Source organism: Nonomuraea typhae (assembly GCF_009760925.1).
GTDB lineage: Bacteria > Actinomycetota > Actinomycetes > Streptosporangiales > Streptosporangiaceae > Nonomuraea > Nonomuraea typhae.
This window is the reverse complement of record NZ_VRLV01000006.1, coordinates 225,586-336,939: the sequence shown is the minus strand read 5'-3', so window position 1 is coordinate 336,939 and position 111,354 is coordinate 225,586. Positions and strand designations below refer to the sequence as shown.

The window sequence follows — 111,354 nt, the reverse complement described above, 5'->3', positions numbered from 1 at the left end:
ACCCTCCACCTGCCCGGCGACGCCCGCCCGGGCGACGAGGTCACCCTCCTGGACCCGGAAGGCGTCCCGCTGGCCGTCGTCACGGTCACCGACCAGGGCGCCACCGGCCCGCTGAGAAGCCTGAACCCGCCGGAACACGGCCCATTCGCCCGGCTACGCCGTACTCCCGCCCAGGTCCGCGCCGAACTGGCCGGCCAGGACACCCTCGCCGTCACCATGCGCGGCCCCCTCGACGACCTCGGCGAGGTCGTCGCCACCGCCAAGGAACTCGCCGCCCGCATCCTGCTCCTCCCCCTGTCGTACGGCGAAGCCGGCCCGGCCGTGGTCCGCGCCGCCCTGAAGGCCAAGGACCAGCTGCCCGACAACACCCTCGTCGTCCCGGTCCCCCTCGCCCCGCGCGACGAACCGGAGCTCGACCACGAACTCCGCGAACACATCGCCACCGCCTACGGCGCCACCGAACACCTGGCCGGCCCCGACCCCGTCACCCTCCCCGGCCCACCCCACCGCCGCGGCCTGGTGGTGTTCTTCACCGGCCTGTCGGGTTCCGGAAAGTCCACGATCGCCCGCGGCCTGCGTGACGCCCTGCTGGAGGAAGGCGGGCGCACGATCACGTACCTGGACGGCGACGTGGTCCGTCACCTCCTGTCCAAGGGCCTCACGTTCTCCAAGGAAGACCGCGACCTCAACATCCGCCGCATCGGCTTCGTCGCCGCCGAAACCGCCCGCCACGGCGGCCTGTCCATCTGCGCGCCCATCGCCCCGTATGCCCAGACTCGTGAAGAAGTGCGGTCGATGGTGGAATCGGTAGGCGCTGACTTCCTGCTCATCCACGTGGCCACCCCGCTAGAGGAATGCGAACGCCGCGACCGCAAGGGCCTCTACGCCAAGGCCCGGGCCGGGGTCATCCCGTCGTTCACCGGCATCTCGGACCCGTACGAGGAGCCGGAGGACGCCGACCTGACCCTCGACACCACCCACATCTCGGTCGACGCCGCGGTCTCCCGCGTCCTGGACACTCTCCGCGCCGGCCGCTGGATCCGCTAGCCCAACCGTCTCCATCTCGGGACATTCGGCCTCCGGGCTTCCGGCTCGGGACATTCGGCCTCCGGGCTTCCGGCTCGGGACATTCGGCCTCCGGGCTTCCGGCTCGGGACGTTCGGCCTCCGGGCTTCCGGCTCGGGACGTTCGGCCTCCGGGCTTCCGGATGGGCGGTTGGCCTAGCTGGATGGCCACCCCGAGGTGAGTGGCCTGGCTGGTCGCCGCCCAGGGTGACTGGCTTGGCACCACGGCACCCTGGATGGGCGACTACCTGGAGCGAATGCCCTGGATGGGCGCCCCCCTGGGTCGCCACCCTGGAGAGGTGGCCGCCTCTGGATAGGTGGCTGGCCTGTCCGGGCGGTTTGCCCGGACAGACCGGTCGTCCGTACGGACGGACGCCGACGCACACCAGGCGGTTCCGCACACCCGGGGCGGGTCCCCACACCCGGGGCGGTTCCCCACACCCGGGGCGGTTCCCCACACGGGTTGCCTCCGGTCGGGCGGTTACCTGCCCAGCCGGTCACCGGCTAAGCGACCACCCGGGTCCGCCATCCCCACCCACGTCCGGCCACCTCCGGAGGCCGGAGTCCTGCCCCCGGGAGGTCAGGGGCGGGGGACCTGGGTGGAGCGGAAGTACGGGTCGCGGGCCAAAGCGGTGAAGGCGCGGCGGGATTCCGGGCTGGTGTCGAAGCGGGTGTCGCCCCTGGGCGCGTTCGGGGAGTCGAAGTAGACCAGGGCCTTCACCTGCGGGTAGTGGCGGATCTGGGCGCGGACCGAGTCGTAGAACGACTTCTTGAAGGTACGGTCGTCCCAGCGTTCGAAGACGCCCCATTCGGCGACCATGATGGGTTTGCCGGGGAAACGCCATTGCATCCAGCGGTAGAAGCCCGGCCAGTTGGCGTATTCCTTGCGGGTCTTGTTGACCAGCGTAGCGAAGTCGTGGACCTTTTCATCTGCATAAGGGTCCAAAGCCACCCAGTCCACCACGTCGTCGCCCGGATACAGGTTGGGGAACCAGGACTTGGCCGCCCAGTTCGGGGCGCCCATATACGTCATAACCGTGATGGCGTTCTTGACACCCTTGTCGCGCAATCTCAGCACCACGTGGCGGAACATCGCGGCGTAGTCGGCCGCCTGCATGCCGGAGCCCTTGGCTGGTTTGACGTCGTTTTCTGGTTCGTGGTGAATGGTGAGGAAGAAGCGTTCTGGGAATGTTCGGCGGATGTGGGTGGCCAGGCGGTCGATGCGGTCGTCGAGGGCGCCGTCCGCGATCTCGGCCCAGGTGTGGTCGAAGGTCGGCTTCCAGTTGATCAGCAGGAGCCTTGGGCGGAGCGGGTCGCGCGCCAGCTCCAGCTCCTTGGGCGTCGGGAAGAGCTCTTTGCCCCGGTGGTAGGCGTGGAAGATGTCGGCGCTGGCCCCCATGCGCTCCTCCGCCCTGCGGACCGCGCGGGCCGGGGGCAGCCCGGTGAAGATCTCCGGCGCCAGGCCCCACCAGGCGCCGCAGGACGGGATGAGTTTGGCGGTGACCGTGCACGCCGGCGACTGGGCGATGCCCAACCGGCCGTTGACGCGGGTGGTGTCGTCGGCGCGGGTGCCGCCTATCCCTTGCGCGCCGGTGCAGGCGGTGAGCGCCAGCAGTGTGCCGGCCAACAGCAGCCGCATGCCGATATTTCGGCACTCGGCCAGAAATCCCCGTGAAATCACGACGGCCTATGTCCTTCCTCCCGGGACCCCACCCCGGATAAACAACCCTGCAAACTTTGCCACGCCGGGCCGACAGTTTCAGCCGGTGCTCCGGCGGAATACCTCGCCCACCCCGTTCCTTGGGAAGCCTGCTCAATAAAATGCCCGAATAAGCACCGAAATTTCGGCTTAAAGCCCGAGCCAGCCGTACATCTCGACCAGCGCAAAACCCCCGCGCAGAGCGGAGAAAATCTTCCGTATTCAACCGGTGCCATGACCGCCCGGCCTATAGTGACGCAGAGTCGCCAACCGGAAGCGCGGGGTACACACTTCCATGAGCCAGCCCGGCACGGACCTCGCGGAGCACCTGTCGTTGCTCCGCAGGCGAAGGCTGCTGTTCGCCGGCTGCCTGCTCACCTGCGCGGCCGCCGCGCTCACGCTCTGGAAGCTCACCCCGCCCGCCTACACGGCCACCACCGAGGTGCTGGTGGCCCCCGTGGGCGTCCAGGAGCAGAACAACCAGATCACCAACCGGCAGCGCGAATCCCTCAACCTCGACACCGAAGCCCAGATCGCCCAGTCCTCGGTGGTCGCGGCACGGGCCGCCGAATCCCTTAAGGTGCAGGATCTGGAGCCGGCCGAGGTGAGCGTGCCGCCCAACTCCTCGGTGCTGACGATCGCGGTCACCGCCGCCGACCCGGCCACCGCCGCCCGGCAGTCGGAAGCGTACGCCCAGGCATATCTCGCCAACCGCACCGAATCCGCCCAAACAGCCCTGGCCGCCCAGCAAAAGGTCCTGCTCACGAAGCTCAAGCAGGTCAACGGCACCCTGAGCGACACCGCCGAGGCGCTGACCAAACTCCGCAAAGGCACCGCCGAGCACGCGATGGCCACCCACCGGCAGAACGTCCTCAACCGGCAGGCATACAGCCTGACCATGAAGTACGACGGCCTGAAGACGGTCGCCCTCACCCCCGGCACGGTGATCAGCGCGGCCACCCCGCCGGCCGCCCCCAGCGCCCCGAGCCTCCCGCTGCACCTGGGCGCCGGTCTCATGCTCGGCCTGCTGCTCGGCTCCACCACCGCCTACACCCGCGACCGCCTCGACACCCGCCTGCGCACACCCGCCGACGTCGAACGCCTGACCGGCCTCAGCGTCCTCGCCCACCTCGGCAAAAGCCTCGGAAAAAGCCTCAGGAAAGACCTCGGGAAAGACCTCGGCGAGGACTTCGGTACGGACCTCGGCGAGAAGGCCGGCAAGAAGGGGGCCCAAACCGGCCGCAAAGGCACCGAGGAGGTGGCCCTGCACGACCTGGCCTCCTCCGTCGTAGCCGCCCTGGCCGGCCGCCCCGGCAGGCGCCTCCTGATCAGAGCGGTCCCACCCCAGCCAGGCGCGCACCCCATGACCGCCTCCCTGGCCGCCAGGGCGCCGCTGTCGGTGCTCTCCGGCTGCGACGTCGGCGACTTGGCCGGCGCGGACGCCGCCCTCCTCGTGATCACCCTCCGCAAGGCCAGGGCCGCGGACGCGGCGGCAGCCGTACGTCATCTGACCAGGCACAACGTCCCCGTCATCGGCGTGGTCACCATCACCGGCGAGCTGCCCCCGCTCCCGGAGGAGAAGTCGAGGGCGCTGCCCAGGCAGTCCAGGACCCTCGACAAGCTCGTCGTCCCCGCCGGCGACGCGGCCGTCGAGACCACACCCATGCCCGCCATAAAAGCCACAAAAGACGCGAAAGACCCAGCGTGAAGGATCCGGCATGGCCGATCGCCGCGCTCCTCGTCGGCTACCCGGTCTGGTGGGCCCTGGGTTTCGGTGGTTTGTCCGTGGTGGTGCTGGCGGTTCCGATGGCGGTGATCCTGTGGCGCCGCCGCCCGATCCGCCTGCCGTACGGCGCGGGCCTGTGGACACTCCTGCTGGCCGGATACCTGATCAGCAGCCTGGCGCTGGCCGAGTCCCCGCCGGGCACGTACGGCGGCCTCGGAACGGGCCGCCTGATCGGGTACGGCATGCGGTTCATCCTGTATGTCGCCCTGTTCGTCGTCGTCCTCTACCTGGGCAACCTCACCAAGGAAGAACTCCCCCAGCTCCGCCTGATCCGCATGCTGGGCGTCCTGTTCATCTGGACGGTAGCCGGCGGCCTCCTAGGCGTGCTTTTCCCGAAATTTGCGTACACGTCGCCAGTCGAGATGCTGCTCCCCGGCTGGATAGCCGACAACTCGTTCGTCCAGAACCTGATCCACCCCACCGCCGCCCAGACCCAACGCGTCCTCGGCTACAGCCTGCCCCGGCCGGAAGCCCCCTACGAATGGGCCAACGCCTGGGGCAGCAACCTGTCCGTGCTGCTGGTCTGGTTCGTGGTGGGCTGGTGGGTGTACGGCGGGCGGCGCAGGAAGGCTGTGGCGGCGATCCTCATAGCCCTGGCCGCCATCCCCGTCGTGTACTCCCTCAACCGGGGCCTGTGGATCGGCCTGGGCCTGGCCGCCCTCTACCTGGTGATCCGCGTAGGCGGAAGGACCAGGCTGACCGTCTGCGCCCTGGCCGCGACGGCGGCCGCGGCCTTCGTCCTCAGCCCTCTGGCCCCTCTGGTCAGCCAGCGGCTGGACAACCCGCACTCCAACGACATCCGGGCGTTCACCGTCTCGGCCACGATCCAGGCCGCCGCCCGCTCCCCCGTGATCGGCTTCGGCAACACCCGCAACGCCACCGGCAACCACCGCACGATCACCACCGGCAAGACCGACTGGTGCGCCGAATGCGGCCACCCCCCGCTCGGCAGCGACGGGCAACTCTGGCTGCTGCTCATCACCCAGGGCGTCACCGGCGCGGCGCTGTACGTGGCCTTCTTCGCCGGCGCGATCCGCCGCCACTGGCGCGACCGCAGCCCGGTCGGGCTGGCCGGGGTCCTGGTGATGGCACTCGTGCTGCTCTACATGTTCGTCTACGACGGCCTGGTCACGCCGCTCAGCCTCTACCTCATCTCCTTCGCCCTCCTGTGGAGAAACCCGACATGAACGACGCGAAGCTCCGGCTGTGCTATCTCGGCCAGACGGTCAGACTGCTGTTTCCCGGTCCGGGCACGCCCCAGCCGTACACTCTTCTCCCGCACGCGCTGCTGCCGCGCCGGCTGGCCCCGCGCCGCTGGTGGCACCGCCTGCTCGGGGCGCGCGTGATGGTGCCGGTCGAGGGGTCGATCTCGGCCTACCTGAGCGAGGTCTTCGCCACCCCGGTCGAGATCGTCCTCCATGTACGGCCGGCCGGACGGGCCAACCGCAAGCCGATTCTCGAGGCCCACACCGACGCCGGCCTGATCGCCTTCGTGAAGATCGGCGACACGCCGCGCGCCAGGGAACTGATCACCAACGAGGCGGCGGCGCTGAAGCGGCTGGCCGAACTCCCGCTGAAGACGGTGGTGCCGCCGGCGGTGCTGCACCACGGCCACTGGCGCGGCCTGTCGGTGCTGGCGTTGTCCCCGCTGCCGGTCTCCACGCGGGCCAGGACCCCGGCCACGCTGCTGACCAGGGCGGTGCAGGAGATCGCCGAGACCGGCGGGCCGGAGCACGCCTGGCACGGTGACCTGTCGCCGTGGAACCTCTGCCCGTCGCCCGACGGCCGCCTGCTGGTCTGGGACTGGGAGCGGTACGAAACCGGCGTGCCGTACGGCTTCGACGCCGTGCACCACCTGTTCCAGCGGGCGCTTCGGCGCATGGATCCGCCGACCGCGGCCCGCGCCTGCCTGGCCCAGGCGGTCGGCGTGCTGGCGCCGCTCGGCCTGAGCGCCGCCTGCGCCCGGCAGACCGCGCTGCGCTACCTGATCGCGCTGGCCGACCGGCACGCCGCCGACGGCTTCGAACCGCTCGGCCCGCCGAGCACCTGGCTCAACCCGCTCGTCGACTCGCAGGAGCTGCTCACATGAACGCGATGAAGCAATCGGTGCTGGCCGTCTCGCGTACCACCGGGAGGTTCACCTCCGGCGGGCGGGTTCTGCCGTCGTTCCTGATCGCGGGCGCGCAGCGGTGTGGCACGACCTCGCTGTACCGGGCGCTGGCGCAACATCCGCTGCTGCTGAAGCCGGTGCTGCACAAGGGCGTGCACTACTTCGACGTCGACTACGGGCGCGGAATGTCGTGGTACCAAGGACATTTCCCCCTCAAAGTGGGCGCAGCGCTGCTGGCGCGCAGACACGGGCACCGGCCGCTGGCCTTCGAGTCGTCGCCGTACTACCTGTTCCACCCGCTGGCCGCCGAGCGCATCGCCCGCGACCTGCCGCAGGTGAAGCTGATCGTGCTGGTCCGCGATCCGGTGGAGCGCGCCTGCTCGGCGCACGCGCACGAGCTGGCCCGCGGCTTCGAGACCGAGTCGCACTTCGAGTACGCGGTCGAGCTGGAGGACAAGCGCCTGGCCGGCGCAGAGGACTGGCTGCGCGAGCACCCGGAGGCCATCCACCACTCCCATCGCCACCACGCCTACCTGGCCCGCGGCCGCTACGCCGAGCAGCTCGAACGGCTGGAACCGCTGTTCGGGCGTGAGCGCATCCTGGTGCTCGACAGCCATCAGCTCTTCACCACGCCCGAGCGGGTCTACGACCGGGTGCTGGAGTTCCTGGAGGTCCCCCGGCTCGGCTACCCGATCTTCGAGCGGCACAACGGGCGGCCGCTGCCCAAGCCGGTCGCGGAGTCGCTGCGCCAGACGTTGCGCGACCACTTCGAGGTCTACGACCAGCAGCTCGTGCGGTGGCTGGGCGGTGATCCGTCGTGGCGCCGGTGACAGAGGTACGGCGAGCCGCCCTGGGCAGGGTGGCCAGGAGCGGCGCGGCCGGGCTCACCGGTGCGGTGGCGGGCGCGGTGGCCCAGTTCGTCCTCGTGGTGGTGGTGACCAGGGCCTTCGACATCACGGCGGCCGGGTCGTTCTTCACCGCGATCGCGCTGGCGCTGATGGTGGCCGGGGTGGCCAAGCTGGATGCGGGCAACGGTCTGATCTTCTTCATCGCCCGGGCCAAGACCTACGACTATCGCGGTATTTCCGGTTATGTCAGGGCAGCGCTGGTGCCGGGCGTGCTCGTCGCCTCGGCCGCCGGCATCCTGCTTCATCCACAGCTGGGGACGGCCGCGCTCATCCTGCCCGCCATGGTCGCCGCCGACATCATCCTCGCGGCCACGCGCGGCTTCGGCGCCATGCGCCCCACCGTCCTGTACGACGGCATCCTGCTGCCCGCCGCCCAGCTCGCCCTCGTCACCGCCACCGCGCTGGCCTGGAACCACGGCCTGCTCACCGGCCCGTCGCCGCAGAGCTGGCTGCTGGCCGCATGGGCCGCGCCGTACCCGTTCGTCCTGCTCCTCGCCGCGCTCAGCCTGCGCGGGCGGCTGCCGCGCACCCCCTACCTGTGCGGAACCGCGCACGACCTGTGGCGTTACACCGCGCCCAGGTCCGCGGCCGGTGCGATCCAGGCGGTCTTCCAGCGGCTCGACATCGTCATCGTCGCCATGCTCGCCGGCCCCGCGCCCGCCGCCGTCTACACCGCCGCCACCAGGTTCAAGGTCATCGGCCAGCTCGCCAACCAAGGACTCGCCCAGGCCGCGCAACCCCGCCTGATCCAGGCGCTGGACCACGGCGACCTGCCGCGTGCCCGCGAGCTCTACCAGGCCACCACCATGTGGCTGGTCCTGCTGACCTGGCCCGTCTGGCTCGGCTACGCGGCCGTGGCGCCATGGCTGCTGCGCGTCTTCGGCTCCGAGTACGGCGCCGCCCTGCCCGTGGCCCTGATCCTGTCGGGCACGATGATGCTGGCCACCGCGTGCGGCATGGTCGACGTCGTGCTCACCGCCGCCGGACACACCACCGCAAGCCTGGTCAACCTGGTCGTCGCGATCACCGTCACCGTCCTGCTCGACCTCGCCCTGATCCCGGCGCACGGCGCGCTCGGCGCGGTCCTCGGCTGGTCCGGCGGCGTCATCGTCAAGAACGTGCTGCCGCTGTGGCAGATCCACCGCCGCTACGGCCTGCGCCCCTTCGGCCGCCACAGCCTGAGCGCGCTGCGCCCCGGCACCTGGGCCGCCGCGTGAGCCCGATCCTCGTCACCGGGCTGCCGCGCAGCGGCACGAGCTGGGTCGGCAAGATGCTGGCCGCCGGCGGCGACGTCGTCTACGTCAACGAGCCGCTCAACCCGCAACACCCGCCCGGCCGCTGCCCCGGCGTGCTGCGCGCCCACGTGACCCACCGCTTCCAGTACATCTGCGACGACAACGCCGCCACCTGGCTGCCCGCCTTCCGCGACACCATCCGCCTGCGCTACCGCTTCCTGGCCGAGCTGCGCGCGAACCGCTCGCCGTACGACCTCGCCCGCATGATCAGGTACGGCGCCGCCTTCACCCACGGACGCCTGGCCGGGCGGCGGGCGCTGCTCGACGACCCGTTCGCCGTGCTGTCGGCCGCCTGGTTCGCCACGCGCCTCGGCTGCCGGGTCATCGCCCTGATCCGCGACCCGGTGGCGTTCGCGGCGAGCTGGAAACGCCTCGGCTGGACCGTGTACTTCCACGAGCTGCTCGAACAACCCCTGCTCGTGCGCGACCACCCCGAGATCGAGGAACTGCGCGCCCTGGTCGGCTCCCAGGACCGCCTGGCCAAGGCCGCCGCCCTGTGGCGGGTCACCCGGACGATCCTCGCCAAACCCGCCCCCGGAGTCCGCGTCGTCTCCTACGAGACCCTGGCCGCCGACCCGCTGAAAGGCTTCCGGGATTTGTACCACCACACCGGCCTGACCTGGACACCCGCCGCCGAACGCCGCATCACCCGCGCCTGCCTGACCGGCGGCTCACCCGGGCACGGCTTCGCCTGGACCGGACTGTCCAGAACCGCCTTCCGCCCCATGGACTCCCGCCGCGCCCTGGCCGACGCCGCCCGCGGGCTCACAACCGGCGAGGCCGCGCGGGTGCGGGAGCTCACTTCCCCCGATCCCTGACATACCGCACCAGGCAGCCACCCAGCAGCCGGGCGGCGAACGGCAGGTCGTCCACCAGATACCGTCTGGCCAGCCGCCCCGGCTCGCTCAGCAGCCGATACAGCCACTCCATGCCCGTCTGCTGCATCCACTCCGGCGCCCGATGGACCGTTCCCGAGGCGAACGCGATCGCCGACCCGCACCCCACGAACCACGCACCCGGCAACTCCGGCCGCAGCTCCGCGATCAGCAGGTCCTGCTTGGGAAAGCCCAGCCCCACGAACACCAGCTTCGGCCGCGCCGCCACCACCCGATCGCGCACCTGGGCACGCCCCAGCGCCGTCTCCTCGAATCCGTACGGCGGAGCGTCGTGGCCGCAGACGTGCAACTGGGGATGGCAGCTGTTCAGTTGTTCACCCGCCTGCCTGGCCACTCCCGGCGGGCCGCCCAGCAGGTAGATGGAGAAGCCCTTCCTGGCCGCCATCTTGCTCAGCGACCAGATCAGGTCGGCCCCGGTGACCCGCTCGGGCAGGGCCGTACCGCACAACCTGGACGCCCACACCAGCGGCATCCCGTCGGCCACCACCACCTCGGCGTTCCGCACCAGGCGGCGCAACGTCTCATCCTTGGCAACGCTGCGGCAGATGTCCACGTTGGGGGTGATGATGTGCCCGCCCCGCCCCTCGGCCAGCTCGGTCGCCACCCGCTCCACGACCTGCCGCTCGGTCATCGGGTCCACGGCCACGCCACCGATCACCACCCGCCCCGGCCGGTCCTGGACACCGGGACCGCAGGCGTGCTGCTCCCCTGTGTACGGGGTGACCGGCCCGCCTTGGGCCTGCCGGAAGGCCTCCAGCGCGGTCCCGGGCATCGCCCGCCCGGCCCGCGCGGGCCCCGCATGCGCGGACGCCGCCCCCACCTGCCGGCCCAGAAAACCCGACTCCCCAGCCAGGGACTCGGCCTGCCCAGCCGGCAGGTCAACCGCGGAACCCGCCCACCCGGCCACGCTCCCAGACCCGGCCACGCTCCCAGACCCGGCCATGCTCCCAGACCCGGCCGTGCTCCCAGGGCCAGGCATGGTGCCAGGCCCGGTCACGGCGCCAGATCCGGCCGTGCTCCCGGGCTGGGCGGTCCGGCCGCACGGCGGGGCGGTCACAGAAGGTGACTGCTCGGTTGGGCCGCTCGGCAGAGCGGTCACAGGAGGTGCCCACTCGGTTGGGCTGCCATGCGGGGCGGTTGTGGAACCCGGTTGGGTGACAGAGGTGTCGGCCGGTTCGGGGGTGCGCTGGCGTGGCAGCGGGGGGTGAACCCCAGCGGCCGCAGGCTCTGCGGGCGCACCCGGCGGCACGTGCCCCGGATGCCCCGGCTCCGGGGCACCCGAGGAGCCGGGCCCGGGGAACCTGCGCTCTGGGAACTCGGGCCCTGGGAGCCCGGGCCCTGGGAGCCCGGGCCCTGGGGAGCCGGGCCCTGGGAGCCCGGGCCCTGGGGAGCCGGGCCCTGGAGAGGCGAGCTCCGGGGAGGCGAGCTCTGGGGAGCCGGGCCCCGCAGAGGCGGGACCCGGAGAGGCGGCCACGCCGTCTGCCGGTGGAGGTCCGTGGCGCCCGGGGTCCAGAGGATGGGCCAGGGTGGTGTGGTCGTGGGGCTCTGGAGAGCCGGGGTGGGTCAGGTCTCGGGTGGTCAAATGCCGTGCCCCCGGTAGTGCAGCAGGGAGAGAACCGCCGAGGCCGGGATCAGCCCGGCGGCCACGGCGAGCGCGATGGGCGCGCGCGGCTCGCCGAGACGGGCGGCGAACGTGCGCAACGCCCAGCGTCCCGCCTCCCGGCGCCGCCCCATGGCGGCGTGGTGGAAGGCGAGTTGACCGTAGACGCGCGCCGCGCCGCGCGCATCTACGGCCAGTTCGGGGTGCCGGGCGAGCATCCACTCCAGCCCGGCGATACGGTCGGCCCAGCGGGCCACGTAGTGAGAGGCGCCCCACCCGACCCGCACCAGGGGCCGGTCCACGTGCACGATGGGCCGCCGCTTGGCGGCGCGCAGGGCGAGGTCCCAGTCTTCGTTCTGGCCTCCGGGGGCGCTTTCGTCGGCCCAGAGGGCCCCGCGCCGGAACACGAACGTCGAGCTGTGCACCATGACCATCCGCGATCTGACCAGATCGGCCACGGTGACCTGATCGGTCCCGGCCAGCCTGGCCACGCGGCGGGAGCCGTACGCCACCTCGATCGCGCACGAGGCGAACTCGGCGCCGTCGGCCAGCCGCCGCACCTGGGCGTCGAGCTTGCCCGGCAGCCACACGTCGTCGTCGTCGCAGAAGGCGATCAGGTCGGTGTCGCAGGCGTCGATGCCGGTGTTGCGCGCCCCAGGCAGGCCGGGGCTGAGCCGGTTGGGCAGCACGCGCACCCGGTGGTGCCCGGCGGTGGAGTCTTTGGGCGCGATCACGTCGGCCACCTGCTCGGCGACGGCCTCGGGTGAGGCGCCGTCCACGACGATGACCACGTCGACGCTGCCGGGGTAAGCCTGGGCCAGCGCCGCCTTCGTGGCGGCGCGCAACTGCTCGGGCCGGTCGCCGCGCGTGGGAATCACCACGCCCACGGACGCGCTCATGCAGCCTCCTCGGTTGGAGCCATCGGGTAGCCGTAGCGGGACATCAGCGGCAGGGTCAGCGTGGTGACCAGGCGCCGGTGGCTGCGCGGCAGAGCGGTGTGCCAGGTGTCGTCGCGGGAGAGTTCGACGCGGCCGACGGTGAAGCGCATCGGGTTGCCCGAGACGGTGTGGGCGCGGCCCAGCTCGGCGGTGGTGCCGCGGACGTGGGAGAAGGCCGGGTCGAGGCCGAGCTCGGCCGCCAGCGCGCCCAGCGTGGCACGGGGATCGGCCAGCAGGTCTTCGTAGCGCACCCGGACGACCGGGACACCGCGCCGCCCCAGCAGGCCGAGGGCGAGGTTCTGCGCGGTCCAGTGCAGTGACGTGCGCACCGGCCCCCAGCGCGTCATCGGCCGGCCGTCCTCGGGCCGCTCGACGTTGCGCCGCCAGGAGTGGGCCACGGCCCGCGGGTCGCGGACCACGTGCACGACGCGGACCGCCACGCCCCCGGCGGCCAGGCAACCGGCCAGCGAGGCGTGCTTGCTCGAGTCGATCACCAGCCGCGCCCCGCCCACCGCGGCGGCGGCCGCGTAGACCCGCCGATAGGCCGCCACGTATTCGGGCAGGTCAGTGTGCCCGAGGCTGGGGATGCGCCGGGTACGGTCCACCCGCTGCCGCAGGCACAGCACCCGCTCGGCCAGCTCCGCCGTCCAGCCGCCGAAGGCCCGCGCCCCGACCGCCCGCCAGAACGCACACTCCGTGAACACGGCGCCGCACCCGCACGGCTCGCCCGACAGCACACCCCTGGCCCACAGGTGCACCACCTCGCCCAGCGGCGTCACCCCCGGCGACTCGCCAAGCAGCCGCTCCAGCAGCGTGGTGCCACTGCGGCCGAGGCCCCCCAGGAAGATCACGCCGGGGGCGGGCGAACGGTCAGACACGGACGGGACCTCACGTCGCGGATACGGAACGTCGAGACATTAGCGCGGAGAGTAATCACCGGGTCACCGAACAGCTAAAGGATCTACCTGACGTTCGAAGTCGCCGTGCACTTCCGCGCAGTGGTTAGCTGTGCGGCGTGGGATCCGCGACATTAGTACCTCAAACCCGCACGATGGAGCTTTCCGCCGATCATGCGTGGTCCACCCTGCGTGCGTACGGCTTGCGCCGCCTGGCCCATGACTCGTTCGTCCGCTTCCGCTACGGCGACGGCATGAGCCACTCCCGCGCCCTGGCCTTCCAGATGTGCCTGTCGATCATCCCCGGCGCCATCGCCCTGGTCGGCCTCAGCTCCGTCACCCACCAGGAACAACTGGCCACGATCCTCCAGCTCTCGCTCAGCCGCCTGGCGCCGGGCGAGGGCGGCGCCTCGGTCATCGACGTCCTGGGCACCGGCACCCGCCGCGACGCGGTCGCCCTGTGGCTGGGCCTGGGCACCTCGCTGATCTCGCTGACCTCCACGATGGCCCAGGTGGAACGCGGCGCGAACCGCATCTACGGCATGGAGCGCGACCGCCCCTTCCACCGCAAGTACGGCAGAGCCGTCATCCTCGCCCTGACCGCCGGAGCCCTGATGGTCACCGGCTTCGTCGCCATGGTCGGCGGCGCGGCCATCGGGGGCGCGCTGGCCCAGGTCTGGTCCTGGACGCCCGCCCAGCATGTGGCGTTCGACGTGATCCGCTGGCCGGTGGGCTTCCTGCTCGCCCTGGTGTCCACGTCGGTGTTGTTCCGCGCCGCCCCGCGCCGCAGGCAGCCCGGGCACACGTGGCTGGCCTTCGGCGCGCTGGTCACCCTGGTGCTGTGGACCGCCTTCACCCTGGCCCTCGCCCTCTACACCGACAGGAGCAGCACGTTCGGCAGCACCTACGGCCCGCTGACCACCGTGATGGCCCTGATGTTGTGGGCGTTCCTCAGCTCGATCGCGTTGTTCCTGGGCCTGGCCTTCGCCGCCCAGCTCGAGGCGGCCCGGGCGGAGGAGCCCGATCCCGCCCTGCCCGACGTGGGCCCGAGCGCGCTGGAGGAACGCGAGCCGCTGGTGGGCGCGGTGGGCACGGCCGCCATCGCCGCCCTGCGCACGGCCTACCGCCTCCTGAGACGCCGCCGCGGCCGCCCCCAGCCACCACCGTGACCCGGGGACGGCCCGGTCGTCAGCGTGCCTCGATGACCATCCCGGCGCCCACCGTGCTGTTGGTGGACTCGTCCACCAGGATGAATCCGCCGGTGGACCGGTTGCGCGCGTAGTCGTCCACGAACAGCGGCTGGGTGACCCGCAATGACACCCGCCCGATCTCGTTCAGCCCGAGCGAGGGAGCCGCCTCGTCGCGGTGCAGGGTGTTGACGTCCAGCCGGTAGTGCAGGTCACGGACCATCGCGCGAGCCGTACGCGTGGTGTGCTTGATGACCAGCTTGGAGCGCGGCGCGAGCTTGGTGGCGTCGGTCATCCAGCAGATCATCGCCTCCAGCTCCTGGGCCGCGCTGGGCTGGTTGTTGGGCCGGCAGATCATGTCCCCGCGGGAGATGTCGATCTCGTCCTCCAGCCGGAGGGTGACCGACATGGGCGGGAACGCCTCCTCGACGGGGCCGTCGAAGGTGTCGATGGAGGCGATGCGGCTGGTCAGCCCGGAGGGCAGGTGCATCACCTCGTCGCCCGGCTTGAGCACGCCACCGGCCACCTGACCGGCGTAGCCGCGGTAGTCGTGGTACTCGGTCTTGTGCGGCCGGATGACGTACTGCACCGGGAAGCGCACGTCGACCAGGTTGCGGTCGGAGGCGATGTGCACGTTCTCCAGGTGGTGCAGCAGGGAGCTGCCGTGGTACCAGGGCATGTTCTCCGACCGGGAGACGACGTTGTCGCCGTGGAGGGCGGAGATGGGGATGAAGGTCAGGTCGGCCACGTTGAGCTTGGAGGCGAACTGGGTGAACTCCTCCCGGATCTCCTCGAAGCGCTCCTCGGAGTAGTCGACCAGGTCCATCTTGTTGACGGCCAGCACCAGGTGCGGCACCCGCAGCAGCGTGGTCAGGAACGCGTGCCGGCGCGACTGCTCCAGCACGCCCTTGCGCGCGTCGATGAGGATGATGGCCAGGTCGGCGGTGGAGGCGCCGGTGACCATGTTGCGGGTGTACTGAATGTGGCCCGGAGTGTCGGCGATGATGAACTTGCGCCGCGGCGTGGCGAAGTAGCGGTAGGCCACGTCGATGGTGATGCCCTGCTCCCGCTCGGCGCGCAGGCCGTCGGTGAGCAACGACAGGTCGGTGTACTCGGTGCCGCGGTCGCGCGAGGTGCGCTCGACCGCCTCCAGCTGGTCCTCGAAGATCGCCTTGGAGTCGTAGAGCAGGCGGCCGATGAGGGTGGACTTGCCGTCGTCGACGGAGCCGGCGGTGGCGAAACGAAGAATGTCCATCTTTAGAAGTAACCCTCGCGCTTGCGGTCTTCCATGGCTGCTTCGGAGGCGCGGTCGTCGGCCCGGGTGGCGCCGCGCTCGGTGATGCGGGTGGCCGCGATCTCCTCGATGATCTCCTCGACCGTGGCGGCCGTGGACTGGACCGCGCCGGTGCAGGTCATGTCACCGACCGTGCGGTAGCGGACCACCGTCTCGAACAGCGGCTCGTCCTCACCGCGCTGGACCACCGGGGCGTCGGGCAGCAGCATGCCGTCGCGCTCGAAGACCTTGCGGGTGTGGGCGAAGTAGATGGAGGGGATCTCGATGCCCTCGCGGCGGATGTAGTCCCAGATGTCGAGCTCGGTCCAGTTGGACAGCGGGAAGACCCGGATGTGCTCGCCCTTGCGGATGCGCGAGTTGTAGAGGTTCCACAGCTCGGGGCGCTGGTTCTTCGGGTCCCACTGGCCGAAGTCGTCGCGGAAGGAGAACACTCGCTCCTTGGCCCTGGCCTTCTCCTCGTCGCGGCGGGCGCCGCCGAAGACGGCGTCGAACTCGTGCTCCTCGATCGCGTCCAGCAGCGTGGTGGTCTGCAGCCGGTTGCGGGAGGCGCGGCGCCCGGTCTCCTCGGTGACCCGGCCGGCGTCGATGGAGTCCTGCACGCTGGCCACGACCAGGCGGGCGCCGAGCTCGTCTGCCCTGCGGTCGCGGAAGTCGATGACCTCGCCGAAGTTGTGCCCGGTGTCGACGTGCATCAGCGGGAACGGCAACGGCGCCGGCCAGAACGCCTTCTCGGCGATGCGCAGCATCACGATGGAGTCTTTGCCGCCGGAGAAGAGCAGACAGGGACGCTCGAATTCGGCCGCGACTTCACGCATGATGTGAATGGCCTCGGCCTCGAGAACGTCTAGCTGCGACGTCGTATAGTCGCGCTGGAGCATAGGGGCTTCCTCCGGCGTGTTAGCGGTGCAGGTCCCGAATTCCGGCGAGCAGCGTAGGCGCCAGTTCAGGTAGGGAAACCAGGATATCCGGTAGCGACGGGTCGGGTTGGTTGTAGGTCAGCTCGGAGCCGTCGATGCGGCTGGCGTGCGCACCCGCCGCCTGCGCGACCGCCACCGGCGCCGCGGAGTCCCATTCATACTGTCCGCCTGCGTGAACGTAGGCTTCGACGTCACCGGTGAGCACCGCGGAGATCTTCGCTCCGGCCGACCCGATCGGCACGAGGTCCGCCCCGACGAGATAGGCGAGTTTTTGCACGAACTCCGGCGGCCTGGTGCGGCTCACGGCGATCCTGAACCTGCCCTTTTGATAGGCGGGCAGCTTGGGCGGCTCTCCGGTGGTGAGCGTGCGCCCCTGGGCGGGCAGCGCCACGGCGCCCGCGGTGAGGGCGCCGCGCTCCCAGAGCGCCACGTGCACCGCCCAGTCGGCCCGGCCCTCCTCGGAGAACTCGCGGGTGCCGTCGAGCGGGTCGACGATCCAGACCCGGTCGGCGCGCTGCCTGCGCGGATCCTCCCGGTCCTCGCGCGAGGACTCCTCCGACAGGACGCAGTCGCTGGGCCGCAGCCTGGCCAGCGCCTCCATCAGATAGACATGGGAGCCCCGGTCGCCCGCGTTGCGCAGCGCGGGCGGTTCACCGAAGCCCTCGCTCTCGCGGATGTCCAGCAGCCGCCGGCCCGCCTCCACGGCGAGGTCGGAGGCCAGGGCATGGTCGTCGCGAATCGTCATCAATAAGCTCCTTGCCCGCGGGCGACGGCCGACCAAGTCTTCCACAGGATCTGGAGGTCCAGCATGAGGGACCAGTTTTCAACGTAACGCAGGTCGAGGCGCACAGATTCCTCCCACGACAGATCCGACCTGCCACTGACCTGCCACAGCCCCGTCAGTCCCGGGCGCACCAGCAGGCGCCGCCGGACGTCGTCGCCGTAGCGCTCGACCTCCTCCGGCAGCGGCGGCCGCGGGCCGACGAGTGACATCTGCCCGCACACCACGTTGAACAGCTGCGGCAGCTCGTCCAGCGAGTGCCGCCGCATCAACGCCCCCAGCGGCGTCACCCGCGGATCGTTGCGGACCTTGAACAGCACCCCGTCACCGTCGCTGACGAGGGAGAGCTTCTGGTGCTCCGCGCCCTGGCGCATGGTGCGGAACTTCACGATCGTGAACAGCGCGCCGTCGCGGCCGACCCGCGTCTGCCGGAACAACGCGGGCCCCGAGCTGCTGGCCCGCACGGCCACCGCGAGCCCGGCCAGCAGCGGCGTCAGCGCCACCAGCAGCGCGACGGCCACGAGCCGGTCGAAGACGTTCTTCACCAGTTGCCTGGCTCCGGCCAGCTCCGGATGCTCCACGTGCAGCAGCGGCAGCCCGGCCGCCGGGCGGATCGTGGTGCGCGGCCCGGCCACCTCCATGAGGGCGGGCGCGACGACCAGCTCGGTGTGGGTGCGCTCCAGCCGCCAGGCCAGCCGCCGCAGCGCCACGCCGTCCATCTCGGGGCAGGCCAGCACGGCGACCGAGTCGGCCGCGGTCCGCTCGACGACCAGCGGCACGTCGCTGAACCCGCCCGCCACCGGCACGCCGACGACGTTGCCGCCCACCCGGCCGGCGGGCAGGCAGACGGCCACGACCTCCATGCCGTGGTAGCGCTCGCGGCGGAAGCGCTCGACCAGCTCGGCGACCGAGGCCCGGTGCCCGACCGCCACCACGCGGCGCAGGCAGGCGCCACGGGCCCGGCGCCGGTGCAGGGAGCGGCGCAAGCCGTACCGGAGGACGAGGGTGAGCAGCGTGGTCAGCGGCAGCGCCACGACGACGTAGCCGCGGGCGACGTCGGTCTTGGTGAGGTAGGCGCCGATGGCCAGGGCGGCGGTGAGCGCGAGGCCGCAGCGCACCACGCGCTGGAACTCCTCGGGCCCGACGCCGAACATGCGCGGCTCGTAGGCGCGGTTGAGCGCGATCACGCTGACCCACAGCAGCGGCAGCGCGGCGCTCAGCACGAGGTACGGCGCGGCGTACGGGGTGACGTCGCCGAACCGGACGAAGAAGGCGGCGGTGGCGCCCGCGCCCGCGCAGCCGAAGTCGGCGGCCAGGGCGCCCAGCCGGTAGGAGCGGACCCATGCGGGCTCGCCGGAGGCGGCCCGCCAGACAGGGCGAGGGTCGACTCGGACGACGGCAGCCAGCACCTCGCCCTTGCTCACGTTCGCGCCTCCCCGGTGACCGACAGTCAAGCGATGGTCACCAGATCGTAGCGGCGGGCCACGCCCGCCGGATCGCGAACGGGTCTATGCGGTGATCAGCGAGGAGGGCCGGAAATGTTGAGGTCTGCCCGGTGATATTCGTTCTGGGTGGCTTCCAGGCCACGCTCCATGAGCGACTCCACGACGTCAGCGCCGCGGTCCACCAGGAAGGCGAGGTCCTTGCGCTCGGCGGTGGCGAAGTCCTTGAGCACGAACGCGGCCGGATCCATGCGCCCGGGCGGCCGCCCGATCCCGAACCTGACCCGCAGGTAGTCGCGGGTGCCGAACACCTTGGTGATCGACTTGAGCCCGTTGTGGCCGTTGTCGCCGCCGCCCAGCTTGGCGCGCAGCGCGCCGTAGGGCACGTCCAGCTCGTCGTGGACCACGATCACGCGCTCCGGCGGGATCTTGTAGAAGTCGGCGAGCTGCTTGGCGGGACCACCGGACAGGTTCATGTACGACAGCGGCTTGACCAGGATCGCCGCCCTCGTCTCCAGGACGGCGGCGCCGCCCTTGGCCTTGAACTTCCCGCCCGCCCGCGCGGCCAGCTCGTCGGCCACCATGAAACCGGCGTTGTGGCGGTTGCCCGCGTATTGGTCGCCGGGGTTGCCCAGCCCGACGATCAGCCAGCGATCCATGCTGTGCTGCCCTTCCCTGAGACGACTGCGGGGCAGCCGGGAAGTCCCCCGCTGCCCCGTGGTCGGCGAGCGTGGTTACTCGGCGGCGGCCTCGGCGGACTCGCCACCCTCGGCGGGGGCCTCGGCCTCGCCCTCGGCGGCCTCGCCCTCGGCGGGAGCCTCGGTCGGCTTGGCGATGACCTGCAGGATGACCGTCTCGGCGTCGGCGGCCAGCGTGGCGCCCTGCGGCAGCTTCAGCTCGCCGGCGGTGACCACGGTGCCGACCTCCAGGCCCTCGACGTCGACCTCGACGCCGGTCGGGATGTGGGTGGCCTCGGCCTCGACGGCGACGGTGACCGACTGCTGGTCGAGAATGCCCTCGGAGTTGACGTCACCGGTGGTGGTGACCGGGATCTCGACGGTGACCTTCTCGCCGCGCTTGACCAGGAGCAGGTCGACGTGCTCGACGAAGCCCTTGATCGGGTCGCGCTGGACGCCCTTCGGCAGAGCCAGCTCGTCGACGCCCTCGCCCTTGAGGTGGATCAGGACGTTGGGCGTGCGCAGGGCGAGCAGGACCTCGTGGCCGGGCAGGGTGAGGTGCTTGGGGTCGATGCCGTGGCCGTAGAGGACGGCGGGGACCTTGTCGGCGCGCCGGATCTTGCGGGCGGCGCCCTTGCCGAACTCGGTGCGGGCCTCGGCGGCAATGCGTACTTCAGACACGACATCTCCTAGGGATGCGATGATCGACGGATTCCGGCGCTCCCCCTGGTCCGCCCTAGCGGTAGGCGTTACGAGCGCAACCCTCACAGCCTACCGGACGCGGTTCGCTGGTTTTCCCGGCGAAGCAACCTGCCCGGCCGGTGGTTTCCCGGCCGGCCGGGCAAGGGCACGCTCGTCACGGCGGCCCGCCCCGCACGGTGGACGGCCGTTTCCCTGGAAGGTCGCCGGCCACGTGCGGCGGGTGGCGTTGGGGGCGGCTCCGCCGTACAAGCCGTAAAGCCACAAAAGCGGGCTTCTAGCTGACGGCGATCAGGGGCTAGCTGACGGCGATCAGGAGTCGCCCTCGAACAGGGAGGTGACGGAGCCGTCGGAGAAGACCTCGGTGATGGCCCGGCCGATGAGCGGGGCGATCGACAGCACCGTGAGCTTGTCGAAGCGCTGCTCCTCGCGCAGGGGCAGCGTGTTGGTGACGATCACCTCGGAGATGCGGGAGTTCTTGAGGCGGTCCACGGCCGGGTCGGAGAAGACGGCGTGCGTGGCGGCGACGATCACGTCGGTGGCGCCCTGCTCGTAGAGGGCGTCGGCGGCCTTGCAGATCGTGCCCGCGGTGTCGATCATGTCGTCGATCAGGACGCAGGTACGGCCGCGCACCTTGCCGACCACCTCGTTGACCTTCACCTGGTTGGCGACGTCGAGGTCGCGGCGCTTGTGGATGAAGGCCATGGGGGTGCCGAGCGTGTCGGCCCAGCGCTCCGACAGCCGCACGCGGCCGGTGTCGGGCGAGACGATCGTGGTGTGCTCGAGGTCGAGCTTGTCCTTGAGGTAGCGCTCCAGGACGGGCATGGCGAACAGGTGGTCCACCGGGCCGTCGAAGAAGCCCTGGATCTGCGAGGTGTGCAGGTCGATGGACATGAGCCGGTCGGCGCCCGCGGTCTTGAACATGTCGGCCATCAGGCGGGCGGTGATCGGCTCGCGGCCGCGGCCCTTCTTGTCCTGGCGGGCGTAGCCGAAGAACGGCATGACCACGGTGATGCGCTTGGCGGAGGCCCGCTTCAGCGCGTCGACCATGATGAGCTGTTCCATGATCCATTTGTTGATGGGGGCGGTGTGGCTCTGGATGACGAAGGCGTCGCAGCCGCGCACCGACTCCAGGTAGCGGGCGTAGATCTCGCCGTTGGCGAAGTCGTGGAGCTTGGTCGGGGTGAGGGCGACGCCGACGTGCGCGGCCACCTCTTCCGCCAGCTCGGTGTGTGCCCGGCCGGAAAAGAGCATCAGCTCTTTCTCACCTGGCTGCTTGATCCCACTCACGTGCCACTCTCCTGCTGCTCTTGCTCGGCCAGCGCCCGCTCGGCGGCCGCGGCCGACTTCGTGCCCGCGCGCCTGCGCAAGACCCATTTCTCGATGTTGCGCTGCCGCGCTCTCGCCACCCCGATCGCGCCGGGGGGCACATCGCCGTCGATGACGGATCCGGCCGCCGTGTAGGCGCCGTCTCCGACCGTCACCGGGGCGACGAGCATGCTGTCGCACCCCACGAACGCGCCGTCGCGCACGGTGGTGCGGTGTTTGTTCACCCCGTCGTAGTTGACGAAGATCACCGCGGCGCCGATGTTGACGTCGTCGCCGATCGTCGCGTCGCCCGCGTAGGACAGGTGGGGCACCTTGGAGCGCTCGCCGACCTGGGTGTTCTTCATCTCGACGAAGGTGCCGGCCTTGGACTTGCGGCCGAGAACGGTGCCGGGCCGCAGGTAGGCGTAGGGGCCGACGCTGGCGTCGGGGCCGATCTCGGCGTGGTCGCAGACCGCGTTGCGCACCACGGCGCCGGGGCCGACGGAGGTGCCGGTGAGCGTGGTGGCCGGGCCGATCTCGGCGCCCTCTCCCACGACGGTCTCGCCGTGGAGCTGGGTGCCCGGGTGGATCACGACGTCGGGCGCCAGCCTGACCTGGACGTCCACCCAGGTGGACGCCGGGTCGACGACGGTGACGCCGGCTCGCATGTGGGCCTCCAGCAGGCGCTGGTTGAGGACCTTGCGGGCGACGGCGAGCTGGACCCGGTCGTTGACGCCCTCGACCTCGACGTGGTCGACGGCCACGTGCGCGCCGACGCGGTGGCCGTCCTGGCGCAGGATGGACAGGACGTCGGTGAGGTACTCCTCGCCCTGGGCGTTGTCGCTCGAGACGCGCTTGACGGCGTCGGCCAGCAGCAGGCCGTCGAAGGCGTAGATGCCGGAGTTCATCTCGTTGACGGCGCGCTGCTCGTCGGTGGCGTCCTTGTGCTCGACGATCTCCAGGACGGCGCCGCCGTCGTCGCGGATGATCCGGCCGTAGCCGGTCGGATCGGGCACCCGCGCGGTCAGCACGGTGACGGCGTTGCCGTCCTCGGCGTGCTGCTTGAGCAGCTCGGCGAGGGTTTCGGTGCGCAGCAGCGGCACGTCGCCGTAGGTGACGAGGACGGTGCCGCCGATCGTGCCGATCTCTTCGAGAACGGTGCGGACGGCATGGCCGGTGCCGCGTTGTTCCCTTTGCACGATCGCCCGCGCGTCCGGGCTGGTCTCGGCGAGGTGGGCGCCGACGCGCTCGCGGGCGTGCCCGATGACGACGATGAGCCGCTCGGGTCCGAGGTCACGGGCGGCGGCGAGCATGTGGTCGACCAATGCGCGGCCGCACATCTCGTGGAGGACTTTCGGGGTCTGGCTCTTCATCCGGGTGCCCTCGCCTGCGGCGAGGACGATGACGGCTGCCGGGCGCGGCACACTCACGGACTGAGGCTCCCTGTGGCTGGACGGTTCAGGGTCTGCAGGTACGGCTACCGCACCGCTACCCTCCCGACACGCTGAGGATACCTGCCCGGTCTCAGCTGTCTTCCCAGGGGGCGAACCTTCATGGCTCCCGGAAGAGGACTCGAACCCCTACAAAGTGGACCAAAACCACTTGTCCTGCCGATTAGACGATCCGGGATCAAACCAGACACCTGGGCGGGGCCTGATCTCCACGACTAACGATACCGAGCCCCGGGAGCACCGCGCGCCCCGATATCCGGCCACCGGAGGCTCACAGCATCCTCACAGATTAAAGAAAAGGCTTAGGGCTTCCTTACTTACGTAAGCGTAGGTTACGGTTGCGTAGCCCGGACATACTTCCCCATACATGTCGTGAGAGGTAGCCCATGACCGTTCTTGCCGAGCGTTCCGCACCCGGCCCCAAGCCGGATGCCGATCCGGAGCCGCGGACCAAGGCGGAGCTCATCACCTTCGGGCTCGTGGTGGGCCTGCCGCTCGTCGCCATCGCCGCCGCCGTGCCGTTCGCCTGGGGCTGGGGGCTCGGCTGGACGGACATCGCGATCGGGTTCGTCTTCTACATCGTCTCCGGGCTCGGCGTCACCGTCGGCCTGCACCGCTACTTCACGCACGGCTCGTTCAAGGCCAAGCGCCCGCTGAAGATCGCCCTGGGCATCGCGGGCAGCCTGTCGCTGGAGATGTCGGTGCTCGACTGGGTGGCGACGCACCGCAAGCACCACAAGTTCTCCGACAAGGAGGGCGACCCGCATTCGCCGTGGCGCTTCGGGCCGGGCTTCAAGTCCCTGTCCAAGGGCCTGCTCTACGCCCACATGGGCTGGATGTTCGACGCCGAGCGCACCAACCGCGAGAAGTACGCCCCCGATCTGGTCAAGGACCCGGACGTGGTGAAGCTGCACAAGTGGTTCGGCCCGCTCGCCATCACCTCGATCCTGCTGCCCGGGATTCTCGGCGGGCTGCTCACGTGGTCCTGGCAGGGCGCGCTGACCGCGCTGTTCTGGGGCTCACTGGTCCGCATCGGGCTGCTGCACCACGTGACCTGGTCGATCAACTCCATCTGCCACGTGTTCGGCGAGGAGGAGTTCCAGGTGCGCGACAAGTCCCGCAACGTGTGGTGGCTGGCCATCCCGTCCTTCGGCGAGTCCTGGCACAACCTGCACCATTCCGACCCCACCTGCGCCCGGCACGGCGCCCTCAAGGGGCAGATCGACCTCAGCGCCGGCCTCATCCGGATCTTCGAGAAGCTCGGCTGGGTCTACGACGTACGCTGGCCGACGCCGGAGCGTCTGGCGGCGAAGCGCATTGCCTGACTCGAGCGGTCTGTCGTCGGGCACTGCAATTATGGAGAGTGTGACCACCGAACCCCGATCTCGCAGGCGTATGTCCGGAAGAGAACGACGGGAGCAGCTGATCCGCATCAGCCGCACGTTGTTCGCCGAGAAGGGGTTCGACGGGACCTCTATCGAGGAGATAGCGGCCACCGCGCAGGTCTCCAAGCCGGTCGTCTACGAACATTTCGGCGGCAAGGAAGGCGTCTACGCCGTGGTCGTGGACCGCGAGATGCAGAAGCTGCTCAGCCTGATCACCTCGGCGCTCTCCGCCTCCCACTCGCTGATCAAGCTGGAGCGGGCCGCGCTGGCGCTGCTGCAGTACATCGAGGAGAGCAGCGAGGGATTCCGCATCCTGGTGCGCGACTCCCACGCCGCCTCGGGCACCGGCACCTTCGCCAGCCTGATCAGTGAGATCGCCAGCCAGGTCGAGGACGTGCTGGCCGACGAGTTCGCGGCCCGGGGCTACGACCCGAAGCTCGCGCCCATGTACGCCCAGATGCTCGTGGGCATGGTCGCGCTGACCGGCCAGTGGTGGCTGGACGTGCGCAGGCCCGGGCGCGAGGAGGTGGCCGCGCACCTGGTCAACCTCGCCTGGAACGGCCTGACCGGGCTCAATCCGCAACCGCGCATCACCGCCGCCACCCGTGAGGGCGCCGACGTGCCCGTGGCGGCGCTCGCCCGGCCGAGCGACAAGGAGCTGCGCGAGCTGGAGAAGGTGCGGGAGCGCGAGGCCAAGGAGGCCGAGAAGGTGCGCCAGCGCGAGCTGAAAGAGGCCGAGAAGGCCAGGCTGCGCGAGCTGAAGGAGCGCGAGAAGCTGCTCAAAGAGGCGGAGAAGGTGCACGAGCGGGAGGAGCGGATCCGTCAGCGCGAGGCTCGCCTGGCCGAGCGGGCCGCGAAACTCGAGCAGTCCGACCAGCCAGAGTAAGCCGTTGAAGTCTCGTTAACGTTCTGTTCAATCAAAGAGGGCATATTGCTCATATGTCCGCGGAACTGCTGCAACCTGGAAACGACCTGCCCCTGCCCCAGGAGCGGTTCCTCAACCGTGAAGAGAGCTGGCTTCAGTTCAACGAGCGGGTGCTGGAACTTGCTGAGGACCCCTCGCTTCCCCTTCTGGAGCGGGTGCGCTTCCTGGCGATCTTCGCGAGTAACCTCGACGAGTTCTTCAGGGTCCGGGTGGCGGGGCTCAAACGCCGGATGGCCACCGGCCTGCTGCTTCGCACCAAGAGCGGGCTGAAGCCCCGCGAGGAGCTGGCCAGAATCGCCGCCATCGCCGGCGACCTGGCCAAACGGCATGCCGGGATCTTCCACGAGCGGATCCTGCCCCAGCTCGCCGGCGAGGGCATCGAGATCGTCCGCTGGGACGACCTGGGCCGCGAGGAACGCACCGAGCTGCGCAAGTTGTTCAGGGAGCGTATCCGTCCGGTGCTCACGCCGCTGGCCGTGGATCCCGCCCACCCTTTTCCGTATATTTCGGGGTTGAGCCTGAATCTGGCGGTCGTGGTGCGGAACCCGGCCAACGGGCACACGGTCTTCGCCCGGGTCAAGGTGCCGTCCCAGCTGCCCCGGTTCGTCACCGCCTCCAAGGATCGCTTCGTCCCGCTCGAGGATGTCATCGCCGCCCATCTCGGGCAGCTCTTCAAGGGCATGGAGATCGTCCAGCACCATGTCTTCCGCGTCACCCGCAACGAGGACCTCGACGTGGACGAGGACATCACCGAGAACCTCATGAAGGCACTGGAGCGCGAGCTGCGCCAGCGCAGGTTCGGCCCCGCCGTACGGCTGGAGGTCGAAGAGACGATCACGCCGGAGGTCCTCGACCTGATCGTCGAGGAGCTCAGCGTCGGGCCGCACGAGATCTACCGCATCGCCGGGCCGCTCGACCTGACCGGCCTGCACGCCATCGCCGATCTGGACCGGGGTGAGCTCAGCTACCGGCCGTTCGTGCCGGCGGAGGCCGTGCACGCCGACGACGACATCTTCTCGGTGCTGCGCGAGCGCGACGTGCTGCTGCACCACCCGTACGACTCCTTCGGCACCAGCGTCCAGCGCTTCATCGAGGACGCCGCGGCCGACCCCAGGGTGCTGGCCATCAAGCAGACCCTGTACCGCACCAGCGGCGACTCCCCCATCGTGGACGCGCTCATCGACGCGGCCGAGGCCGGCAAGCAGGTCGTGGTCGTGGTGGAGATCAAGGCGCGCTTCGACGAGCACGCCAACATCTCGTGGGCACGCAAGCTGGAGCGTGCCGGCTGCCACGTCGTCTACGGCGTCGTGGGGCTGAAGACCCACTGCAAGCTCGCCCTCGTGGTACGGCAGGAGCCTTCCGGGGAGCTGCGGCGCTACTGCCACATCGGCACCGGCAACTACAACCCCAAGACCGCGCGGCAGTACGAGGACTTTGGGCTGCTGACGGCCGACCCGCTGGTCGGCGAGGACGTCACCGACCTGTTCATCCACCTGACCGGCTACTCCAACCACTCCGCCTACCGCAGGCTCCTGGTCGCCCCGCACTCGTTGCGCGGCGGCCTGCTGGCCAGGATCGAGCGGGAGATCGCCCACCAGCAGGCCGGGCGCCCGGCCCGCATCCGCATCAAGACGAACTCGCTGGTCGACGAGCCGACCATCGACGCGCTCTACCGCGCCTCGCGGGCGGGCGTCCCGGTGGACCTGTGGGTGCGCGGCATCTGCACGCTGCGCCCCGGCATTCCCGACCTGTCGGAGAACATCCGGGTGCGCTCGATCCTGGGGCGCTTCCTGGAGCACTCCCGCGTCTACGAGTTCGGGCTCGGCCGCCGGCCCGAGATCTGGATCGGCAGCGCCGACCTCATGCGCCGCAACCTGGACCGCCGCGTCGAGGCGCTGGTCAAGGTCACCGGGCAGCAGCACAAGGCGTACCTCATCGATCTCATGGACCGGGCCATGGCCGACACCACCAACTCATGGTGGCTGAAGGCCGACGGCACCTGGTCCAGGCACCAGGGTGAAGACCTGCAAAACCACCTCATCAGCACCCGTCGCTGGAGAACTGTTGATGACTGATATCGTGCGGGCCGCCGGCGCGGTGGTCTGGCGAGGTGACGACACCGACCCCGAAGTCGCCTTGATCCGCCGGGACCGCTACGACGACTGGACCTTCCCCAAGGGCAAGCTGAAAACCGGCGAGCACATGATCGCCGCCGCGGTCCGGGAGGTGCGCGAGGAGACGGGCATCACCGTCCGCCTGGGCCGCGCCCTCCCCCCGACCCACTACCTGGTCAACGGCCGGCTCAAGCGGGTCGACTACTGGGTGGCCCAGGTCGCCGAGGAGGAGCCGTTCGTCCCCGACGCCGAGGTCGACGAGATGGCCTGGCTGCCCATCGGCGAGGCCCGCGCCCGCCTCACCTACCCCTGGGACGCCGGCCTTCTGCGCGCCCTGACCGCGCTTCCCCTCCGCACGGTCCCGATAGTCCTGGTACGGCATGGCGCCGCCGGATCCCGGCAGACCTGGCAGGGCCCCGACGACCAGCGCCCGCTCGACGCCGAGGGCCTGGCGCAGGCGGCCACGCTCGCCCAGGTGCTGCCCGCCTACCGCCCCGAGGTGCTGCTCAGCTCGCCGAGCCGGCGCTGCGTGCAGACCCTGGAGGCGTACTCGGCCGACATCGCCACCGACGCGCTGCTCAGCGAGGAGTCACAGGATCAGGACAAGACCCCCGCGCTGGTGAACGCCCTCGCCGTGCCCGCGGTCGTCTCCAGCCACGGCAAGGTGCTGCCGCACGTGATCTCCACGCTCAGCGGCGCCGACGTCCACCTGCGCAAGGGAGCCTTCGCCCTGCTGCACCGGATCGGTACCAGAACGGTCAGCGTCGAACGCTATCCCACGTGACCGGCAGCTTCGCGAAACCCTGGGTCAGCCGGTGGGTGTTGATCGGCAGTTCCTCCAGCGGCACCGCCAGCCGTAGCCCGGCGAAGCGCTGGAAGAGCCGGCTGAAGACCGCCTCCAGCTCGACCCTGGCCAGGCTGGCGCCCAGGCAGAAGCGCGGGCCGTACCCGAAGCCGATGTGCGGGTCGCCGGGCTTGCGGCGCAGGTCGAAGACGTCGGGGTCGGGGAAGACGCGCTCGTCCCGGTTGGCGGCGTCGGTGGAGATCAGCACCGCCTCGCCCTTGCGGATGGTCAGCCCGCCGTACTCGAAGTCCTCGCGCGCCCAGCGCGGGATGCCGTGCAGGCTGGGCACCGCCATGCGCAGGATCTCCTCGACGGCCGCGGCGGCCAGCGAGGGGTCGGCCTCCAGCGCGGCGCGCTGGTCGGGATGCTGCAGCAGGAGCAGCACGCCGTAGTCGATGCGGCCGACGGTCGTCTCGTGGCCGGCGAACAGCAGGCCGCCGGCCAGCCGGGCGACCGTGCCGTCGTCGTCGATGACCTTGGCCAGGTCGGTCAGCACGTCCTCGCCGGGTTCGTGGCGTTTGCGGTCGATCAGGCGGGCCATGTAGCCGGCCATCTCCTGGCGGGCCGCCTCGCCCTTGTCCGGGTCGTACAGGTCTCCCATGCGGTTGGAGATCTCGCCGAAGTAGTCCCTGTCCTCGAACGGCACGCCGAGCAGCTGGCAGATGACCAGCACGGGCAGCGGGAAGGAGAGTTCGGCGTGCAGGTCGATCGGCGGGGTCAGCCCGGCCATGTGGTCCAGCCGGTCCTCGACCAGCCCTCCGACGTGCTCGGTCAGCGCCTTCATCCGGCGTGCCGAGAACGACGGCTGGAACAACCGCCGCATGCGTTCGTGGTCGGCCTTCTCGGTGTCGAAGTCGCCGCTCGGGCCGCCGAGCAGCACCGAGCCGGAGACGCGTGGCGCCTTCTCCGGCTCGGGGTGCGATCGGCCGAGCAGCGGCTCCGCGAACAGTTTGCGCGCGTCCTCATAGCCGCTGACCAGCCAGATCTCGTCGCCGGTCCGGGTGCGGACCCTGGCGATGCCCTCCCGGACGCGCAGCTCGCGATAGGCGACCGGGACGTCCAAGGGAGTCGTGCGCTCGAACGGGATTACGGGGAGCTCACTCATAGGATCTTTCTAACAGCCTCCACAGTGTTATCCCAGACTGTCGGAAATTCGGCGTGTGCCCGTTCTGCGGTGGTTTTCTCGATGCCGATCAGCAGGCCGTACGTGAAGGTGTCCTCGCCCGCCTGCCGCGCGACCTCGGCCTCCTTGGCCAGCGTCTCCTGCGCCACCACGCCGTCCTGGTACGAGCCCAGCACCTCTTGTACGGCTTCCGCGTGCTTGGCCAGTTTGCCCATGCCGAGCGCCTCGGCGGTGTACCGTGCCCGCTTGGCCGCCTTGCGCACGTCGTGCATGGCGATCTCGCGGCGCTCCTCGTCCTCGATGGCCTGGGCGTGGTCGTAGGCGTCGGTGACCCGCTTCCAGTTCTTGGCCGCCACGCCCTTCAGCGTCGCCTCGGCCGCCTTCCCCGCGGCCGACGTCAGCTCCGGATCGGTGACCAGCGCGTCCAGGTCGTTCAGCAGCGCGTAGTAGCGATCACTGCTGAGCGCCTCCCGGATCCGGTTGTACCCCTCGTGCTCGCGCTTCAGCAGGTCGTCGCCGAGGCGGGCGGCGATCGGGCCGTGGACCAGCTCGGGCGCCAGCGACTTCAGCAGGCGGGCGAACCTGGCCCTGGTCACCTCCAGATCGCGGACCACGCCGAGCACGGCGCCGATCCAGCGCAGCTCCTCCTGGACCTGACCGGTGCCGGCGACGATGCTCTTGAACGCCTTCAGCGCGCTGCGCATGCGCCGGGCCGCCACGCGCATCTGATGCACGGCGTCGTCCTCGGCCCGCCGTACCCGGGGATCTTGGGACAGCAGCGCGGCGACCTGGCCGGCGAGGTAGTCCATGACCACCTCACCCGCGGAGCCCTCCTGGGTGGGGGCGCCGGGGCGCGGCGGCCGGGCCAGCAGCCTGGCCAGTTTGCTGGCCGACGCGGCCGGGCTGGCGCCCGCCTTTTTCAGCCGCTTGCCGACCTTGGCCAGGTGGGCGGCCTCGCCGTCCAGCAACTCGGCCTCGACCTCCCGCCAGCGTTCCACGCGGGAGTCCTCGCCGAAGACCGTGCCCTTGACCCGGTCGTCGGAGATCTCCACCAGGCGCGTCTCACCGGCGCTGACGACGATGACGCTCCTGCGCGTGTCGAGCTCGGCCACGGGGGTCAGCTCGGCGCCTCGGGTGTAGGCGCGCACGAGCTGCTCCAGTTCGGCGGGGACGACCTTCGTGCTCCTGGTCAGCGGATGGGTGATCTCCTGGCGCACTCCTTTGGCCTTGGGGAGCTTCAGGTGCCAGCCGGGATCGGAACCACCTCGCCTTCGCCGGAGAGTGACGCCGCGTGCGGCCAGGCGCAGATCGGGGGTGTCGTAGTACAGCGCGACGAGCTGGTAGCTCCTCGGGCCCTCGACCTCCCCGATCTTGCTCAAATCCGGCACGGTGTAGTCGTCAGATACGTCGAACTTGTCCTCGATCTCGATGCCCACAGCACCTCACAAGTGTCCGATTTCGGAACATCATGCCACTGCAAGATGAACTTCACACGACCTGCAGAAGCTCGATTCTGTTCCCGGCCGGATCGGTGACGTAGACGCGGCGGTATCCGGGGAAGAGCAGGTCCACCTCGCCCTCGGGCAGTTCGTCGACCAGGAAGGCAGGATGGGCCTTGCGGGCCGGGCGGAAGTCCTCCTCGATGCCCAGGTGCACCTCCACCCCTTCTCCGCGGAACCAGGCGCCGCCGCGCGCGGCCAGCTCCGGCGGCTTCGGCACCTCCGTGAGACCGAGGAAGCCCGCGTAGAACTCCCGGAGTTGCGGTTCACTGCCCGCGGGGGCGGCCAGCTGGACATGGTGCATGCCGGTGATTCTCATGTGTGTGCCACCACGAAGACGCGCCGGAAGGGGAAGGCCGTGCCGTACTCCTTGGGAGGATACGCCTCGTCCAGGAGCTTCTTGAGGTCGCGCTTGAAGGCGGATCGCTCGCCTTCGTCGAGCCGGTCGAGGATGGGGCGCAGCGCGGTGCCGGAGACCCAGGTGAGCACCGCGTCCTCACCCTGGAGAACCTGCACGTAGGTGGTCTCCCAGGCGTCCACCCGGGTGCCCATGGCGGTCAGCAGTTCCATGTACTCCATGGGGTCGCCGACCGGGGAGCCGCGGTCGAACTCGCCCAGCCGGTCCCGCCAGGTCGCGCTGCGGCACAGCTCGCGGATCAGCACGTGGCTCGGGGCCGCGAAGTTGCCCGGCATCTGGACGGCCAGCCAGCCGTCGGGCTTCACCAGCGCATTCACCCAGTGTCCGAGCAGGTCGCGATGGGCGGGCACCCATTGCAGCACGGCGTTGGAGACCAGGACGTCGACCGGCCGGTCGGGACGCCACAGGGTGAGGTCGGCGACGGCGAACCGGCCGCCGGTCTCGCGCGCCTTGGCGATCATCGCGGGCGAGGAGTCGAAGCCCTCGACCGTGGCCTCGGGCCAGCGGTCGGCGAGGGTCATGGTGAGTTCGCCGGTGCCACAGCCGGCATCGACGACATAATCGGGATTGTCGGCATGGATTCTGGCGGTCAGCTCGACGAACGGCCGTGACCGTTCGTCTGCGTACCGCGCGTACGTGGACGGGTCCCAGATATCTCTCGACATAGAGATATTTGATATCGAGAGATGTATCTCGATGTCAAGACAGTACACTGCATCCATGACGGATGCGCAGGACCCCCAGGACAATCTCGACGAGGTCGACCGGCTCGTCGCCGCCTGGCGCATCGAGCGGCCTGACCTCGACGTCGAACCACTCCAGGTGCTCTCGCGCGTCTCCCGCCTGGCCAAGCACCTCGACCGGGCCCGCCGCGCCGCCTTCGCCGAACACGACCTCGAAACCTGGGAGTTCGACGTCCTCACCGCGCTGCGGCGGGCGGGCAAACCCTACGAACTCTCCCCCGGCGCACTCCTGCGCGCCACGCTCGTCACCTCCGGCACGATGACGAACCGCATCGACCGCCTCACCCAGGCCGGCCTCGTCCGCCGCCGCCCCGACCCCGAGGACCGGCGCGGCGTCCTGGTCTCCCTCACCGACACCGGGCTCGAACGCGTGGACGCCGCCTTCGCCGACCTGCTGCGCCGCGAACACGACCTCCTGGCCGGCCTCGGCGACACCGACCAACGCGCCCTCGCCTCCCTCCTCCGCACCCTCCTCATGCCCTTCGACACACCGTCCTGAGGGCTTTGGCGTACGGCAGGCGGCCCCATGCCTTCATGCCCGGGGCCGCCAGGTGAGGCGGGCTACTCGCCCAGCCGGTCGGCCGCCTCCAGCCACTCCGCCTCGACGCTCTCCTTCTGGGCCTGGATCTCCTTCAATCGGGCATCCAGCGACCCCAGCTTGGCGTAGTCGCTGGCTGCCTCGGCCATCTGCTCGTGCAGCCTGGCCTCCTGACCGGTCAGCTTGTCGAGCTGGCGCTCCAGGCGATTGAGCTCCTTGCGGAGTTCGCGCTCCTCCTTGGCCGACAGCCCCTCGGCTGCCGGGGCCGCGGCGGGAGCCGTACCGGATGGCTGAGGCGCCGAGGACAGGCGCGCGGTCAGGGCCGTGCCGGAGGCCCGCCGTTCGAGGTACTCGTCCACCCCGCCCGGCAACATCGACAACCGGCCGTCCCCCAGCAGCGCCACGCACCGGTCGGCCACGCGCTCCAGGAAGTAGCGGTCGTGGCTGACCAGGATCAGCGTGCCCGGCCAGCCGTCGAGCAGGTCCTCGAGCTCGTTGAGGGTCTCGATGTCCAGGTCGTTGGTGGGCTCGTCGAGCAGCAGCACGTTCGGGTCGTCCATGAGCAGGCGCAGCAACTGCAGCCGCCGCCGCTCGCCGCCCGACAGGTCGCCGACCACCTTCCACTGCGCCTCGCCCTTGAACCCCAGGCGTTCGAGCAGCTGGGAGGCGGTCCACTCGCGCTTGCCGACCTGGATGTACTTGCGGATCTCCTCGACCGTCTCCAGCACGCGCCGCGTGGGATCCAGCTCGGCCAGCTCCTGGGACAGGTGTGCCAGCCGTACCGTCTTCCCGCGCACCAGCCGCCCGGTGTCCGGCCGGACGGTCTCGGCCAGCAGCCGCAGCACCGACGACTTGCCCGACCCGTTCACGCCGATCAGCCCGATCCGGTCACCCGGCCCGAACTGCCACGTGCACCGATCGAGCACCAGCGGCCCGGTCCCGGGGCCGCCGGCGTGGAGGGTGACATCCTCAAGATCGTAAACAGTCTTCCCGAGCCGGGCCGTGGCGAACTTCACCAGCTCCACGCTCTCGCGCGGCGGCGGCTCGTTCGCGATCAGCGCCTGGGCGGCGTCGATCCGGAACTTCGGCTTCGACGTCCGCGCCGGCGGCCCGCGCCGCAGCCAGGCGATCTCCTTGCGCATGAGGTTCTGCCGCCGCTCCTCGGCAGCCTGGGCGATGCGCGCCCGCTCCGCCTTGGCCAGCACATAAGCCGCATAACCCCCCTCATAGCGCTCGACCCGCCCGTCCACGACCTCCCACGTACGCGTGGAGACCGCATCCAGGAACCACCGATCGTGCGTGACCACCACCAGCGCGCTCTTCCGGACCGCCAGATGCGCCGCCAGCCAGGCGATCGCCTCGATGTCGAGATGGTTCGTCGGCTCGTCGAGCATGATCAACTCGTGCTCGACGATGAGCAGCTTGGCCAGCGCCGTGCGCCGCCGCTCCCCACCCGACAACTCCGACGCCTTGGCCTCAAGGTCGAGATCGCCGATCAGATTGCCCAGGATCTCCCGAACCGCCTGATCCCCGGCCCACTCATGCTCGGCCCGACCGCCCAGCACCGTCTCGCGCACGGTCAGGCCGGGGTCGAGGGTGTCCTGCTGCGACAGGTAGCCGATGCGCAGGCCCCGGGTGTGCGTCACCCGGCCGCTGTCCGGCCGCACCTCCCCCGAGATCACCGACAGCAGCGTCGTCTTGCCACCGCCGTTACGCCCGACCACCCCGATCCGCTCACCGGCCTCCACTCCGAGGGAGACGTCACTGAGCAACGGCTTCGGGCCGTAGGCATGGGAAACAGACTCAAGATTGACCAGATTCATGGCCGTCCCAGGGTACTGGCTCCCCGCCCCCGTTTTCCGGGGGGCTTCGGTACGGCAGGCCGCAGAACCCCGGGAGGCGCCGCTCGCGGTCAGATGAGATGAGCGCCGAGCGCAGGACCGGAAGTGGGTACGGCGGTGCGGCACACATCGGCGGCAGCAAGCGCATCGGCGAGAGCACGCGCATGCTCCGCATCGGTGGCCAGGAAAGCGCAGGTAGGACCGGAACCGGAGACGATCGCCCCCAGAGCGCCCAACTCGGTGCCGACGGCCAGCGTCTGCGCCAGGCTGGGACGAAGCGACAACGCCGCCGCCTGAAGATCGTTCGTGAGCTCGGCGCCCAGGGCAACGGCATCACCGGTGCGCAGGGCGTCCAGAAGCGACTGGTTGGCCTGCAGCTCAGGAACGTGCTCCGCGCCAACCTCACGCAGCCGATCGCACTCCGCGTACACCTTGGCCGTCGACAACCCCCCATCCGCCACCGCGAACACCCAGTGGAACGTCCCGCCCGTCTCCACCTGGCTCAGCCGTTCCCCACGACCGGTCCCGACGGCCGTACCCCCGAGAAGGGAAAAGGGCACGTCACTCCCCAGGTCCCCGGCGATCTCCATCAGATCCTCGAGGGGCAGCCCAAGCCCCCAAAGCTCATTACAGGCGAGCAACGCCCCGGCGGCGTCCGCGCTCCCCCCGGCCATCCCGCCCGCCACCGGAATCGTCTTGCGGATGACCAGCTCCACCCCATAGCTCCGCCCAGCGTGCTTGGCCAGCGCCCGGGCGGCCTGAACAGCCAGGTTCCCCTCATCAAGCGGAACCTGATCGGCCCACTCCCCCTCCACGCTCACCTTGACCGACTCGGATTCCTTCGCCTCCACCTCGTCGAAAATGGAGACCGCGTGGAAGACGTTCACAAGATCGTGGTAGCCGTCGTCACGCAGGGGACCAACGGAAAGCTGGACGTTGACCTTGGCAGGCACCCGCACGGTCACCGACGCATTCATCGCTCTGCCGCCACTCTCATCGCCTCGGAGTCAGGACCCTCGATCGTAGCGGCCCAACCGCCACCGCACCCCCATACCGCACAACCCCGTCATCCCCGCCCAACAAACTGTCAGCTCGCACCTTGTGTGATGTTCGGCACCCTTCCCAGCCGTGATCTGGACGCCACATCCGGGACCGCATCGTGCCCCTGGAAGGCAGCCCGGGCAGGGGTTGGCAGGACACGGGGCCACGAGCCACGTCGGAGGCGGCCAACACCAGACGTGACCAGCACCGGAGGCCAACACGAGGCAACGCAGAGCAACACCGAGGCCGGCGCAGGGTCGCGAGGGTGGCCCAGGGCCGCGAGGCCAGCGCAGGGTCGCAAGGCCAGCGCAGGGTCGCGAGGGTGGACGACAAGACACGGCATGAGAAAGCCCGTGGGAGGCGGATGCACCGGAAGGTGGCGGCGCTGGAGGCGGGGCGACCCGGAGATGACGGCGCTGAAGGTGGCCGACCCGGGACGCGGCAGACGGACCGTCCGGGGCGCAGGCCGCCTCGGCAACCCTGGGCACGGGCAACCCCGGGCGCGGGCAACCCCGGGCAACCCCGGGCGCGGGCAACCCCGGGCAGCCCCGGGCGCGGGCAACCCCGGGCAGCCCCGGGCGCGGGCAACCCCGGGCAGCCCCGGGCGCGGGCAATCCCGGACAGCCCCGGGCACGGGCAACCCCAGTACGGCCCAAGGCAGCAGCGGGCACCCGGGGAGGTGGACGCCCAGAGAGGTGGGTAGCAGGGCGTGGTCAAGGACACCTCGGAGGCGGTCCACAGAGGAAAGGTGGCCGACACACGAGGTGGCCGACGCGCGAGGCGGGTGGGAGGGGGTGTGGGCACGAGATGCCTCGGAGGTGGTCCGTGTGGAAGGGGCGGGAGTCCGTAGGGCTGGGGGTTTGGTGGGTCGGTTCAAGGGGGCTGGCCGAAATTGCCTTCTCGCGGCCCGCTGCTCCCCGATCCTGGGGAGATGCGTGGTGGGGGATGAGGCATTGTGGTCACATGTCCTCAGTAACGGTCATTGAAGTGCCGCAATGGCGGTCGTCGGGTTCTCGTACGGCGGAGCGGCTCGTAGAAGGGGCCGATCTGCTGGCCGGGATGGTGGCAGGCGGCGAGCGGATACAGGTTGACGAGCGGCTGCGGGTGGACGTGGCCGATGGGAGCAATCCAGGTGAGCTTGCGGTCACCGCGGCTCGGGTTCGGTCTGCGTGGGAAGGTGTGGACGGGTTTCCGGTCACCGTGGGCGGCGACTGCGCGGTAGACCTTGAGCCGATCGCCGCGGCGGTGCGTGAGTACGGGGATCGGCTGGTGGTGGTGTGGTTCGATGCCCACGGGGATCTGAACACCCCTGAGTCCTCTCCTTCCGGGGCTTTTCACGGGATGGTGCTTCGGGCGCTCACCGGCGAGGGACATCGTGAGCTGGTGCCGACGGTGCCGGTGGATCCGCGGCGGATCGTCCTTGCGGGGGCGCGGGATTTGGATGTGGCCGAGGTTGAGTTCATCGAGCGGGCCGGGGTTCGGCATGTGAGTGTCGGGGAGCTGGCTGATTCGGAGGCGCTGCTGGCGGCCGTTTCCCAGGCGGGGGGTGGGGATGGGGCGGTTGCCGTGTACGTGCATATCGATCTGGATGTGCTGGATCCTGCTGAGTTCGCGTCTGTGGGGACGCCTGCTGCGGGTGGCGTACGGGCTGGGCAGTTGCTGGGGCTGGTGGAGGCTGTGGCCGGCCGGTATGAGATTGCCGGACTGGGGATCATGGAGTACGAGCCGCACCGGGTTGAGGATCGTGGGCTTCTGGCGCCACTGGTCGCCGCCCTCGTGCAGGCTTGCGCACCGGCCTCAACCCTCTGATCCCGCCGCACTCCGTGCGCACCCCTGTCAACGGCCTGGCCTCGCCGTACCTTGCGCAGGGCGCCCTCGACCCGTGCGGGTACAAGTCAAGGGCGCCATGGTTTCTGCGGGCGGGGTACGGCCATAACGTCCCCACCTGGCTGGCGACGTGCTAGCCGGGGCGGACTGCGCCTCGGTAGACGGAGCGGTAATACGACGAGTTGAGGAACTGGCTCTTCCTCACCACATCCCCGGTCTTCGGGGCATGGATCATGATGCCGCTGCCCAGGTAGAGGCCCACGTGGGTGGGGTCGCCGGTGCCGCCGCCGAAGAAGACCAGGTCGCCTTTGCGCAGGCCGGACAGGGGTATGCGGCGGCCTTGGCGGAATTGGGCGCCGGTGTAGTGGGTCAGCTTCACTCCGGCTCTCGACCAGGCGTAGAGGGCCAGGCCGCTGCAGTCGAAGCCGGTGGTGTTCGCGCCCCGGCCCACGCCTCGGGTCGGGCCGGACGGGGCGCCTCCGCCCCAGGAGAACGGGGTGCCGAGCTTGGCCAGGGCGGCTGCGGCGGCGATTTCTCCCTTGGTGCGGGTGGGCGCGGGTTTCGGTTTCGGAGCGGGTGACGGAGGCGTTTCAGGTTTGGGGGTGGGTGACGGGGGCGCTTCAGGTATGGGGGTGGGTTTGATGGTTATGGGGGTGGGATGTCGGGGGTGGGGGATGGGGCTGGTCCAGCAGGCTGCCTTGGGGAGTCTGATGACCAGGCTGGCCTCTCCGGCGTTGGCTTGTGGGGGTTTGCCCGGGGCGAGAGCCGGTGCGTGGGTGGCTGGGAGCGTGACTACCACCTCGCATCCCGGGGCGGGGGTGGGGACGGTGGTCAGGGTGGCGAGGAAGCCGCCGCCGAGCGTGAGCCACATCATGGGTGTCTCCTGGGCCGGTGAGTTGGATGGCAGGCCCAGGATCGTGCGGATGGGCGTCCGGTTTTGGGGCCGAACGCGGTTCTGGGGACGAAGGGTCCAGGCGGGGGCGGGGGCTGTGGAAAAGCCTATGGCTTGTGCTCGGCGATACGGGTGAACGCGGTGATGTCCAGTTGTTCTCCCCTGGCTGACGGGTCCACGTCCGCGGCGCGGAGGGCGGCTTCGGCCTGGGCGGGGCTGCCGGCCCACGTTGCCAGGGCGGCGCGCAGGGTCTTGCGGCGCTGGGCGAAGGCGGCGTCGATGACGGCGAACACCTGCTCGCGCGTCGCCGTGGTCTTCGGGGGCTCGCGGCGGGTCAGGGAGACGAGGCCGGAGTCGACGTTCGGCACGGGCCAGAAGACGGTACGGCCCACCGGCCCGGCCCTTCGGACATCCGCGTACCAGGCGGCCTTCACGGAGGGCACGCCGTACACCTTGGAGCCCGGCGCGGCCGCGAGACGGTCGGCCACCTCGGACTGGACCATCACCAGGGCCTTGCGCAGGGACGGCAGGGCCTCCAGCAGGTGGAGTACCACGGGGACAGCCACGTTGTAAGGCAGGTTGGCCACAAGGGCTGTCGGCAAATATCCGGACAAGTCATCGGCACCGATGCGCAACGCGTCAGCCCCCACCACCGTCAGCTTGGCGGCCAGGCCGCGCGCGGCCACCGTCTCGGGGAGCTGGCGGGCAAGGACGGGGTCGATCTCCACGGCGACCACGTGCGCCGCCGTGGACAGCAGGGCCAGTGTGAGGGACCCGAGCCCCGGCCCGACCTCGATCACGACGTCGTCCGGCGCGACCTCGGCCACACGCACGATGCGCCGGACGGTCCCCCCGTCGATCACGAAGTTCTGCCCGAGTCTCTTGGTCGGACGAAGGTCGAGCTTGTCCGCCAAATTACGTATTTCTACCGGGCCTAGCAGGTCCATCATCCAACTAGTCTCCCGCACCGAAGTACCTGGGATAGCGGACGGGGGGCACCACACGGGAGGATGGAGTGAAGAACGAAGGGACATCCCTGATGGAGCCAACGGGCGCCGCGCCACTCCGCCCAGCGGATCCCCGGGATATCGGCCCCTATCGGCTGCTCGGCCGTCTCGGCGAGGGCGGCATGGGCACGGTTTTCCTGGCACGGGCACCAGCTGGGCGATTTGTCGCGCTCAAGGTAGTGAAGTCGGAGTTCGCGAACCAGGAGGGCTTCGCGGCCCGCTTCCACGCCGAGGTGGACAACGCCCGGCGGGTGGCCTCCTTCTGCACTGCCCAGGTTCTGGACAACGGCAACAGCGATGACGGCCGCCCCTTCATGGTGACGGAATTCATCGCAGGCACCCCTTTGTCTGAACAAATCGCAAAATTTGGCGCCTTGGAGTCCGGCCCCCTGCACGGCGTCGCCCTCGGCGTGGCCGCCGCGCTGGCGGCGATCCACGTGGCCGAACTCGTCCATCGTGACCTCAAACCGGCCAACGTCATCCTCAGCCTCTCCGGCCCCCGCGTGATCGACTTCGGCATCGCCCGCGCCCTCGACCGCGACACCGGCTTCACGCTCTCCGGCGAACTCCTCGGCAGCCCCGGCTGGTGGGCACCCGAGCAGGTACGCGGCGAGCAGGTCACCCCCGCCGCCGACATCTTCGCGTGGGGCTGCCTGGTCGCCTACGCGGGCACCGGCCGCCACCCGTTCGGGCGCGGCGACGTGATCACGCTGGCCACCCGGGTCCTCAACTCGCCGCCGGACATCGGCCGCCTGCCCGCGCCGCTCGACCAGTTGGTACGGCGGGCCACCGCGATGGACCCCGCCCAGCGGCCCAGCGCCCAGGACCTCCTCCTCGCCCTGGTCAGCAGCGGCGCCCCTCAGGACCCGCCCACCCTGACCGCCGGGACCGAGCTGCTGCGCGACTGGGAGCCCCCGCGCAACGTCGTGGACGAACCCGACATCACCGCCATCTTCTCCATCACCCCCACCCCACCCCCGGTCCTCCCCCTGGGCGGACACCAGGAAGCCGCCTCGGGGGCGGAGGCCACGATGCAGGAAGGGCTCACCCGGGGCGAAAGCCCCCAAGGAAGCCCACCCCGGAGAGAAGGCCCTCAGGGAGGCGCGCCGCGAGAGGAAAGCCCTGGGCCAAACCTGCCCCAGACCGGAAATCCTCAGCTCCAGGGCCAGAGCCCTCAGGGCAGCCCGCCTGCGGGAGCAAACCCTCACGTAAGCCTGCCTCCCGGAGGAAACCCCCAGGGCAGCCTGCCGTCGAGCCTGCCCTCCTCTGCCGAGACCACCCGCCCGCCCGCATCCCAAGACACCCGGATAGGCCAGGACCTGCCCCCGGTCGAGTACGCCCAGGAGGAGCCGCGCCCCAGAACCCGCGGCACCCGCTGGCTGATCGCCGCCGCGGCCGCGATCCTGGCGCTGGCCCTGACCACGGCCGTCCTGGTCCTGCAGAGCCGCGACCCCCGGACCACCTCCGCCACCACCCCCCAATCGGCCGACCAGCCGGCGGTCACGGACATAGGAAAGAGGTTCCAGCTCACCCGCGCCTTCGACGGCCCCCAGTTGATCATCGCGTCCGCCCCGGAATGCGGCGTCCCCGAATACCAGGGCGCCAGTGCGGCCAACGGCCAGCTCTGCCTGCTGCGCTGGACCCTGCTCAACCCGGGCGGTGAACTGAGCACCGTCGGCTCCCCCACGCTCACCCTGATCGACGACCGCAACGGCCGCCACGACCCGCTCTCGACCTCCTCCCAGCTGCCGGCCGCCCTGACCGCCGGCGGGCGCTTCGACGGCGTGTTTGTCTTCGACCTGCCGCCGATCAGGAAGCCCGCCCGCCTGTCCGGCACGATGTTCCCCGGCGGCAAGCAGATCGAGGCGCGCCTGTCATGATCACCAAGATCCTGCTCGCGACGTTGACCACCGCCGCCCTCACCACCACCCCGGCCCTTCACCCAGCGCAGAAGGCATGCACGGCCCAGGCCGCACCCGCCGACTTCGACGGCGACGGCCAGGACGACGCGGCGGTGGGCGACCCGTTCGCCGGCGGCGGCAAGGGCGCGGTCCACCTGATCACCGGCACCAAGGTGACCCCCCTCCCCTCGCCGCCCCTGGCCGAGGGCGACGCGTTCGGCTGGTCGGTGAAACTGGCCAACGTGAACGGCGACGGCTGTGCCGACCTGGTGGTGGGCGCGCCGTACGCGGATGTGCAGGGGGTGCGCGACGCGGGCGCCGTCCACATCCTGTACGGCGGAGCCGCCGAACCCGCCCGCGTCCTGACGGCACCCCAGCCCCAGCAGGGCGCCCACTTCGGCTGGTCCCTGGCGGCGAACGGCGGCCTCCTGGCCATAGGCGCCCCCCACGAAGACGAGGCACAAATCGCCGACACCGGAACTGTCTACATAAAGTCCACCAGCACCCAGCTAAGACGGATAAATCAGGAATCGTCCGAAGTCCCCGGCAACAGCGAAGTCGGCGACCAGTTCGGCTACTCGGTGGCGTTGTCCCGCGACCGCAAGCTGTTCGTCGGCGTGCCGTACGAGAACGACGACGGAGCGGGCCGTCAGGTCGGCGCCGGCAAGGTGCACGCAGGCCAGGTCACCATCATCACCGACGCCACCGCCCCCGAGCTGACCGGCCAGAAGTGGGACTCCCCCACCCAGAAGGCCGGAGACCGCTTCGGCTTCCAGGTCGCCTACGCCGACGGCGCCGGCCTGGCGGTGAGCGCGCCCGGCCCCGGATACGTGCAGGTGTACACCCCTGCCCTGCGCCCCGCCAGGACGATCCGCCAGGGCACCGAGGGCTTCGGCTTCTCCCTGGCCGCCGCCCAGGACGGCCGCCTGGCCGTGGGCACCCCGTACGGCGGCGGCGTCCTGCTGACCGGCTTCGGCGCCGATGCCCGGGACCAGCGGCTGAGCCTGGACGGCTGGTCGGTGGCGTTCAGCGGCAACCGCCTGCTGGCCGGTCAGCCCGACGCCGGACGCGGCGGCCAGGTGGCGATCCTGGGCCGCAACGCCGGCGCGCCCCAGCTCCTGGAACCACCGGCCGGAGCCGACTTCGGGTCGAGTCTCACCGGGTGAACAACCGGGCCCCGCAATGCGGCCACTGCCCCTGCCACCGTCCCTGGACGCGCTGGTAGAGCAGCTGGGCCCGGTACGTCTGCTCCTCGGCCGGCCACATGACCGGTGTCCCCGTCCCGCCGACGGCCTGCCAGCTGGCCAGGCTGAACTGGTACATGCCGTAGTAGGGCCCGGCCGGGTTGAGCGCCTTGGGGTTCCCGTGCGACTCGCAGGCGGCCAGCCCGGCCCAGTTCAGCCCGGCCACGGCCGGCTGCACCGGAACGGTCCGCGGCGGCAGCACGGGCCCGGGCGGCACCACCCGGATCACCGTCCCGTCCCGCGGGAAGCTGTCGAGCGGCGGCGTGACCTTGTGCCCGTTCGGCGTCCGGATCCGCTCCTGCCGCAGCACCTCCCGGACCGTTCCAGCGGTGGTCCGCGTCCATCTGCGGATGTCCCCGGCGATCACCTGGACCCGCCGCTGGGTGAACATGGTCAGCGACATCCCCGACAGGGGCACCACCTCGTGAGGAGGCTCCGACAGCCGCCCTCCGGCGTGGTCGATCTCCAGCTCGGCCAGGGCGTCGGCCACGTTGGCCGCGGTCACCATCCGGTTGGTGGTGCGCCCGTCGATGGTCAGCCGGAGCGGGCGGGCGTGCCGTACCACGATCGTGCCGCCGTCGGCGGGCTCGTCGTGTCCGCCGAGCGAGACGTAGTCGCCCAGGCCCACGGAGACGTCGGCCTCCGACAGCAGCTCGTACACCGACCCGGCGAAGCTGCGCACCACGATGGCCTCGCCGTCCACGACGAGCCGGATGTCCTTGGCCATGCTCGTGACGGCGACCAGCGCGCCCGCGACCGCCACCGCGCTCAGGCCGACGACCAGCGCCCACGGCGAACGCCAGGGAACCTGCGGACGCGGCGCACGCCTTCTGCCTCGCACGGGCGGACCTCCGGATGGGTTCGGGCGCCCGACGCTAGCGGTGGGGGCGGGCCCGCCTCCACCGGTTCACGGAAAGATGGTTACCACCGGCCGAACGCGGTGACGCCGTTGGCGCTGATCGCCTCGCACAACGCCTCCGGCTGGACGCCCTTGACCTCCGCCAGGCAGCGCAGCGTGAGCGGGATGAGGTAGGGGGCGTTGGGCTTGCCGCGGTGGGGCACCGGCGGCAGGTAGGGCGCGTCGGTCTCGACCAGCATCAGCTCCGCGGGCGCGACGGCCGCGGCCGCGCGCAGGTATCCGGCGTTCTTGTAGGTGACCGGACCCGAGAAAGACATGAAATATCCGGCGCTCGCGCACTTCTCGGCCATCTCCGCGTCCCCGGAGAAGCTGTGGAAGACCACCACCTCCGGCGCCCCCTCGGCGGCCAGCACCTTCAGCACGTCGTCGTGCGCGTCACGGTCGTGGATCACCAGCGCCTTGCCGGTGCGCTTGGCGATCTCGATGTGCGCCGCGAAACTGGCGTGCTGGTCGTCCTTGGACGCCCAGTCGCGGTAGTAGTCGAGCCCGGTCTCCCCCACGGCCCGCACCTCGGCACGCCGGGCCAGCCGCTCGATCTCGGCCAGCACCTCGGGCGTAGCCGCGTGCGCCTCGTTCGGGTGGATCGCCACCCCCGCGTAGACCCCCTCGTGCGCGGCGGCCACCTCCGCGTTCCACTGCGAGGAGGGCAGGTCATACCCGATCGTCACCAGCCGGGTCACCCCCACAGAACGCGCGTCGGCCAGGATGCTCTCCACCGAGGCGGACGCCGCCTGCGCGGCCTGCGCCACCGGGTCGCCCGAGGACGCCTGCCGGTCGCCGACCATGATGTCGAGGTGGCAGTGGCTGTCGAAGACCTCGGCGGCCAGGGGTTCGGGAACGGCGGGACTCTTGCTCACGCGACCCAACCCTATAGTGGCTGCCATGCGGTTCGGCGTGCTCGGGGCGGTCCGCGCCTGGCGTGCGGACGGCGGCGAGGTGCCGCTCGGCGGTCCCGCCCGGCGCGCCCTGCTGGCCGCGCTCCTGCTGCGTCCCGGCCGCCCGGTCCCCGCCGAGCGCCTCATCGACGAGGTGTACGGCGAGCGTCCCCCGAAGGACGCGCACCACGCGATTCAGTCCCAGGTGTCCAGGTTGCGCCGCGACGGGATCGCGATCGAGCGGGCGGGCGCCGGATACCTGCTCCGGGTGGACCCCGACGACGTGGACGTGCACCGGTTCCTGCGCCTGGCCGCCGAGGGCGGGGAGGCGCTGTCCCGCGACGACCCGGTCCGGGCGGCTGAGCTGCTGCGCGAGGCGCTCGGCTGGTGGGCCGCGCCCGCGCCCACCGTACATCTGGAGGAGCGGCACCTCGCCGCGCTCGAGGACCTGGCCGAGGCCGACCTGCGGCGCGGCGCCCACGACGCCGCCCTGGCCACGCTCGGCGAGCTGGTCGAACGCCATCCGCTCCGCGAACGCCCGCGCGAGCAGCAGATGCGCGCCCTCAGGGCGGCCGGCCGACCCGTCGAGGCCCTGCTGGTCTACGAACGCACCCGGCGGCTGCTGGCCGAGGAACTGGGCGCCGACCCCTCGCCCGGGCTGGCCGCGCTCCACCAGGAGCTCCTGCGCGGCGAGCCCACGATCACGCGCCCGCCCGCCCATCAGCCCCTCACCAGCTTCGTCGGCCGCGACGAGGACGCCGCCCGGGTGGCGGAGCTGCTGTCCCGGGCCAGGCTCGTGACGCTGGTCGGCCCGGGCGGTGTCGGCAAAACCCGCCTGGCCACCGAAACAATCCAGAAATTTCCGGACACGCGGCTCATCGAACTCGCCCACCTCCGCGACGGCTCCGACCTCCCCCAGACGATCACCAGCGCCCTGGGCATCCGCGACGGCGACCTCATGGGCACGACCGCCCACGCCGAGCAGCCCGCCGCCCGGCTCGTCACCGCCCTGAAAGGCCGCGACCTCCTCCTCGTCCTCGACAACTGCGAGCAGATCGTCGAAGAGGCGGCCGCCCTCTCCGAACGCCTCCTGCGGGACTGCCCGGGCGTCCGCATCCTGGCCACCAGCCGCGAGCCCCTGGCCATCACCCCCGAACACCTCTGGCCCGTCCGCCCGCTCCCCCTCGACCAGGCGGTCGCCCTGTTCACCGACCGCGCCAAGGCCGTCCGCCCCGGCCTGGCCGCCACCCCGGCGATCGCGGCGATCTGCGCGAACCTCGACGGCCTCCCCCTGGCCATCGAACTGGCCGCCGCCCGCGTGCGCACGCACGAGCCGGAGGAACTGGCCGCCCGCCTGGAGTCCGAGCGGTTCGGGCTGCTGTCACGCGGCAGCCGTACCGCCGCCGAGCGCCACCGCACGCTGCACGCCGTCGTGGCCTGGAGCTGGGACCTGCTCACCCCCGACGAACAGACGATGGCCGCCAGGCTGACCGTCTTCGCGGGCGGCGCCACCGCCGCGGCCGCGCGGCGGGTCAGCGGCCTGCCGGACGCCGAGTCGCTGCTCGACAGCCTGGCCGACAAGTCGTTCGCCGACGTCGCGAACGGCCGCTACCGCATGCTCGCCACCATCCGCGACTTCTGCGCCGACCACCTCGACGACCCCGCCACGGTACGGCTGGCCCACGCGAGCCATTACCTGGACGTGGCCACGACGGCCGACCCCCACCTGCGCACCGGCGACCAGCTCACCTGGCTGAACGCCCTGGCAGAAGAGCACGCCGACCTGCGCCGGGCCCTGCGCTGGACGGTCGAGTCAGGCGCCCACGACCTGGGCATGCGCCTGCTGGGAGCCCAGGCGCAGTACCTGTGGATGCGCGGCCTGCGCAGTGCCGCCGCCCCGGAGGCCCGCGCCCTGCTGGAGCACGCGGAGGAGGAAGGCGACGACTACGTCCTGTGCGCCCTGATCGCCGGCGACCCCGACCACCTGCGCCGCGCCGCGGCCCTCGTCGAGAGGGGACACCGCCACCCCCTCCTCGCCTTCCTGTGGCCGCTGATGGCCGCCAACCTCCTGGGCCCCGGCAGCGTTCTCACTCTGCTCGCGAGGGCCGAGAGCGGCACCGACCCATGGCAGCGCGCGATGGCCCGGCTCATCCTGGCCTACCCTCAGATGGCCGACGCCCGGTTCGGCCAGGCCCGGGAAGCGCTCACCGGCGCCCTGAACGACTTCCGCGCCCTGGGCGACCGCTGGGGCGCCGCGCTGGCCCTCGACGCGCTCGGCTGGCTGGCCGCCACCACCGGCGACCGCACGACGGCGCTGGCCTGCACCAGCGAGGCGCTGACGCTGGCCGAGCACCTCGGCGCCGACGAGGACCACGCCGACCTGCTGTGCAACCGGGGTGACCTCCACCAGCTCGACGACCCGGCCGCCGCCCGCGCCGACTACGAGCGGGCGCTGGAGGTGGCCAGGCGCTCCGGCATCCCGACCTACCTGGCCGCCGCCCAGCGGGGTCTCGGCGACCTGGCCAGGCTGGCGGGAAACCTCCCGGAGGCCCGGGAACTCTACGAAAAGGCGCTGGCCGGGACCGACGCCGTCTGGATCAAGAGCGCGGGCAACCACGCCCGCCTGCTCACCGGCCTGGGACGGCTGGCCGCGGCGGAGGGCGACCCCGCGGCGGCCGCCTCCGCCTACCACCGGGCGATCACGCAGGCGGTGGTGACCGGCGCCGTCCCGGAGTGCGCCCGTGCCGTCGAGGCCCTGGCCGACCTGGCCCCGCCCGAGGAGGCCGCCCGTCTCCTCGGCGCCGCGACGGCCCTGCGCGGCTGCGCCGTACCCGATCGTGGGGAGCGGGCCGCGACCACGGCACGGCTCCGCGCGGCGCTGGGAGAGGAGACGTTCGCGGCGGCGCACGCGGCGGGCGCGCGGCTGACCAGGGCGCAGGCGCTGGCGCTCGCAGGTGTCCCGGAGGAGGTCGTCAGCGCCTCACCGCTCCTGGTGAGCGGCCGGTGAGCCATCGGTGAGCGCTGCCCGCGAGCGTGGCCGCCATGGACATCCTGATCTCCGGCGCGAGCGTCGCCGGCCCCGCCCTGGCCCTCATGCTGACCCGGTACGGCTTCCGGGTCACGATCGTGGAGCGGGCGCCCGGACCGCGTGACGGCGGCTACGCGGTCGACTTCCGCGGCCGGGCGCACCTGCGGGTGCTGCGTGAGATGGGCGTGCTGGCCGCCATCGAGCGCGAGCAGACGAACATGGGCGCGATGTGGAACGTGAACGAGTCCGGCAAGAAGCTGGTCAAGATGCCGGACGACATCTTCGCCGGCGACGTGGAGATCCTGCGCGGCGACCTGGCCCGCATCCTGTACGAGGCGACGCGCGGGGAGACCGAGTACGTCTTCGGCGACTCCATCGCCTCCCTGGACGAGGACGCCCACGGCGTGGCCGTCACCTTCGAGCGCGGCCCGACACGCCGCTTCGACCTGGTCGTCGGCGCCGACGGCCTGCACTCCGCGGTGCGCAGGCTGGCCTTCGGCCCGGAGGAGCGTTACGCCTCCTACCTGGGCCTGTACAACGCGGTGTTCACCACGCCCAACCACCTGAACCTCGACCACACGGGCCTGAGCCTGAGCCTGCCCAGAGGCCGGATGGCCGCCACCTACAGCGCTCGCGGCAACCGGGAGGCCAAGGCGGTGTTCTCCTTCGGCAGCGAGCCGCTCACCTACGACCGGCACGACGTCGAGCAGCAGCGGCGCATCCTCACCGACGTCTTCTCCGACGCCGGCTGGATCGTGCCCCGGCTCCTCGCCGACCTGCGCGAGGCCGACGACCTGTACTTCGACTCGATCAGCCAGATCCGCCTCGACCACTGGTCACGCGGCCGGGTGGTGCTGCTCGGCGATGCCGCCTGGTGCGCCTCGCCGCTGTCGGGCATGGGCACCGGCCTGGCGGCGGTGGGCGCGTACGTGCTGGCCGGCGAACTCGCCACCGCGGGCTTCCCCGAGGCGTTCGCCCGCTACGAGCAGATCATGCGCCCCTACGTGGCAGGGGCGCAGAAATCCGCCGAAGGCGTGGCCGGATTCATGGTCCCGAAGACGCGGGTGATGACCCACCTCATGAACCTGAGCTACCGGCTCCTGCCCTACCTGCCGTGGAAGGGCGCCATGGCCAGGTCCATCAGGAGGACCGCCGAGGCGGTCAGCCTTCCGGATTATCCAGCCGCGCCAGTTCCTCGTCGACGACCTTCGGATCGAGCTTCTTGAACAGCGGCACCGGCGGCGCGAGCGGGGTGCCCGGCTTGATCGGCCGGTGCTCCCAGCGCGCGCCGTCGTCGTAGTCGCCGGTGATGACGGGGTACGGCCGGCCGCCGTCCTCGTCCACCTCCCGGATCTCCGGCATGCCCGACCAGACGCCCTCGCCGCCGAGCATGGCGTGGACCTTGTTGGAGGAGGCGGGCAGGAACGGCGTGAGCATCGTCTTGGCGTCGTCGACCACCTGCAGAGCGGTGAACAGGATCGACTTCTGCCGCTCGGGGTCGTCCTTGAGCTTCCAGGGCTCCTGCTCGGCGAGGTACTTGTTGGCCTCACGGACCACGTCGAACGCCTCGGTGATGGCGTTCTTGAATCGCGAGCGGCCCAGCTCCGCGCCCACCGGGGCGAAGGCCCTGCGCGAGCGCTCCAGCAGCGCCCGGTCGGCGTCGGTCAGGTCGCCAGCCTCGGGGATGGCGCCGAAGTTCTTGGCCGCCATCGAGATCGACCGGTTGACCAGGTTGCCCCAGGCGGCGACCAGCTCGCCGTTGTTGCGGTTGACGAACTCCTGCCAGGTGAAGTCGGTGTCCTGGTTCTCCGGCCCGGCCACGGCGATGTAGTAGCGCAGGGCGTCGGCGTCGTAGCGGGCCAGGAAGTCGCGCACGTAGATGACGACCTGGCGCGAGGAGGAGAACTTCTTGCCCTCCATCGTCAGGAACTCGCTCGAGACCACCTCGGAGGGCACGTTGAGCGCGCCCAGCGAGCCGGCCTGGCCGCCCCTGGCGCCGATGCCGCTGTAGCCGAACAACATCGCCGGCCAGATCTCGGCGTGGAAGACGATGTTGTCCTTGCCCATGAAGTAGTAGCTCTTGGCGTCGGGGTTCTGCCACCACTGGCGCCAGGCTTCGGGGTCGCCGCTGCGCCTGGCCCACTCGACGCTGGCGCTGAGGTAGCCGATGACCGCGTCGAACCAGACGTAGAGCCGCTTGTTGGCCTGCTCGCTCCAGCCGTCGAGCGGGATCGGCACGCCCCAGTCGAGGTCACGGCTGATGGCCCGGGGCTGCAGGTCGCCGAGCAGGTTGAGGGCGAACTTGAGCACGTTGGGCCGCCAGTCGCCCTGCTTGGCCTGCAGGTAGGTGCCGAGCACCTCGGCGAAGGCGGGCAGGTCGAGCATGAAGTGCTCGGTCTCGACGAAGACCGGGGTCTCGCCGTTGATGCGGCTCTTGGGGTTGATCAGCTGGATCGGGTCGAGCTGGTTGCCGCAGTTGTCGCACTGGTCGCCACGGGCCCCGTCGTAGCCGCAGATGGGGCAGGTGCCCTCGATGTAGCGGTCGGGAAGGGTGCGCCCGGTCGATGGGGAGATGGCGCCCATCGTGGTCTTCGGGAAGATGTAGCCGTTGTCGAAGAGACCCTTGAAGATCTCCTGCGTGACGGCGTAGTGGTTCTGGGTCGTGGTCCGGGTGAACAGGTCGTAGGAGAGGCCGAGGCCGGTGAGGTCCTCGGCGATGACCCGGTTGTAGCGGTCGGCCAGCTCCCGGGCGGTGACCCCTTCCTTGTCCGCCTGGACCTGGATCGGGGTGCCGTGCTCGTCGGTGCCGGAGACCATCAGCACCTTGTTGCCCGCCATGCGCTGGTAGCGACTGAAGACGTCGGACGGCACGCCGAACCCGGAGACGTGCCCGATGTGGCGGGGGCCGTTGGCGTACGGCCACGCGACGGCGGTCAAGATGTGCTGGGACATGACCCTAAGCCTACGGCTTTCCGCCACCCGGAGTTATAGACAGTACAGTCCAAAAACGTGCTACCGTGATCGCATGGCACGACCGAGGCAGTTCGACGAGGAGCGGGCGGTGGACGCGGCCATGCGGGCGTTCATCCGCTCCGGCTACGAGGCCACCTCCACCCAGGACCTCTGCGAGGCCACCGGGCTCGGCCGCAGCAGCATCTACAACACCTTCACCAGCAAGCACGAGCTGTTCACCAAGGCGCTGCGCTACTACATGGACGTCAGGACCGCGACCATCATCGCGACCCTGGAGAGCGAGGTGCCCGTCCACGAGCGCATCGACACGTTGTTCCGCATGCTCCTCGAGCCGAAGGACGGCCTCCCGCCGGGCTGCCTGGTCGTGAACTCCATGATCGAACTGGCGCCGCACGACGCCGAGGTGGCCAAGCTCCTCAAGCGCGACTACGACCGCCGCTTCGCCGCCATCAGGACCGCCCTCGCCGCCGCTCAGGCCGCGGGCGAGATCTCACCGGACAAGGACCCGGGCGCGCTCGCCCACTTCGTCATCTCCTCGATCGGCGGCATGCAGGTCGCGCTGCGCGGCGGCGCCACGCCGGACACGGTCCGCTCGATCGCGCAGACGGTCCTGCAGGCCCTCTGAGCTTTTCCCTGCCCACATTTTGAACTGAACTATCTAAAACAAGGAGGACGGCCCCCATGCCTTTCGCCGTCTACGTGCTCGGATTGGCGATCTTCGCCATGGGAACCTCGGAGTTCATGCTCGCCGGGCTCCTCCCGGCCATGGCCCACGACCTCGGCGTGACCGTCCCCGACGCGGGCCTGCTGATCTCGGCCTTCGCCGTCGGCATGGTCGTCGGCGCCCCCTTGCTCGCCGCCCTCACCCTGCGCTGGCCGCGCCGCCGTACCCTCTTGGCCTTTCTCGCGATCTTCATCGCGACCCACGTCGTCGGCGCCCTCGCACCCGGATACGAGGTGCTGTTCGCCACCCGGGTCGTCGGCGCCTTCGTCTACGCGGGCTTCTTCGGCGTCGCCGCCGCGACCGCCACCAGCATGGTCTCCCCCGACGTCCGCGCCAGGGCCCTGGCGATCGTGGTCGGCGGCATCACGCTCTCCACCGTCCTCGGCGTCCCCGCCGGCACCCTCATCAGCCAGTACGCCGACTGGCGCGCCGCCTTCTGGACCGTCGCCGCCCTCACCGCCGTCGCCTTCGCCGGGATCCTGGCCCGCGTCCCCGCCGTCCGCACCGACCCCCAGCGGCCGCCGCGCCTGCGCGACGAACTGCGGGCCATGGCCAACGTGCGGCTCTGGATCACCTACGGCGCCGTCTCGCTGAGCTTCAGCTCCATGATGGCCAGCTTCAGCTACCTCGGCGCCCTGCTCGAGGACACCACCGGCCTGTCCGGCGGCTGGGTCTCCGCCGTGCTCGCCCTGTTCGGGCTGGGCAGCCTGATCGGCATCACCCTCGGCGGTCGTACGGCGGACGCCAGGCCGTTCACCACCTTCTACGTCGGCATGACCGGAGTCGTCCTCACCTCCGCCGCCCTCGCGCTCACCGCCTCCTCCCCCGTGGCCGTGATCGTGCTCGTCCTGTTGATGGGCGTGGCCGGAATGGCCACGAACCCGGCCGTCAACGTCCGCGTGTACGCGCTGGCCGGATCCGCGGCCACCCTCGCCGGGTCCGTCACCGTCTCTGCGTTCAACATCGGCAACACCCTCGCACCCTGGCTGGCCGGGCTGGCGATCAGCGCCGGATTCGGGTACCCGTCCGTGGGCTGGGTGGGCGCCGCCATGGCCCTGGGCGCCCTGGCCTTGGGAGCCCTGGCCCACGCACTGCACCGCCGTACCTCCGCCACGACGTCCGCTTCGGCCCGGGTGCCGGTCGCAACCACGCGTTAGGCTGTTTCGTATATCAGCGCGGCCAGGAAGGGGATATACCAGAGGGCTATATTGATCTAGTCGTCAACGCGATAGGATATATACTCAAGCAAGGGAGGTGGCCCTTGGCCAAGACCGTGATCGATTTGGACGACGACGCCCTCGCACTCGCCGCCGAAGAGCTCGGCACATCTACCAAGCGCGACACCGTGAACGCCGCACTGCGAGCGATCGCCAACCGGCGTGCCGCCAAGAACGCGCTCGCGCTGCTGGATGAACTCGCGATCGACCTGTCCGAGGACGCCTGGCAGATTCGGCACAAGACCCATCCCGGAGACGAGGCGTGAGCACCGTCTATCTCGTCGACAAATCCGCATGGGAGTGGGCTCGGCGAGACCCGGTCGCACGCGCCGACTTCACCCACATCGTCGGCGAGGGAATCACCGCCACCTGTCATGTGGCCACGATGGAGGTCCTCTATTCGGCCCGCAGCCCCGAGGAGTATGAACGACTGCGATTCCGCTGGGCATCGCTCGCCCAACTGCCAGACCCATCCGCCGGCACCTATGAAGCAGACATGGCATGGGTGATGGATCGGGCCATGGAAGTGCAGCGGCTCCTGACCGAAACCGGAGAATGGCGCAGGCCCGTGACGGACCTGATGATCGCCGCCTGCGCCGAGCGTGCCGGGGCGACCGTCCTGCACGTGGACAAGGACTATTCACTGATCGCCCAGGTGACCGGTCAGCCAGAGCGACGGCTCGCCACCTCGATGTGACCCTCGAGCGACCTGTCTAGCGGGCGGCTCCGTTCGGCTCTCCGCCGGCCGTACCCTGCTGGGCGGTTGTCGTGGTGACCCCCGAGTGCAGCGGTGCGACGGGAAGGAAGCGTGGCGGTTTGCGGACCCGGGTCGCCTGCTCGTAGGCGTAGGCGAGGCCGATGAGTCTCGGCTCCGACCAGCGCGCCCCGATGAACGACACCCCGATGGGCAGCTCGAAGGCGAACCCCGCGGGAACCGTGATGCTCGGGTAGCCCGAGACGGCGGCGGGCGTGGAGGTGCCGAGGACGAAGTGGTCGCCGTTGATCACGTCGGTCGGCCAGGCGGGGCTGCCGGTGGGCGCGATGATCGCGTCCAGGCGATGCGCCCGCAGCGTGTCGTCGATGGCCTTGCGCGCGAGCGTGGTGGCGGTCGTGCGAGCCTGCGCGCACGCGGCGTCGTCGCTGGTCGCCTCGGCCGTCTCGAACAACTCTTGTCCGAAGAACGGCATTTCGCGCCCGGCGTTGGCGCGGTTGAAGGCGATGAGTCCGGCCAGCGTTCTCGGGTGCTCGCCGGGGGTGGCGGCGAGATAGGCGTTGATGTCGCGCTTGAACTCGCACAGCAGCGCCGTGAACTCCGGTCCGGACACCCCGCCGATCCCCGGCAGGTCCGCGGGATCCACGACGGTGGCCCCGAGCTCGCGCAGCTTGGCGACGGCGCGGTCGAAGACGGCGTCGGTCTCGTTGCTCACCCCGACGTTGCCCTCACGCCACACCCCGACGCGTGCTCCGCGCAGCGCGCCCCGGTCCAGGAAGCGCGTGTAGTCGGCGGGGTTCTGCGCCTGCTGCGTCGGCGGGTCCGCGGGGTCGGCGCCCTGGATCGCGGCCAGCAGGACCGCGGTGTCGGTCACGTTGCGGGTCATCGGGCCCGCGGTGTCCTGCGCCGCGGAGATCGGCACGATTCCGGTACGGCTCACGCGTCCGATCGTGGGTTTGAGCCCGACCAGGGCGTTGGCCCCGCTGGGGCAGACGATGGAACCGTCGGTCTCGGTTCCGATGGCGACCGCGGCCAGCTGTGCGGCCACCGCCGTACCGGATCCCGAGCTCGATCCGCAGGGATTGCGGTCGAGCACGTACGGGTTGGCGGTCTGGCCGCCCACGGCGCTCCAGCCGCTCGCCGACTGCGTGGAGCGGAAGTTCGCCCACTCCGACAGGTTCGCCTTGCCCAGGAGAACCGCGCCACCCGCCCGCAGGCGGCCGACGATGAAGGCGTCCCTGGGCTTGGCCGCGCGCAGCGCCAGCGAACCCGCGGTGGTCGGCTGCCGGTCGCCGGTGCCGACGTTGTCCTTCAGCAGCATCGGGATCCCGTCCATCGGACCCAGGAGCCGCCGCTCGCGCCGGCGCTGGTCACTCTGCCGCGCCTGCGCCAGCGCGTCGGGGTTGACCGTGATGACAGCGTGCAGCTTGCCGTCGAGGCGCTCGATCCTGTCCAGGTACGCGCCGGTCAGTTCGACGGAGGTGAGCCTGCCGGCGTTCATCTCGCGCTGGAGCTCGGGGATGGTGGGCGTCTCCAGGTCGAGCCGCTGCTGGTGGGCCGGTGTCGCGCCGGCCAGTGCCACGGTCAGCAGAACGCTCGCCGATAAAGCCGCCGCCCGTTGCGATCGCATAACCGCCACCGCCTATCAAAGGGGGCAAATTTGACGCCTCCACCGAACAACTCCGGCGCCGCCCCGTCAAGCACCCGGGCCGGCGCCTCAGTCGGCCGGCCCCTCATCGCCAAAGGTGATCACGATGTCCCTGCCGTTGGCGTAGCTGACCACGGGCCGCTGGAGCATCTCGCCGGCGAGACGGGCCGCGCCCTGGAAGAGCTCGACCACGTCCGGGGTGTCGGCGCTCACCCTCCATCGTCCGGTGGCGAGGAGCTGCTGGGCGATGTGGGGAGCCATGCTCGCCTGGCCGCGCACCTGTTCGTCCGCAGTGAGAGGGGTACGGCGGAAGGCCGGTTCGTGGGTCATGGTTGATCTCCTCATGATCGATGTCTCCAGCATGCACGACGGGGATCAGAGGGATTCCCCGGGCCGGCGCCGCGGCCAAAACCGTGGCCTCCGGCGCTGAACGGTGACGCCGGCCCTGCCGTACACGACCTGACCCGCGCATTCTGCCCATCGCCCGCCCTGAAACGATGACGGCATGAAAGTGAACACCGGCACCCACTCCACCGTCCACATCCCCGCGCCCGGCGGTGGCCTGCTGTGGGCGGAGCGCAGGGGCGCCGGCAGTCCGGTGGTGCTGCTCCACGGTGCCGGCATGGACTCCCGCCTGTGGGATGCCATCGTCCCCGAACTGAGCCGCCACCACGACGTCATCCGCTACGACGCCCGCGGCCTGGGACAATCCACCCCACCCGACAAGCCGTTCGACGACCTCGACGACCTGCGCACCGTCCTGGACCACTTTGGCCTGCCCCAGGCCGCGCTGGTGGGCCTCAGCATGGGCGGCGAGACCGCACTGGACTTCACCCTCACCCACCCCGGACGCGTCACCGCGCTGGCCCTGATCGGCACCTCCGTCAGCGGCCACACCTGGCCGGCCGACGCCCAGACCACCGCCTATGCCGCCGCCCGCCGGCAGGAGAACGCCACGGCGCTGGCCGAACTGGAACTGTCGATCTGGGCACCCATGGGACGTTCGGCCCCGGGCGGAGCGCTCATCGAGACGATGGTCGAACACAACGCGACCCGGCGCATCACCAGCGAACGCCACCTCGCGTACTTCCCGGAGCGCGAGGCCGCATCCCGGCTCGGCCACATCACCGCGCCCACCCTGGTCGTCCACGGCGACCGCGACCACCCGGAGATCACGGTGATCGCCGAACGCCTCGTCACCGGCATCCCCGACGCCCACGGCCAAGCCGTTCCGGACGCCGACCACTACCTTCCGCTACGCACCCCGGACCACCTCGCCGGGCTGCTGCTCACCCACCTGTCTTGACCCGACGGGCCTGCCTGGGGGCGCGTCTCGTGGTCGGGTGAGCCAGTTGTCGATCGCTGCGCATTCAGCCTCTGGCTCCACACCTGCCATCGCCATCGGGCACCCACGGCACACGCAGGCCACCCATCCGCCAGCCGCGTCGTATCCCACCTCTCAGGTCCATACGCCTAAAGGGTGTTCAGAAGTCGCGCGAGGGCTGGCGCCGTAGCAGGCAGCCAGCCAGATCGTGACTTCCCAGGCGATGCGGCCGAGGTCGTGCTGGACGGTCAGCTCGTGCTCGCGGTAGCGCGCGTCTCGCAGTTCCAGCTCGTCGATCAGGTTGCCGTCCGGGATCAGGGTGCGCAGCCACGGCATCCGGAGCACCTCGGCGGGGAACGCCTGGAGTTTGCGCCCGGTCAGGTCGAAGTGCGCTGCCCGGTCGGCCAGAGCCCGGGACACGTGATCACTCGCCGACTCGGCCACCGTCCAGGGCTCCGGACCGCAGGACCGGCAGCCCGGCCCGCAACCGGTCCAGGAACTCGTCGACGTTCAGGCAGCGGTCCTCCGCGTCGACGACCTCGGGCACGAACGCCTCGGCGATGCTGTCCCCGACGGCGAAGTCGGCGTCGTCGTCATCGTCGTAATTGTTCACCCAGCGCCCGCCGGGGGCGTACACGTCCATGGCGTGGTCGTAGTCGATCACCCAAGGGGTATCGACGATCCCGGTCCGCAAAGAGCCGTGGTTGTACCAGCCGTAGACCAGGTGGGTGAAGGCGCCGTCGTGGATGTAGATCTCCGCTTCGCCGCCCTCCAGGGTCTCGGCCTTGGTGTAACCGCCGACGTACAGGCCGGGCCGGTCCGCATAGAGCGCGATCGGGCCGTTGACCGTCAGATCGCCGGTGACCACGATCAACTCGACGTCGCCGCCGCGCAGTTCGTTGACGGCGTCCAGGAAATCCCCATCGAGGGTGAGGTCGCCGTCGAAGAACAGCACCTCGGCGTAGCCAGGCGACGCTCCCGCACCCTCGAACACCGCGGACAACGCGCCACCCAGGCGGGCATCGGCATCGGCATAGGGCAGGGACGCGGGGATGGCAGTGATCGGCATGGGGAAGAGCATAGGTCCGTGTGCCGGCCCCGACCTGGCCGTGGCACCCGGATGGCGGCCATCACCGCCAGGAACTACGGCGCGTCCCCGCGCCGACCGGCCGTCAGCACCAGCGCCAGTATCCGCTGATGCTGCTCACACGCCAGGTGCAGCTTGGTCGGCCAGCCGCCCCGTGAACGACCCAGTGCATGGTCGGCAGGCTCGACTCCCCGCGCGCTGCCAGCGGCGAAACAGGCTGTAGACCGCCTGCCAGGTGTCGTAGCACTCGGGCACGTCCCGCCTAGCGGATCCCGTCGATCAGCCGGCGCTTGCTCCACCGCGAGGGCCGGCCCGGGCCCTTGGGCGTGGGCAGCAGCGGCTCCGGCCGCGCCCATCGGAGACCTCTCTGCTTACCCGGCTACGACACGCCGTTGATCGTCTTTGAGACACGTCCTAGCCGCAGGCGCGCGCGGAGCGGAGCGGCTGGCCCTTAGTGCGTCTTGGAGTCCTCGCGGGAAACCGCCTCGGCCGCTTCCTCGGCCACGATGGCCGCGTGGTCGATCGGGTTCTCGCGGGTGCGCCGGATCCCCAGGATGCTGATGAACAGCGAGGCGAAGATGGTCTGGAAGCTCATGACGAACGCCGTCGCCGCCGGCACCACGAGGCGCAGGGATTCGCGCGGGTCCAGTTCGCCGAAGCTGCGTACCTGCCAGTGCACCAGCGACATGACCAGGCCGATGAGGCCCGCCAGGGCCAGCAGGCCGCCGACGACGAGCCCCTTTTCCAGGGTCACGATGCTGATGAGTTTCCGCACCCGGGGCGACTCGGGCAGGAAGCCTTCCTCTGCCGCGTACACCTTGGTGAACAGCGCGAACAGCGCCGCCTGGAATCCGATGACCACCATGGCCGACGCCCCTACGAGGGTGTCGACGTCGAAGGCGAGCTGCCCGATGCGGACGGGGCCGAAGGTCAGGGCGGTGCCGGCGATCAGGCCGACCAGCATGAGCGCGAGGCCGGGGATGAAGAACAGCCACTTGGGGCTGTACAGCAGCAGGAACCGCAGGTGGCGCCAGCCGTCGCGCCAGGAGCGCAGGTGCGGCGGGCGGGAGCGGCCGTCGGGCGAGAGGGTGGTGGGCACCTCGCGCACGTCCAGCCCCTGCAGGGTGGATTTGACGACCATCTCGCTGGCGAACTCCATGCCGCCGGTCTGCAGCCCGAGCCGCAGGATGGAGTCACGGCGGAACCCGCGCAGGCCGCAGTGGAAGTCGCCGATGGCGCTGGGGAAGAACAGGCGCCCGACGAAGGACAGGACGGGGTTGCCGAGGTAGCGGTGCAGCGGCGGCATGGCGCCGGGGGCGATGCCGCCCTTGAAGCGGTTGCCCATCACGAGGTCGGCGCCGTCACGCAGTTGCTCGACGAAGGGCAGCAGGCCGGTGAAGTCATAGGAGTCGTCGGCGTCGCCCATGATGACGTACTTGCCACGGGCCGCCCGGATGCCGCCTATCAGGGCGTTGCCGTATCCCTTCGCGTCAACGTGGACCACGCGGGCGCCGGCGTCGCGGGCGAGCTGCTGGGAACCGTCGGTGCTGCCGTTGTCGGCGATGAGCACCTCGCCCTCGATTCCGTGCTCCTCCATGCACGCAAGCGCCTTGCGGACACAGACTTCCACGGTCTCCGCCTCATTGAGGCAGGGCATGACCACCGTCAGTTCCACGTCACAACCCTTCCAGTCATGGCACGTCCAGCACACCATCATGCCGTCTGCCCACCCATGCTCGGGTCAAGTCCGAAAAACGCCTGGCATCCTTGATGCCATGGTGAGCGTCGCGGAGATAACCCCTGTGGACCACTCCGCCCCAGGCCGGACCGCGCGTCTTCGCTCGTTTTTGCGCCGTCATCGGGTGTTCGCCGCAGCGTTCGCCGTGGGCGGGTTGCTGCGGCTGATCACCATGCTCGGGTACGGCCCGGCGATGTGGTTCAACGACTCCTACGAATACGTCTCGGTGGCGCTGCACCCGCGGCCGCACCCGATCCGGCCGGATGGCTACGGCTTCTGGCTGCTGGCGTTGAAGCCGTTCCACAGTTTCGCGCTCGTGACGTTCACGCAGCATCTCATGGGTTTGGCCGCGGCGGTACTGATCTACGCGCTTCTGCGGAGAAAGTTCGGCCTGCCGACGTGGGGGGCGACGCTGGCGGCGGCGCCGATGTTGTTCGACGCCTACCAGATCCAGCTCGAGCAGCTGATCATGTCGGATGCGATGTTCACGCTGCTGGTCGTGGGCGTGATCACGCTGGTGTTGTGGCACCGGCGGATGTCGTGGAAGGTCGGCGCGGTGGTGGGGCTGCTGCTGGCGCTCACGTGGCTGACGCGGTCGATCGGGTTGCCGATCCTGGCGCTGGTCGTGGCCTACATGCTGGTGAAGCGGGTGGGGTGGCGGCCGATCGTGGCGATGATCACGGCGTGCGCGATTCCGGTGCTCGGCTATATGGCCTGGTTCTCCACAAACTTCGGTAAATTCGCGATGACCAACAGCGACGGGCTCATCCTCTACATGCGCACCGCCATCTTCGCCGACTGCGCCAAGATGAAGATCGACCCGCGCAAGGAACTCGAGCTCGCCCTCCTGTGCATCGAGGAGCCGGTGGACCAGCGCCCCGAGTACGCCCAGTGGTATCTGTGGCGGTCGGAGTACGGCCAGCCGCTCCACCGCCTGGGCGGCAAGACGTTCGAGTCGGTCAAGAACGACGCGGCCAGCAAGTTCGCCCAGCGCGCGATCCTGTCGCAGCCCGGCGACTACTTCCAGATCGTGGCCCGCGACTTCATGCGTTCCTTCCACTGGGGCCGGCCGACCTTCCCCGATCCCGCCACGTTCAACATGTACGAGTTCCGCCCGTACTACCAGCTCGTCGACGGGGCGCCGAAACGCCTGCCCACCTGGCCGTCGTACCAGGGCCGCACCGACACCGACGCCTACGCCTACGAGCAGGGCCCGCCGGAGACCAAGATCGTCAGCCCGTGGGCGGAGATCATGAGCGGCTATCAGAAGGTGTTCTATCTGCGCGGCATCATGCTCGGCGGCATTCTGCTGATCGGCCTGTACGGCGTGGCCGTGCGCTGGCGTAGGTGGGGCGGCCCGGTGGCGCTGCCCTGGCTGGCCTCGTTCGGGCTGCTCCTGGCTCCGGCGGCGACGGCGGAGTTCGACTACCGGTACGTGCTGCCGGCCGTACCTCTGGCCTGTGTCGCGGCGGCGATCACGCTGCGCCACGGCGTCAGGCGCAAGAAGGTCACACCCACGAGCGCATCAGCATCCGAGCCCACCACTGCGCGTGCGTGATCGTCTCCGAGGACAGGATCGGGTACAACCACCAGAAGTTGATCAGCACGATCAGCGCGAAGGCTCCGACGGCGGCGCCGCCACCGGCCCGGCGCGTGGGCGTGGCGTCCTGTTTGCCCAGGACGAGCCCGGCGGCGAGGGCGAGCGCCATGGCCATGAACGGCACCAGCGGCACCATGTAGAACAGGTACATGGTGCGCTTGTCGGCCAGCCAGTAGTACAGCCAGGGCAGCCACCCGGCGGCGTAGGTGAGCAGCACGGCCCCGGCCCGCCAGTCGCGGGTGGCGACGTACCAGACGACGAGGGCGAGCAGCGCGAACAGCGCGGCGTACCACAGGGCGGGCGTGCCGACTCCGAGCACGGCCTGGGAGCACTTGTCGGCCCCGCACGCCGACGGCGGCAGGTCGCCCTCGTAGTGGAAGGAGACGGGCCGGCTGAGCACCAGCCACTCCCAGGGCTTGGACTGGTAGGTGTGCCCGTCGCTGAGCCCGGTGTGGTAGCCGAGCACCTCGAGGTTGTACTTGACCCAGGAGCGCACGGAGTCGAGCACGAAGAAGAGCGGCCCGGACGAGGTGGCCTGTTCCCAGTTGCGCCCCCATCCGTGGGCGGAGGCGAACCAGCCGCTCCAGGAGAGCGTGAAGACCGCCGCCGGGACCGCGGCCAGCGCGCCGAGCGCCGGGGTCAGGTCGAGGGTGAAGACCCCCTTGTACGGCCGGCGCAGCCCGACGGCCCGCCGGGCGCCGAGGTCCCAGGCCAGCGTCAGCAGGGCGAAGGCCACCAGGAACGGCAATCCCGACCATTTGACCGCGCAGGCCGCGCCGAGGCAGGCGCCGGCGGCGATGCGCCAGGGCCGCCACCCGAGGCGCGGCCCTTCGCCGGACAGGGGCGAGCGTTCGTACCAGTCGGCCAGCCGCTGCCGGGCGTGGTCGCGGTCGGCGACGAGGCAGGCGAACCCGGCCAGCACCCAGAATCCGACGAAGATGTCGAGCAGCGCGGTGCGCGAGAGCACGAAGTGCAGGCCGTCGAGGGCCAGCAGCAGTCCGGCCAGCCCGCCGAGCAGTGTCGAGCGGGTCATCCTGCGCACGACCCTGGCCAGGATGAGGATGGACAGCGTGCCCACGACGGCGGCCATGAAGCGCCAGCCGAACGGGTTCATGCCGAACATCCATTCGCCGAGGCCGATCATCCACTTGCCGAGCGGCGGGTGGGCGACGTAGCTGGCGCATTCCGAGGATTCTGTGCACTTCTTGAAGATGTCGAGGTTGCCGGTGATGAGCCGCTGGTCGGCGATGGGGTTTTTGGAGTCGCCGAGGAAGGTCCGCTCGACGCCGTACTTGAGCAGCGAGTAGGCGTCCTTGGCGTAGTACGTCTCGTCGAAGACGACGCTGTGCGGCTGACCCAGCCGGGTGAAGCGCAGGATTCCCCCGAAGACGGCGACCAGGAGCGGCCCCAGCCAGCCCCAGAGCGCTCCTTCCTGCATCGGCGGAACCAGCCGCTGTGCGGAAACCCCCCAGTTCTTCACGATGCGCACCCTATGGCGTGAGAGATCTCCTGTGAACCGCGTCGTACAGCTCGCGTTTGGGGATCCCGGCCTCCTTGGCGACGTCCGCGACAGCCTGCTTACGTTGGGTGCCCGCCTCGGTCCGCCGGTCGACCTCGGCCACCAGGTCCTCGATGTCGGGCTCGCCGGCCGCGGCGGTGTGCCCGGCCACCACGACCGTGATCTCGCCCTTGACGCCCGCCTCCGCCCACGCGGCCAGTTCGGCCAGGCCGCCCCGCCGTACCTCCTCGTAGGTTTTGGTGAGTTCGCGGCAGACCGCGGCCGGGCGGGTGGCGCCGAACGCCTCGGCCATGGCGGCCAGGGAACTGGCCAGGCGGTGCGGCGCCTCGAAGAAGACCATGGTGCGCTCCTCGGCGGCCAGCGCGCCCAGGCGGCGGGCGCGCTCGCCGGGCTTGCGGGGCGGGAAGCCCTCGAAGCAGAAGCGGTCGCTGGGCAGGCCCGAGATGGCCAGCGCGGTGGTGACCGCGGACGGGCCGGGCAGCGCGGTGACGGTGATGCCCGCCTCGACGGCCAGATGGGTGAGGCGGTAGCCGGGATCGGAGACGCCGGGCATGCCCGCGTCGGTGATGATCACGACGGTGCGCCCGTCTTTGAGGGTCTCGACGAGTTCCTGGGCGCGGCCCGCCTCGTTGTTGTCGTAGTAGGACACGACCCGGCCGGTGATCTCCGCGCCGAGCTCGGTGGCGAGCCGGCGCAGCCGCCTGGTGTCCTCCGCCGCGATCACGTCGGCGCTCTCCAGAACCTGCCGCAGCCGCGGGGAAACATCTCCCACTTGCCCGATAGGTGCTCCTGCCAGCACCAACTTGCCGTCTTGAGTCACCCAGCCATTGTGGCAGGGCACCCCAATTGCACCGTGTTTCTTATCTATTCAACGCCTTGGGGCCCGTACGATGTCCGAATGGCCGTGACCGATTTTCAGTACCAGGCCGTGGACGATCACAAGCAGCCCGGACCGCGATCGGTGCGCGACCGCCTGGTCCCGCCGATGCGCGGCAGCCTGCTCTGGGGCTGGGCGGGCCCGCTGCTGATCGCCTTGTTCGGCGGCGTGCTGCGCTTCGTCAACCTCGGCCATCCGAAGGCCGTCGTCTTCGACGAGACCTATTACGCCAAGGACGCCTACTCGCTGATCACCTGGGGTGTCGAGAAGGTCGCGATCAAGGACGCCGACAAGGCGCTGATCGCCGGCAACACCGACATCTGGCAGAAGTGCGCCCAGGACGCGCTCGACAAGTGCGCCTCCTACGTGGTGCACCCGCCGCTCGGCAAGTGGATGATCGGCCTCGGCGAGTGGGTGGCGGGGGTGACGCCGTACGGCTGGCGCGTGGCGGCCGCCGTCTTCGGCACGCTGTCGATCCTGATCATCGCCCGCCTGGCGCGCAGGATGACTCGCTCGACGCTGCTCGGCTGCTTCGCCGGGCTGCTGCTGGCCCTCGACGGCCTGCACTTCGTGCTCTCGCGCACCGCGCTGCTGGACATCTTCCTCATGTTCTGGGTGCTGGCCGGGTTCGCCTGCCTGGTCGTCGACCGGGACAGAATGCGCGGCCGGCTGGTCGACTGGTACGAGACCTCGCCGCTGACGCCGGAGGGCCCCTGGCTGGGCTGGCGGCCGTGGCGGCTGGCGGCCGGCGTCTGCCTGGGCGCGGCCTGCGCGGTCAAGTGGTCGGGCGTCTTCTTCCTGATCGCGTTCGGGATCATGTCGCTGATCTGGGACATGGGCGCACGCAAGGCGATCGGGCTGCGCAAGCCGTACTCGGGCACGTTCGGCAAGGACCTGCCGACGTGGCTGGGGGCGGTCACGCTGGCGCCCGCACTGACCTACATCGCCTCCTGGGCCGGCTGGTTCGCCAACGCCGGCGGCTACGGCCGCAACTGGGCGCAGGCGACCTCCTCCGGGCCGTTGTTCTTCGTCGTCGACTCCTTCAAGTCGTGGCTCGGCTACCAGGTGCAGGTGCTCGGCTTCCACACCGGGCTGGAGTCCACGCACCCCTACCAGTCCGAGCCGTGGCAGTGGCCGCTGCTGCTGCGCCCGGTGGCCTTCTACTACGAGGGCAAGCAGAGCGGCTGCGCGGCCAAGGACTGCTCGGAGGCGGTGCTCGGGGTGGGCACGCCGGTGATCTGGTTCGGGGCGCTGGCCGCCCTGGTCGCGCTGATCGCCTGGTACGTCGCCGCGCGTGACTGGCGGGCGGGCGCGGTGCTGCTGGCGTACGCCGTGGGCTGGCTGCCGTGGTTCTACTACGCGATCGCCGACAACCGGACGATGTTCCTGTTCTACGCGATCCCGATGGTGCCGTTCATGGTGCTGGCCATCACGTTGTGCGCCGGGTGGCTGATCGGCCCCGCCGTACGGGAAGGGGCTGCGCCGCCGATGCGGCGGACGGTCGGAGCCGCCGTGGTCGGCGCCTTCGCTTTGCTGGCTTTGGTGAATTTCTGGTGGTTGTATCCCATTTTGACCGGCGAACTGATTACCTATGCGGAGTGGAAAGCACGCATGCTTTTCGACAAGCGTTGGATCTGACCTTGACCACTAACCGCTATAGGATGATTTCGTAGGGTAGTCGCAGTGCACGACCCAATACGCACAGGATTCGGTCATCGTCAGGCCTGGGGTCCATACGGCAAACTTCGAGGCATGAGTGCACCGGATGTGACAGCGCTGCTCACCGAGTTGGAGCGCTCCGAGCCGGACCTGGCCGACGATGCCAGGACCGCGGTCGAGTGGCTGACCGGCGGCGAACCGCTGGAAACGGTGACACAACTCGACGTGTGCGAGTTCCTCTGGTACACGCTGCCGCTGAAGGTCGGCGGCGACCACGAGCGCCTGGCCCGCGCCCTTGGCAAGCTCCTGACGCTGGGCGGCCTCGACCGCTACGCCGCGCTCTGCGAGTCGGCCACCACGCTCCAGATCCTCCGGGCCTACGCCCGCGACGGCGAGGACGCCGGCACCGCCGCCTACCAGGAGGCGCTGGAGGCCACCGGCGTGCTCCCGCCGGACGTCGCGGACCTGCGCTGGAGCATGATCATGGGGCCGGAGGAGCTGGGCGCGCACGTGGCCTGCTCGGCCGCGCTCGAACTGGCGATCCTGTCCGGCGAGGACATCGACCGTGTCGCCCTGACCCGCCGCTGGCTCACCGAGCCACGCACCGAGCTGGGCGGCGACAGCTGGCTCAACCGCGTGCACGGCGAACGGCTCAACCGCTGGGTGCTCGGCCGCGGCCCGGCCCGGCGCGAGCTGGCCCAGCCGTTCGAGGTGCGCCTGCACGCGCCGATCGCCCCCCAGCCGCTGCCCGCGCTGCACCGGCTCCTCAGCCTGGCCGCCTCCGAGAGCCTGCCGCTGCGCCTGGCGCCCTCGCCAGAGGCGCTGCACCTGCGCGAGCTGGCCGAGCTCGACCTCGGCGCGCTGCTGCGCGACGGCGCCAGGCTGACCATCACCGACGAGGGACGCCGCCTGCTGGACTCCCCCGAGGAACTGTGGGCGGCGGCCACCGGGCTGCTGCTGGCCCGCCCCGAGCACGAGTTCGACGTCTCGGTGCGCGAGGCCGCACTCATACTGCTGGCCGACGGCAGCGTGATGTCGCCGCGGGAGCTGCACACCCGGGTGGCGGAGATCGTCGGCGGCGAGGGCTGGCAGCCGGCGACCGGCCGCGAGAACGTCGCCCGCCCGCTGACCGGCCTGGTGGGCCAGCTCACCGCGCTCGACCTGGCCTTCGGCGACGACCTCGTGGTACGGCTGACGCCCGCGGGCCATCTGGCGGCCCTGGCCGCGCTGCGCGCCCACGCCCTGCGGCCCCGGCAGTACGTCAGCCCGGGATGAGCCGGGCGAAAGCGATCACGTTGTCCAGGTAGCCGAGCGCCGGATCGTACCTGCCGCCGCAGGTGACGAGCCGGAGCTCGGGTTCACCCGTCGGCCCGTAGACGGCCTGGGTGGGGAAGGCGTCCTTGGCGAACTCCTCGACCGACTCGACGGCGAAGACGGCGGCGCTGCCGTCCCGGCGCCCGACGACGATCTCGTCGCCCGCCTGGAGCGCGCCCAGGCGGTAGAAGACGGCCGGGCCGCTGGTCCTGGAGTCCACGTGCCCGAAGACGACGGCCGCCCCGCGCTCGCCCGGGGTGGGGCCGGGCGCGTACCAGCCGATCAGCTCCGGCCGGTCGACCGGCGGAACCTCAGCGGTGCCGTCGGGGGCCTTGCCGACGCCGACGACCTCGGCGTGGACGCCGATGGCCGCGATACCGAGCGTGACCGGCTCGCTGGGCGGCATCGGGGCGGCCGGGCCGTACCTGGAGAGGGTGCCCTGCGCGCCGGGGCGCGGCGGTGGCGCGAAGCCGCGGTTGGCGAGGCCGTCGACGGCGATCGCGACGGCGGCGCCGACCGCGATCGCGGCCAGGACCCTGGCGGCCCTACCGGCGGGCACGCCTCACCAGGAGCAGCAGCACGGCGGCGGCGAGCACGCCGACGCCCAGGCTGAACGCCGGGCCGACCGCGCGCAGATGGGTGGAGCCGTCACCGGTGCCGGCGCCGCCGCTGGGGTAGGCGGCCTCGACGACCAGCCAGCCGTCGTTGAGCGGGTTGGCGTCGGGCGCGCACCGGCCCTCGACGCGGTACTTGCCGGGCTCGGTGGTGACCTGGATGGAGGCGCCGCGTTTGCCGGGGACGGCCAGTTTGCCGAACGCGTCGGAGTCGGCCGACGCCTCGCTGAAGACGTCGCAGGCGAGCTTGACGGTGACGAGGCCACCCGGCTCGACCCGCTCCGGCGCGACGGTGATGTCTCCGGTGGGCGCGCTCAGGAACACCGCACCGGAGGCGAAGAATGTTGTGAAGAGCAGGCGCACGTCCGCTATGTGCCCGAAGCTCGCCCTGGCCAGGGCAAACAACGGTCAATGGTTGAACCGCACGGCCTGACAGCCCAGGAACTCGGCGTACGGCTCGGCCTCGGCCAGGACCGCGTCCCGGTCCGCCGTGCCCTCCACGGTGAGCAGGAGGGTCGTGTCCTTCTGCTGATGCCGCCACAGCCCGGCCAGTTCGCCGTCGCCGAGGATGACGCCCGGCCGGCCGCTGCGCGCCCAGATGCGCGGGTGCAGGCTCGCGTCCGGCGCCAGCGTGGCCCGGTCGCGCCCCTGCAGATACGGCTCGTCCGGCGGCAGCAGGCGCACCCCTTTGGGCAGCGCGGCCCGCTTCAGCTCGTCCACGTCCTCGGCCAGCACGAATCCGGCTCCCACCGGGACCAGCTCCGCCTCGGCCCGGGCCCACGAGCGTGCCGCGTAGTGCGGGCTCACCCCCGCCCAGGCGGCGAACTCCTCGACCGTGCTCGGCCCGTACAGGCTCAGATACCGCCGCACCAGCCCCTGCCGGGCCTTCTTGTCCGTCGGCATCGCGGGCAGCCACTGATCCACCCGCTGGAACGCCGTCCCGGCGCCGGGCGCGATCGCGAACTCCCCGGTCAGCGAGGCGGCCCGGATGAGGATCTCGCTGAAGGACGAGAACGTGTCCGGCCCCATCCACGGCGCGAACTCGGCGGGTAAGCGGGGCGCCAGCGCGCTGCCCAGCTCGCGCGTGGTCAGGGTCCGCCCGTTGAGCGCGTCCCTGGTGGCCTCGATGACCAGCTCCATCGTGGCGCTGGCGCTCCTGCCCATCCGATCCAGCATCGGCAGGAACCCGGCCATCCGCGCCCGCCACGACTCCTCGTCGTCCGGCAGCAGCCCGCGCGTGAAGAGCGGCAGGTCGGCGGCGTTGACCAGGCAGGGCGCGCCGCGCAGGCTCCACACCCGCACCAGCGTGCGCCGCGTGGCGAGCGCCGCGGCCACCTCCTCGGCGTCCGCCTCCGCCCTGGCCCGGAGCGCCAGCTCTGCCGAGCCCGGCGGGGTGTCCTGCGGCGCCGTCGCGGCGGCCTCGGCCAGCGTGCCCCGCTCGTCGAGCCGGTGCCGGCGCAGCCGGAAGGCGATGACCTGCTCTCGTCCGACGTTGATCACAACGCGCGCATCCTTTCTTCCCGAACCGACACTATCCACCCCATAAGATCCACAACCATGGAAAGCCACCTGGCAGTCGGCGGCGAGACCGGTGTCCTCGTGCTCGCCGGTTCCAGCGGCCGGATCGACGCCGCCCGCTGTGACCTGCTGGCCGCACACGGTCTGACGGCGCTGTCGCCCCGATGGTTCGGCGGCCCCGGCCAATCGCCCGGCATCTGCGAGATCCCGCTGGAGACCTTCGTCACCTGCCTGGACCGGCTCACCGCCGCGGGGGCGAAGCGGCTGACCGTCCTCGGGCTGTCCAAGGGCGCCGAGGCCGCGCTCGCGCTGGCCTGCGTCGAGCCCCGCGTCCGCGCCGTCGTCGCCCTGTCGCCGTCCTCGGTCGTCTGGCCCAACGTCGGCCCAGGGCGCGACGGCGTCACCGAGCCCTACCGCTCGTCGTGGACCTGGCGCGGCCGTCCGCTCCCCTTCGCGCCCTATCCCGCCGACTGGCCGGACCACGGCCCGCCCACGGCCTTCCGCGACTTCTACGCCCGCGGCCTCGCGGCGGCGCCCGCCGCCGCGGCCATCCCCCTGGAACGCTCCCGCGCCGACGTGCTGCTCGTGGCCGGGGAGGACGATCAGATGTGGCCGTCCGCCGCCTTCGCCCGCGCCCTGGCCGCGCGGCGGCCGGTGCGGCTGATCACCCATCCGTCGGCGGGCCACCGCCCGGTCCTGCCCGGCGAGACGCCGGCCGCGCCGTCGCCTTCCTATCTGTACGGCGGGGCGCCGGAGGCCGACGCCGAACTGGGGGCCACGGCCTGGCCGGAGATCCTGGACGTCCTCATGTGAAAAGGGCCCGCACCAACAGGTGCGAGCCCTTTCCACGTAGGTGTAGACGGTGTGCAGGTCGCCTCTCGGCGAAAGGCACAACGCGGCTCCAGCCGAACGGTAGTCCGCGAAGGCGGTAGGTGAGGCCCGGGGACACTGGACACACCGGCTACGGCTTGTGTAACGAGCCCGCCCCCTGATGCATTCCCGGCTACTCGACGATTCCGTACGACGGCTTGCCGGTCACGTCGTAGGTGAGGTGCAGCACGCCGGTGCTCGTGGTCCGGGAGCCGGTGAGCTTGAGCCCGGCGGCGGCCGTACCCTCGGCGAACAGCCGCTTGCCTTCGCCGATGACGACCGGGAAGACCAGCAGGTGGTACTCGTCGACCAGCCCGGCGGCCTGGAGCGTGCGCACCAGGTCGCTGCTGCCCTGGACCAGGATGACGCCGTCGGTGCGCCGCTTCAGCTCGGCGACCGTCTCGGCGGCCTCGCCGACCAGCACCTCGCTGTTGCGCCACGTGGCCTCCTTGGGAGAGCGCGTCGTGACGTACTTCGGCATGCTGTTGATCTTGGCCCCGCCCTCCTCGTCGGGCACGCCGGGCCAGTACGAGGACAGGATGTCGTAGGACGTGCGGCCCAGGAGCATGCCGTCGGCCCGCTCGAGCACGTCTGCCATGATCTGGTTGAAGTCCTCGTCCACGTGGGGCGGCAGCCAGCCGCCGTGCGTGAAGCCGTTCGAGTCGTCCTCACCGGGGCCGCCGGGGCCCTGCATGACGCCGTCGAGCGACAGGAAGGTCCCGACCACCAGTTTGCTCGCCATCTTCTCGCTCCTCTTCGTGCTGCCGTCGCTTTGTTGGTCCCAGCTTGGCCGGGCGGGCTTAAGGAGTTCCTACGACATCCCTACGGCGGCTTCTGTGGGGTTTGGGCGGCGCCGGGCTGGGGGGCGGGGGCTTGGGCGCCGGCGGCTTGGGGGGCGGCGGGGCGCAGGGCGGGTTGGCGGTGAGGTCGTCGGCCCAGAACGCGATGAGCTCGGCCTCGGTGTGCGCGTCCATCGGCAGGCGCAGGGGGATGCGGCCGCTGCACAGGGCCCAGGTCGTCACCAGCATGAGCAGGAGCTGGTCGTCGTCGTTCATCCACGACCACGGAGGGTCACGGACGATCGGGTGGAAGGCGGGCATGAGGTCTCGTCTCCAAGAGGTGCCGGGGTGTGGGATCAACCATGCGAGGCCGGCCGGCGGGTCGGCCACCGGGTCGTACGGCTCCGGAAAACCTCGGATCGACTGCCCGTTTTCCTGGTTTTTCCGGTGCATTCCCGAGGGGTGACTACGTTTTCCGGATATTTCCGGGCTCGTCCGGAGTTGAGCGGGGTTCTAATCCGTACACATCCGGAAATGTGAGATATGGAGATCTCGCCCCGAGTTGACCATCTGTGGTGTCAAAATGACTCCCGTTACTCCTGGTAGAGCAGTGCTGATCACCTCGACATAGGGACGACACCAGCAAAGACGGACATGATCCAGGACCTCAGCGCGGCAACACGCAGCGACTTCATCGAGCAGCTCAACGAACTACGCTTGCGGTCGGGCAATCCCACGCTCCACGAGCTGCAGCGGCTCTCCCAGCGCATCGGCGGCCGCGACGGCCAGTACCGTGAACTGGCCAAGAGCACCACCCACGACATCCTCACGCACAAACGCAAGCGTCTGCCCGAGTGGTGGTGGGTGTCCCTGTTCGTCGGCGCCTGCCACCTTGCCGCCGAGCACCATCACCTGCAGCAGGAGCCGCTGGGCAACCTGGACGACTGGAACGCCCGGTGGCGTGCCGCCCGTGCCTGCCTGCCGGCTCCGCCGTACCCGGAGACCACGCAGCCGCACCCCCGCGCCCGCGAACCCCTCCACCACGAGCCGGCTCCTTGGGAGCCGGCGCCCAGGGAGCGGGCGTCCTTGGAGTGGGCCTCGCTGTCCCTGGACCACCCGTCCCTGGACCACCCGTCCCTGGACCACCCGTCCCTGGACTACCCGTCTCTGGACGACCAGCCGCTGGAGGTCGCCGGTGACGAGCAACGGCAGTGGGAACGGCAGGCGGAGATCTACGGCCGGACCGGGGCGCGGCTGCTGAGCCAGCTGGACCCGAACGACGCGCACGACCTGCTGCGCATGGCGGTCATCGCGCTGCTGCGCGGCCACGAGGACGAAGCCCGCGCCTGGCTGCGCCCGCTGGCCGGCACCGGGCAGGCCGAGGCGGTGCGGCTGTCCGACGCGGCGGCGCCGCAGTTGGTGGCGGCCGAGCTCGCCTACCGCTACGGCCGCGAGTACCTGGTGCCGCCCGCCGGGCGGGTCAGCGTGGCGATGTTCTTCTTCCGCCTGGCCGCGGCGCACGGTCACGCCGAGGCCGCCTACCAGCTCGCCCTGCACCGCAGGCGCCGCGAGGAGGAAGACCCCGCGGCGGCCTGGTTCGGCGTCGCCGCCGTGTCCGCCGGCTGACTAGTAGTCGTCCCCCGGCCTGCGCCAGCGGGCGTCCTCGTCGGCCCTCCGCTTGGCCTCGTCTCGGGGATGACTGTTCTCCAGCCAGACGAAGAAGCCGAAGACGATCACCCCCACGACGGCGACGAAGATCAGCAAGACCTTCCACGCCCCCGGAATGAAGATCAACGCCAGCAGGCCGACGATCACCATCACGAAAGCGGCCAGCAGCCCTAACCCGATCTTCTTCCAGAGCGACACGCTTCTCCCCTTCGGCAGTTTCCCCAGATTCTGCCTGATTAGTGGGGAGTGCGACGTTCGTCGTCCAGAATGCGGTCCACGGTGCGCCGGCCCATCCGCGCCATGCCCGGGTTGCTGTCGAGGTAGTACCAGACCAGCCCGAGCGCCTGCGCGAACGCCCACGCCCTGCCCCGCGCCCACTCCACGTCGTCACACCCGAGGCCGTCCCGCAGCACCCGCCGTGGCCCGGCCTCCAGCAGATGCCAGGCGCTCACCAGATCCAGCGCCGGATCGGCGGGCCCGAACCCGCCCACGTCCAGCACCCCGGCCAGCCGTCCCCCGGACACGAGCACGTTGCCCGGGATGAGATCACCGTGGTTCATCACATCAGCCCCGCCACGCGGCAACTCCCGCATGACCGCCCACATCCGGCGAAGCCGGGGAACATCCAGAAGCCGCTCGCTCTCCCGGAAACACCTCTCCATCCACCCGTCGTGGGTCCGAAGGTCCCCGCCGCGCCCCTTGCCGGCAAAGGTACGGCCCCGCGTGCCGGCGGCCCGGAGATCACCGATGAGCTCGGCCAGATCCCGGGCGAACGCCACCGACTCCCCCGGGTCCTCGTCGGCGGCCACGGCCCCGGGCACCCACGTCTGCACCGACCACGGCAGCGGGTACCCGTCCCCGGGCTCGCCGATCATGACCGGTTCCGGCGTCGGGAACCGGGTGGCGGCCGCGATCTCCCGCGCCGCCTCGGCCTCGGCCTCCAGCCACCGCCGCGTCGCCGCCGCCTCCCGCGGCTCAAGCGGGAACCGCGCGGCGAACCGGTCGCCGATGCGGAAGATGGCATTCACGGTGCCCTGCCCGGCGACCCGCTCGACGGGCCGGCCCCGCCCTTCGGGAAACTGCTCGGCCACCAAAGCACGCGCGGTGTCCACGGTCACGGTCAGTTCATCGGCGTGCATCTTCACCCGTGGAGCGTGGCATGGCCCGATCTTGGCACGCCACCGGTTTTCGCCGCTGGTTTCGTCGCCGGGTTTCAGTCGCTGTCGAATATGCCGATGATCTCCAGCAGCTTGACGATCTCTTCCTTGAGCGGCGACGGCAGGTTGTTGCCGTTCCTCGAATACTGCCCCGTGTAGTTCTTGGGCGGCGCCGACGGCACGGCCTGGGTTTCGTTGATCTGGAAGAACCAGTTTCCCTTGTACGGCCCACCCGTAATGGTGAGGTGCGCGCTGTCGAAATAGAAGCTGTCGCTCTCCGACTTCACCGGGCTGAGCGTGACGTGCCCGCCGTACCATTTGTCGCCGATTCTGAACTCGAGCCCCTCCAGGAACGACTGCACCCCACTGCCGCCGTCGGTCCGCGTCTTCCCCGCGGCGATCCGCAGCGACTCGAAGACCCACGAGCCGAAGTCAAAAGTGGTGAACGTGTCGATGGCCTGGGTTATCGTCCGCTGGGAACGATCCGCGCTTTCGGTCACGGAGTCTCCTCTCGCTCGCCGTATCGTGAATGCGCGGATCCCCTCCGTCAATAGGCGTCAGCCCACGGAGGGCAGCTTGAACGGATCCTCCGGAACGAAGCACCCGTAATCCTGAAGCGGCTGCGGATCGCCGAGCACGATCTGCGAAACCTGCCCCGCCGGCGAAACCCCGTCGGCCCGCCCCTGCACACGCTCCCCGGGCCGCGGTCCACCGCGTCCGAGGGGCATCTCCCCAGCGTCGCCGGCCAGCCGCCCGAACCGGTCCAGCAGCACGTGCACCGCCTCGACGACGTCGGCAATGTCCGCTTCCTCACCACCGTGGAGTTCCTTGTAGGCCGCCCTGGCCGCCGCCAGGAACTTCTCCGGATCCATGATCACCACGTCCCGCCGCGTCCGGACGCTGATGACCATCCCCGCCACGGGAGGCGTCGTCTCATCCATCCCCCGACGATAATGCGCGGGCGATCACCCATGGCATCGCCCGCGCACCTCTCTGTTCCTAGATCGGGCCTTCGACGCTATACGTCAGCCGATACCTGTATTGCGTGCCGTGGAACCCGTTCATGGGCACCACTATCAGCCCCCGACCGGCGTCCCCAGGGCCGATCGTGACCTCACCGATGGCCCAGCCGTCGTTCTCCCTGATCTTGACGTGAATGGAGCCCTGGAACGGATACGACTGGTTGATGTCCCACCAGTCGCCGCCGTCCATGTTGTTCCGGCCGCCGCGGTAAACGCCGTCGACGATGAGCTCGACTTCGTCGGAGAACTGCTCCGCCTCGTCATCGCAGTTGAGCCGGATGAGGTACAGCAGGTAAACGTCGTCGGCCTGAGCCGCCTGCGAGACGTTTCGCGGCGCCGCCTGAGCGCTCGCCGCCGGGGCCGGCGCGACCATCAGCGTGGCAAGAAGCGCCACCAGCCAAGTCACGCCGATCCAACACCGAATTCGGACCATTACCGAACCCTCCTGGGTGATCGTGGACCTTCCGCCTTGATACAACCCGCAAATCCAGAAGGTTCCGAGGCCCATCTTTTCGCCGGGGGTAATGCCGTCCGGGATTACCTCGCGGAACGGGTGGTGCCGGGCCGGCGCGCGTGGGCGAGTATCTCGGGCTCGGGCCGTCGCCCGGGTTCAAGGCCCTGGAGAGCCTCAGGGGCGCAGGTCGTCCATGAGGTCGGCGTGGGCGGCCGCGGCGGCCTCCTCCGCGCCCGAGATGGCCGTCATCAGCGCGTCGGCCATCTGGACGGCGTCCAGGTTCCGCCTGCTCAGCGGGCTGATGTCCAGGCTGACCAGGGTGCCGAGGGCGTCGGTGGCGGCGACGATGCGGCCGTGGTCGGCGGTGGCGGTGTGCCGGCGGGTGTTCCACTCCTCCACCAGCGCCTCGGCACGTTCCCCCGCGGCGATGAGTTCGTCCAGGCGGGCCTGCATGAGCTGCATGTCGTCCACGTTCGTCACTCCCCTCTCAGGACGTTGTCGACATACGGCGCGAGGGGGTCGGCGCCCGGATCGTCCGTGGCGAGGGCCAGGCCGGCGGTGAGTTCGGTGAGCCGGTCGCCGATGGCCAGCTTGGCGGCGGTGATCGCCTCCTGGACGGCCTGCGACAGGGCAAGGTGATCGAGGTCCCGATATTTCCGGGTATCGATGGTCAAGGACTGCAACCGGCCGGCGCCGGAGACCCGGGCGCGGACGATCTCGCCGGGGTCGGTGCCCTCGAGACTGGAGTCGGCCAGTTCCGCCAGGGCCTGGTTGAGGGTGCCGGTCCAGCCGTCCAGCTCGCGGATCAGGCCGTCGAGGTCGCCGATCCGGCCCTGGCCGAAGGCTTCGGCCTCCTTCATGAGGTCTCCTTGGTGAAGGGGATCCAGTTCTGGGAGACGAGGGCGGGGTCTTCGATGGACGGCGTGAGGTTGAGGCTTCGGGGACCCAGGTCGGGGTTGCCCGATTTGTAGAAGGCGCCTCTGAGCTCGTTCAGCTTGAGTTCGATGGTGTTGAGGTCGCCTTCGTAGGTGTAGTAGACGTCGGCGAACTGCTTGACGAGGTTGCCCAGGGCGCTCATGAAGATGCCGGCCTGGGTCATGAGGGCGACCCTGCCAACGGGGTGAAAGCTCGCCGAGGCCAGCGTGCGCAGGATCGGAGCCGAGGTCGCGTACAGCCCGAAAACCGACAGGTCGTACTCCCCCACCTCCTTGAACTGCCGGTGCATGGTGCCGCTCATCTCGCCGGTCATCTTGCCGAGTTCGCTGTAGAGGCCGTTGATGTTGAAGCGGACGTACTGCTGAAGGGTCTCGACGGCCTGCCCCTTCCAGTTGGGCGAGATGACGTCGAAGTAGGAGCGCCACAGGTCGGCTCTGTTGCCCGAGAGCAGGCTGCCCATGTCCTTCCACTGCTCGCGGCGGTCGTAGAAGAGGAAGGGGTTGCCGAGGTTGAGGGTCGCCGCCACGTCGAGCGCGAGCGCGGCCACCCCGAGGCCGGACATGGCCATGGCGGTTCTGTTGTTCTGCCGCAGGGGGTTGAGGTTGGTGATGAGCCGTTTGAACCACCCCGGGTCGGTCCGTACGGCGGGCGTCGGCGGCGGCGTGGCGGGCTTGGGCGGTACGGCGGGCTTGGCGGGCACGTTGACGCTACCGGTGACCCTGCCGTGGGAGTCGGCCAGGAAGAACTTGCCGGAGCCGGGCTGGCTGGGAGTGGTCATCGCCGCGTCACTTCGCCGACTTGACGGTCGAGGCCTGGTCGGCGGCGGCGTAGATGTCGGCGGCCCGGTGCATCTTGCCGCTGTCCTCGGTGAGCGTCCTGCCCAGGATGCCGGCGCTGTCCTTCCAGATGCTGGAAATGTTGTTGAACCTGCCGACGAAGGCCAGCCCGATGATGGGGACCCCGGCCAGCGGCACGAGGTTCCAGCCTTCGAACACCGGGGTGTGCTCCTTGAGCGTGTTCACACCACGGGCCGAGCCATCCATAGTGCCAGCAAATTCCCTGATATATACGGTATGGGCGTCATAACCGGGCCCACCAGGAGGATCAGGCATCCGCGCCGGCGACGCCTGATAGGCAACCGGCTGCGCGGAAGACGCGGCAAGCACAGAAGGCGGAAGACACGAGGGCGGCGGGCACGGAGGCGTGTGCGGGCAAGGGCTGAGCATGGCCGAACGGGATGCGGATTCGGGCGACATGCGGAGTTCTTACCATGATGATCGATGAGTGGTTTGTGCACTTACCAGGTAGAAACACAGCATTCACCCTGGCTTCACATCACCGCTACGCATCTGAGTAATTTCGCCACCGGTTGGGGCTAGTCAAGGTCCGCCAAGAGCTTGGAATAGACGTACATGTCCCGCCGCTCCCCACCGATCTCCTGCCAGCTCCGCAGCAGCCCCTCACGGACGAACCCCGCCCGCTCCGCCGCCTTCCACGAAGCCGTGTTCCACGGTTCCACGTGCAGCTCCAGCCGAGGAATCGCCAGCTCGCCAAGCCCCCAGCGGGAAACCGCCCGCAACGCCGTACCCGCGACACCCCGCCCCCTGACCGGCCCCGCGACCCAGTACCCGACGCTCGCCCGCCCGTACTCCTTGGGCCACAGCCCGATCTGCCCCAAGGCCCGATCGTCACCGGCGTCCGCGATCGCGAACGAATAGCCGAGCCCGTCGGCATTCCGCTGCCACTGCTGCCGGATGAACGCGACACCCTCGGCATCCGAGTACGTCGTCGGCACGCTGGTGATCAGCGGAATGTAGGCATCCCCAGCCGCCTCCTCCACCACCCGGATGTCATCCAGCCGCCACGGCCGCAGCCGTACCCCGTCTCCGGCCGAAAGCACCGGAACCTTCCCCACATCGCCCATGAGCGCATAATGCCAGCGACTACCCTGACCCGGTGACGTGGCACGGGATAGCGCCGGGGCCGCTTCCACAGCCTTCCGAACACCGAGACCAGACGCCTCCTCGAACCGTGCACGCCGACTGAGTGATGGGACAGGCATGCGGGTGGCGATGTCCAGCGTGGCAGCGGGACGACCCGGCCGCGCGAATGAGGATTTCGGCGGCGCCGTACCCACAGCGGCGGTCCTGATCGACGGTGCCGGCATCCCCGGCGGCGAGGCGACGTGCAGGCACGGCGTGGCCTGGTACGCCAACCGCCTGGGCGGCGGACTGCTGAGCCTGCTGTCACGCGAACGCGACCACAGCCTCCCCGCACTTCTCGCCCGGGCCGTCGAACTGGTGACGGACGATCACCGGGACACCTGCGACGTCGCCTCTCCCCTCAGCCCGTCGGCGGCCGTGGCCCTCCTGCGCCTGTCCGGTGGCCGGGCCGACCACCTGGTGCTCGGCGACGCGACCGTCCTGCTGGACAGGACGGCCGGCCCGCCGCTGGCCGTCACCGACCCGCGGGAGGTGGTCATCAGCCGTTCGTACCTGCCGGCGCTCGAGGCCGCCGCCGGTGACGCCGATGCGTACCGGCGCATCCTCGGCGACCTGCGCGCCAACCGCAACCGGCCCGGCGGCTTCTGGGTGGCCAAGGACGACCCGCGAGCGGCGGAGGAGGCGATCACCGGAACCTGTCCCGTCGCCGACCTGACCGGCGCCGCCCTGCTCAGCAACGGCGCCAGCCGCATCGTGGACCGCTTCCAGCTCACCGGCTGGCCGGGTGTCCTGGCCATCCTGTCGTCGCACGGACCCGCCGACGTCATCCATCGCGTACGGCGGGCGGAAGCGCGGCACGCGGTGGCGGCCGACGATGCCACGATCGTCCATTGCACCGGCCTCGGCGACGCCTGACGCCCAGCCGCTTCATTCAGCGGCAGAATTCCGTCTTGAGGAGGTTGTCCAGCGCCTTCGGGAACTCCTTGGCCACGTCGGCTTCGGCGTCCCCGCTGGTGATGGAGGCGGTCAGGGTCTTCTTGCCGTCGGGGGTGCTGTACATCAGCGCCGCGTAGCCGTTGTTGCTGCCGTTGTGGTTGTAGACGGTGCCGCCGCAGCCCAGCCGCTCGTTCAGGTTCTGGATCCAGGTCCCGAGGCCGTAGCGGCCGTAGAGGGCGGCGCTCTCGGGATGGGGTTCGCGCATCTCGGCCAGCAGGTCGGCCGAGACGAGCTTGCCGCCGTTGAGCGCGGAGAAGAACGTCTGCAGATCCTCGGTGGTCGAGATCATGTCGCCGGCGGCGGAGATCCAGGTGGGGTTCTGGCGGGTGACGTCGATCACCTTCCACTGGCCGGGCGCGTCCTCATACCGGTAGTAGGCGTGGGCGTACGGCCCGCGGATGTCGGTCCGGGCGCCCGGCAGCTCGGTGCCCGTCAGCTTGAGCGGCCGCAGGATCCGCTGCTTCATCGCCCTTTCGTAGGAGCCGGTGACCTTCTTGATCAGCAGCTTGGCCACCACGTAGTTCGTGTTGGAGTAGCTCCAGCGCTTCCCCGGCCCGAACTTCGGCCCCTTGGCCAGCGACAGCCGTACCAGCTCTTCGTCGGTGTAGGTGTGGAAGCGCTTGGCCACCCACTCCTTGCCCTGCCAGGGGATCCCTTGGACGGGCTTGCCCTCGGCGTCGACGTCGTAGGTGTAGTCGATCAGTCCGCTGGTGTGCTGCAGCAGCATCCGGACGGTGATCTCCGGGTCCAGCTTGAACTGGGGAAGGTAGCCGGCCACCGGGGCGTCCAGTTCGAGCACGCTGGCGTCCACCAGCTGGAGCACCAGGGTCGCGACGAAGTTCTTGGTGGTGCTGCCGATCCGGAACCGGCCGTTCGTCGGCGGCTTGGCGCTCGCGCCCAGCTTGCGCACCCCGGCGCTGCCCGCCCACTCGCCCCGCTCGTCGGTCACGCGAATCTGCATCCCGGCGGCCAGGCCGGAATCGACGAACGCCTGGATGGCCTTCTGCAGCTCCGGGCGATCCTGCCCGGCGGAGGCCGGCCTGCTGTCCGCGGCGGCCGCCCCCGCTGTGGCCGTCCCGGCCAGCAGGGCTGCCGTACCTCCCAATCGCCGGAAGACTCGCCTGCCCTTGAGCGTGATCGTGTTCGGTGATGCGTTCATGGCGACCACGGTCGCCGACCATCCTGACACCGTGCCGTTGCCGTACTGACACGGCCGCTGACACGGGACGGTCGGCGCAGGTGAAGACCGGGTTCAGGAGGCGCGCGCGTTGATGCGGGCGGCCAGGCCGTCCAGCACGCAGGCCAGTCCGAACGCGCGCCCGCTGTCGGCAGGCGCGTCCTTGGCGTCGGCCAGCGCGTCGACCAGGGAGGGGAAGCGGCTGGCGTGGCGGTCCAGCAATTGGGCGAGGGCCGGGCTGGCCCCGCGGTCCTCGGCCCACGGCTGGGTGCCTGCGGTCGCCAGCGACTGGGTGTTGCGCAGGTGGCCGAAGAGCAGCAGCGCCGCGTCCAGGCGTTCGCCTCCGGTGAGTCCGGTGCCCGCCAGCGCCCCCACGGCCGCCTCGGACCAGCCGATCTCGCGTGGCCCCATCATCCGGTCGCCCATCGTCACCCAGGGCAGCCACGGGTGCCGGGCCCACACCTCGGCCACGAGCCGGGCGAGCTCCTCCAGCTTGGGCCGCCAGCCCTGGACGGCCGACAGATCGGGCGGGTCGCCCACCGCTCGCTCGATCATGACGGCGACCAGGTCGGATTTGCTGGAGACGTACCGGTAGAGCGACATCTTGGTGAAGCCCAGATCGCCGGCCACCCGTTGCATGGAGACCGCGTCGATGCCGTCGGCGTCGGCGATGGCGATGGCCGCCGTGGCGATCGTGGGCAGGCTGAGCGACGGCCGGGTGGGCGGTGGCTGCTCCCAGAGCAGATTCTCGATCTTGCTTCCGGCCGCCATGCGCTCCTCCTCAAGTCGGGATGCTGTGTCTCGAGGATACTCCTGCTTACCACAGACACCTCAGCCCATGTGAAGGACGCTCCAGAGGTGCCCGTCCAAGTCCCGGAAGCTGCGGCTGTACATGAACTCGTTGTCCTCCGGCTCGCCCTGCAGGGTGCCGCCGTTGGCCACGACGATGCCGATCAGCTCGTCTACCCGGGTGCGCCCGCCCTCCACCTGCAGCGCGAGGGCGACTTCGTTGACCGCCGCGGTGTCCGGGATCCGGGTGCCGGTGATGGAGGTGAAGAACGGCTCGGTGACCAGCAGCAGCGAGGCGCCGGGGCCGAGGTGCAGGCATCCGGCCTCGTCGCTGGTGAGCTGCTCGTCGACGGTGTAGCCGAGCTTCTCGAAGAAGCCGAGGCTGGCCGGGAGGTTCTTGACGTGCAGGTTGACGAAGAGCGACATGAGTGTCTCCTGTATCAGTAGGACATCCGGTGGATACTCTGTGTCCGCCGGACACAGGCACTTACCTTAGACACCATGAACGGTTTTGTCACCCCCCGCTGCTACAGATAACGCCATCACCCGAAATTTCACGAGAACAGGGCGCTCGATGGCATCTGTAGTGTTCCGCGATGAAACGGCCACCGGCCGGGCGCTGACCGAGTTCTCCCTGCCCGGCCTCCCGGAGCGGATCTCGGCCCGGGACCTGGTACGGCTGCGCGTCCGCGAAGAGGTGGCCCGCCACAACGCCGCCCCGTCCCTCCACTTCCGCGGCCTGATCAGACCCACCGACGCCGAGGCCGAACTGAACGGCTACCGCATGCGCACCGCCCGCAAGCTGAACTGGGAAAAGCACGCCGACGCCGCCGAAGCCGCCTTCACCCGCAACGGCTTCCTGCTCCTGGTCGGCGACCGCCAGATCGAGGACCTGGACACCGAGATCGACCTGACCGCCGACCCGGTGGTGTCCTTCGTCAGGCTCGTCCCCCTGGCCGGAGGCTGACCCGGCCAGTTCCTCGTCTGCGAATCGCAGACCCGCGATCCCGTCTACCCACGAGAACCTCGGCCGGGGCGGCCCCCCGGTTCCGCGCGGCGGCCATCCCCGGCGAGCGTGCCATGGACGCCGCCGGCACCGTGCCGGCCTCTTCCGCACCGCTCAGCATCTCGGGCACCGACCACGCCCTCGCAGTGGGATGAACCGATGCGCGGCCTCGTGAGGTTTGGCGGGGTCGGCAGACCGGAACTGCCTGACGGTTTCCCGCACCACCACTCTCGCCCCGTGCCCCTCGAAGATGTTGACGCCGTAGATGCGGCATGTTGTGATCCACACATGCGCTATTTCGTACTGATTTAGTAGGAAATGAGGCGGTTATGAGGTTATTACCGCGCGCCGCCGCGGTTGTCGTGCTTCTGGTGAGCGCGGCGGGGATCCACGTCCTGATGGGCGGACCAGCGCAGGCAGCTCTGCCCACCGCCGCCGTCGCCCTCGGCGACAGCTTCGTCAGCGGAGAGGGCGCGGGGAACTACCAGCCCGTCGTCGACGCCTCCGGTACGGCGCAGGGCTTCCCCGGCTGGGCGGCGGCCAACAGCAACGCCTACTTCTGCCACCGGTCGGCGAACGCCTCGGTGTTCACGGCGGCGCTCCCGGGTATCCAGCAGCGCTTCAACCTCGCGTGCTCCGGCGGCCAGCCGGGCGACATCGCCACCCCCTCAAGCGCCCGGCCCGAGGGCCGCTCCGTCGCCTCGCAACTCGATCAGCTGCGCGCCGTCGCCCAGACGCACGATATCGACGTCGTCCTCGTCGGCCTCGGCTCCAACAACACCCAGTTCACCTTCGGCGACGTGGCCACGCTGTGCGCCAACCGCTTCATCGCCGACGCCTGGACAGGCTGGTGGGAGTTCTGGGCCTATCTGAAGGGCCCGGTGCCGCAGAGGCCCTGCTCCGCCTCGGACCTGGCCACCGACGCCGAGGTGGCCGCTGCCACTGCCGAGACCACCGCAGCTCTGCGCCAGATCCTCGACACCCTCGCCCAGGTCGACGCCGACGGCACTCACCAGGTGATTCTGCAGACCTACACCAACCCGCTGCCCCCCGACGTCGCCTCGCGCTACCACGACGAGGACAACCGCACCGACACCCGCGACAAGTTCCGCGCCCTCGGCGCCGAGCGCTACGCCGCCGGATGCCCGATCCATCGCGCGAGCCTCGGACCCGGGCACGTGTTCTCCCAGAACCTCGGCTCCCTGGTCAAGAACGCGCACAGCACGCTGGCGGCCGAACGCCCGGCGGCCGACCTGCGCGTACTGGACGTCCAGCGGGCTTTCGACGGGGCCAGGCTCTGCGAGACCCCCGACAGCCCGGCGAACGCGCTCGCGACACCGGTCCGCGTACAGGACGGCCCGTCCGGCACGTTCATCACCAGTCTGTCCGGCTGGGACAAGATCGATATCCAGCGCGCGGCGAACACATGCGTCACCTACTTCCAGACCTGCCAGGAGTCGTGGCACCCCAACGCCGCCGGCCACGCGGTCCTCGGCCAGTGCCTGACCGGCGCCTCCACCGCGGCGCCCCGCGCGAGCGTCACGTGCGCCCGTAACGCGGACGGCACGCTCACCGTCTCCTGACGTCTCCCCGGCCTCGCGTCCGGCCTCCCGGAGCCGGACGCGACGCGAGCAGGAAGGCACGCCTTCCAGGGGTAGCCGAGCAGATCGAACCCTGAGGCAAGGCCGGCTGCCGCTAGATCGCGCGGCTCGGCTGCCCTCGATGACGAGGCACGGGTTCCGGTTGAGCGCGGACCATGGTGCTGTTAGCTTCACACGGTGGACGACAATCGTGCACGTATCGCGGCCATCGAGGACTTCGCCGCTGCCCTGCGTCAACTACGCGGTGAAGCCGGAAACCCGTCCTTCCGCGAAATGTCGGGCCGGTCGAAGGCGATCTCGCACACGACGTTGCACGAGGCGGCGAAGGGCAACCGGCTGCCGAGTTGGGAAACCACCGTCGAGTTCGTCAAGGCGTGCGGGGGTGACCCGGCCGCGTACCGCGAACGCTGGGAGAGTGCCAGCCGGGCGGTCCGTTCGGCGGACCGCCCTGTCGAGGAGCCTCCCCCGGTCGAGGAGCCTGCCCCGGTCGAGGACGCCGCCCCGGCCGCCCGCGGCAGGCGGCCGGTCCTCGTCGCGGCGGCACTGGCCCTGGTCGCGGGCGCCGCCGTCCTCGTCGCGGTCCTCACCGACCGCGGCACCGGCCCCGCCCAGACGTCGTCCGGCCTCTCGCCCGGCGCCGCCGCGCCCACCCCCGTCGTCTGTCCGGTACGGCCCAGCAACCCGCCCTCGGCGCCGCCCTTACGCAAGGGTGACGCCACCGAGTTCGTCGAGGACGTCACCCTGAGCGACTGCACCCACGTCGGCCCCGGCCAGACCATGACCAAGGTCTGGCGGATCAAGAACGCCGGTGCGCTGCCCTGGAAGGGGTACAAACTGCGCCGCCTCGACCTCCCGCAACACCCCGACCAGTGCCGGACCGCCGAGGACGTGCCCATCGCCGACACCGGGCCCGGCGAACTGGTCGACATCCGCACCGACGTCACCACGCCCGGCAAGCCCGGCCTGTGCTACGTGCGCTTCAAGATGGTGGACGCCTCCGGAGCGGTCCTGTTCCCCGGGAGCCGACCCATCAACTTCCAGATCATCGTCAACGCATGGTGACGCCCGCCGTGCGTGGCACGGCGGGCCATCCCCTTCTACTGGAGAACGACGCCCTTGTAATAGCGCGCGAGGATCTCCCGGTAGGTACGCCCCTGGTTGGCCATGTCGCGTGAGCCCATCTGCGACATCCAGGCGCCGTCCCGCCAGTGACCGCATTCCGTGTGCGTCCGGCAGTACTGGGCGTTGAAGATCCTTCCGCCGCGCGTGAGGCGATCGCCCCACGTCGCGTCGACCGCGGCGTTCGTGCTCGCCCTGGCCGAGCCCGGCCTGTAGACCTGGCTGTTGGTGTTGTCCTCAACGTCGTAGCACATGCCGTTCTTCTTCTTGTTGGAGTGCAGCGCCCAGTACCAGCCGAAGTTCTTGGCGGCCACCGCCCCCGCCCTGAGCGACTCCTCCGGCCAGTGCGCCATCCACTCGTTGGGCAGGACGTTCTTGACGTAGTCCTTGAATCCCACCCGCACCACCTCGTTCCTGGCGCGCAGGTACACCAGGATCGTCGTGGGCATCCGGGTGTCGGTGCCGTCGGTCTTGCAGCCCGTCGGCGTTCCCGTGCCCTGGAACCGGTGTGAGGCGTTCTGGTTCTTGAGCGCGGGTATCAGGTTGCCCTTGACCCCGGGGCCGAAGTCCTGGTGCGTACCGGCATGACCGCTGTTGTAGAACACCCGGACCACCTGCCGGCTCCGGTTCCACACCGACGCCGCCGCGTTCTTGACGCACGTGCCCTGACCCGCGCCCGGACCCTTGAAGTCGTAACACGACGGCTGCGTGCTCGCGTAGTTGCTGACCGACCCCGCGAAGTCCGACACCGACCCCTGATTGCCGCTGTTGAAGTAGTAACAGAACTCACCGTCGTCACAGACACCGTCCCGGCCACCCGCGACCGCCGGCGAAGCCGCCACCACCATCGCGCCCAGCGCCAGCACCACGCTCGCCCCGGCCAGGATCCTTCTGGACTTGCCCATGTTCGTCTCCGTTCTTCCGGGCTTCAGCGGACCTGGTAGCCCTGGGAGTTCCAGAACGAGGTGGGGTCCGGGTTCTCAAGGTTCCGGTCACCGATGCTCTTGGCCGCGCGCAGATGCCGTCCGGGCCGCATCTCGACGTGGGTGTGCGCCGACGAGGACTCGCCCACCCCGCGCCAGGACTCGGTCGCGATGATCTGACCGCGGCTCACCCGCTGGCCCGCCCGCAGCGACGGCGACGGACTCGAGTGCAGGTAGATCACCGTCTTGTTCGCCGCGGCGACGTAGATGGCGATCGTGGACAACCCGCCCGATCCGGTACGGCCACGCTGGACGTTGACGATCTCCCCGTCCACCAGCGAGCGCACCTCGGCGCCCAGCCGGCGAACCAGGTCGATGCCCTCGTGCCTGCTGCCCGGCCTGGTGGTGTAGCCGTCGAACGGGCAGCTGATCGAGCCGTGAGCGGCGTACAACGCGTACGACATCCGGCCGCGGGCGGGCGTGGCCCCCGGGTTGAACTCGTGTGAGGCGTTCTGGTTCTTGAGCGCGGGTATCAGGTTGCCCTTGACCCCGGGGCCGAAGTCCTGGTGCGTACCGGCATGACCGCTGTTGTAGAACACCCGGACCACCTGCCGGCTCCGGTTCCACACCGACGCCGCCGCGTTCTTGACGCACGTGCCCTGACCCGCGCCCGGACCCTTGAAGTCGTAACACGACGGCTGCGTGCTCGCGTAGTTGCTGACCGACCCCGCGAAGTCCGACACCGACCCCTGATTGCCGCTGTTGAAGTAGTAACAGAACTCACCGTCGTCACAGACACCGTCCCGGCCACCCGCGACCGCCGGCGAAGCCGCCACCACCATCGCGCCCAGCGCCAGCACCACGCTCGCCCCGGCCAAGATCCTTCTGGACATGCTCATGTTCGTCTCCTTTGGTGTGTTCGGAGGAGTCAGCGGCGCTGGTACTCCTCCCAGGTGCGGACGGTCACCTTCGGACCGTCGTCGGGCCCGCGCCCCGAGAGCCCGTCCCGGCCCAGGTAGTAGTCACCGACCTGGTTCTGGGCCGGCACGGACAGATCCGGATCGCTGATGGCGACGGCGTGGACGTGCCACGGCCAGTCGCCCTGCCGGGGACCACGCAGCCACGCGGCGAACCCCACGTGGCGCAACACCCGGACCAGCTCGGTACGGGTGGCGGCATCCATCCCCTTCACCGACACATCGACCACGCCGCCGCCGTCGTGTGTGCCCGCCGACGTGGGATCGCCCCCCGGGTTGTACGACCCCTGCTCCAGCACGAGCTCACGCCCCAGCGACCGCCGTGCCTCGGCCAGCATGTCTCTGGTCCGGCGGTTGACCACCCCGCCCGCGTACGACGTCCGCGCGCCCGCCTCGACGAGGCCGGTCACGCTGAACCGCCCCGCGCCCAGCCGCCGCAGCGACGCCTTACCGGGCAGGCCGTTGGCTGCCGCCCCCGTGAATCCCAGCGACCGCTGGAACCTCGTGTAGGCCGCCACCGTCGTGGTGCCGAAGTACCCGTCCACCCACCTGCCGTCCAGCAGCCCCTCGTCGCGCAACGCCCGCTCGACGAGCAACACGCCGGCCTTGGCGCCTGGCGTCAGGGTGGTGTCCGAGCGCCTCGGATCGATCTGCGCCGCCTTGACCGCGAGTTCCATGCTCACCGGCGGCGCCGTCGTGCCCGCCTCCGCCGGCGAGGCGACCGCGGCCGCCGTCATGAGGGCAGCGGCGAGTACGGACAGGTTCATGGCGAGCTCCCTGAGGCGGGGGTGGGGTGGCGCCTTCAAGGTCGCGGGATCGCCCGGGCGTCCGCAAGAAGATCGGTGTTGTCAGCCTGTTCGACGTGCGCGTTCGTACGCCTTACACCACTGACCACGGCTACCGGCACAGCCCGGACTGTGGATTCACACCGCGCCGTGATCCGCAGGCCCTCAGGACGATGACTTAAGCGCGATTTCTGGATAGCAGAATGTGATAGTCGCTGTGCAGAAATCGGATGCATTCTTGGACTCTCACCCCGGGAGGATAAGTGGCAACCGGAAAGCCGCGACTGAACGACGGCCTGATGCGCTTCGGCATCATGTGGCCGAATACCCCGTCCCAGAACGTGATGTCCCGCGTCGTGGCCGATCGCAACCCCGACGTCCTGGACCTCGACGTGCACATGGAGCTGGCGAGGACCTGCGAGCGCATCGGGCTCGACTTCGCCTTCTTCGCCGACAGCTACACCGTCAACGGCCCGGCCGGCGTCGCGGCCGGGCACGGCGAGCCGCGCCTGTACGCGCCGATCTGGGCGGTCGCGGTGATCGCGGCGACCCGGCGCCTCGGGGTCGTGACCACCCTGCACACCCGGTACCTGCCCGCACCGGTGATCGCCCGCCTGGGCGCCAACCTCGACGCCATGAGCAAGGGCCGCTGGGGCTGGAACATGGTGCCCGGGGTCAAGCCCGCCGAGGTGGCGTTGTTCGGCCTGGAGGGCGAACTGGCGCACGAGCGCCGCTACGACCAGGCCGGGCAGACACTCGGCGCGGTCAAGGCGCTGTGGTCCGCGGGCGCCGCCTCGATGGCCGGTCCCGCGCCGGTGCAGCGGCCCCACCCGGTGATTTTCAACCCTGGCGTGTCGCCCGCGGGCCTGGACCTGATCGCCACGGAGTGCGACTACGGCTTCTCCGCCGTGGTGGACGACCAGGCGGAGGTGCGCTCCGCCGTCGGCCGCCTGGCCGAGCGGGCCGCCACCGCCGGCCGGCCCGACGGCGAGGTGGCGCTGGTCGGCTCGATCGGTGTGGTCCTGGGCAGCAGCGCGGCCGAGGCCGAGGACAAGCGGGCGTGGTTCGAGGCCAACGTCGACCTGCCCGCCGCCGCCGGCTTCGCGGAGTTCTTCATGCGCAGCAGTCAGACCTACCAGGAGTTGTTCAAGGGGCAGGACACCGAGACCGTGGCCCGCAAGATCGGCTTCGGCGTGGGCAACACCGTGCTCGGCGGCACGGCCGAGCAGGTCGCCGAGCAGTTCATCGAGTTGTCCCGGGCGACGGGCATGCGCCACTTCCTGCTGCTGCCGTTCCTGTGGGCGCCGCCGGAGATCGAGGCGTACGGCGAGATCTTCGGTCATCTGCGCAAGGCCGGTGTGTGGCTGCCGCCCTCGGATCGGGGTTGGTCGTGGTGACCGCCATGCTCCAGGTGGAGGATCTGTCCCTGCGCTTCGGCGGGCTCCAGGTGCTGGACGGGTTGAGCTTCTCGGTGCGTCCGGGCAGCGTCTGCGCCCTGATCGGCCCCAATGGCGCGGGCAAGACCTCGCTGTTCAACTGCGTGAGCCGGCTGTACCGACCGGCAGCCGGCCGGATCTTCGTGGACGGCCGGGAGATCACCTCCATCAGGCCGCACGAGGCCGTCCGATACGGGGTGGCGAGAACGTTCCAGAATCTGGCGCTCTTCCCCACGCTCTCGGTCCGGGAGAACGTGCTGTGCGGAGCGCAGGGCCGTACCAAAGCGGGCATGTTCGCGGCGATGATCAGGACGCCGGCGTGCAGGCGGGAGGAGAGGCGGCTCGAGCAGGAGTGCGAGCGCGCGCTGGCGCTCACCGACCTGACGGCTCTCGCCGACGCACCGGCCGGGCTGCTGCCGTTCGGCGTGCAGAAGCGTGTCGAGCTGGCGCGCGCGATCATGGCGAACCCCCGTCTGCTGCTGCTGGACGAGCCGGCCAACGGGCTCGACGGGGACGAGGTGCGGGCGCTGTCGCGGATGCTGCGCTCGATCGCGGCCGAGCTGGACCTCACCATCCTCCTGGTCGAGCACCACATCGGCATGGTGGTGGGCCTGTCGGACCACGTGGTGGTGCTCGACCTCGGCCGCAAGATCGCCGAAGGCGCCCCCGACGAGGTGACCACGAACCCCGCGGTGGTCGACGCCTACCTGGGAGAGGCGCTATGACGTTGCTGGAGACCAGGAAGCTGAGCGCCGGCTACGGCCGGGGCGAGGTGCTGCGCGACGCCGACCTCACCATCGGCCCCGGCGAGGTGGTCGTGCTGCTCGGCGCCAACGGCGCCGGAAAGACCACGCTCATGCGCGCCCTGTCGGGAATGATCCCCTCGCGCGGCGAGATCCTCCTGTACGGCAGGCCCGTCGGCGGCCTGCGCGCCGACACGGTCGCCCGGCTGGGCGTGGCACACGTTCCCCAGGGCCGGGGCACGATCGTCGAGATGACCGTGGAGGAGAACCTCCGCGTCGGCGGCTACACCCGTCCGCAAGCCGAGATGCGGGCGGACCTCGACAGATGGCTTGACTTCTTTCCCCGGCTCGGCGAGCGGCGGAACCAGCCGGCGGGCAGCATGAGCGGCGGCGAGCAGCAGATGCTGGCCGTCGCCCGCGCCCTGATGTCCAGGCCGAAGCTGCTCCTGCTCGACGAGCCCTCGCTCGGGCTGGCGCCGATGGCCGCCAGGGACCTGTTCGCCAAACTGGCCGAGCTCAACGCCGCGGACGCGCTGGCGATGCTGGTCGTCGAGCAGGCCGCCCACCTGGCGCTGGGCATCGCCGCACGGGCCTACACCCTCACCGCGGGCGTGCTGTCGGAACCCGTCGGCGTGGCGGACCTGGCCGACCGCGAGGCTCTGCGCCGCCTGTACCTGGGAGCCGTGTGATGGACCTTCTCCTCCAGCGTGTCGCCGACGGCGTCGGCAACGGCTGCGTGTACGCCGCACTCGCCCTGGCCATCGTGCTGGTCTTCCGCACCAGCGGCGTGGTCAACTTCGCCCAGGGAGAGATGGCAACTCTTTCCACCTATCTGGTGTGGTTTCTGCTCACGTGGAATCTGGGCATCTGGACGGCCCTGCTCGTGGCCGTCGTCGCCGCCTTCGTGCTGGCCGCCGCACTCGAGCGTGTGCTGATCAGGCGGCTCGACATCGGCGACCACCTGTCCATGGTGCTGGTCATGACCGGGCTCTACACCCTGTTCGGCGCGCTGGCGCTGCTGCTGTTCGGCTCGGACGGCCGGCCGTTGCCCTCCCTCTTCCCGGAAGGAGCGCTCCAGCTCTCTGCCGTACGCCTGCCGTACGCGACCATCGGCGCCCTGGCGGCGCTCGCGGTGGCCGGCGTGGCGCTGGCGCTGCTGTTCCGCTTCACCAAGCTGGGGCTCGGGCTGCGCGCCGTCGCGCAGAACCGCACCTCGAGCGCGCTGGCCGGGCTGCCGATCGGGCGCCTGCTGGCCACCGGCTGGGGGCTGGCGGGCGGGCTCGGCGCGCTGTCGGGCGTGCTGGTGACCTCGCTGGGCCTGTATCTCGAACCGGGCCTCATGCTGCCGGTGCTGGTGTACGCCATGGCCTCGGCCACTCTCGGCGGGTTCGACAGCCCGGTCGGCGCGGTCGTGTGCGGGCTGCTGCTGGGCGTCTGCGAGTCGGTCACCGTCGGCTACCTGCGCTTCATCGGGACCGAGATGACGCTCGCGGTCCCCTTCGCGGTGATGCTCGCCGGCATGGTGCTGCGGCCCGCGGGCCTGTTCGGAAAGGTCTCGGTGCGGCGCGCATGACTCTCACCCTCGGGCGGCCGCGCGAGCTCGGGCCCGCCGTGAACACGGCGCGGCGGCGCGCCTCCGGTCTGCTGTGCGTCCTGCTGCTGGTGGCGGCGATCCTGATCCCGTTCGTCAACCCGCCGTACGTCGTGCAGGACTACACCCGCATCTGCGTGGTGGCGCTGCCGGCGATCGGGCTGAGCCTGCTCACCGGGTACGGCGGGCTCATCTCCCTCGGGCAGGGAGCCTTCTTCGGCATCGGCGCCTACACCACGGCGATCCTGATCGCCGACCACGGCTGGTACTGGTGGGCGACGATCCCGCCGGCGCTGGTGCTGGCATTCGCCACCGGCATGCTGGTGGGCGTGCCCGCGCTGCGCATCCGCGGGGTGTACCTGGCGGTCATCACGCTGGTGCTCGGGGCGCTGTTCCCCGCCGTGGTGATGCGCTTCGGCGAGTTCACCGGCGGCAACCAGGGCAAGCCGCTCGCCGCCATGGCCGCGCCGGCCTGGCTGCCGTTGGCCGCCGACCAGTTCCGCTACCTCGTCTGCCTGGCCGCGCTCGTCGTCGCCCTGGTGCTCACCCGCAACCTCACCCGCCGGCAGGCCGGACGCGCGCTGGTGGCGATGCGCGACGACGAGACCGCGGCGGCGCTCATGGGAGTGGACGTGGCCCGCACCAAGGTCGCGCTCTTCGGGATCAGCGCCGCGCTGGCGGGCCTGGCCGGATCCCTGTTCGCGGCCACCCACGGGATCATCTCCTCCGAGACCGCGTACGTGACTCTCACCGGATCCATCCAGTTCCTGTCCGCCATCGTCATCGGCGGCGCCACCACGACGCTGGGACCGGTGATCGGCGCGGCCGTCACCGAGCGCCTGCCCGACCTGCTGTCCGACGTCGATCCCGTGCTCGCCCCGGCCGTCTACGGCGGGCTGCTGGTCGTGGTCGTCCTCGTGATGCGCGACGGGCTCGCCGGGTTCGCCGGCCGCGTCTTCGACCAGCTCATCCGCCAGAAAGCGAACAGAGAGCACAAAGAGGAACGCCGATGAAAACGTGCGCGGCCACGATGGCCCTCCTGCTGGGACTGACCGCCTGCGGCGGCCGCGGCCCGGCCGAACAGTCCGCCGACACCGCCAACGCCTCGGGCACGAAGGTCGAGGCCGTGGTCCGGCAGGAGTCCTGCCAGGATTACGAGGCGTCTCCCGGCGTCACCAAGACCACGATCAAGCTGGGCTCCAGCTATCCCAACAGCGGCCCGCTGGCCTCGATCGGCGAGACCAACGTGGGCATGAACGCCTACTTCGCGCACCTCAACGACAAGGGCGGCATCAACGGCCGCACGATCGAGCTGATCGGCAAGGACGACCAGTACGACCCGACCAAGGCCGCCGCCAACATCACCGAGTTGCTGCAACGCGACCGCGTCTTCGCCATCGTCGGCGTCCAGAGCACCACCGGCGCCATGTCGGTGTGGGACTCCCTCGCCCGCCAGTGCGTGCCGATCCTGGAGTCGACGATCTCCTCCGCCTCGCCGCAGGCGCGGGCCGCGCACCTCAACGCCATCGACGGGCTGGTGCCCTACGCCCTGGAGGGATACGCCCTGGGCACCTACGTCGCCAAGAACCTGGCCCGCAAAAAGGTCGCGCTCATCGCCCAGGACGGCTCCTTCGGCAAGTCGGCCAGATCCGGGATCGAGAAGAGCCTCAAGGAGTACGGCGCCGCCCTGGTGGCCACCCAGACCTTCCAGGTCACCGATCCCGCCGTGCGTTCCCAGGTGACCACGCTGAAGGCCAGCGGCGCCGACGCGCTCATCGTGGTGGCCGCCGGCACCAAGTGCCCGCAGATTTTCGACACCGTGGCCGGGTCCGGCTGGAAGCCGGCCATCGCCACCACGTTCACGTGCAGCAACACCACGCTCATGAACCTGGCCAAGCCGGGCAGCGTCGACGGCGTCGTCAGCGACGCCTGGGTCAGGCAGCGCGTGCCCGGCGACGCCGAGTCCGACACCTACTTCGCGGCGCTGAAGAAGCACGCTCCCCAGGTGAACGCCGGCTCGGAGAACGTCGCCATCGGATGGGCCCAAGGGCAGGTCATCGCCGAGATCCTCGCCAGGTCCGCCTCCCTGACCCGGCTCGACGTCATCAACACGGCCCTCGCGCTGAAGGACGTCAAAGTGCCCATGGCGGCCGACGGCCTCCTGCTCAACACCTCCGCCACCGACACGGCGCCGGTCGAGAGCGTCCGGATCACCGTCTACGACTCCGCGGCCGGCAGGTGGCGGCCCGCGGGCAAGGACGACCTGATCGACATGAGCGGCAAACTCGCCGAGCTCAGCTGATGAAAGGAGACACAGTGACCTGGCGTGAGACGCTGTCGCGCAGTCGGCGCACCGTGCACTGGCCGCAGGGGCAGTACGCCGCGGCCACCATCGGGGTCGCGCTGGAGGCGTTCGAGAACCAGTCCCAGCTCCGCCTGGCGGGCAGGCCGGGGCAGCGCGACTCCTTCTCCCTGTCCTACGGCGAGTACGGGGTCAGGGCCGGAGTCTGGCGGCTGCTCGAGCTCTTCGACGACCTGGAGGTGAAGGCGTCGTTCTCGGTGTCGGGCAAGCTGGCCCGCGACTGGCCGGACGTGGTGGCCGCGGTCGCCGGCGCCGGGCACGACCTCGTCGGGCACGGCTGGGTGAACGACCAGTTCCTCAACGAGGCCGACTCGGGCGCCGAGCGCGACATCATCGTCCGCACCCTCGACGCGATCGAGAAGGCCGCGGGCGTGCGTCCCTCGGGATGGGCCAGTCCTGCCAACTCCAGCTCCGAGCGCACCAAGCGGATCATGGTGGACTGCGGCATCACCTGGTCGGGCGACGACGCCAGCGACGACCTGCCGTACGTGGAGCAGATCGACGGAAAACGGCTGGCCGTCCTGCCGAAGACGAACATGTCGGCCAACGACCTGATCCACTGGATCCTGCCGACCAACAGCCCGCAGGTGTTCGCCGAGGGGTTCGCCGACAGTCTGGAGGTCTGCTGGGCCGAGGGTGCAGCAGGGCGGCCTCAGTGGGCGGACATGGTGCTGCACTGCCACATGGCGGGGCGGCCGGCGTTCGTCCCGACGCTGCGCCGCTGCCTGGAGGCGGCCCGGCGGCGCGAGCGGGTCTGGTGGACGACCAAGAACGCGCTGGCCGCGTGGACACTCGAGAACGGTTTCGCCCGATGAGCGCCGTCCCCGGCTACGCCGAGCTGCCCGCGGGGTCGTGGCTGGACGTCGCCGGCGTCAGGACGTGGCACACCGTCCAGGGCAGCGGCACGCCCGTGGTCTTCGTGTACGGCGGCAGCTTCGGCACCGCCGGCTCGGCCAGCGGAGCCTACGCCTGGGCGCCGGCCTTTCACGGATTGTCGGCCGGCCACCGGGTCATCGCCTATGACAAGCCGGGCCAGGGCTTCAGCGGCAAGCCGCCGACCCGGGCCGGCTACACGATGCGGGCGGTGGTCGACCACCTGACCGCGTTCCTGCAGGCTCTCGACCTGGGCCCGGTCCACCTGGTCGGTCACTCGCGCGGCGGCTTCGCCGCCACCCGGGCCGCGCTGCTGCGGCCCGACCTGGTCGCCTCGCTGACCATCGTCAACAGCGGCACGCTCAGCCCCGGCGTCGGCACCAACGAGGTGGTGCTCGGCGCCCCGCCGATGGCGCCTTCCCGGCAGAGCGTGCGCTGGGTCTACGAGCACTACATGCACGACCCGGCCACGGTCACCGACCTGTTCGTCGAGCAGGCGTGGAGCGTCGTCCAGAGCGAGACCTATCAGGAAGCGCTGGCCGAGGTCCGTGCGGGTGACCTGATGGCAGGGCTGTTCCTGCCGCGGCTGGCCGAGGACAAGCTGGAGACGCTGACCTGGCTGGCGCAGGGCAGGTTGCAGCGGCCGACGCAGGTGGTGTGGGGCCGCGACGACCGGACGGCGCTGCTGAGCCGCGGGCTCGCGCTCTTCGCCGGGCTGTCGCGCTGGGAACGCCGGACGACCCTGTCGGTAATCGACAAGTGCGGACATTTCCCATTCCGGGAGCATCCGGGATGGTTCGTAGATGTCGTCGGGTCCTTTCTCGAGGAGGTGGACACCCATGTCGGCTGAGGTCGGGACGCGCGTCAGCGACACCGGACCGCGCACCGCGGTGCTCCTGCTGTACGGCGGCGCGCCCGGCACCTCCGGCTACACGGGCGGTCCGGAGGTGTGGGACCCGGTCTCCGGGGCCATCGCCGCGGCGGGGCACCAGGTGATCGCATGGGACGGAGCCGGTGGCGGGCGTGACGCGGAGCCGGCGGTGCTGGCGACGCTCGACGGGCTGGGAGTCTCCGCCTTCCACGTCGTCGGCCACGGCGAAGCAGGGCTGCTCGCGCTGCAGCTCGCCCGATCCGTGCCCGGCCGCGTTCTGTCGTGCAGCGTGATCGCGGGCCACGAGGCGGCGCCGACGGGCGACTCCCCCGTCAACCTCCGGCTGGCCCACCCGCCCGCCGACCCACGGCGGGCCCAGGCGTGGCACCTGGAGCGCCTGTCGTACACGCCGCACCACGTCGACGACGCCCTGCTGGACGCGCATGCCGCGAGGGCGGCCACGGATCCGCCGGCGCAGCCGCCTGCCGACCTGCTGGCGGCCAAGGACGCCCTGTACGCCTACGCCCGCGACCACGGCTACCGGGTGCCCATCATGCTGGTGTGGGGCTCCCACGACCCGCTCAGTGAGGTCGAGCGCGGGGTGGCGCTGCTGGATCTGCTCGCCACCACCACGGCGCCGCTGTCGCTGCACGTGGTCAACCGGGCGGGGCACTTCGTGTTCAGGGAACGGCCCCGTGAGGTGCTGCGCCTGCTGCTGCCGTTCCTCGCCCGCTCGGAGCGCTCCCAGGAGGTCCGATGAGGACGGCACTGGTCACCGGGGCAGCCGACGGGCTCGGCAAGGCCATCGCGGCCAAGCTGCTCGACCTGGGTGACAGGGTGGCGCTGCTGGACGTCAACGCCGAACGGCTGGAACGCACCAGGTCGGAGTTCGCCGCCCAGGGCGGGCAGGTGCTGGCTCGGACGGCCGACGTCGCCGACCCGGCCCAGGTCGAGGCCACGGTCCGGGCCGTCACCGAGACCTGGGGCCCGCTGGAGGTCGCGGTGAGCAACGCCGGCATCGCGCCCCATCAGAATCTGCTCGACATGGCGCCGGCCGACTGGCGGCGGGTGCTCGGCGTCAACCTGGACGGCACCTTCCACGTCGCCACGGCCGTGGCACGGAACATGGTCGAGTACGGCGTGGCCGGGACGATCTGCTGCGTCGCCAGCGGCGCGGCCTTCTCCGCCCGCCTGGGCGCCGGACACTACTGCACGTCCAAGGCCGGTGTGGTGATGCTGGCCAAGTGCCTGGCGCTGGAGGTCGGCCGCGAGGGCATCAGGGTGAACGCGGTGGCGCCGGGGCTCATCGACCATGGTCACCGCGAAGGGCTCGGTGAGTTCGTCCCCCGGGAGTACGTCGAGCGGATGCGCGCCAACACCCCGCTCGACCGCGTGGGAACCGCGGCCCACGTGGCCGACGCCGTCGCGTATCTGTGCTCCGACCAGGCCGCCTTCGTCAGCGGAGACGTGCTCATGGTGGACGGCGCCAGCGGCGCCGGAAGGTACAACCTGCCATGGAGCTGACCGGTCGCCAGCGTGTCCGCGACGAGCACTTCTTCCGCCAGGTCCTCGGCCGCTACCCGACCGGTGTGGTGGCCGTGACCTCCGTCGGCGACGACGGGGACCCGCTCGGCATGATCGTCGGCAGTTTCTCGTCCGTGTCGCTCGAGCCCCGTCTGGTGTCGTTCATGGCGGCCAGGACCTCGTCCTCCTACGCCCGGCAGCGCACCCGAGACCGGTTCTGCGTCAACGTGCTCGGCGACCGTCAGGAGGACGTGTGCAGGGCGCTCGCGGTCAAGAACAGCGCCGACAAGTTCGCCGGTATCGGCTGGCGGCCGTCGCCGCTCGGCTCGCCGGTCATCGACGGCGTCGTCGCCTGGATCGACTGCGTGGTCGTCGACGAGATCGAGGCGGGCGACCACTACATCGTCCTCGGGCGGGTCGTGGACCTGGAGGCCGCCGGTCCCGGCCTGCCGCTGATCTTCCACAACGGCGGCTACGGGAGCTTCATCCCCCGATCCCGGGTGATCCCGGCCAGACCCGACGTCATGGCACACGTGGTGGTGGCCGACCTGGCCCGGCCGGCCGTGGAGTCGCTGACGCGCGAACTGGGAATGGAGTGCGCGATCATGATGACGATCGGCGACCAGGTGGTGCGCGTGGCCGCGGTCGGCGCGCCGCCTGTCGGCGCGGCCCCCATCCAGGTCGGCCAGCGCATGCCGTTCTGGGCGCCCCTCGGTGCGCTCATGGTGGCCTGGCGCGACCGCGAGACGCAGGAGGCGTGGGCGGCGCGCGGGGCCGGCGGCGGCGACCCGGCGACCGTCCGGGCGCATCTGCGCGCGCTGGACCGGGTGCGTGCGCGCGGCTGGGTCATCAGCCTGGCCACCGACGCCTACCGCGCACTGGACGAGGTGCTGGTCCACCACCCCGCCGGGCCGCACAGGGACGCCCGGATACGCGAGCTCGAGACGGCGCTGGGCGGGCCGGGAGCCTACGACCAGGAGTCGCTGGCCGCAGAGGGGAGCTATCGCGTGCGCAACGTCTCCGCGCCGGTCTTCGGGCCCGACGGCCAGGTCGTCATGTACCTGTCGTTGTTCGGCTTCCCCGAGGTGTCGGCGGGCGAGGACATCATGCTCGCGGCCGGAAGGCTTCGCGCGTGCGCGCGCACGATCGCCGGGCTGCTGCCCGGCTGACGGCACCGGGCCTGGCCCGCGCGCCCGTGGAAGGGGCCCGGCCGGGACGCGCCGCCCCGGCCCGGTCGAGGCGGTCTTGGCCGGGCCGGACGTCCCTACCGGGCCGGCCGCTGCTCGCGGGGAATCGGGAGGCGGATGTCCGTCGAGGTGACGGCGGTGGCGCGGCCGTTCTCCCCGATGCGGCGACCGACCCGCTTGGCCGTACGGAGCATCACCGAACGGTCCACGACCTCGACGCCCGGCAGCGCGCGGCAGAGCCGGGATTCGAACTCGGTGATCTGGTCGCGGGCCGGCACCCATGCCTGCACGATCAGGTTCGCCGGGCCGTCCACCGTGGCACTCATCCTGACCTGGGGCAGCCGGCCGATGGCGATGCCGATCTCGTTGGCCTTGGCCGCCGCCACCCGCAGGAAGTACCAGACCCCCACCGGGTAGCCCGAGCGTTCCCTCGCGACCTCACAGCGCAGGATGAGCTGGCCGCTGCCCAGCAGGGCCGGGAGCCTGCGGCGTACGGTGGCCTCGCTCACGCCGCAGGAGGCGGCCAGGTCGGTGACGGCGAGCCGCCCGTTCTGTCCGAGGGCGACCGCCATCGCCCACTCCGGCGGGCCGGCCACAGGAGGCTCCACGACCGGGTAGCTCTTCGTCAGCGCGCGCTCCTGCCGTGGCGTCAGCACGCCCATACGCCAGTGCGCCCCGCTGGTGTGGACCCGGAAGGCCAGGTGCGCGGTGACCGTCCTGACCCCTGCCATGCCGTCGAAGCGGTGCAGGAGGTATTCCGACAGCTGCGCCGTCGAGCGGGTGGTGACCGTCAGCATGACGTCGCGCGCTCCGGTCGTGATGTCGACGTTCATGCAGTGGGGGTCCTCGGCGAGCTTCTCCGCGACGGCCAGCGCGCGGCCCGCCGTACAGCAGACCTCGACGATCGCGCCCGCGTGGGCCGGTTCGCGCAGCGGGTAGGCGGCGACCCAGGCGTCGCCGGAGGATTCCAGCCTGGCCCAGCGGCGGGCGGCGGTGGCCGGGTCCACGTCGAGGGCCTGCGCGATCGTGGTCCAGCTGGCGCGCGCGTTGACCTGGAGAGCGTGGATCAGCTTCAGATCTTCCTCGGGGAGGATGACGGAATCCGGCATGACTGTGCTCCTGGTGACGAATGCTGCCGATGTTAGCCGCAGAACAGGTCAAATAGGTGACAAAAGCACCGATCCTCGCAAAACATGGCGGCGAGCACTCGAGGAGACGCCGTGGCATCCATCCCAGATGAGCGCGCTGAACTTGTTTCCGCAGGTCAAGCGCGCCGCACCGTCCGCTATCTCGCCGTTCTGGAATTCGCGAACGGCCTCGACCAATCCTGGCTCCTTCCCGCCCTCCCGGCCATCGGGGAACGTTACGGCGTCGACGCCGGAGGGCTGAGCTGGGCGATTTCCGCCAACCTGCTGGCATCGGCGCTCTACGTGCCGATCCTCACGAAACTCGGCGACCGCTACGGCCACCGGCGCATGCTGCGGATCGCGGTGGCGATGGCCACCATCGGCCTGGTCGTCGTCGCCGTGGCGCCGGACTACGGCGTCTTCCTGGCCGGGCGCGTCCTGGTCGGCGCCATGACCACGTTCCTCCCGCTGAACTTCGCGATGATCCGCGACAGCTCCGGCGGCACCAGCGGCGCGGGCATCGGGGTCATCGTGGCCAGCCTGACGCTCGGCTCGGCCGTCGGCGGGCTGCTCGGCGGCGCGACACTGGCCTGGACCGGCGATCTGACCATCACGCTGTGGGTGCCCGCGCTGCTCATGGCCTTGTGCCTGGTCATCCCGTTCGCTCTGGTGCCGGAGACCACCACCAGGGCGCTGGGCCGCGTCGACTGGCTCGGCGTCCTGCTCATCGGCGCGGGCATGGGAGCGTTCCTGCTGGGCGTCTCCAAGAAGGACTGGGGCCTGGCACTGGCCGGTCTGGTGGTCATGCTGGCGTGGGCGTGGTACGCGCTGCGCACCCCCGAGCCGCTGGTGGACCTGCGCCGACTCGCCCGCCGCCACACCGCGCCGCTGCTGGCCGTCACGGCGCTCATGGGATTCGTCCTGCTCGGGCAGAACGCCCTGCGGTCGATCTACGCCGGACTTCCCGACGATCACGGGTACGGCCTCGGCCTGAGCGCCGCGCAGATCGGGCTGCTGCTGTTCCCCTCCTCGTGCGCCGCCTCCCTCGGCTCGGCCGTCACGGCGAGGCTGGCCGCGCGCGTGGGCGACCGGTCGGCCCTGGCCATCGGCGCACTGATCATCGCGATCGGCTACCTGCAGCTCGCGCTCCTGCACGGCTCCGTCCCCGCCTTCCTCATCGGAACCTGCCTGGAGTGGCTGGGCAGCGGCATCGTCTTCGCGATCATCCCGTCCATGCTGCTGAAGCGAAGCCCCGCCACCGAAGCAGGGGTGACCTCCGGCCTGTACAACCTGCTGCGCAGCGCCGCCGCCTCGGTCGGCGCGACGGTCTTCGGCGTCATCCTCAGCACCGTGGTGATGGCCGGGGGGACAGTGCCCGCCGAGTCGGCGTTCGTCACCGTCTGGCTGATCGGCGCCGCCCTGATGGTGGCCTGCGCCCTGCTCGTCGCCCTGCTCAAGAAGGAGGAGCCATGCGCGTCGTGATCAACAGCAACGCGCTGGAGGTCGAGGACCTCGGCGACAGGAACGCTCCAGTGATCATCGCCCACCACGGCGCGCCGGGACTCAGCACCAGGGCCGAGCCGAAGGCCAGTTGGGGCGCGCTGGCCGACCGCTACCGCGTGATCGTGTTCGACGCCAGAGGAAGCGGCCAGAGCGGGGCGGCGCCGCCGTACACACGCGAGCAGTGGGTGGCCGACGTGGACGCGCTGCGGGAGTGGACGGGCGCGGAACGGATCGTGCTGGCGGGCGGCTCCTACGGAGGCTTCATCTGCCTGGAGTACGCGCTGCGCCATCCCGCCCGGGTGCGGGCGCTGCTGCTGCGCGACACAGCCGCGACCGACGACTTCCGGACTCGGGCCCGCCGCCGCGCCGAGCACATGGGCCGAGGGGTCGACCTGACCGAGCTGGAGCGCATGTTCACCGACCGGGTGACCGATGACGAGGATCTGCGGCGGCTCTGGCTCAACATCCAGCCCCGGTGGAGGCCGGCGAAGAACTGGCGGCAGGCATCCCCGACAGCAAGCTCGTGATCTTCGAGCGGTCCGGACACTCACCACAGATCGAGGAACGCGAGTCGTGGCTGACCACGGTGCGCGCCTTCCTGAACGACATAGAAGGGAAACAGGACCTGTGACCTCCAAGCCACGCCGCCCCGACGGGCAGTTGCGCTTCGGCATGATGTGGATGAACTCGCCGACGCCCAACATCACCTCCAAGGAGATGGCGGACCGCAACCCCGACGTGCTGTCCGTGGACACGCACACGGAGTTGGCCCGCGTCGCCGAGAACACCGGTGTCGACTTCGTCTTCTTCGCCGACGGCTACACCCACCACGGACCGGGCAACGCTCGCGTCGGCCACGGGGAGCCCTGTGTCTCGGCGCCGATCTACGCCCCCATCGTGATGGCCGCCACCCGGCACATCGGGGTGGTCACCACCATGCACACCCGCTACCTGCCGCCCGCCGTGATCGCGCGTCTCGGGGCCAACCTCGACGTGCTGAGCGGCGGCCGCTGGGGCTGGAACGTCGTCCCCGGCTCCAAGGGATCGGAGGCCGACCTCCTCGGCATCGACGTGGTGGAGCACGACGCCCGCTACGCCATGGCCGCCGAGTCGGTCGAGGCGGTCAAGGCGCTGTGGGCGGCGCGCGGGGAACGCGTGGAGTTCGAGGGCGAGTACTACCGCTTCCGCGGCACGCCGCGCGGGCCGTACCCGCTGCAGGAGCCCTGGCCCCTGCTGTTCAACGCCGGAGTGTCGCCGGCGGGCCAGGAGTTCATTTCGCAAAGCTGCGACTACGCGTTCTTCGCCGTGGTGGACGACCTGGCCAAGGTGCGCGAGCCGGTGGAGAACCTGTCCGCGCTCACCGAGGCGAAGGGCCGCTCGCCCCTGGAGGTGAACATGGCCGGATCGATCGGCGTGGTCATCGGCGACACCCATCACCAGGCGCAGGAGAAGTACGCCTGGATCCGCGACTCCATCGACATGGAGGCGGCCAGAGGCTGGGCCAAGGGCTTCCTCGGCGGCAGCCAGACCTACCAGGACACCTACGGCGGCGGCGACTTCGACGAGGCTGCCCGCAAGATCGGTATGGCGGCGGGCAGCAGCGTGCTGGTCGGCACCGCCGAGGAGGTGGCCGAGCAGTTCATCCACATCCACCGCGAGACCGGACTGCGCGGCTTCATGATCCTCAACCTGATGTGGGCGCCGGAGGAGGTCGCCCGGCTCGGCGCGGTCTTCCCCCATCTGGAGAAGGCCGGCGTGTGGACGCCGCCGGCGCGGCGGGGGTGGTCGTGGTGACGGCGAGCGCCGACCCGATGGGCACCTGGTCCGAACGGGAACTGGCCGCGGCCTACGCCGATCCCGTCTCCGGGCGCGCGGCGCTGCGCGCGGTAGACCTGCACGTGCACTTCATCCCGGACGGCTACCGCGAGCGCGTGCTGGCCGCGGGCTACGACAAGCCGGACGGTCACGTGGGCGGCCTGCCCGAGTGGAGCTCCGCGCGGCATCTGGAGGTGCTGGACCAGTGGGGCATCGAGACCGCCGTTCTGTCGATCTCCACGCCCGGCGTGCAACTCTCCGACGACTTCGCCGAGGGCCGGGTCACCGCGCGCCTGGCCAACGAGGGCGGTGCGCGGGCCGCACAGGAGCACCCGGGGCGCTTCGGGTTCTTCGCCACGCTGCCGCTGCCGGACGTGGACGGGTCACTGGCGGAGCTGGAGTACGCGCTGGACACGCTCCGCGCGGACGGAATCAACCTCATGACCAACAACCGCGGCGTCTATCTGGGCGACGCGCGGCTGGAACCGGTCTTCGCCGAGTTGTCGCGCCGGCGCGCGCTGGTCCGGCTGCACCCCATGAGCCCGAGCGTGCTCGTGCCGGGGGTGATGCAGGGGTGGTCGCGCACCATGTACGAGTACTTCTTCGAGACCACCCGGACCGTGATCAACCTGATCTTCTCCGGCACGATGGCCCGCAACGACGGCATCGAACTGATCGTCCCGCACGCGGGCGCGGCGCTGCCCATGCTGGCCCAGCGGGTCGCGCGCAACGTCTGGCGGGCCAACGCCGACGGCCACGACATCCCGGACTTCCTGCAGTCGCTGCGCAGGTTCCACTACGACCTGGCGGGCAGCGTCACACCCGACCAGCTTCCGGCGATCCTGCGGCTCGTCGGGCCCGAGCGGCTGGTCTTCGGCAGCGACTGGCCGTTCACACACACCGGCCTCGGCACCGAGCTGGTGGCCGAGCTGCGCGGCACGCCCCTGCTCACGCCGGAGCAGCGGCGCGCGATCCTGGTCGACAACGGCCGGCGGCTGCTGACATGCACGCGCTGAGACAGCTGCGCAGGGCGATCCACCGCGAGCCCGAGATCGGGCTCGCGCTGCCGAAGACCCAGCGCCGCGTCACCGCCGCGCTGGCCGGCCTGCCACTGGAGATCCGGCACGGCCGAGCGCTCAGCTCAGTGGTCGCGGTGCTGCGCGGCGGGCGCCCGGGACCGGTCGTGCTGCTGCGCGCCGACATGGACGCGCTCGCGCTGACGGAGGAGTCCGGCGAGCCGTTCGCCTCCGAGGTTCCCGGGGCGATGCACGCCTGCGGTCACGACCTGCACACCGCGATCCTCGTCGGCGTCGCCCGTGAACTCGCCGCGACCCGCGACAGCCTGCCGGGTTCGGTCGTCCTGGCCTGGCAGCCGGGCGAGGAGGGCCACGACGGCATGGCGCTGATGCTGGCCGAGGGCCTGCTGGAGGCCGCCGGCGAGATCCCGGTCGCCTCCTACGGCGTGCACGCCCTGTCCGGGACGCTGTTGCACGGCGTGTTCGGCGGCCGCGCGGGCGCCTCGCACGCGGCGGCCGCCGAGTTCACGGTGCACGTCCAAGGCGCAGGAGGCCACGGCGGCTTCCCGCATCAGACGCGGGACCCGATACCGGTGGCCGCGGAGATCATCACCGCCGTCGAGGTGTTCGCCGCCCGCCGCTTCGGCCCGGCCGATCCGGCCGTGGTCAGCTTCGGCAGCGTGCACGGCGGCCAGGCGCACAACGTGATCCCCGACGAGATCCTGCTGACCGGCACCGCCCGCACCTTCTCCCCCGCGGCCGAACGGCTCGTCGCCGACGGCGTGCACCGCATCGCCACCGGCGTGGCCGAGGCGCACGGCCTGCGGGCCGAAGTGGTGTGGAAACAGGGGTACCCGCCGGTCGTCAACGACGCGCAGGAGGTCGCCCTGCTGGAGCAGGTGGTGCGCGAAACCCTCGGCCCGGGGCGGTATGCCACGCTGCCCCACCCGCTGCCCGCGGGCGACGACTACGCCCACGTGCTCGCCGCCGTCCCCGGCGCGTTCGCCCTCTTCGGCGCGGACGGCGACGCGGCGCCGGGCAACCACAGCCCCCGGGCCCGCTTCGACGACGGCCTCATCGAGGACGCGGTCGCCGTCCTCGCCCAGATCACCCGAAGGAGGCTCGATGCCTGCTGACTACACCTCGTTCGCCTACCTGGGCGAGCGCTACACACCCTTCGACCTGGACACGGAGTTCGACCGCGTGCAGCCGTACGAGCCGGGACTGAGCCCCGAACAGGCCGAGCGGGCCGAACGGTTCATGCGCGAGCACCTCATCATCAACCTGCACGAGCACCCCCAGATCTACCCGCGCGACATCGACCAGGCCCCCGCCTACGCGCGCTCGGGCCGCGAGCACCTGGCCTACCGGGCGCTCGCCGCCTCCGGGGTGGACGTGGTCTTCGACAACATGATGGGCCCGACCGGATGCATCACCAGCCACCACGGCTGGAAGTGGGAAGACGTGGTGCACGACGTCGGCATGCGGCTGGCGGACGTGGCCCACCAGGACCGGGTGCGGATCGCGCGGAGCGTGCGCGAGATCCTCGACTGCCGGGAGAGCGGGCAGATCGCGCTCGTGCTGGCCATCGAGGCGGCGACGCCCATCGAGAACGAACTCGACCGGCTCGACCTGCTCTACGGATTCGGCGTGCGCCAGCTCGGCCTGGTCTACAACGGCGCCAACCAGATCGGCAGCGGGCTGGCCGAGGACCGCGACGGCGGCCTGACCAGGTTCGGACGCCAGGTCGTGGACAGGATGAACCGCCTGGGCATGTCGATCGACCTCTCCCATGCGGGGGACCGTACGAGCCTGGACGCCATCGAAGCCTCGGCCGCACCTGTGATGATCACGCACGCGGGGGCCCGGACGGTTTGGCCGACCGAACGCATGAAGCCGGACGTGGTGCTGCGCGCCCTGGCCGGCGCGGGCGGTCTGCTGGGCGTGGAGGCCGCGCCGCACTCGACCGTCTCCGAGGCTCATCCCCGGCACTCGATCGACTCCGTGATGGACCACTTCCTGTACTGCGTCGAGCTGATGGGCCTCGACCATGTGACGTTCGGACCCGACACCCTCTTCGGCGACCACGTCGGCGTCCACCGGGTCTTCGCCTCGCTGTTCGGCACCGGCGACCTGCCCGGGCCGCAGGGTGAGCCCGACCCGCTGACCAAGGTCGGCGTGCGGAACCCGGTGCCGGAGCGGGTGGAGTACTGCGCGGGCATGGAGAACCCGGGCGAGAGCCTGCGCAACGCCGTCGCGTGGCTGGTCGGGCACGGCTGGCCCGACGCGGACATCGCCAAGGTCACCGGCGGAAACGTGCTGCGCGTCCTGCGCGAGAGCTGGGTCCGATGACCGCGCTGGTCACCGTCGTGGGAAACCCCCGCCCGGCCTCCCGTACGGCTGCCGCCGCCCGCACACTGGCGGCGAAGCTGGCGCAACCGCCCGGGCCGGTGGTGGAGCTGGCCGAGCTGGGCCCGGCGCTCCTGGCGGCGGGCGATCCCCGCGTCGAGGCCGCCCTGGCGGCCGTGCGCGCGGCCGAGGTCGTGATCGTGGCCAGCCCGACCTTCAAAGCCACCTACACGGGACTGCTCAAGGTCTTCCTCGACCTGCTGCCCGCCGACGCGCTGGCCGGCGTGGTCGCCGTGCCGCTGATGGTCGGCGCCGGCCCGGCCCATGCCCTGGCTCCCGAACTGCTGCTCAAACCGGTCCTGGTGGAGCTGGGCGCCACCTGCCCCACCCGGGCCCTGTACGTCCTGGAGTCGGACTACGACAAGGAGGAGGTGTTCGACCGATGGCTGGCATCCGCGTTGCCGCAGCTGACCAGATCGGCCTGACGAGTGAGGCGGACCCCGCCACGCTGCGCCGGGCCTACGGCTGCTTCCCCAGCGGGGTCGTCGCGTTGTGCGGGGTGGATGACGCCGAACCCGCGGGCATGGCGGCCAGCTCCTTCACCTCGGTGTCCTTGGCCCCACCGCTGGTGTCGGTGTGCGTGGCCAACGAGTCGGCGACCTGGCCCCGGCTGCGGGTGCTGCCCCGGCTCGGGCTGAGCGTGTTCGCCGAAGGGCACGAAGGCGTCTGCAGGACGCTGTCGGCCAAGGACGGCGACCGGTTCGCAGGGGTGAGCTGGACGCGCACCCCTCGCGGAGCGGTCCTCATCGGCGGGGCCTCCGCCTGGCTCGAGTGCGTGCTGCAGGAGGAACTGCCCGCCGGCGACCACCACATCGCCCTGCTGCGCGTGCTGGCGCTGCGCTGCTTTCCCGAGACCGCGCCACTCGTCTTCCACGGCAGCCGCTTCCGCCGCCTGTCCGGGGAGGACCGATGAACGGCGTAGCGGTCGTCACCGGAGCCGCCGGGGAGATCGGGCAGGCCATCTGCGGCGCCCTGCTGAGCCGGGGAGCGCGGGTCTGGGCCCTGGACCTGCGCGAGGTCCCTCTGGACGGCGCCGTGCGGCGGCACCTCGACGTCACCGACTCACGCGGCGTGTCGCAGGTGTTCGAAGAGATCGAGGCCGTCGAAGAACGCATCGACTTCCTGGTCAACTGCGCGGGCGGCCCCGGTGGTCCGCGCGCCCCCGTCGACCAGGTCTCCGACGAGGCATGGCGCGCGGTGGTCGCCCTCAACCTGGACGGCGTCTTCTACTGCTCGCGTGCCGCCGCCGGTGCGATGAAGCGGGCCGGGAGAGGAGCGATCGTCAACATCTCCTCAGGGGCCGGCCGTACCACCTCGCGCACCGGCGTGCAGGCATACGCCGCCGCCAAGGCAGGCGTGATCGGCTTCACCCGGCAGCTCGCCCGCGAGCTCGGCCCCGCCGGCATCCGGGTGAACTGCGTGGCCCCCGGCCTGATCCTCGCCGACCCGACCCGCGCGGACTGGGAACGGCTGCCGCGGGACCAACGCGAGGAGTTCCTGTCCGGCGTCGCGCTCGGGCGCATCGGCGAGGCCGCCGACATCGCGGGACCGGTGCTGTTCTTCCTGTCGGAAGATGCCCGCTACGTGACCGGGCAGACCATCAGCGCCGACGGCGGCGCCATCATGCTCGGCTGAACCGACGACCACGAACCCGCACCTCGTCGCACAGCTGCGACCCGCGCGGGCACCTCCTCGATCGCGCACCCTGGAACTGGCCATCCTGGCGCTGTGCAAGCACCACGCACGTCAAACTGCCCGGAAGCTCAAGGCCGGCGAAGCATGGCACGATCACAACCTGACGGTACGCGGTGACCGTTGTGGCCGTCGTCCGCCTGAGGGAGGAGATCAGGCGGCGGGGCGGGCGATGACGTCCTGGCCAGCCCATGCACCTCCACCATCAGCCGGTCGCCGTCGCGCGTGACGTCCATTGTGGAGGTGCGTCCCATGTACCGCATTGTGTAACGGCCGGCGTACCGGTCGAGGACGGCAGGGTCGACGGTGACGAAGACCCGCCGGCTGGGCAACTCGTAGGGCTCGCCGCAAGCGATCGCCGCCAGGGCGGCCTCGATCTCGGTGAACGCGGCGTTCTCGATGTTGGACAGCACGGTGACGAAGAGGTCGTCGCGACGGTAGTGCGCCGAGACGCTGACGAAGCCGATGGTGCCGCCCGAGCTCTCGACGCGGTCCCCGCGTACCGCACAGCCGTACCCGTAGCCGATCCCGTCGGCTACCGCGTGTGGCTTGACCAGCTCCGCGAGCGATGCAGGGCGCAGCAGGCGAGGTAGGCCGCGGTTCCATCGATGCAGGTCCTCGACCGTCGAGTGCAGGGCACCCGGCTCGAACAGCAGGGGCCGATCCTTGAAGTCGGCGATGAGCGACGCTCTCATGCGCGGCGTTCCCATGATGTGAGTGAAGCCCTCAGTCGTGACGTAATCGGGGATGCCGGAGGTGTTGGTCAGCAGGTGGTGCAGCGTGATCGCGTCGCCGTCCGGGTAGCCAGGCAGGTGGCGGCCGATCGGATCGGCGACGCGGAGGCTGCCCTGCTCCTGCAGCCGCAGGAGCGCGATCGCGGTGAAGGTCTTGGTCTGGGAACCGATCCTGAACGCCGTTCGCGACGTGTTGGGCACGGCGTGCTCGCGATCGGCGAGGCCGTACCCCTTGGCGAAGAGCCGCCGGTCCCCGCGGGCGGCCAGCACCGCGCCTACACCGATCAAAAGATCGAACACTTCGCCCGCCCGATCCGCGAGCTCGGCTATCAACCAGTCCTGGACTACAAACCCAACCAGCGCGGCCTTCCAGGATCCGTTCATGGCGCCCTGCTCATAGACGGCGGCCGCGGTCCGCAAACAGTGCCCCGGAGCAGGGACCTCTCTTCCACCCTGAGCTGCCCGCGCCTGGAGCGCCTTCACCAGCAACTCGCCCGTGGACCGAACCCGATCGATCTGGCCAATGCCCGGCAGCGAGCCGCCCATCGGGCGGCCAAACCCCGCGTCCTGCCTCCGGCCCCGGACCTGCCAGTGGCCCACCATCTGCTGCCAGCAGACGGTCACCATCCGGCCTGGAGATCTCGGCCACCTGGACAAATTCCGCCAGGACCTGCCCTACCTCAAGAGCCACTTATGGGCCTATCCGAGCGCAGACGGAGAGCTTGAACGGGCGCATCCAACGCTTCGATCACGACCTGGCAATCCGAAAAACCGGCTCGCCCACGGCCGCGTCGCCCAGCCCATCCTGACCGCCCTGATGGTCACAGTCGCCAACGACCACTTCCCCGACGGCTGGCGGGCCATGCACCAGCCCGACCTTGAACGCGTCCCCGAGGACGCCCTCGGGCCGACCACCATCGAGGTGATCATCAAGGCGTTCAACTCCGTCCGGTCCTGCTGAAAGGGGCCGCAGCGATGGACCAGATCCTCAAAACGCGTTGTCACTCGGGCACGAAAAAGGCCACTTCTGATCATCCAGAAGTGGCCTCTGACCTCGGTGGAGATGAGGGGATTCGAACCCCTGACCCCTTCGATGCGAACGAAGTGCGCTACCGGACTGCGCTACATCCCCAAGGACTCGACCAGGTTAGCAAACTCCCAGGGGTCCTCGCGCCACTCATTTCAGTCCCCCACCGCCCGCCGAGGCGGTTCGGCGTACTGATCGAAGAGCACGTCCGGTTGCCGAGCCGTGAACTCGATGATCTCGGCCTCGGCCCGCTCCGCCTCCAGCCGCCGCTGCTCGCGTACCCTCCGGCGCCGCTCGGCGCGCGCCTGGTTGGCCCGCTGGCGGCGTTCCTGATCCACTTGTACGGCGATGCGCAGGAACACCAGGTAGGCGGCCGTCACCACGAGGGAGGGCACCACCCCCCACCAGGGCATCATCCGCACGGCGGCCGTCACCAGCGAGGCGATCACGAGCAGCGCGGTGAAGAACAGCAGCCTGCGGCGCCGGGCGACGATGATGGCCCGGCGCTTGGCCCGGAACGAGCGTGGGTCGACGGCGGGTGCCGGGATGTCGTCCAGGGTGTATTCGCCGGTGTCCGCCTGGTCCATGAGCGAGGCGCCTTGGACCTGCTCGAGGTCGGGGAGCTGGTGTTCGCCGGTGTAGTACTCCTCTTCGAGCTCGGCCAGCTCGGCGAGGTTCGTCTTGTCGCGGCGCAGCCACATGGGTACGAGGACGCACAGCCACATGACGACGATGGCGAGATAGAGGAGGGCGCTGCTCACGACCACCTCCGGACCAGAATGCGGGCAGCAGGAAAACGCCTGGGACTTCTTGGCGTCTTCGATGTGCTCACGTCACGCACCGTAAGACCGCGTGTCACTAATTGACTAGCATTCGATGCGGTGTGTCGCGAGATCGTCAAACCTCTTCTACCGGAGACCCTCCGTGAGCGGCTGACTCACGGGCGCGACGCCACTGTACGAGCAGCCCGCCGGGAACATCTTCGACGGTCAGCGCATAGCAGATGTGGTCGCGCCAGGCTCCGTCGATGTGGAGTTGGCGACGCCGAATGCCTTCTTCCCTGAATCCCAGCTTCTCAACCACCCTTCTGCTGGCCTGGTTTTCGGGCCGGATGTTGGCTTCCAGGCGGTGCAGGCCGGTGGTGAAGAAGCAGTGGTCGACGGCCATGGCGAGGGCGGTGGGGGTGATGCCGCGGCCGGCGAGGGCGCCGTCGATCCAGTAGCCGACCTGGGCGGAGCGCGCGGAGCCCCAGACGATGGCGCCGACGGTCAGCTGACCGGCGAAGCGGCCCTGGTAGGTGACCACCCAGGGCAGCGCCATCCCTTGCCTGGCCTCTCGCCGCAGGGTGCCGACCATGGACACGTAGGGTCCGAGACCGGTTTTGAACAGGGGTGTTTCGGGATTGCTCGGTTCCCACGGCCGCAGCCAGTCGGCGTTGCGCAGGCGGGTGTCGCGCCAGACCCGGACATCTCCCAGCCGCAGCGGCCGAAGACCCACCGGGCCTTCGCTCAGAGTCGCCGGCCAGCCACGAAGTCGATCCACACCCTCATCATCCCCCTATTGGGCACGATGTCGCCACGGATCAGCGCGGGTGGTCACCGCCGCGGATCTGCTCCACCGCGTGCTGAAGGATGGGCGCGAGTACGGCGACGCCGTCCCGCACTCCGCCGCTGGAGCCGGGCAGGTTGACGATGAGCGTGTTTCCCGCTTGTCCCGCCATGCCACGGGAAAGAATCGAGGTTGGCACTTTTTCGCGATTCGCCTGTCTGATGGCCTCGGCGATGCCCGGAATTTCACGGGAAATTACCCGGGCGGTTATTTCCGGCGTCAAGTCCATCGGCGTCAGCCCGGTGCCGCCGGTGGTGACGATCACGTCATATCCGCCCGCGACTCCGTCACGCAGCGCAACCTCCACGGGGTCGCCGTCGGGCACCACGACGGGGCCGGACACGTCGCAGCCCGCCTCCCCCAGCAGCGAAACCAGGAGAGGTCCCGATTTATCGGCATACACCCCGGCGGAGGCGCGGTTCGAGACCGTGATCACCAACGCCCGGATCATGGCCGCGTCCAGTGGCCGGTCTTGCCGCCCGTCTTCTCCTCGACCCGCACGTCGGTGATCACCGCCGCCGGGTCCACCGCCTTGACCATGTCGATCAGCGCCAGCGCCGCCACCGAGACCGCGGTCAGCGCCTCCATCTCCACGCCCGTGCGATCGGCGGTCTTCACCACGCAGGTGATGTCCACGCCCGCGTCCACGACCTCGAGCGTGACCTTCACCCCGTGCAGCGCGATGGGATGACACAGCGGAATGAGGTCGGGCGTGCGCTTGGCGCCCATGATGCCGGCGATCCTGGCCACGCCCAGCGCGTCGCCCTTGGGCACCTCGCCGGAGCGCAGCAGCGCCACCGCCTCTTCCGACAACAGCACGCGGCCGGTCGCGGTCGCCGTGCGGGCGCCGACGTCCTTGGCCGAGACGTCGACCATGCGGGCAGCGCCTGATTCGTCCAGATGGGTGAAACTCACAGCCTGATCACCTGCACAGAAGCCCCTGCGGGCACCTCGGTTACGTCCTCGGGGACCACGATGAGGGCGTTGGCCGAGGCCAGCGCCGCCAGCTGATGGGAACCCTGCCCGCGGGCCGGCGTCACCGTGCCGTCGGCCGCCAGCACGCCACGCAGATAGGAACGCCGCCCGGCCGGCGACCGCAAGGGGCCCGTGACCTGGGCGGAGACCGACTCGGGCGCCCCGGCCGGCAGGCCGCGCATCTTCCGCAACGCCGGCCGTACGAACAGCATGAACGAGACGAAGGACGAGACCGGATTGCCGGGCAGCGCGAAGATCGGCACCTGGTCGTCGCCCACGACGCCGAAGCCCTGGGGCATGCCCGGCTGCATGGCGACCTTCTCGAAACGGACCGTGCCCAGCGGCGACAGCGCCTCCTTGACCGGCTCATAGGCGCCCATGGAGACGCCGCCGCTGGTGATGATGGCGTCGGCGCGGACGAGCTGGGCGTCGAGCTGCTCCAGGAAACGGGCCGGATCGTCGCCCACGGTCGTGGCGCGGTAGCCGTCGCCGCCGCTCTCGCGGACGGCGGCGGTGAGCGTGAAGCTGTTGGAGTCCCAGATCTGGCCGGTGCGCAGCGGGAGTCCGGGTTCGACCAGTTCGGCGCCGGTCGAGAGCACGACGACGCGCGGGCGCGGGCGTACCCACACGCGGCGGCGGCCCACGCCCGCGACGATGCCGAGCTGCGCGGGGCCGATCACCGTGCCCGGCCGGAGCACGACCTCGCCGGCCTGCACGTCCTCGCCCGCGCGGCGGATGGCGTTGCCGGCCGGCGCGCTCTGGCCGATCGTGACCGAGACGGTGCCGCCGTCGGTCCATTCGACCGGCACGACGGCGTCCGCGCCGGCCGGCACGGGCGCGCCGGTCATGATGCGTACGGCGTGGCCGGGCCCGACGGCACGCAGTTCGTCGGATCCGGCGGCCACGTCGTCGATCACCGGCAGCGTGACCGGAACCGCCTCGACATCGGCGGCACGTACGGCATAGCCGTCCATGGCCGAGTTGTCGAACGGCGGCAGCGGCACCGGCGCGCTGACCTCCTCG

The 111,354-nt window shown here is 70.5% G+C and carries 112 protein-coding genes, 2 tRNA genes and 1 pseudogene (2 of these 115 cut by a window edge); 54 read left to right on the top strand and 61 right to left on the bottom strand.

Features of this window, described 5'->3' with window-relative positions; translation table 11 throughout:
* Positions 1-1,047, top strand: partial view of an adenylyl-sulfate kinase gene (gene cysC / locus FVE25_RS24385; protein WP_246267357.1) — the 3' portion only. Its footprint begins 156 nt before the window's first position; 1,047 of the gene's 1,203 nt are visible here — the last part of the coding sequence; the start codon falls outside the window, past its left edge; its stop codon occupies positions 1,045-1,047.
* A 597-nt stretch (positions 1,048-1,644) separates the two neighbouring features.
* Here the strand turns inward: cysC and FVE25_RS24380 are convergent.
* Positions 1,645-2,703 carry a glycoside hydrolase family 26 protein gene (locus tag FVE25_RS24380; protein ID WP_157249352.1) on the bottom strand — a complete coding sequence of 353 codons (1,059 nt, stop codon included), beginning with the start codon at positions 2,701-2,703 and terminating at the stop codon, positions 1,645-1,647.
* A 355-nt stretch (positions 2,704-3,058) separates the two neighbouring features.
* On the opposite strand from FVE25_RS24380, the gene FVE25_RS24375 reads away from it, so the two are divergent.
* The 6 genes from FVE25_RS24375 to FVE25_RS24350 are packed head-to-tail and all read left to right on the top strand — an operon-like array spanning position 3,059 to position 9,680.
* Positions 3,059-4,471, top strand: a complete 1,413-nt coding sequence (locus FVE25_RS24375; RefSeq protein ID WP_157249351.1) for a Wzz/FepE/Etk N-terminal domain-containing protein — start codon at positions 3,059-3,061, stop codon at positions 4,469-4,471.
* Complete coding sequence (locus tag FVE25_RS24370) at positions 4,468-5,736, top strand: hypothetical protein (protein WP_157249350.1); 1,269 nt, start codon at positions 4,468-4,470, stop codon at positions 5,734-5,736. Before FVE25_RS24375 ends, FVE25_RS24370 begins: the two co-directional genes overlap by 4 nt.
* Positions 5,733-6,638 carry a hypothetical protein gene (locus tag FVE25_RS24365; RefSeq protein ID WP_157249349.1) on the top strand — a complete coding sequence of 302 codons (906 nt, stop codon included), beginning with the start codon at positions 5,733-5,735 and terminating at the stop codon, positions 6,636-6,638. The genes FVE25_RS24370 and FVE25_RS24365 overlap by 4 nt, the downstream gene beginning before the upstream one ends.
* Positions 6,635-7,489, top strand: a complete 855-nt coding sequence (locus FVE25_RS24360; RefSeq protein WP_157249348.1) for a sulfotransferase family protein — start codon at positions 6,635-6,637, stop codon at positions 7,487-7,489. The genes FVE25_RS24365 and FVE25_RS24360 overlap by 4 nt, the downstream gene beginning before the upstream one ends.
* Positions 7,477-8,784 carry a lipopolysaccharide biosynthesis protein gene (locus FVE25_RS24355; protein ID WP_157249347.1) on the top strand — a complete coding sequence of 436 codons (1,308 nt, stop codon included), beginning with the start codon at positions 7,477-7,479 and terminating at the stop codon, positions 8,782-8,784. Before FVE25_RS24360 ends, FVE25_RS24355 begins: the two co-directional genes overlap by 13 nt.
* Entirely contained in the window at positions 8,781-9,680 is a 900-nt protein-coding gene (locus tag FVE25_RS24350) for a sulfotransferase (protein ID WP_157249346.1), read from the top strand. The genes FVE25_RS24355 and FVE25_RS24350 overlap by 4 nt, the downstream gene beginning before the upstream one ends.
* Here FVE25_RS24350 and FVE25_RS24345 read toward each other — a convergent pair.
* The 4 genes and pseudogenes from FVE25_RS24345 to FVE25_RS24335 all read right to left on the bottom strand — a co-directional run bounded on the left by FVE25_RS24345 (position 9,661) and on the right by FVE25_RS24335 (position 13,174).
* Positions 9,661-10,701, bottom strand: a complete 1,041-nt coding sequence (locus FVE25_RS24345; RefSeq protein WP_281367881.1) for a WecB/TagA/CpsF family glycosyltransferase — start codon at positions 10,699-10,701, stop codon at positions 9,661-9,663. The two genes, FVE25_RS24350 and FVE25_RS24345, sit on opposite strands and share 20 nt — an antisense overlap.
* A pseudogene (locus tag FVE25_RS57055) lies at positions 10,637-11,212 on the bottom strand (hypothetical protein); the annotation flags it as partial. The gene FVE25_RS24345 and the pseudogene FVE25_RS57055, both read right to left, overlap by 65 nt.
* Positions 11,213-11,336: 124 nt before the next feature.
* Complete coding sequence (locus tag FVE25_RS24340; RefSeq protein WP_157249345.1) at positions 11,337-12,257, bottom strand: glycosyltransferase family 2 protein; 921 nt, start codon at positions 12,255-12,257, stop codon at positions 11,337-11,339.
* Positions 12,254-13,174 carry a sulfotransferase gene (locus FVE25_RS24335; protein ID WP_157249344.1) on the bottom strand — a complete coding sequence of 307 codons (921 nt, stop codon included), beginning with the start codon at positions 13,172-13,174 and terminating at the stop codon, positions 12,254-12,256. Before FVE25_RS24335 ends, FVE25_RS24340 begins: the two co-directional genes overlap by 4 nt.
* A gap of 173 nt (positions 13,175-13,347) precedes the next feature.
* Here FVE25_RS24335 and FVE25_RS24330 point away from each other — a divergent pair, with 173 nt between their 5' ends.
* Complete coding sequence (locus FVE25_RS24330) at positions 13,348-14,361, top strand: YihY/virulence factor BrkB family protein (RefSeq protein ID WP_246267355.1); 1,014 nt, start codon at positions 13,348-13,350, stop codon at positions 14,359-14,361.
* A gap of 19 nt (positions 14,362-14,380) precedes the next feature.
* Here FVE25_RS24330 and cysN read toward each other — a convergent pair whose 3' ends face one another.
* From cysN to FVE25_RS24285, 9 genes are all read right to left on the bottom strand, one after another.
* The gene (gene cysN, locus FVE25_RS24325; RefSeq protein WP_157249342.1) at positions 14,381-15,634 is read right to left on the bottom strand and encodes a sulfate adenylyltransferase subunit CysN; all 1,254 of its coding nucleotides are present in this window, start codon (positions 15,632-15,634) and stop codon (positions 14,381-14,383) included.
* A gap of 2 nt (positions 15,635-15,636) precedes the next feature.
* Entirely contained in the window at positions 15,637-16,551 is a 915-nt protein-coding gene (gene cysD / locus FVE25_RS24320; RefSeq protein WP_157249341.1) for a sulfate adenylyltransferase subunit CysD, read from the bottom strand.
* Positions 16,552-16,570: 19 nt separating this feature from the next.
* Positions 16,571-17,335: a 3'(2'),5'-bisphosphate nucleotidase CysQ gene (locus FVE25_RS24315; protein WP_181019697.1), complete on the bottom strand. Its 765-nt coding sequence runs from the start codon at positions 17,333-17,335 to the stop codon at positions 16,571-16,573.
* Complete coding sequence (locus tag FVE25_RS24310) at positions 17,335-18,795, bottom strand: sugar transferase (protein ID WP_425489498.1); 1,461 nt, start codon at positions 18,793-18,795, stop codon at positions 17,335-17,337. The genes FVE25_RS24315 and FVE25_RS24310 overlap by 1 nt, the downstream gene beginning before the upstream one ends.
* 95 nt (positions 18,796-18,890) lie before the next feature.
* Positions 18,891-19,472, bottom strand: coding sequence for an aminoacyl-tRNA hydrolase (gene pth, locus FVE25_RS24305; RefSeq protein WP_157249339.1), 582 nt, complete (start codon positions 19,470-19,472; stop codon positions 18,891-18,893).
* A 75-nt stretch (positions 19,473-19,547) separates the two neighbouring features.
* A complete protein-coding gene (locus FVE25_RS24300) occupies positions 19,548-20,171 on the bottom strand; it encodes a 50S ribosomal protein L25/general stress protein Ctc (protein WP_157249338.1) in 624 nt (207 codons plus the stop codon).
* Positions 20,172-20,501: 330 nt separating this feature from the next.
* Positions 20,502-21,479 (bottom strand): ribose-phosphate diphosphokinase, encoded by a 978-nt coding sequence (locus FVE25_RS24295; protein WP_157249337.1) that lies wholly within the window; start codon positions 21,477-21,479, stop codon positions 20,502-20,504.
* Complete coding sequence (gene glmU / locus FVE25_RS24290; RefSeq protein ID WP_157249336.1) at positions 21,476-22,927, bottom strand: bifunctional UDP-N-acetylglucosamine diphosphorylase/glucosamine-1-phosphate N-acetyltransferase GlmU; 1,452 nt, start codon at positions 22,925-22,927, stop codon at positions 21,476-21,478. The genes FVE25_RS24295 and glmU overlap by 4 nt, the downstream gene beginning before the upstream one ends.
* A 124-nt stretch (positions 22,928-23,051) precedes the next feature.
* Positions 23,052-23,126, bottom strand: a tRNA-Gln gene (locus FVE25_RS24285).
* 208 nt (positions 23,127-23,334) lie between these two features.
* On the opposite strand from FVE25_RS24285, the gene FVE25_RS24280 reads away from it, so the two are divergent.
* The 4 genes from FVE25_RS24280 to FVE25_RS24265 all read left to right on the top strand — a co-directional run bounded on the left by FVE25_RS24280 (position 23,335) and on the right by FVE25_RS24265 (position 28,156).
* Complete coding sequence (locus tag FVE25_RS24280; protein ID WP_157249335.1) at positions 23,335-24,273, top strand: acyl-CoA desaturase; 939 nt, start codon at positions 23,335-23,337, stop codon at positions 24,271-24,273.
* Between the two features lie 70 nt (positions 24,274-24,343).
* On the top strand, positions 24,344-25,219 hold the full coding sequence (locus FVE25_RS24275; RefSeq protein ID WP_181019696.1) for a TetR/AcrR family transcriptional regulator: 876 nt from the start codon (positions 24,344-24,346) through the stop codon (positions 25,217-25,219).
* 53 nt (positions 25,220-25,272) lie between these two features.
* Entirely contained in the window at positions 25,273-27,333 is a 2,061-nt protein-coding gene (locus FVE25_RS24270) for an RNA degradosome polyphosphate kinase (protein ID WP_157249333.1), read from the top strand.
* Positions 27,326-28,156, top strand: coding sequence for an NUDIX hydrolase (locus FVE25_RS24265; protein ID WP_246267353.1), 831 nt, complete (start codon positions 27,326-27,328; stop codon positions 28,154-28,156). Before FVE25_RS24270 ends, FVE25_RS24265 begins: the two co-directional genes overlap by 8 nt.
* On the opposite strand, the gene FVE25_RS24260 is transcribed toward FVE25_RS24265, so the two are convergent.
* Genes FVE25_RS24260 through FVE25_RS24245 form a run of 4 tightly spaced genes read right to left on the bottom strand, consistent with a single transcriptional unit; the run spans position 28,131 to position 31,921 of the window.
* Positions 28,131-29,321 (bottom strand): cytochrome P450, encoded by a 1,191-nt coding sequence (locus FVE25_RS24260; protein ID WP_157249332.1) that lies wholly within the window; start codon positions 29,319-29,321, stop codon positions 28,131-28,133. The two genes, FVE25_RS24265 and FVE25_RS24260, sit on opposite strands and share 26 nt — an antisense overlap.
* The gene (locus FVE25_RS24255; protein WP_157249331.1) at positions 29,318-30,775 is read right to left on the bottom strand and encodes a CYTH and CHAD domain-containing protein; all 1,458 of its coding nucleotides are present in this window, start codon (positions 30,773-30,775) and stop codon (positions 29,318-29,320) included. Before FVE25_RS24255 ends, FVE25_RS24260 begins: the two co-directional genes overlap by 4 nt.
* A 52-nt stretch (positions 30,776-30,827) precedes the next feature.
* Positions 30,828-31,142, bottom strand: a complete 315-nt coding sequence (locus FVE25_RS24250; RefSeq protein ID WP_246267351.1) for a VOC family protein — start codon at positions 31,140-31,142, stop codon at positions 30,828-30,830.
* 11 nt (positions 31,143-31,153) lie between these two features.
* Positions 31,154-31,921, bottom strand: a complete 768-nt coding sequence (locus FVE25_RS24245) for a trans-aconitate 2-methyltransferase (protein WP_246267349.1) — start codon at positions 31,919-31,921, stop codon at positions 31,154-31,156.
* Positions 31,922-31,976: 55 nt separating this feature from the next.
* Between FVE25_RS24245 and FVE25_RS24240 the strand changes: the two genes are divergently transcribed.
* A complete protein-coding gene (locus FVE25_RS24240) occupies positions 31,977-32,498 on the top strand; it encodes a MarR family winged helix-turn-helix transcriptional regulator (protein ID WP_157249329.1) in 522 nt (173 codons plus the stop codon).
* Between the two features lie 62 nt (positions 32,499-32,560).
* On the opposite strand, the gene FVE25_RS24235 is transcribed toward FVE25_RS24240, so the two are convergent.
* Positions 32,561-34,360: an ABC-F family ATP-binding cassette domain-containing protein gene (locus tag FVE25_RS24235; protein WP_157249328.1), complete on the bottom strand. Its 1,800-nt coding sequence runs from the start codon at positions 34,358-34,360 to the stop codon at positions 32,561-32,563.
* Positions 34,361-34,449: 89 nt separating this feature from the next.
* A complete protein-coding gene (locus FVE25_RS24230; RefSeq protein ID WP_157249327.1) occupies positions 34,450-35,355 on the bottom strand; it encodes a 4-(cytidine 5'-diphospho)-2-C-methyl-D-erythritol kinase in 906 nt (301 codons plus the stop codon).
* A gap of 1,027 nt (positions 35,356-36,382) precedes the next feature.
* Between FVE25_RS24230 and FVE25_RS24225 the strand changes: the two genes are divergently transcribed.
* Entirely contained in the window at positions 36,383-37,228 is an 846-nt protein-coding gene (locus tag FVE25_RS24225) for an arginase family protein (protein ID WP_157249326.1), read from the top strand.
* A 151-nt stretch (positions 37,229-37,379) separates the two neighbouring features.
* Here FVE25_RS24225 and FVE25_RS24220 read toward each other — a convergent pair whose 3' ends face one another.
* Positions 37,380-38,120 (bottom strand): NlpC/P60 family protein, encoded by a 741-nt coding sequence (locus FVE25_RS24220; RefSeq protein WP_157249325.1) that lies wholly within the window; start codon positions 38,118-38,120, stop codon positions 37,380-37,382.
* A 125-nt stretch (positions 38,121-38,245) separates the two neighbouring features.
* Positions 38,246-39,085 carry a 16S rRNA (adenine(1518)-N(6)/adenine(1519)-N(6))-dimethyltransferase RsmA gene (rsmA, locus tag FVE25_RS24215; RefSeq protein WP_157249644.1) on the bottom strand — a complete coding sequence of 280 codons (840 nt, stop codon included), beginning with the start codon at positions 39,083-39,085 and terminating at the stop codon, positions 38,246-38,248.
* 92 nt (positions 39,086-39,177) lie between these two features.
* Here rsmA and FVE25_RS55335 point away from each other — a divergent pair, with 92 nt between their 5' ends.
* Complete coding sequence (locus tag FVE25_RS55335) at positions 39,178-41,025, top strand: serine/threonine-protein kinase (protein WP_157249324.1); 1,848 nt, start codon at positions 39,178-39,180, stop codon at positions 41,023-41,025.
* The gene (locus tag FVE25_RS24205) at positions 41,022-42,212 is read left to right on the top strand and encodes an FG-GAP-like repeat-containing protein (RefSeq protein ID WP_157249323.1); all 1,191 of its coding nucleotides are present in this window, start codon (positions 41,022-41,024) and stop codon (positions 42,210-42,212) included. Before FVE25_RS55335 ends, FVE25_RS24205 begins: the two co-directional genes overlap by 4 nt.
* Here the strand turns inward: FVE25_RS24205 and FVE25_RS24200 are convergent.
* A complete protein-coding gene (locus FVE25_RS24200) occupies positions 42,202-43,131 on the bottom strand; it encodes a resuscitation-promoting factor (RefSeq protein ID WP_157249322.1) in 930 nt (309 codons plus the stop codon). The two genes, FVE25_RS24205 and FVE25_RS24200, sit on opposite strands and share 11 nt — an antisense overlap.
* 80 nt (positions 43,132-43,211) lie before the next feature.
* On the bottom strand, positions 43,212-44,093 hold the full coding sequence (locus FVE25_RS24195) for a TatD family hydrolase (protein WP_157249321.1): 882 nt from the start codon (positions 44,091-44,093) through the stop codon (positions 43,212-43,214).
* Between FVE25_RS24195 and FVE25_RS24190 the strand changes: the two genes are divergently transcribed.
* Together FVE25_RS24190 and FVE25_RS24185 are read left to right on the top strand one after the other, a co-directional pair.
* Positions 44,092-47,091, top strand: a complete 3,000-nt coding sequence (locus FVE25_RS24190) for an AfsR/SARP family transcriptional regulator (RefSeq protein ID WP_157249320.1) — start codon at positions 44,092-44,094, stop codon at positions 47,089-47,091. The two genes, FVE25_RS24195 and FVE25_RS24190, sit on opposite strands and share 2 nt — an antisense overlap.
* Positions 47,092-47,126: 35 nt before the next feature.
* Positions 47,127-48,338: an FAD-dependent monooxygenase gene (locus FVE25_RS24185; RefSeq protein WP_157249319.1), complete on the top strand. Its 1,212-nt coding sequence runs from the start codon at positions 47,127-47,129 to the stop codon at positions 48,336-48,338.
* Here FVE25_RS24185 and metG read toward each other — a convergent pair.
* Positions 48,274-50,064, bottom strand: coding sequence for a methionine--tRNA ligase (metG, locus tag FVE25_RS24180; RefSeq protein ID WP_157249318.1), 1,791 nt, complete (start codon positions 50,062-50,064; stop codon positions 48,274-48,276). The two genes, FVE25_RS24185 and metG, sit on opposite strands and share 65 nt — an antisense overlap.
* A 73-nt stretch (positions 50,065-50,137) precedes the next feature.
* Between metG and FVE25_RS24175 the strand changes: the two genes are divergently transcribed.
* The 4 genes from FVE25_RS24175 (at position 50,138) to FVE25_RS24160 (ending at position 52,723) form a co-directional block, all read left to right on the top strand.
* Positions 50,138-50,710 carry a TetR/AcrR family transcriptional regulator gene (locus FVE25_RS24175; protein WP_157249317.1) on the top strand — a complete coding sequence of 191 codons (573 nt, stop codon included), beginning with the start codon at positions 50,138-50,140 and terminating at the stop codon, positions 50,708-50,710.
* A 56-nt stretch (positions 50,711-50,766) separates the two neighbouring features.
* Positions 50,767-51,966, top strand: coding sequence for a Cmx/CmrA family chloramphenicol efflux MFS transporter (locus tag FVE25_RS24170; RefSeq protein WP_157249316.1), 1,200 nt, complete (start codon positions 50,767-50,769; stop codon positions 51,964-51,966).
* 104 nt (positions 51,967-52,070) lie between these two features.
* Positions 52,071-52,292, top strand: a complete 222-nt coding sequence (locus tag FVE25_RS24165) for a type II toxin-antitoxin system VapB family antitoxin (protein WP_157249315.1) — start codon at positions 52,071-52,073, stop codon at positions 52,290-52,292.
* The gene (locus FVE25_RS24160; protein WP_181019695.1) at positions 52,289-52,723 is read left to right on the top strand and encodes a PIN domain-containing protein; all 435 of its coding nucleotides are present in this window, start codon (positions 52,289-52,291) and stop codon (positions 52,721-52,723) included. The genes FVE25_RS24165 and FVE25_RS24160 overlap by 4 nt, the downstream gene beginning before the upstream one ends.
* A gap of 16 nt (positions 52,724-52,739) precedes the next feature.
* Here the strand turns inward: FVE25_RS24160 and FVE25_RS24155 are convergent, their stop codons facing one another.
* Positions 52,740-54,368: an amidase gene (locus FVE25_RS24155; protein ID WP_157249314.1), complete on the bottom strand. Its 1,629-nt coding sequence runs from the start codon at positions 54,366-54,368 to the stop codon at positions 52,740-52,742.
* Positions 54,369-54,455: 87 nt separating this feature from the next.
* The gene (locus tag FVE25_RS24150; RefSeq protein WP_157249313.1) at positions 54,456-54,716 is read right to left on the bottom strand and encodes a hypothetical protein; all 261 of its coding nucleotides are present in this window, start codon (positions 54,714-54,716) and stop codon (positions 54,456-54,458) included.
* Positions 54,717-54,891: 175 nt separating this feature from the next.
* Here FVE25_RS24150 and FVE25_RS24145 point away from each other — a divergent pair, with 175 nt between their 5' ends.
* Complete coding sequence (locus tag FVE25_RS24145; RefSeq protein WP_157249312.1) at positions 54,892-55,692, top strand: alpha/beta fold hydrolase; 801 nt, start codon at positions 54,892-54,894, stop codon at positions 55,690-55,692.
* 153 nt (positions 55,693-55,845) lie between these two features.
* Here FVE25_RS24145 and FVE25_RS53935 read toward each other — a convergent pair whose 3' ends face one another.
* The 3 genes from FVE25_RS53935 to FVE25_RS24130 form a co-directional block, all read right to left on the bottom strand.
* On the bottom strand, positions 55,846-56,130 hold the full coding sequence (locus FVE25_RS53935) for a hypothetical protein (protein ID WP_181019694.1): 285 nt from the start codon (positions 56,128-56,130) through the stop codon (positions 55,846-55,848).
* A 4-nt stretch (positions 56,131-56,134) separates the two neighbouring features.
* On the bottom strand, positions 56,135-56,779 hold the full coding sequence (locus FVE25_RS24140) for a hypothetical protein (RefSeq protein WP_181019693.1): 645 nt from the start codon (positions 56,777-56,779) through the stop codon (positions 56,135-56,137).
* Positions 56,780-57,248: 469 nt separating this feature from the next.
* Positions 57,249-58,472, bottom strand: coding sequence for a glycosyltransferase family 2 protein (locus FVE25_RS24130; RefSeq protein ID WP_181019692.1), 1,224 nt, complete (start codon positions 58,470-58,472; stop codon positions 57,249-57,251).
* A 187-nt stretch (positions 58,473-58,659) separates the two neighbouring features.
* Between FVE25_RS24130 and FVE25_RS24125 the strand changes: the two genes are divergently transcribed.
* Entirely contained in the window at positions 58,660-60,093 is a 1,434-nt protein-coding gene (locus FVE25_RS24125; RefSeq protein WP_246267347.1) for a hypothetical protein, read from the top strand.
* On the opposite strand, the gene FVE25_RS24120 is transcribed toward FVE25_RS24125, so the two are convergent.
* Both FVE25_RS24120 and rsmI read right to left on the bottom strand, forming a co-directional pair.
* Complete coding sequence (locus tag FVE25_RS24120; RefSeq protein WP_343046155.1) at positions 60,044-61,615, bottom strand: dolichyl-phosphate-mannose--protein mannosyltransferase; 1,572 nt, start codon at positions 61,613-61,615, stop codon at positions 60,044-60,046. The genes FVE25_RS24125 and FVE25_RS24120 overlap by 50 nt on opposite strands.
* Positions 61,616-61,625: 10 nt before the next feature.
* Positions 61,626-62,474, bottom strand: coding sequence for a 16S rRNA (cytidine(1402)-2'-O)-methyltransferase (rsmI, locus tag FVE25_RS24115; protein WP_157249311.1), 849 nt, complete (start codon positions 62,472-62,474; stop codon positions 61,626-61,628).
* 78 nt (positions 62,475-62,552) lie between these two features.
* On the opposite strand from rsmI, the gene FVE25_RS24110 reads away from it, so the two are divergent.
* Both FVE25_RS24110 and FVE25_RS24105 read left to right on the top strand, forming a co-directional pair.
* Positions 62,553-64,169, top strand: a complete 1,617-nt coding sequence (locus FVE25_RS24110) for a dolichyl-phosphate-mannose--protein mannosyltransferase (RefSeq protein ID WP_157249310.1) — start codon at positions 62,553-62,555, stop codon at positions 64,167-64,169.
* Between the two features lie 114 nt (positions 64,170-64,283).
* Positions 64,284-65,465 carry a hypothetical protein gene (locus tag FVE25_RS24105; RefSeq protein ID WP_181019690.1) on the top strand — a complete coding sequence of 394 codons (1,182 nt, stop codon included), beginning with the start codon at positions 64,284-64,286 and terminating at the stop codon, positions 65,463-65,465.
* On the opposite strand, the gene FVE25_RS24100 is transcribed toward FVE25_RS24105, so the two are convergent.
* Genes FVE25_RS24100 through FVE25_RS24090 form a run of 3 tightly spaced genes read right to left on the bottom strand, consistent with a single transcriptional unit; the run spans position 65,452 to position 67,618 of the window.
* Positions 65,452-66,063, bottom strand: coding sequence for a class F sortase (locus FVE25_RS24100; protein ID WP_157249309.1), 612 nt, complete (start codon positions 66,061-66,063; stop codon positions 65,452-65,454). The genes FVE25_RS24105 and FVE25_RS24100 overlap by 14 nt on opposite strands.
* Positions 66,050-66,481, bottom strand: coding sequence for a hypothetical protein (locus FVE25_RS24095; protein ID WP_157249308.1), 432 nt, complete (start codon positions 66,479-66,481; stop codon positions 66,050-66,052). The genes FVE25_RS24100 and FVE25_RS24095 overlap by 14 nt, the downstream gene beginning before the upstream one ends.
* Before the next feature lie 45 nt (positions 66,482-66,526).
* Entirely contained in the window at positions 66,527-67,618 is a 1,092-nt protein-coding gene (locus tag FVE25_RS24090; protein WP_157249307.1) for a winged helix DNA-binding domain-containing protein, read from the bottom strand.
* A gap of 57 nt (positions 67,619-67,675) precedes the next feature.
* Here FVE25_RS24090 and FVE25_RS24085 point away from each other — a divergent pair, with 57 nt between their 5' ends.
* Positions 67,676-68,449 (top strand): acyl-CoA thioester hydrolase/BAAT C-terminal domain-containing protein, encoded by a 774-nt coding sequence (locus tag FVE25_RS24085; RefSeq protein WP_157249306.1) that lies wholly within the window; start codon positions 67,676-67,678, stop codon positions 68,447-68,449.
* 190 nt (positions 68,450-68,639) lie between these two features.
* On the opposite strand, the gene FVE25_RS24080 is transcribed toward FVE25_RS24085, so the two are convergent.
* Positions 68,640-69,248, bottom strand: a complete 609-nt coding sequence (locus FVE25_RS24080) for a dihydrofolate reductase family protein (RefSeq protein ID WP_157249305.1) — start codon at positions 69,246-69,248, stop codon at positions 68,640-68,642.
* A 58-nt stretch (positions 69,249-69,306) separates the two neighbouring features.
* The gene (locus tag FVE25_RS24075; RefSeq protein ID WP_157249304.1) at positions 69,307-69,606 is read right to left on the bottom strand and encodes a hypothetical protein; all 300 of its coding nucleotides are present in this window, start codon (positions 69,604-69,606) and stop codon (positions 69,307-69,309) included.
* Positions 69,607-69,939: 333 nt separating this feature from the next.
* Between FVE25_RS24075 and FVE25_RS24070 the strand changes: the two genes are divergently transcribed.
* Positions 69,940-70,911, top strand: a complete 972-nt coding sequence (locus FVE25_RS24070) for a hypothetical protein (RefSeq protein ID WP_157249303.1) — start codon at positions 69,940-69,942, stop codon at positions 70,909-70,911.
* On the opposite strand, the gene FVE25_RS24065 is transcribed toward FVE25_RS24070, so the two are convergent.
* From FVE25_RS24065 to FVE25_RS24020, 10 genes are all read right to left on the bottom strand, one after another.
* The gene (locus FVE25_RS24065; RefSeq protein WP_157249302.1) at positions 70,912-71,151 is read right to left on the bottom strand and encodes a hypothetical protein; all 240 of its coding nucleotides are present in this window, start codon (positions 71,149-71,151) and stop codon (positions 70,912-70,914) included.
* A gap of 38 nt (positions 71,152-71,189) precedes the next feature.
* A complete protein-coding gene (locus FVE25_RS24060) occupies positions 71,190-72,092 on the bottom strand; it encodes an aminoglycoside phosphotransferase family protein (RefSeq protein WP_157249638.1) in 903 nt (300 codons plus the stop codon).
* A gap of 74 nt (positions 72,093-72,166) precedes the next feature.
* On the bottom strand, positions 72,167-72,610 hold the full coding sequence (locus FVE25_RS24055) for a hypothetical protein (RefSeq protein WP_157249301.1): 444 nt from the start codon (positions 72,608-72,610) through the stop codon (positions 72,167-72,169).
* A gap of 57 nt (positions 72,611-72,667) precedes the next feature.
* On the bottom strand, positions 72,668-73,051 hold the full coding sequence (locus FVE25_RS24050; protein WP_157249300.1) for a hypothetical protein: 384 nt from the start codon (positions 73,049-73,051) through the stop codon (positions 72,668-72,670).
* Positions 73,052-73,109: 58 nt separating this feature from the next.
* Positions 73,110-73,538: a hypothetical protein gene (locus tag FVE25_RS24045; RefSeq protein WP_157249299.1), complete on the bottom strand. Its 429-nt coding sequence runs from the start codon at positions 73,536-73,538 to the stop codon at positions 73,110-73,112.
* A gap of 222 nt (positions 73,539-73,760) precedes the next feature.
* Positions 73,761-74,057 carry a YbaB/EbfC family nucleoid-associated protein gene (locus tag FVE25_RS24040; protein WP_157249298.1) on the bottom strand — a complete coding sequence of 99 codons (297 nt, stop codon included), beginning with the start codon at positions 74,055-74,057 and terminating at the stop codon, positions 73,761-73,763.
* A 5-nt stretch (positions 74,058-74,062) separates the two neighbouring features.
* Complete coding sequence (locus FVE25_RS24035; RefSeq protein WP_157249297.1) at positions 74,063-74,446, bottom strand: YbaB/EbfC family nucleoid-associated protein; 384 nt, start codon at positions 74,444-74,446, stop codon at positions 74,063-74,065.
* Entirely contained in the window at positions 74,443-75,300 is an 858-nt protein-coding gene (locus FVE25_RS24030) for a hypothetical protein (protein WP_157249296.1), read from the bottom strand. Before FVE25_RS24030 ends, FVE25_RS24035 begins: the two co-directional genes overlap by 4 nt.
* A gap of 7 nt (positions 75,301-75,307) precedes the next feature.
* On the bottom strand, positions 75,308-75,565 hold the full coding sequence (locus FVE25_RS24025) for a hypothetical protein (RefSeq protein ID WP_157249295.1): 258 nt from the start codon (positions 75,563-75,565) through the stop codon (positions 75,308-75,310).
* A 332-nt stretch (positions 75,566-75,897) separates the two neighbouring features.
* Positions 75,898-76,446: a GNAT family N-acetyltransferase gene (locus tag FVE25_RS24020; RefSeq protein WP_157249294.1), complete on the bottom strand. Its 549-nt coding sequence runs from the start codon at positions 76,444-76,446 to the stop codon at positions 75,898-75,900.
* Between the two features lie 148 nt (positions 76,447-76,594).
* Between FVE25_RS24020 and FVE25_RS24015 the strand changes: the two genes are divergently transcribed.
* Positions 76,595-77,380, top strand: a complete 786-nt coding sequence (locus FVE25_RS24015) for a hypothetical protein (RefSeq protein WP_157249293.1) — start codon at positions 76,595-76,597, stop codon at positions 77,378-77,380.
* A gap of 16 nt (positions 77,381-77,396) precedes the next feature.
* Here FVE25_RS24015 and FVE25_RS24010 read toward each other — a convergent pair whose 3' ends face one another.
* The 3 genes from FVE25_RS24010 to FVE25_RS24000 all read right to left on the bottom strand — a co-directional run bounded on the left by FVE25_RS24010 (position 77,397) and on the right by FVE25_RS24000 (position 79,853).
* Positions 77,397-78,620 (bottom strand): serine hydrolase domain-containing protein, encoded by a 1,224-nt coding sequence (locus FVE25_RS24010; protein ID WP_157249292.1) that lies wholly within the window; start codon positions 78,618-78,620, stop codon positions 77,397-77,399.
* A 93-nt stretch (positions 78,621-78,713) separates the two neighbouring features.
* A complete protein-coding gene (locus tag FVE25_RS24005) occupies positions 78,714-79,409 on the bottom strand; it encodes a TetR/AcrR family transcriptional regulator (RefSeq protein ID WP_157249291.1) in 696 nt (231 codons plus the stop codon).
* A gap of 60 nt (positions 79,410-79,469) precedes the next feature.
* Positions 79,470-79,853, bottom strand: a complete 384-nt coding sequence (locus tag FVE25_RS24000) for a VOC family protein (protein ID WP_157249290.1) — start codon at positions 79,851-79,853, stop codon at positions 79,470-79,472.
* 148 nt (positions 79,854-80,001) lie between these two features.
* Here FVE25_RS24000 and FVE25_RS23995 point away from each other — a divergent pair, with 148 nt between their 5' ends.
* From FVE25_RS23995 to FVE25_RS23985, 3 genes are all read left to right on the top strand, one after another.
* On the top strand, positions 80,002-80,394 hold the full coding sequence (locus FVE25_RS23995) for a hypothetical protein (RefSeq protein WP_157249289.1): 393 nt from the start codon (positions 80,002-80,004) through the stop codon (positions 80,392-80,394).
* A 368-nt stretch (positions 80,395-80,762) separates the two neighbouring features.
* The gene (locus tag FVE25_RS23990) at positions 80,763-82,016 is read left to right on the top strand and encodes an SGNH/GDSL hydrolase family protein (protein WP_157249288.1); all 1,254 of its coding nucleotides are present in this window, start codon (positions 80,763-80,765) and stop codon (positions 82,014-82,016) included.
* A gap of 195 nt (positions 82,017-82,211) precedes the next feature.
* Entirely contained in the window at positions 82,212-83,096 is an 885-nt protein-coding gene (locus FVE25_RS23985; RefSeq protein WP_157249287.1) for an NBR1-Ig-like domain-containing protein, read from the top strand.
* Positions 83,097-83,131: 35 nt separating this feature from the next.
* On the opposite strand, the gene FVE25_RS23980 is transcribed toward FVE25_RS23985, so the two are convergent.
* From FVE25_RS23980 to FVE25_RS23970, 3 genes are read right to left on the bottom strand one after another with little or no spacing between them, the layout of a single operon-like run.
* A complete protein-coding gene (locus FVE25_RS23980; protein ID WP_157249286.1) occupies positions 83,132-84,058 on the bottom strand; it encodes a SpoIID/LytB domain-containing protein in 927 nt (308 codons plus the stop codon).
* A 23-nt stretch (positions 84,059-84,081) separates the two neighbouring features.
* Positions 84,082-84,975 (bottom strand): peptidoglycan DD-metalloendopeptidase family protein, encoded by an 894-nt coding sequence (locus FVE25_RS23975; RefSeq protein WP_157249285.1) that lies wholly within the window; start codon positions 84,973-84,975, stop codon positions 84,082-84,084.
* Positions 84,976-85,004: 29 nt separating this feature from the next.
* Positions 85,005-85,820 (bottom strand): peptidoglycan-binding protein, encoded by an 816-nt coding sequence (locus tag FVE25_RS23970; RefSeq protein ID WP_157249284.1) that lies wholly within the window; start codon positions 85,818-85,820, stop codon positions 85,005-85,007.
* A gap of 281 nt (positions 85,821-86,101) precedes the next feature.
* On the opposite strand from FVE25_RS23970, the gene FVE25_RS23965 reads away from it, so the two are divergent.
* The 11 genes from FVE25_RS23965 to FVE25_RS23915 are packed head-to-tail and all read left to right on the top strand — an operon-like array spanning position 86,102 to position 96,407.
* Positions 86,102-87,235 (top strand): LLM class flavin-dependent oxidoreductase, encoded by a 1,134-nt coding sequence (locus FVE25_RS23965; protein WP_157249283.1) that lies wholly within the window; start codon positions 86,102-86,104, stop codon positions 87,233-87,235.
* Positions 87,236-87,240: 5 nt separating this feature from the next.
* The gene (locus FVE25_RS23960; protein ID WP_157249637.1) at positions 87,241-87,999 is read left to right on the top strand and encodes an ABC transporter ATP-binding protein; all 759 of its coding nucleotides are present in this window, start codon (positions 87,241-87,243) and stop codon (positions 87,997-87,999) included.
* Positions 87,996-88,706 carry an ABC transporter ATP-binding protein gene (locus FVE25_RS23955; protein WP_157249282.1) on the top strand — a complete coding sequence of 237 codons (711 nt, stop codon included), beginning with the start codon at positions 87,996-87,998 and terminating at the stop codon, positions 88,704-88,706. The genes FVE25_RS23960 and FVE25_RS23955 overlap by 4 nt, the downstream gene beginning before the upstream one ends.
* Positions 88,706-89,590 carry a branched-chain amino acid ABC transporter permease gene (locus FVE25_RS23950; protein WP_157249281.1) on the top strand — a complete coding sequence of 295 codons (885 nt, stop codon included), beginning with the start codon at positions 88,706-88,708 and terminating at the stop codon, positions 89,588-89,590. Before FVE25_RS23955 ends, FVE25_RS23950 begins: the two co-directional genes overlap by 1 nt.
* The gene (locus FVE25_RS23945) at positions 89,587-90,621 is read left to right on the top strand and encodes a branched-chain amino acid ABC transporter permease (RefSeq protein WP_157249280.1); all 1,035 of its coding nucleotides are present in this window, start codon (positions 89,587-89,589) and stop codon (positions 90,619-90,621) included. The genes FVE25_RS23950 and FVE25_RS23945 overlap by 4 nt, the downstream gene beginning before the upstream one ends.
* Positions 90,618-91,910, top strand: a complete 1,293-nt coding sequence (locus FVE25_RS23940) for an ABC transporter substrate-binding protein (RefSeq protein WP_157249279.1) — start codon at positions 90,618-90,620, stop codon at positions 91,908-91,910. Before FVE25_RS23945 ends, FVE25_RS23940 begins: the two co-directional genes overlap by 4 nt.
* A gap of 14 nt (positions 91,911-91,924) precedes the next feature.
* On the top strand, positions 91,925-92,785 hold the full coding sequence (locus FVE25_RS23935) for a polysaccharide deacetylase family protein (protein WP_157249278.1): 861 nt from the start codon (positions 91,925-91,927) through the stop codon (positions 92,783-92,785).
* Complete coding sequence (locus tag FVE25_RS23930) at positions 92,782-93,693, top strand: alpha/beta fold hydrolase (protein WP_157249277.1); 912 nt, start codon at positions 92,782-92,784, stop codon at positions 93,691-93,693. The genes FVE25_RS23935 and FVE25_RS23930 overlap by 4 nt, the downstream gene beginning before the upstream one ends.
* The gene (locus FVE25_RS23925) at positions 93,683-94,474 is read left to right on the top strand and encodes an alpha/beta fold hydrolase (RefSeq protein WP_157249276.1); all 792 of its coding nucleotides are present in this window, start codon (positions 93,683-93,685) and stop codon (positions 94,472-94,474) included. Before FVE25_RS23930 ends, FVE25_RS23925 begins: the two co-directional genes overlap by 11 nt.
* Positions 94,471-95,238 carry an SDR family NAD(P)-dependent oxidoreductase gene (locus FVE25_RS23920; RefSeq protein ID WP_157249275.1) on the top strand — a complete coding sequence of 256 codons (768 nt, stop codon included), beginning with the start codon at positions 94,471-94,473 and terminating at the stop codon, positions 95,236-95,238. The genes FVE25_RS23925 and FVE25_RS23920 overlap by 4 nt, the downstream gene beginning before the upstream one ends.
* Positions 95,229-96,407 carry a flavin reductase gene (locus FVE25_RS23915; protein ID WP_157249274.1) on the top strand — a complete coding sequence of 393 codons (1,179 nt, stop codon included), beginning with the start codon at positions 95,229-95,231 and terminating at the stop codon, positions 96,405-96,407. Before FVE25_RS23920 ends, FVE25_RS23915 begins: the two co-directional genes overlap by 10 nt.
* 95 nt (positions 96,408-96,502) lie before the next feature.
* Here the strand turns inward: FVE25_RS23915 and FVE25_RS23910 are convergent, their stop codons facing one another.
* A complete protein-coding gene (locus FVE25_RS23910) occupies positions 96,503-97,534 on the bottom strand; it encodes an Lrp/AsnC family transcriptional regulator (RefSeq protein ID WP_157249273.1) in 1,032 nt (343 codons plus the stop codon).
* 111 nt (positions 97,535-97,645) lie between these two features.
* On the opposite strand from FVE25_RS23910, the gene FVE25_RS23905 reads away from it, so the two are divergent.
* The 10 genes from FVE25_RS23905 to FVE25_RS23865 are packed head-to-tail and all read left to right on the top strand — an operon-like array spanning position 97,646 to position 105,930.
* Positions 97,646-99,034, top strand: a complete 1,389-nt coding sequence (locus FVE25_RS23905) for an MFS transporter (protein ID WP_157249272.1) — start codon at positions 97,646-97,648, stop codon at positions 99,032-99,034.
* Positions 99,022-99,582: an alpha/beta fold hydrolase gene (locus tag FVE25_RS23900; protein ID WP_219825621.1), complete on the top strand. Its 561-nt coding sequence runs from the start codon at positions 99,022-99,024 to the stop codon at positions 99,580-99,582. The genes FVE25_RS23905 and FVE25_RS23900 overlap by 13 nt, the downstream gene beginning before the upstream one ends.
* Positions 99,531-99,686: an alpha/beta fold hydrolase gene (locus FVE25_RS54410; RefSeq protein WP_219825643.1), complete on the top strand. Its 156-nt coding sequence runs from the start codon at positions 99,531-99,533 to the stop codon at positions 99,684-99,686. Before FVE25_RS23900 ends, FVE25_RS54410 begins: the two co-directional genes overlap by 52 nt.
* Positions 99,683-100,849, top strand: coding sequence for an LLM class flavin-dependent oxidoreductase (locus tag FVE25_RS23895; protein WP_157249271.1), 1,167 nt, complete (start codon positions 99,683-99,685; stop codon positions 100,847-100,849). The genes FVE25_RS54410 and FVE25_RS23895 overlap by 4 nt, the downstream gene beginning before the upstream one ends.
* Positions 100,813-101,886, top strand: coding sequence for an amidohydrolase family protein (locus tag FVE25_RS23890; protein ID WP_219825620.1), 1,074 nt, complete (start codon positions 100,813-100,815; stop codon positions 101,884-101,886). Before FVE25_RS23895 ends, FVE25_RS23890 begins: the two co-directional genes overlap by 37 nt.
* Entirely contained in the window at positions 101,874-103,022 is a 1,149-nt protein-coding gene (locus tag FVE25_RS23885; protein WP_157249270.1) for a M20 metallopeptidase family protein, read from the top strand. The genes FVE25_RS23890 and FVE25_RS23885 overlap by 13 nt, the downstream gene beginning before the upstream one ends.
* Positions 103,012-104,238 (top strand): dipeptidase, encoded by a 1,227-nt coding sequence (locus FVE25_RS23880; RefSeq protein WP_157249269.1) that lies wholly within the window; start codon positions 103,012-103,014, stop codon positions 104,236-104,238. Before FVE25_RS23885 ends, FVE25_RS23880 begins: the two co-directional genes overlap by 11 nt.
* Positions 104,235-104,720 (top strand): NAD(P)H-dependent oxidoreductase, encoded by a 486-nt coding sequence (locus FVE25_RS23875; protein ID WP_157249268.1) that lies wholly within the window; start codon positions 104,235-104,237, stop codon positions 104,718-104,720. The genes FVE25_RS23880 and FVE25_RS23875 overlap by 4 nt, the downstream gene beginning before the upstream one ends.
* Entirely contained in the window at positions 104,678-105,208 is a 531-nt protein-coding gene (locus FVE25_RS23870) for a flavin reductase family protein (RefSeq protein ID WP_157249267.1), read from the top strand. The genes FVE25_RS23875 and FVE25_RS23870 overlap by 43 nt, the downstream gene beginning before the upstream one ends.
* Positions 105,205-105,930 (top strand): SDR family NAD(P)-dependent oxidoreductase, encoded by a 726-nt coding sequence (locus FVE25_RS23865; RefSeq protein WP_157249266.1) that lies wholly within the window; start codon positions 105,205-105,207, stop codon positions 105,928-105,930. Before FVE25_RS23870 ends, FVE25_RS23865 begins: the two co-directional genes overlap by 4 nt.
* Before the next feature lie 128 nt (positions 105,931-106,058).
* Here FVE25_RS23865 and FVE25_RS23860 read toward each other — a convergent pair whose 3' ends face one another.
* Positions 106,059-107,348, bottom strand: a complete 1,290-nt coding sequence (locus FVE25_RS23860; protein WP_181019688.1) for a serine hydrolase — start codon at positions 107,346-107,348, stop codon at positions 106,059-106,061.
* A gap of 190 nt (positions 107,349-107,538) precedes the next feature.
* Here FVE25_RS23860 and FVE25_RS23855 point away from each other — a divergent pair, with 190 nt between their 5' ends.
* Entirely contained in the window at positions 107,539-107,682 is a 144-nt protein-coding gene (locus FVE25_RS23855) for a hypothetical protein (protein ID WP_157249264.1), read from the top strand.
* Positions 107,683-107,779: 97 nt separating this feature from the next.
* Here the strand turns inward: FVE25_RS23855 and FVE25_RS23850 are convergent.
* The 6 genes from FVE25_RS23850 to glp all read right to left on the bottom strand — a co-directional run.
* Positions 107,780-107,853 (bottom strand) — tRNA-Ala (locus tag FVE25_RS23850).
* A gap of 50 nt (positions 107,854-107,903) precedes the next feature.
* On the bottom strand, positions 107,904-108,509 hold the full coding sequence (gene sepX, locus FVE25_RS23845; RefSeq protein ID WP_157249263.1) for a divisome protein SepX/GlpR: 606 nt from the start codon (positions 108,507-108,509) through the stop codon (positions 107,904-107,906).
* A 136-nt stretch (positions 108,510-108,645) separates the two neighbouring features.
* A complete protein-coding gene (locus tag FVE25_RS23840; RefSeq protein ID WP_157249262.1) occupies positions 108,646-109,290 on the bottom strand; it encodes a GNAT family N-acetyltransferase in 645 nt (214 codons plus the stop codon).
* A gap of 40 nt (positions 109,291-109,330) precedes the next feature.
* Positions 109,331-109,807, bottom strand: a complete 477-nt coding sequence (locus tag FVE25_RS23835; protein WP_157249261.1) for a MogA/MoaB family molybdenum cofactor biosynthesis protein — start codon at positions 109,805-109,807, stop codon at positions 109,331-109,333.
* On the bottom strand, positions 109,804-110,271 hold the full coding sequence (gene moaC / locus FVE25_RS23830; RefSeq protein WP_157249260.1) for a cyclic pyranopterin monophosphate synthase MoaC: 468 nt from the start codon (positions 110,269-110,271) through the stop codon (positions 109,804-109,806). The genes FVE25_RS23835 and moaC overlap by 4 nt, the downstream gene beginning before the upstream one ends.
* On the bottom strand, positions 110,268-111,354 hold the 3' portion of the coding sequence (gene glp, locus FVE25_RS23825; protein ID WP_157249259.1) for a molybdotransferase-like divisome protein Glp. 101 nt of this gene lie beyond the right edge of the window; the window shows 1,087 of its 1,188 coding nt (coding positions 102-1,188); its start codon lies off the right edge, out of view — the gene reads right to left on this strand; the stop codon is at positions 110,268-110,270. Before glp ends, moaC begins: the two co-directional genes overlap by 4 nt.

Bases quoted from the DNA above. Each gene is read 5' to 3' on its own strand.
- FVE25_RS24380 (WP_157249352.1), bottom strand. From the start codon at position 2,703: ATGCGGCTGCTGTTGGCCGGCACACTGCTGGCGCTCACCGCCTGCACC.
- FVE25_RS24375 (WP_157249351.1), top strand. From the start codon at position 3,059: ATGAGCCAGCCCGGCACGGACCTCGCGGAGCACCTGTCGTTGCTCCGC.
- FVE25_RS24365 (WP_157249349.1), top strand. From the start codon at position 5,733: ATGAACGACGCGAAGCTCCGGCTGTGCTATCTCGGCCAGACGGTCAGA.
- FVE25_RS24360 (WP_157249348.1), top strand. From the start codon at position 6,635: ATGAACGCGATGAAGCAATCGGTGCTGGCCGTCTCGCGTACCACCGGG.
- FVE25_RS24345 (WP_281367881.1), bottom strand. From the start codon at position 10,701: ATGGCCGGGTCTGGGAGCGTGGCCGGGTCTGGGAGCGTGGCCGGGTGG.
- FVE25_RS24340 (WP_157249345.1), bottom strand. From the start codon at position 12,257: ATGAGCGCGTCCGTGGGCGTGGTGATTCCCACGCGCGGCGACCGGCCC.
- FVE25_RS24330 (WP_246267355.1), top strand. From the start codon at position 13,348: ATGGAGCTTTCCGCCGATCATGCGTGGTCCACCCTGCGTGCGTACGGC.
- cysN (WP_157249342.1), bottom strand. From the start codon at position 15,634: ATGGACATTCTTCGTTTCGCCACCGCCGGCTCCGTCGACGACGGCAAG.
- cysD (WP_157249341.1), bottom strand. From the start codon at position 16,551: ATGCTCCAGCGCGACTATACGACGTCGCAGCTAGACGTTCTCGAGGCC.
- FVE25_RS24315 (WP_181019697.1), bottom strand. From the start codon at position 17,335: ATGACGATTCGCGACGACCATGCCCTGGCCTCCGACCTCGCCGTGGAG.
- pth (WP_157249339.1), bottom strand. From the start codon at position 19,472: ATGGATCGCTGGCTGATCGTCGGGCTGGGCAACCCCGGCGACCAATAC.
- FVE25_RS24280 (WP_157249335.1), top strand. From the start codon at position 23,335: ATGACCGTTCTTGCCGAGCGTTCCGCACCCGGCCCCAAGCCGGATGCC.
- FVE25_RS24275 (WP_181019696.1), top strand. From the start codon at position 24,344: ATGTCCGGAAGAGAACGACGGGAGCAGCTGATCCGCATCAGCCGCACG.
- FVE25_RS24270 (WP_157249333.1), top strand. From the start codon at position 25,273: ATGTCCGCGGAACTGCTGCAACCTGGAAACGACCTGCCCCTGCCCCAG.
- FVE25_RS24265 (WP_246267353.1), top strand. From the start codon at position 27,326: ATGACTGATATCGTGCGGGCCGCCGGCGCGGTGGTCTGGCGAGGTGAC.
- FVE25_RS24260 (WP_157249332.1), bottom strand. From the start codon at position 29,321: ATGAGTGAGCTCCCCGTAATCCCGTTCGAGCGCACGACTCCCTTGGAC.
- FVE25_RS24250 (WP_246267351.1), bottom strand. From the start codon at position 31,142: ATGCACCATGTCCAGCTGGCCGCCCCCGCGGGCAGTGAACCGCAACTC.
- FVE25_RS24245 (WP_246267349.1), bottom strand. From the start codon at position 31,921: ATGTCGAGAGATATCTGGGACCCGTCCACGTACGCGCGGTACGCAGAC.
- FVE25_RS24240 (WP_157249329.1), top strand. From the start codon at position 31,977: ATGACGGATGCGCAGGACCCCCAGGACAATCTCGACGAGGTCGACCGG.
- FVE25_RS24235 (WP_157249328.1), bottom strand. From the start codon at position 34,360: ATGAATCTGGTCAATCTTGAGTCTGTTTCCCATGCCTACGGCCCGAAG.
- FVE25_RS24230 (WP_157249327.1), bottom strand. From the start codon at position 35,355: ATGAATGCGTCGGTGACCGTGCGGGTGCCTGCCAAGGTCAACGTCCAG.
- FVE25_RS24225 (WP_157249326.1), top strand. From the start codon at position 36,383: ATGTCCTCAGTAACGGTCATTGAAGTGCCGCAATGGCGGTCGTCGGGT.
- FVE25_RS24220 (WP_157249325.1), bottom strand. From the start codon at position 38,120: ATGATGTGGCTCACGCTCGGCGGCGGCTTCCTCGCCACCCTGACCACC.
- rsmA (WP_157249644.1), bottom strand. From the start codon at position 39,085: ATGGACCTGCTAGGCCCGGTAGAAATACGTAATTTGGCGGACAAGCTC.
- FVE25_RS55335 (WP_157249324.1), top strand. From the start codon at position 39,178: ATGGAGCCAACGGGCGCCGCGCCACTCCGCCCAGCGGATCCCCGGGAT.
- FVE25_RS24205 (WP_157249323.1), top strand. From the start codon at position 41,022: ATGATCACCAAGATCCTGCTCGCGACGTTGACCACCGCCGCCCTCACC.
- FVE25_RS24190 (WP_157249320.1), top strand. From the start codon at position 44,092: ATGCGGTTCGGCGTGCTCGGGGCGGTCCGCGCCTGGCGTGCGGACGGC.
- FVE25_RS24195 (WP_157249321.1), bottom strand. From the start codon at position 44,093: ATGGCAGCCACTATAGGGTTGGGTCGCGTGAGCAAGAGTCCCGCCGTT.
- FVE25_RS24185 (WP_157249319.1), top strand. From the start codon at position 47,127: ATGGACATCCTGATCTCCGGCGCGAGCGTCGCCGGCCCCGCCCTGGCC.
- metG (WP_157249318.1), bottom strand. From the start codon at position 50,064: ATGTCCCAGCACATCTTGACCGCCGTCGCGTGGCCGTACGCCAACGGC.
- FVE25_RS24175 (WP_157249317.1), top strand. From the start codon at position 50,138: ATGGCACGACCGAGGCAGTTCGACGAGGAGCGGGCGGTGGACGCGGCC.
- FVE25_RS24170 (WP_157249316.1), top strand. From the start codon at position 50,767: ATGCCTTTCGCCGTCTACGTGCTCGGATTGGCGATCTTCGCCATGGGA.
- FVE25_RS24155 (WP_157249314.1), bottom strand. From the start codon at position 54,368: ATGCGATCGCAACGGGCGGCGGCTTTATCGGCGAGCGTTCTGCTGACC.
- FVE25_RS24150 (WP_157249313.1), bottom strand. From the start codon at position 54,716: ATGACCCACGAACCGGCCTTCCGCCGTACCCCTCTCACTGCGGACGAA.
- FVE25_RS24145 (WP_157249312.1), top strand. From the start codon at position 54,892: ATGAAAGTGAACACCGGCACCCACTCCACCGTCCACATCCCCGCGCCC.
- FVE25_RS24140 (WP_181019693.1), bottom strand. From the start codon at position 56,779: ATGCCGATCACTGCCATCCCCGCGTCCCTGCCCTATGCCGATGCCGAT.
- FVE25_RS24110 (WP_157249310.1), top strand. From the start codon at position 62,553: ATGGCCGTGACCGATTTTCAGTACCAGGCCGTGGACGATCACAAGCAG.
- FVE25_RS24105 (WP_181019690.1), top strand. From the start codon at position 64,284: ATGAGTGCACCGGATGTGACAGCGCTGCTCACCGAGTTGGAGCGCTCC.
- FVE25_RS24085 (WP_157249306.1), top strand. From the start codon at position 67,676: ATGGAAAGCCACCTGGCAGTCGGCGGCGAGACCGGTGTCCTCGTGCTC.
- FVE25_RS24080 (WP_157249305.1), bottom strand. From the start codon at position 69,248: ATGGCGAGCAAACTGGTGGTCGGGACCTTCCTGTCGCTCGACGGCGTC.
- FVE25_RS24075 (WP_157249304.1), bottom strand. From the start codon at position 69,606: ATGCCCGCCTTCCACCCGATCGTCCGTGACCCTCCGTGGTCGTGGATG.
- FVE25_RS24070 (WP_157249303.1), top strand. From the start codon at position 69,940: ATGATCCAGGACCTCAGCGCGGCAACACGCAGCGACTTCATCGAGCAG.
- FVE25_RS24060 (WP_157249638.1), bottom strand. From the start codon at position 72,092: ATGCACGCCGATGAACTGACCGTGACCGTGGACACCGCGCGTGCTTTG.
- FVE25_RS24050 (WP_157249300.1), bottom strand. From the start codon at position 73,051: ATGGATGAGACGACGCCTCCCGTGGCGGGGATGGTCATCAGCGTCCGG.
- FVE25_RS24035 (WP_157249297.1), bottom strand. From the start codon at position 74,446: ATGAAGGAGGCCGAAGCCTTCGGCCAGGGCCGGATCGGCGACCTCGAC.
- FVE25_RS24030 (WP_157249296.1), bottom strand. From the start codon at position 75,300: ATGACCACTCCCAGCCAGCCCGGCTCCGGCAAGTTCTTCCTGGCCGAC.
- FVE25_RS24025 (WP_157249295.1), bottom strand. From the start codon at position 75,565: ATGGATGGCTCGGCCCGTGGTGTGAACACGCTCAAGGAGCACACCCCG.
- FVE25_RS24020 (WP_157249294.1), bottom strand. From the start codon at position 76,446: ATGGGCGATGTGGGGAAGGTTCCGGTGCTTTCGGCCGGAGACGGGGTA.
- FVE25_RS24015 (WP_157249293.1), top strand. From the start codon at position 76,595: ATGTCCAGCGTGGCAGCGGGACGACCCGGCCGCGCGAATGAGGATTTC.
- FVE25_RS24010 (WP_157249292.1), bottom strand. From the start codon at position 78,620: ATGAACGCATCACCGAACACGATCACGCTCAAGGGCAGGCGAGTCTTC.
- FVE25_RS24005 (WP_157249291.1), bottom strand. From the start codon at position 79,409: ATGGCGGCCGGAAGCAAGATCGAGAATCTGCTCTGGGAGCAGCCACCG.
- FVE25_RS24000 (WP_157249290.1), bottom strand. From the start codon at position 79,853: ATGTCGCTCTTCGTCAACCTGCACGTCAAGAACCTCCCGGCCAGCCTC.
- FVE25_RS23995 (WP_157249289.1), top strand. From the start codon at position 80,002: ATGGCATCTGTAGTGTTCCGCGATGAAACGGCCACCGGCCGGGCGCTG.
- FVE25_RS23990 (WP_157249288.1), top strand. From the start codon at position 80,763: ATGAGGTTATTACCGCGCGCCGCCGCGGTTGTCGTGCTTCTGGTGAGC.
- FVE25_RS23980 (WP_157249286.1), bottom strand. From the start codon at position 84,058: ATGGGCAAGTCCAGAAGGATCCTGGCCGGGGCGAGCGTGGTGCTGGCG.
- FVE25_RS23975 (WP_157249285.1), bottom strand. From the start codon at position 84,975: ATGAGCATGTCCAGAAGGATCTTGGCCGGGGCGAGCGTGGTGCTGGCG.
- FVE25_RS23970 (WP_157249284.1), bottom strand. From the start codon at position 85,820: ATGAACCTGTCCGTACTCGCCGCTGCCCTCATGACGGCGGCCGCGGTC.
- FVE25_RS23960 (WP_157249637.1), top strand. From the start codon at position 87,241: ATGCTCCAGGTGGAGGATCTGTCCCTGCGCTTCGGCGGGCTCCAGGTG.
- FVE25_RS23955 (WP_157249282.1), top strand. From the start codon at position 87,996: ATGACGTTGCTGGAGACCAGGAAGCTGAGCGCCGGCTACGGCCGGGGC.
- FVE25_RS23950 (WP_157249281.1), top strand. From the start codon at position 88,706: ATGGACCTTCTCCTCCAGCGTGTCGCCGACGGCGTCGGCAACGGCTGC.
- FVE25_RS23945 (WP_157249280.1), top strand. From the start codon at position 89,587: ATGACTCTCACCCTCGGGCGGCCGCGCGAGCTCGGGCCCGCCGTGAAC.
- FVE25_RS23940 (WP_157249279.1), top strand. From the start codon at position 90,618: ATGAAAACGTGCGCGGCCACGATGGCCCTCCTGCTGGGACTGACCGCC.
- FVE25_RS23930 (WP_157249277.1), top strand. From the start codon at position 92,782: ATGAGCGCCGTCCCCGGCTACGCCGAGCTGCCCGCGGGGTCGTGGCTG.
- FVE25_RS23925 (WP_157249276.1), top strand. From the start codon at position 93,683: ATGTCGGCTGAGGTCGGGACGCGCGTCAGCGACACCGGACCGCGCACC.
- FVE25_RS23920 (WP_157249275.1), top strand. From the start codon at position 94,471: ATGAGGACGGCACTGGTCACCGGGGCAGCCGACGGGCTCGGCAAGGCC.
- FVE25_RS23915 (WP_157249274.1), top strand. From the start codon at position 95,229: ATGGAGCTGACCGGTCGCCAGCGTGTCCGCGACGAGCACTTCTTCCGC.
- FVE25_RS23910 (WP_157249273.1), bottom strand. From the start codon at position 97,534: ATGCCGGATTCCGTCATCCTCCCCGAGGAAGATCTGAAGCTGATCCAC.
- FVE25_RS23900 (WP_219825621.1), top strand. From the start codon at position 99,022: ATGCGCGTCGTGATCAACAGCAACGCGCTGGAGGTCGAGGACCTCGGC.
- FVE25_RS23885 (WP_157249270.1), top strand. From the start codon at position 101,874: ATGCACGCGCTGAGACAGCTGCGCAGGGCGATCCACCGCGAGCCCGAG.
- FVE25_RS23880 (WP_157249269.1), top strand. From the start codon at position 103,012: ATGCCTGCTGACTACACCTCGTTCGCCTACCTGGGCGAGCGCTACACA.
- FVE25_RS23875 (WP_157249268.1), top strand. From the start codon at position 104,235: ATGACCGCGCTGGTCACCGTCGTGGGAAACCCCCGCCCGGCCTCCCGT.
- FVE25_RS23870 (WP_157249267.1), top strand. From the start codon at position 104,678: ATGGCTGGCATCCGCGTTGCCGCAGCTGACCAGATCGGCCTGACGAGT.
- FVE25_RS23865 (WP_157249266.1), top strand. From the start codon at position 105,205: ATGAACGGCGTAGCGGTCGTCACCGGAGCCGCCGGGGAGATCGGGCAG.
- FVE25_RS23860 (WP_181019688.1), bottom strand. From the start codon at position 107,348: ATGGTGACCGTCTGCTGGCAGCAGATGGTGGGCCACTGGCAGGTCCGG.
- FVE25_RS23855 (WP_157249264.1), top strand. From the start codon at position 107,539: ATGGTCACAGTCGCCAACGACCACTTCCCCGACGGCTGGCGGGCCATG.
- FVE25_RS23835 (WP_157249261.1), bottom strand. From the start codon at position 109,807: ATGATCCGGGCGTTGGTGATCACGGTCTCGAACCGCGCCTCCGCCGGG.